The sequence below is a fragment of the Brachybacterium vulturis genome (genome assembly GCF_002407185.1).
Lineage (GTDB): Bacteria > Actinomycetota > Actinomycetes > Actinomycetales > Dermabacteraceae > Brachybacterium > Brachybacterium vulturis.
The window spans coordinates 2,438,730-2,554,072 of the sequence record NZ_CP023563.1 but is presented as its reverse complement, the minus strand read 5'-3'; the positions used below and the strand labels follow the sequence as shown (position 1 = coordinate 2,554,072).

Sequence of the window (115,343 nt, the reverse complement as noted above, 5' to 3'; positions counted from 1 at the left end):
CTACACCGACTTCGACCGTATCCGCCGCCCTCTCGCCGACATGGAGCGGTCGCGCCGGGAAGCCTCGAGGACCGCACTTCCCGGCCTTGTCGCGGAAGCCGCGCGGCAGCTGGGCGTCACGCCTGTGGACGTGACCTCGGGCCTGGTCGGCTTGTTCACCGAACAGCTCGCCATCGTCGAATCCCGCAACTTCGCCGCGACCGCTTGGAGGTTCCCGCGATGACCACGACCACGACCCTCACCGGTGGGCTCCGTTCCGCCCTCACCGCCATCATGGTGCTGCTGCGTATCTACTTGCTGCCGCTGGTGGTCTCCGCGTTGCTGGCCACCGTGTGGCTCGTAGTGATCGCCGCGGCCACGGAGACGACCGGCAGTGCCCTGCTGGTGCTGGTCCTGGCGGCCCTGCCCGGGACCGCACAGATGGTGCTCTCGCGGACCGAGCGGCACCGGTGGTTCGAGCACGCCCTGGTGTGGCTGCTGTACTTCACCGCCCTGCCCGTCTACGGGGCACTGCTGCTGATCGGCGGCTACACCCTCGTCGGGGCCCGCGCCTGGCGCCGCCACCATCCCCACGCGTTGCAGGCCGAAACGGACTGACCGCCATGCGATACGCCGTCCTGACCGGAACCCCGCAGCGGCCCCGCGTGGAACTCCAGGCCGCGCCAGGATCCGATCTCGACGCAGTACTGGAGCGGTTGGACGGGATCGTGACGGTGGGAACCGGTGACACCTGGGTCGCCGACGCTCCGACCCCGGCACTGCTGGCGCAGCTGGACGAGGCCGGGATCGTCCTGGATGCGTTCGACTTCCCCGAGACCCTCGCCTCCCTGCACCGACCCCTCGTCGTCGACGTGGGCAACAGCGAGATCGAGGTGCACCCGCGGCTCGCCGACCTCGCGAGCATCGAGTTCGACCTGGGGGAGGAGGCAGTGTTCGACCCCACCCGCGGCATCTTCGCCGCACCCGCCACCGCAGTCGCCGACTGGCCCGACCACCACTTGCCCGAGACACTGTGCGGACAGGCCACCACCGCACCGACCACCGAGCAGACCGGCCGGCAGGGAACGCTCGACGTGCCCCGGGCCCCCCGAATCCAGAACCCCACCACCCCCGCCGAGGCTGCGCAGAACCTCGCCGAAGCTGCCGACGCCGACGGGTGCGACCGCGAAGTCGACCTGCTCACGGCCCGCTTCGGGGATGTGCCGGAGTGGTTCGGGATGACCCCGTACCCGTACCAGCGCATCGGGGCGCTGTGCGTCGCCGCAGGAGGCCGGCGGCTGCTCGCGGACGTCCCGGGGCTGGGAAAATCCGTTCAGGCGATCCTGGCTGGCACCCTGCTCGGCGCAACACGTTGGATCGTCGCCTGCCCGCCCGTGGTCCAATCCAACTGGGCCCACGAACTCGACCGCTGCCACGTCCCCGAGCACCTGGACGGAACCGTCGCCCTGATCCGGCCCGGACGGAAGGCCCCCGACCTGCCCGAGACAGGGATCGTGATCGTCACCGACTCACTGCTGGCGGCCCCCACCCGCCGCGGCCTGCTGGAGGACCTCAAGGCCTGGAGTGCGGACCTGCTGATCTACGACGAGGGGCACCGCGCCCGCACCTGGGACACCGCCCGATCGACGACCATGCGGGACCTGGCCGGGTCGGCGCGAGAGCGCATCGTGCTCACCGGCACTCCAGTGATGTCCAACCCCTCCGACCTCGCGCCACTGCTGGCCATCACCGGGCAGCTCGAGCCCGTGTTCGGCTCCCGCACCCGATTCATGTCCCGCTACACCCGCAGCTACACGATCAACGTCGGGGCCCGGCAGATCGAGAAGATCGTGCCGAACCGCAAGCACCTGAGCGAGCTCGGCGGACTCCTGTCCGAGCGGGTGTGGGTGCGCCGCGACAAGGACCAGGTGCTGAAGGACCTGCCCGAAAAGGCTCCGCCGCGCACGATGATTGTCGACGTGCCACAGACCGAATACCGCGCCGCCACCCGAGAGGTGGACGAGAAGATCAAGACCTACCTGCGTACGCGCACCCGCGAACTCGGCAAGGCACCGTCCCAGAAGGAGGTGCGCGCCTGGTGCGCCGAGCAGATGGGGTGCGTGTCGCTGCTGCGTCGCGCCGCTGGACTGGCGAAGATCCCGGCGGCGGCCGACTACATCTCCGACTGGATCTCCTCCACCAGCCGGGACATCGACGGGGAGACGGTCTACGACCGGCCGATGATCGCCTGGGGCACCCACCAGGCCGTCATGGAATCCCTCGATAAACACCTGACGGAGCTCGGCGTCCCGCACGCCGTCATCAACGGCGCCACCCCCATGTCTCGCCGTGACCGCATCGTGGCCGAATACCAGGACGGCCAGATCGCGGTGATCCTGGCGAACATCGTCGCCGCCGGCGTCGGCATCACGCTCACACGCGGGTCTGACGCCTTGTTCGTCGAGACCGAATGGCTTCCCGACCTGGTCTCCCAGGCCGTTGACCGGCAGCACCGCATCGGCCAGACCCGTACGGTGCTGGCCACCACCATGGTCGCCCCCGGAACCCTCGACCACACCATTCAGATGGTCCAACGCTCCAACAGCGAAGTCCTCGACGCGATCGTCGGCGGCACCGGGCACCAGGTCTCCGTGCCCGAGGATGAGTTCGACTCCCGCGCCGTCGGCGAGATCATGTGGGAGCTTGCCGAACCGCTGCTGCACCGCTGCGAGAAAGCGGCCGCGAGGATGCTGGCGGACGCGGCCTGAAGGCCGAGGGCGCAGGCGGCGACGGTCTCGTGCGACGGGTCAGTAGTGGTGCCGCGCCTGGAGGACCACCAGGTCCTCACCGCTGACCAGGTAGACGAGCTTGCTGTCCGACCTCGCGGTCGGAATCAGCTATCGCTTTCGTCAGGCCGCCTGCCCGTACGTGCCCCGCCCACTTGCCGACGGTGAGAAGCCAGTCGGCAGCGAGGGAGAGGGCATTATGAGCATCACCAAGAAGGGTGCTGCGATCACGCGGAAGCGCGACACCGGGGAACAGGGCAATCGTGGCGAGTTCGGGTCCACTTCTCGTGGCGAAGCGGACGTCGCCGTGCCGCCGTCTACGGCGAGCGTCGATCCGTCTGTGGGGCTGCGAGCCCAGGGCCCGTCCGGCAGGGCGATCGCCGAGATGTGCTCAGAGATCGACGAGGAACGAGACGGGTACGCGGGGGCACTCAGCGTGGATGCCGAGGACGGGACCCGTGAGTTCTACCTGCGCCCGGACGGGCCGGGCCGCATCCACGCCGAGTACCTGCTCAACCGTGACAGCAACGACGGGACGCTGGACCAGGCCACCTTCGACCTGACCACGGGCAAGGCCACCATGTTCTACGACTTCGAGGACAACTATCCCGGCTGCAGCAACGAGGCCACCGTCGAGGTGACATTCGACGTCGACCGCGCCGCACAGGAGATCCCTGCCGTGATGCGGGACCTGGCCGTGGATGATGGCGCGGCCGAGGACGGGATCAAGGAGTCGTTCGAGGACCCCGACGAGGCAGCCCGCGACGCCTACCTCCGCGGCATCGGGGTGCGCCGTGGTGGCCCCACTTTCCGCCGCCCGCTGGTCTGATCACCAGCACAAACGTCGCCTGATCGCACGATTGCGAGACCCCCGCGCACTGGCGAGGGCATGAGCAGCCCCACGCCCCATCACGTCCGTGTCGGCGACAACCTCGACGTCCTGCCGACCCTGGATGGACCGTTCGACCTGATCTACCTCGACCCGCCGTACAACACCGGCGGCCGGGTGGTGACCGCCTACGACGACGACCGCGACGACTGGACCTCGTTCATGCGCGACCGGCTGGCGCAACTGCCGCGCCTACTGGCCGAAACCGGGATCGTCATCGCCTCGATCGACGACCGCGAGATCCACCACCTGCGCATCCTGCTCGACGAGTGCCTCGGCGCCGACAACTTCGTCGGCACGGTCGTGTGGGACGGGTCGACCATCAACTCCGCGCATCTGCTGTCCGTCTCCCACGACTACCTCGTCATCTACGCTGCAGACCTCGCCGCGCTGCAGGCCTCCGGCACCCGTTGGCGGCAGGAGCGACCCGACGCCGAGATGGTCCTCGAGGCCGCCACCGATGCGTGGCGCACCGCCGCCGGCGACCGGGCCGAGGCGCAGAAGCGGTTCCGGTCTTGGCTGTCCCCGCTCCGGGCCACCTTGCCGAGGGGGCTGACGGAGTACGACCGGATCGACGAGCACGGCAGGCTGTACCGCGTCTCGGACCCTGGCGCACCCTCGGTGCAGAAGGGCCGCTCCTTCCGCCCTCTGACTCACCCGACGACTGGGCAGGCGTGCCCGGTGCCCAAGCGCGGATGGCGCATGTCGGACGCGTCGATGGACCGCATGCTCGCCGCCGGCATGATCGAGTTCGGCCCCGACCACACCACCCAGCCGAAGCTGAAGCGGCTGCTGGCCGACAACTCCACCGCCGTGCCCCGCTCCGTGTTCCGCCAAGAGCGGGAGGGAGCCCGTCACCTGGCAAGCATCCCCGGCACGGGCGAGTTCCCGGTCCCCAAGGACGTCGATGTGCTCGCCCGCTGGTTCTCCACTGTCGCCGGGCCCGACGCGACCATCCTCGACCCCTTCCTCGGCTCCGGCACCACGATCGAGGTGGCGATGCGGTTGAACGGCACCGACGGCGGCATCCGGCACGTCACCGGGATCGCACTGGACGAAGGTGGCATCGTCGAGAACGTGCTGGCCCCGCGGCTGGATCACTGCGAGCAGGTCTACGGCGACGAGGTCGACCTGTCCCGCGAGAGGGCGGTTGCGCCCACTGTGGCGGGATGAATGCATGCGGGGAGAGCCGCGGGCATTGGTCCGGACACCCGGCGAGGAGCGGAGAATCATCGTCGTCTGGGAGTCCGACTGAGGGGGCACCGCTATGACGGCGACTGACCGGACGAACCTGCCGCCGGGGGCAGTCTCCCCGCTCGTTCAGGGCTATCGAACGATGCTCGGCCTCGACGGCACCAGCATCGACGACGCAGTCGAACAGGCATATACCCCCACCGGCCCGTCCCGTGATGTGATCCGCGCGCGGCTCGAGTTCCGCCGCGCCCACCCGGATCGGCTCCACCCGCCGGGCGAGACAGGCGTGGCCGGGCGAGGGGCGCACTGACGATCTTCGGAGCACGCGTGTCCCGGATCCTGGGGAAGGTCGTGAACAGCAGACTGTTGTCACCCCCGGCCGAATCTCCTGATTCTCTCACCGGTGAGAACCTCTAGGCGCTGATTCCTCTCGCGGCCAGCTCCCTTCAGAGCCAGTAGTCTTTGGCCTTTCGCAAGCTCAAGCTCGTCGATAATGTGGTCCATGGCACCGACGAGAAGTGAAGTTTCGTACCCGAGCAGGGCGAGGCCAGAGAGCTTCGCCCGCTTATACCCGACCCAGCCTCGATGTTTCATCGGGTTGGTGAGCGGGGGCGGTCGGCGTCGTTGCCGATGCTCAGCTGCTGATTCTGGCATCTGGGTGTGACAGATTGTCGCAGTGTCCGTTGCGGGCGGTCGGGTTCCACTCCCGAGAAGGTGCTGGGGGCCGTAGGGACAGGTGGAGCCGCCTGGTCAGGTCTGCGCGACGGCGGTGCGGAGCCGGTTGACGCCGGTCAGGACCTTAATGGCTTCGGGAGCGTGCTGGGCGAGGTGGAGGATCTTGCGCCGGGCACGGCGCACGAGGATCGCGGGGACCTCGAACAGCCGCGCGCGAAGTCGTTTGGGCTCCCACTTCCTCGCATCAGTACTGGTCAGCGCGATGGTCTGCATCCAGGCGACCAGCTCGGAGGCGAGCTGGATGATCTGGCACCAGATCTGGTTCTGCGCGAATCCCTGCAGCGGGAACTTCTCAAGGCCCATGTCCTTGGCGTTACGGATCCGATCTTCGCAGCGCGCTCGGCGACGGTGTCTCAGCTCCAGGGTCGGCAGCTGGCCGCGCGGGGTGTTGGTCGCGAACGCGGTGATCCGCATTCCTTCGTGGTCGGTGATCCGCAGCTGCGCTCCGGGGTGGGGGCGCTCCTTCCGCACGATCACCCGCATCCCCGCAGGCCAGCCGGTCAGGTCCAGCAGTCCGGTCAGCTCCGCCACGAATGCCCCATCGCGGACGCCATCGTCGTCACTGTCATAGGCGGGGGTCCACGCCGCGGCCTCGTCGATGCGTTTCAGCAGGTCAGGCGTGTTTGCGGGGAGGGTGAACCCGACGGAGTAAGCCAGCCGCCGTCTGGTCAGCCACTGGAGGAAGTCCTTGGTGCCGCCGGCTCCATCGGTGCGGATCAGGACCTTCTTCGATCCCTGCCCACCCCGGACAAGCGGGCCCGCAGGCAGCTGAGCGAGAGCCTGACGGGTGACGGTGATGTGATCGGCAGCCGTGTTGGACCCGGCGTTGCCGGGACGGAGCTGGATCGCCAACGGCTCCCCGGTCCCGTCGCTGCCGTGGTCCAGGAACGCGCACAGGGGGTGAAAGCCGTAGCCACGTTTGAAGTTGGGTGCGGCCTGCTCCTTCTCGCTGTGGGCGGTGATCAAGGTGGCGTCGAGGTCGATGACCAGCGGCTTCTTTGCGCTGGCCGCCGCAGCCGGGGAATGGTCGCCGGCCAGGACCCATGCCCGCTCTCGCGCAACCCGGCGGGCCTGGGAGATCGCTTCGATCACGGCAGGAGCGTCCTGGGCGAGCGCGGTGAGTATGCGGGAGATCGTCGGAGCCGAGGCGACGTCACCGAACACTCCCGGCTCGCACCGCAGCAGATCGGTATCCGAGGCGACCTCCCCGCCCACCGCGAGAGTCATCGCCAGGTCCAGCAAGACCTTCGCCGCGTGGTGCTCTGCCAGCGGTTTCGTCCACGGATCCAGTGCTTCGCGCAGCGAGCGGGCGAGGCCGGTGGCACCGATCGTGTCGGTCAGTAGCACCGCGCCGGCATGCGACACCGCCGGGACCTCGGCGATGTCCACTCGCGGTCGGGGGTAGAAGAACAAGGTAGGGTGGGACACCTGAAAGGTGCTCCTTCCGCCAGATCGATACGAGCTTCAACACCCCGTATCATTCCAGGTCAGGAGCACCTTTCTCTATGCCGTCCGCCGGTCGGGACCACACCACCATGAAATACCGAGGCTAGTGAAGAGCTTCTGGCGCTGGAGCAGCGTCTTGAGTCCGCGAGAGCAGTAAAGGTCGGGATGGTGCAGGAGCTACTGACGGGCAGCAGCCGCTTGCCGGTAGAGGAGGAAGCATGAGCACGGTTGGTCAGAGAGAGCGAGAAACGCAGCGCCGTGTCGTTGAGCTGTTCCGAGATCAGCTCGGGTACGTCTACGGCGGGAACCTGAAGGATCAGGACAACTGGAACGTCGACGAAACAAGGCTACGATCATCCCTGCTCGGCCGTGGCTACGACGAGGCCCTGGTCTCGCGTGCGGTCCAGCAGCTGCTTACTGCTGCGGCACTCAGCGGTGGCAGTTCGCTCTACGACCAGAACCGCAAGGTCTACGAGCTCCTCCGGTACGGTGCGAAGGTCAAGACCGAAGTCGGGGAGACCACGCAGACCGTCCACTTGATCGACTGGGCGATGCCGGCGGAGAACGAGTTCGTGGTGGCCGAGGAGGTCACGGTCCGCGGCGTTCACACCAAGCGTCCTGATCTCGTGCTCTACGTCAACGGCATCGCGCTAGCGGTCATCGAGCTGAAGCGTTCGACCGTGAGCGCCGCCAGCGGTATCCGGCAGAACATCGGCAATCAGCGGGACGACTTCGTCCGTCCGTTCTTCACCACCGTGCAGTACCTGTTCGCGGGCAACGACGTCGAGGGGCTCCGCTATGGGGTCATCGAGACTCAGGAGAAGTACTGGTTGCGGTGGAAGGAGGACGGCGAGAACGCCGACCTCGACCTGGCGCTTGCTCAGATGTGCTCCAAGGAACGATTCCTCGAGCTCATCCATGACTTCATCGTCTACGACGCAGGGGTGAAGAAGGCCCCGCGCCACAATCAGTACTTCGGGGTCAAAGTTTCCCAGGCGCGGATCGCCAGGCGTGAAGGCGGCATCATCTGGCACACCCAGGGGTCGGGCAAGAGTCTGACGATGGTGTGGCTGGCCAAGTGGATCCTCGAGACCCAGCGCGACGCCCGAGTCCTGATGATCACCGATCGTACCGAACTGGATGATCAGATCGAGGGTGGTTTCATCGGGGTGGGGGAGAAGATCGTCCGCACGCAGTCGGGTGCTGACATGCTTGCGATGCTCAACACCTCCAACCCGCCGCTGATGTGTTCGTTGGTGCACAAGTTCCGAGGTGGCGATGACTCGGCTCGCGGCGAGGCCGCCGAGGACTTCGCGAAGGATCTGAAGACTCGGGTCCCGGACGGGTTCACGGCAAAGGGCAACGTCTTCGTGTTCGTGGATGAAGCTCACCGGACCCAGAGCGGCAAGATGCATCGCATCATGAAGGACCTCCTGCCGGGAGCGTTGTTCATCGGCTTCACCGGCACCCCGCTGCTGAAGGATGACAAGAAGACCAGTATCGAGACCTTCGGGTCGTTCATCCACACCTACAAGTTCGACGAGGGCGTCCGCGACGGTGTCGTACTGGACCTGAAGTACGAAGCACGGAAGGTGGAGCAAGAGCTGCAGGGGTCCGCTGCGGTGGACAAGTGGTTCGAGGCGAAGACTCGTAATCTGACGGATCTGTCGAAGGCTCGGCTGAAGAAGAAGTGGGGCACGATGCAGAAGGTCTTCTCCTCTGCACCGCGCACGGCGCAGATCGTCCAGGACATCCTCATGGACATGGAGACCCAGCCACGACTGGTCAGTGGGCACGGCAATGCCATGCTCGTCAGCGACTCGGTCTATCAGGCATGCACCTTCTACGAGGCGTTCGTGAAGAGCGGCTTCAAGGGCAAGATCGCCATCGTGACCAGCTACAAGCCGAACCCGAGCGCGATCGCCAAGGAGGATGCCGGCGAAGGGGACACCGAGGAGCTGCGCAAGTACGAGATCTACCGGCAGATGCTCGCCGACCACTTCGGCGAGGATTCGGACAAGGCGATCAACCGCGTCGAGGATTTCGAGGCCGACGTCAAGAAGAAGTTCATCCATGAACCCGGTCAGATGCGACTCTTGATCGTCGTCGACAAGCTCTTGACCGGTTTCGATGCTCCGAGCGCGACGTACTTGTACATCGACAAGAATATGCGCGACCACGGCTTGTTCCAGGCGATCTGCCGGGTAAACCGACTCGACGGTGACGACAAGTCCTACGGGTACATCGTCGACTACCGGGATCTCTTCAAGTCTCTCGACAAGACGGTGACCGACTACACGTCCGAGGCCTTCGGGGAGTACGACGATGATGATGTCGATGGCCTGATCAGTGACCGCGATGAGCAGGATCGTGCGGACCTCGATGACGCTCTCGACGCTGTCCGCGCCCTGTGCGAGCCCGTCTTACCGCCGAAGGGCACGCTTGAGTACCAGCGCTATTTCGTCGCGACGACGCCCGGTGATGCGGAGCAGATCAAGGACAACGAGCCCAGGCGTGTCCTCCTCTACAAGTCCGTGGCCAGTCTCGTGCGCGCGTTCGGTGCGGTTGCCAGTGACATGGAGTCCGTCGGGTTCTCGGCCGCGGAGATGGCGTCGATCAAGGACGAGGTCGAGCACTACACGGCAGTCAAGCGCGAGGTCGAAGCCGGCGCGGGCGAGAACATCGACGTGAAGCAGTACGAGGCCGGCATGCGCCAACTTCTCGACACCTACGTCCACGCCAGGCCAGTAGATCAGGTCGCCGATTTGGAGAAGACCCTGGTGCAGCTGATCGTCGAGCGCGGATCGGAAGCCATCGATTCGCTTCCTGCCGGTATCCGGAGCAGCGGTACGGCTACCGCGGAGACGATCATCAACAACGTCCGCAAGACCATTGTTGACGAGCACGCGATGAACCCGCGCTACTACGACCATATGTCTGAACTCCTGGACGCACTCATCGAGAAGCAGCGGGAAGACGCCGAGGACTACGCGACGTATCTTCATGAGCTCATCGAGTTCACGAACAAGGTTGGCTCTCGAGATTCTGCAGATGGCAGCGTCTACCCGGAGTGGGCCAGCACGCCTGCTCGTCGGGCGATCGTCGACTTCCCATGGTCGCCGGAGGACCTAGCCGTCGATCACGCAGCTCTGTATCAGCGGATCCAGTCGAGCAAGGACCACGGCTGGGCTGACGGCGGTGCTGGCGCACGACTCAAAGAACGGGCGCTGGCTCGTGAGCTGCGCAGCGAGCTTCCAGGAGTTGATGACGGGTCCCTCGGGAATTTCATCGAGATGTTGAAGAATCATGAAGAGTATCGCTAGTAGTTCCATCACGGTGTCGGGCTTGGACGTGGATGTCGTTTTCAAGGACATCAAGAACATGCACATTTCGGTTTACCCGCCGATCGGAAGGGTGCGTGTCGCGGCGCCCCACCGAACGACCGAGGACGCGATCCGGCTCGCGGTCGTACAGCGTCTTCCGTGGATCAAGCGCCAGCGGGAGACGCTCCGGAACGCAGACAGGCAGACTGAGCGACAGATGGTCTCGGGGGAGACCCACTACGTGTGGGGCAAGAGGTACCTGCTGGACGTGTCCAGGTCCAGTGGTGCGTACGGAGTCGAGATCACAGGGAACACGCTCTGGGTGATCACTCCGCCTGGCACCGGCGCAGCGGGGAGGTTCGGGGCGCTGGATCGTTGGTACCGCCGTGAAGTGAAGGCACGTGTACCTGCACTGCTCAAGAAGTGGCAGCCGGTGCTCGGAGTCGAAGCTTCCAAATTCGTCGTACGGCGGATGAGGACCAAGTGGGGTACGTGTATCACGAGGTCAGGCACGATTTGGCTCAACCCGGAGCTGGCGAAGAAGGATCCACGCAGTCTCGAGTACATCGTCGTGCACGAGCTGGCGCACCTGCGTGAGCGCGGGCACGGTGACGGGTTCGTGGCTCTGCTCGACTCCATCCTTCCAGACTGGAGGGCACGCCGGGACGAGTTGAACGAAGCCCCGTTGGGGTACGAGCAGTGGGGTGACGACGAGTAGTGGAACTACAGCTTTGCTCGACCGGTTCGACGACGGTGCGCACGGGTGTGCGCGGCATGGACCACAAGTAGGGAGCCTGGTCCAGGGCCGAGGTAGACGTCTCCTGGGGCGCCGCTGAGGGCAACAGCGTAGGCCGGCGGTGGCCGTGGTTTCGGACCATTGACCGAGGACACTTACACGAGCGTGCTGACGAAGAGCCGATGCTACGGCTCAGAAATCGAAATCGTCGCCCGGGTCTGTGGTCTGTGGCGGCGTCTTCCCCGGCTCGCGGTCCGGCTCGTCGGGTTCCTTGGCCTTCGCTTTCTTGCTGCGCTTGGCCGGGTCGGGCTGCTCGTCCTCGTCGTTCTGGTTGTCGCCAGCGTCACCCGGCTCCGGCTCATGTTTGGGGTCGTCGTCCGGTTCCGGGACGTCCTGGTCGAGATCTTCGCCGAGGTCGCGGCGGATCAGCGTGATCACGGCATCGAGCCGCTCCATCTGCTCCTCGATCTCTTGACGCTGGATGACCAAACGCTCGAGCCGCATGCGGGCGGCCTCTTCCTTCCCCTCGACGGCGGTGGTGCCGGCGACGACTTGAGTGGTGCACGGGTAGGAAACGCGGATGCTCTCGACGCTGTAGGACAGGTCCTCCCCGACCCCGGCGGCCTGGTCCAGGGCCTCCAGCCGCAGGCGGGTGCATTCGGAGCAAATGACGTCGACGTCGTAGCCGTTGTCATGGGCGACGACGTGGGGACCGTGCAGCTTGCGGACGGACTCGATCAGGGAAGCCATGAGCTCGTTCTCCTCCAGCAGTTAGGGGTCTCGGCGGGACAGTGGGCGAAGCGGGCCTCCGGCGGGACGGACCGCCGCAGTGGCGCCGGGTCAGGGAAGGATCGTCGTGGTGATCGCCACGACGACGTACAGGGTCAACGCGCCGCACAGGACCCATTCGCGGGTGCTTCCGGCGTTGCCGAGGATCGGCACGGCGATGTCCCCGTCGGCGTGCCACATTGCCGACTCGACGCGCTTGGAGGGCTTCAGCACCAGGGGCCAGGTGGGGAAGGGGATGCCGTCCGCGGTGGCGAGGTCGCCGAACAGGTGCAGCAGCGCCCCCAGTCCGATCGCCACCGGCAGCCAGGCAGAGGTCTCCGGGGCGGCGACAGCGGTCAGCAGTCCGCAGGCGATCCCCACCAGCCAGGGCATCAGGGAGCCGTGGGCGAGCTGCATCGCGCGCACCGCGAAGGCGCACAGCACGGTCACCACGATCACCGCCCCGACCTGGACCTGGCCGAGCACCGGCGCGTGCCAGCTCCAGTCCACACCGGTGACCACCGCACCGAGCAGGGTGAAGGCGACCACGGCCAGCAGAGTGTGGGTGGCGCCGCGATGACCGGTGGCGGAAGTGACCGCGGACGTGGCCAGCTTCGAGACGGCGCCGGCGGAGCGGGAGATGGTCGCGGTCGGATGATCGATGTCCGGCAGCAGCGCCGCGCCAGCCGCGACCACTGTCCCGGCCAGCACCTCCGGTCCGGTCAGGTCCAGCGCCCCGGCCCCCAGGGTCCAATCGCCGATGCTGGCGGACCCGGTCAGAGCCAGCCAGGCCGCCGCCCCACTGATCGCGTGGTGCCCGCCCATCATGATGTTCGTCCTCCAGACGCCCGGGATCTCCGGTCTCGCTGCGGCAAGTGGGCGGGGACCCGCCCTGATGGGACGACTCAGCTGCGGGTGGGACCGGCATGCAGCCTGCCGGAGCGCAGCAGGTCCAGGCGTTTGGTGAGCAGGGCTTCGAGCTCGGCATCGGTGCGGCGTTCGCGCAAGTGGTCCCAGTGGGACTTTCGCGGCGGGACCTTCGAGGCCGCCAGCACCCCGATCAGCTCGGCGGACTCGTCGGGTTCGATGGTGCATTCAGCGCCGGTGCGGCAGCGGCGGCATGGCCACAGCTGCGGGATCGGGGCCTGCGTGTGGAGTCGCGCGGTGGTGATCAGTTCGCACTGGCCGCACAGGTACTCGACCACCCGCGGTGCTAGCGGCACGACCCTTTCGGGGTTCTCGGTGGTCACCGCCCGGTGGGGCATCGTCCCGTTGAGCATCGCGGTCGGCATCAGGCCATCACCAGATCGTCGTGCTCGAGCACTTCGATGATGCCCAGCCCCTGCAGCGAGTCCAGCATGGCGATCTCGTCGATGGGGTCGACCCAGGCGATGTTTCCGATGGGCTGGTCCCGGTCGGTGTACGGGGCGAACAGGCTGGTCACCAGGACCAGCGGCACCTTGTGCTGCCAGCGCACCCCGGGGTGGGCGGTCTCCCGTTCGGCCAGCAGCGTCGTCCAGGTGACCTCGTCGGTGGTCTCGTCGAGATCGCCGGCGTCGACGGCGGCGGCGACGATCGATTCCTGCACGGCAGTGGCGATGATGATCGCCTGTTCCAGCCGCATCAGGAACAGCACCTCGGGGTCCTGCTCGTCGAGGTACTGGGGTCCGATGACGGCGGCCAGCAGCTCATCGTTGCGGTCCGCGGCCACGTCGCGGTCGCCGATGCGGATGGAGAAGGCCCCCTCTCCCGGCTCTGTCTGGTCCGTGTTGGGGATGCTCATGAGTGCTTCCTTGTCGGGTGGGTGGTAGGGCACTGCGACAAGTGGGCGGGGAATCCCGGATCGGACGAGACAGGCGGGGAGCAGTCGCCGAGAACCGCTCCCCGCCTGGCAGGAGTGCCCTACACCCTGCACCCCGTGGAAGTGGGCGGGGTTGCCCGGCAGTGAGGGTCAGGTGGTGTTCTTCGCGGCCCGTGCCGCCGCCGCGGCGCCGCGCAGCTCAGTTCCGTCGTCGGCGTAGACCCGGTCCGAGTCGGCCTTCGGGGCCCGCCGCCCGTTCCAGGGATCGTCGTCGGGGAGCTGACCGGATCCGTGGTCGAGGTCGTCCATGCCGGTGTGCTCGGCGATCTCGGCTCGGGTGGGCTCCGGCCGAGTGGTCCGCCGCAGCCGCGTGGCCTGGCCGAGGTGAGCGGCGAACTCGGCTGGGGTGGCGAAGTAGCCCTTGAACACCTGCGAGGGCTGCCCCTCGGTCTCGGACACGCCGACGCCCTTGGACACTCCCGCGGTGGTGGCGACGTTGTCGGGCACCTCGGCGACCGCATCGGGGGCGGAGAACGCGTTGGACCGCTGGTTGTCGGAGGCGTTCGGGCCCATCAGGAACCGGTTGCCGCAGGCGGCCTTCAGCGCCGTCGACACCCCGGTGCGGGTGTTGCCCAGCTGGGTGGAGACGAACACGTGCACGCCGACGAACCGCATCTCCAGAGCGATCTTCTGGATGAACGTGGCGATCATGTCCTTGTAGCCGTTGGTCTCCTCGGCCTCGACCCGCATCGGGTGGTCCTTCGGCAGCGCCTTGGGGACCCGCTCTTCGGTCATCAGCCCGGTGTACTCGTCGGCGATCAGCACCAGCGGCCGGAACGAGGGATCGTCGGTTAAGTCGAACCAGTTGTTGATCCCGCGCTTCTTCAGCACGGCGGCGCGGCGCTTCCCCTCGGCGTAGACCATCGAGCAGGTGGCGACCATCGCCTGGTAGGACTCGCACCCCCAGCCGCCGTCGCGCAGGTACGGCTTGATCCACTCGAAGTCCACGCCCTTGTCGGGGGTGTCGACGATCGCGAGCTCGGCGCCGGCGTTGATCATCCAGTAGGCGAAGGCGTTGATGTTCACGGACTTGCCGGACATCGGCAGGCCCTGCAGCAGTGTGTGGGAGGCGCTGGCGAGGTCCAGGCAGTACTCGGGACCGCTCTTCTCGCCAGGGCGGCCCAGGGCGCGTCCCAGCGGGATGCGGGTCCAAGCGGTGTCGGCGGGGGACGTGAACTCGGGGATGGACCGGTCGAAGGGGAACGGGATCATCGCGTCGAAAGTGGGCGGCTCGGCGGGGATGATCTGGGCCCGCAGCGACTTGGGGTCGATGTCGACGTACCAGCCGGGGGCGCCGACGACGCTCTCGGCGACCTCGGTGAGCTTCTCGTCGTGCTTGGAGGGCATGTACTTCGACGGCAGGCCGAGCACGAACCCTCCGTCCGGGCGGGCCGCCGCCTGGACGAGCCACGGCTTGACTGACAAGACGTTGGCTACGGCCCCGCGGCAACGGACCACGTCTTCGTCGAGCTGTTCGAGCACGGCATTGTTCAGGTGCGGCTCGAAGCGGGTCATGGTGTACCCGGGGTGCTGGTTCTCCAGCCGGGTGGCCTCCCGGTCTCCGTCGGAGGGCTTCGCGCCGGTGCGCAGGCTGGCGATCAGCCGGGTGGTGCCCTCCTCGGCGGCGACCTCGGTCACGGCCCGGGTGCGCTCGAGGGTGACCAACTCGCTGTCGGGGTCGAACCCGACCACGCGGAACCCGGCCCCGGCGGCTTCGCTGATCTTCGTCTCGACCGCGGTGACGTGGGCGTCGTTGTGCGGGTCGAATCCGGGCACCTTGTGGCGGGTGCGCTGGACATGGGCGGCCGGGCTCATGCGTCATCCTTCGCGACCTCGTCGGGCTCGAAGCTGGCGATTACCTCGGACAGGACCGGCTCGTAGGTCAGCCACAGCCCCTGGGCGATCTCGGAGACCTGCGGGATGATCTCGGTGATCAGGCGCGGCCCGTCGGCGCCGGGACGGTCGGCTCGGCGCTGCAGGTGGGCCAGCAGTGCGGACACCTCGGGCTGGGAGATGAATCGGGTGCGGGCGACGGCCAGCAGGGAGCTGACTGCTCGGGCCGGGTCGGAGGTACCCAGGGCGGCCAGGTCCCCGTCGGCGACCAGTTCGCACAGCGCCACGGTGTCTACCGCGGATAGCGCCATGGACGCCTTGTCGAACGATTCGACCAGGGCCAGGGCTGCGATGGAAGCCCAGTCGGAGTCTTCCGCGGTCTCGGGCACGAATACGCCGGTGAGGTCGATGGCATCGAGGTCGGCGTCGGGGCCGCCGTCCCACCAGGCGCGGATGCGCTGCTGCGTGGCGGGTTCGTCGGCGTCGAGGTCGTACAGCGCCAGCACGTCCAGCCATCCGCCGGTGTCGATGTCGTACAGCCCGGACCCCCACATCTCGAAGGCGACCCGCAGGGCCCAGGCGTCGTCGGACTCGATGGTGGGGGTCTCGTCTCCGGTGTCGACCTCGAGCCGTTCGCGCAGCGGCTCGGGCAGCCACATGAACGGGTATCGCAGTGCGTCCGGGCGCACGTCGGGGGCTCCGCGCAGCGGGGCACCGTCGAGGTAGCGCGGCAGCGGGAAGGAGACCGCGGGGGAGGTGATGATCCGTTCGTCAGCGAGGCCGAGCATGTCGCGGGCCATGCCGATCCGCAGCACCTGCGGCACGGTCCGCTCGGGCAGGGTGGGGCTCTCTCCGGGCTGGAGCAGGTAGCGGGCTCGTCGGGTGTGCATCGGGGTCCTCCAGGCTCGAGTGCTCGTACACCCATCCCATATGCGAAGGAGCCCGGTAGCGCGATCAGGAGCCGCCTGTGAGGCCGGATATCCAACATAGCGAACCCGGTCGTTCGCGCAGGTCAGGCTGGGTTTCTGGGGCTGAGTGACAACAGTGCGCGCCCCTGGCGCACCCCATGAACCCGCAGGTCACTGACCAAAATCCTACATATCCAACATCTATAACTATCTCTCTTATGGAGATTGAGATGTGTGTGTATAGAGGGGATATCTCCGAGATCCCCTACGTGTATCCAATCGCGGGGCGCGATGGGGGATATGTTGGATTTCGTGCTCTGACCTGGACGTTTACCGAACCCTGCGTGTTGGCGCTGCGTTGGATATGTTGGATTTCCTGGTCTGACCTGCGATAACGCGGGCGACGCGGAGGGGTGATGCCAGCTCGAGGCGCCGCAAAAGCTGCGGGACGACGGCCCGGAGCGGCCTGTGTCCCGTGAGGGCGATGCGCCGCCCACTTCCCTCCTGGCACGGGTACGTCTCGCGGAAAGGGGCCTTGGTGAGCAGCGCTGGGTTCGTCCACCTCCACACCCACTCGGAGTACAGCGACTTCGACGGGCTGTCCTCCGTTCAGCGTCTCGTGGCCGCGGCATCCGCGGACGGCCAAGGGGCAGTGGCGATCACCGACCACGGCCGACTCGCCTCCCTCGCCGCCCTGCGGTCCGCCTGCCAGGCCGTCGGGGGAGTCAAGCCGATCCCGGGCATGGAGGCATACATCGTCGTGGCCGGCACCCGCCACGATCCGGGCACCATCGAGGTGGGCGCCGACTCCGACGACCTCGACGCCGACGGGTCCTCGTCGAACGGGACCACGGCTCGGACCAAGACGAAGAAGTACGAGCACCTGACGATCCTCGCGGCCACTGCCACCGGCCTGGACAACCTGATCGAGATGTCCAACGTCTCCCAGGAGACCAAGTCCGGAACCCACCCGCTGATCGACTACGACCTGCTTACCCGCTACGGCGACGGGCTGATCGTGCTGACCGGCTGCGTCGGCGGACCGGTCGCCGGGCCGCTGTCGCGCATCACCGGCGAGAACCCCGGCGTGGATGCGGCTGAGCAGGCCCGCGCCCAGGACAACCTCGATGCCCTGATCGCTGCGGTCGGCCGCGACAACGTGTATGTCGAGCTCGCCGACCACGGCCAGGCCGCCCAGGAGCGGGCACTGGCAGGCCTGTACGACATCGCCCGCGACAACGACCTGCCGGTCGTGGTGGCCAACGATTCCCACTACGTCTCCAGCGACGACCAGGCCGTCCACGAGGCGCACATGGCACTGGGGCAAAAACGCACGGTCTCCAGCGAGAACCGCTACCGGTTCGCCGGGTCAGGGCAGTTTTTCCGCACCGGCGAGCAGATGCGGGCCGTGAGGCCCGAGGACGAGATGTGGCAGCGCGGATGTGACGAGACCGTCCGCATCGCGGAACGGATCGAGACCGATCTGTTCCCCGAGCCGCGCCTGCGGGTGCCGCACTTCCCGATCCCCGCGGAGTTCACCGACCGGCTCGAGGCGGGCACGGTCAAGGCCTACCCGGTGCCGCAGACCGCCGCGCCCGGCACCGATGCGGCCACGTTCTCCTACTTCATGCACCGTGTCCACGAAGGCGCGAAGACCCGGTGGGGTACCGACCTGCCGGTCGAGGTCACCTCGCGGATCAAGTTCGAGCTGTCGATCATTTGCCGCCTGGGCGTGATGGACTACTTCCTGCTGGTCGCCGACCTGATCGAATGGGCCCGCTCCGACTGGACCGCCACCGACTGGGTGGCCCGCCACGACACCGGCGAGATCCCTGACCAGCGGGAGCGCAAGCAGCCGATCAGCGTGGGACCGGGGCGCGGATCCGCCCCCGGCTCGGCGGTCTCCTACGCACTGTCGATCGTCGGCGTCGACCCGCTGGAGAACGGGCTGCTGTTCGAGCGATTCCTGGACCTGGAACGCACCGAGATGCCCGACATCGACGTGGACTTCGAGCGGGAGCGCCGCGACGAGGTGATCGAGTACCTGTCGGTGCGCTACGGCCACGACAACGTGTGCCGCCTGGGCATGCATGGAACCAACCAGACCAAGCGCGCCCTCGACAGCGCCGGACGCTACCTCGAGATCCCCGTGACCGCTGTGGCCGAGGTCAAGAAGACCCTGCCCGCCGACTGCGAGGACCTGGCCCTGCTGCTGGATCCGGACGCCCCCGACACCTCTGCGATGAGCGCGAAGGACGCCGTCGCCGTGAGAGACAGGCACGCCGCGGGCCAAGCGTTGCGCGACCACCTCGACAGTGTCGATGAGCAGGTCCGCACGATGGCGCAGTTCGCTGCGATCCTCGAAGGCGTGGTCGTCAGCCCCGGCAAGCACGCCTGCGGCATCGTCGTCGCCGACGAGAACCTGATGCCGCTGGTGCCGATGCGGCTGGACCACGGCGAGTGGGTCACCGAGTGGGACGGCCCGGCGATCGCTGACTTCGGGCTGCTGAAGATGGACGTGCTCGGTCTGCGCAACCTCGACATCGCCCACGCCGCCCACCGCAACGCCCTCGCCGAGCTGGACGGGGACGAGGGGATCGATTTCGACCTGACCCGGCCCCAGCTGGACGGGCCGCGGGCGGAGGCGACCTGGCAGCTGCTGGCCCGAGGTGATTCGACCGGGATCTTCCAGCTGGAATCCGAGGGCATGCGGGAGCTGCTGACCACCGCGAATCCGCAGTCGCTGGATGACCTCTCCGCGCTGATCGCCGCCTACCGTCCCGGCCCCATGAGCGCCGGGATGCACACCGAATGGGCCCAGCGCGCCGGCGGCCACCAGGGCGTCGCGTACGACTCGTTGACCCGTGACCCGGCCGAGCAGGAGGTCATCGCCTCGGTGCTGGACCAGTCCCAGGGCGTGATCCTGTTCCAGGAGCAGATGATGCGCCTGGGCAAGATTGTCGGGAAGTTCGACGCCGCCCAAGCCAACAACCTCCGCCGTGCGATCTCCAAGAAGAAGCAGGACCTGATCGACTCGCTGAAGGCCGATTTCGTCGCCGGGGCACAGACCGAGGGCGTCGGCGAGGACGGTGCCACTGTGGTTCCTGCCTTCTCGGAGATCACCGCTGAGCGGCTGTGGACCGCTTTCGAGGGCTCGGGCCGCTACTCGTTCAATAAATCGCACACCGCGGCGTACGGGGTGATCGCCTACCAGACGGCCTACCTCAAGGCGAACTGGCCGGCCGAGTTCGGTGCCGCCGTGCTGCGGTTCACCGGCTCCGGCACGGACAAGGCCCACCTGCGGGTGGCGACCATTCGCTCTCTGCGCGCCGAAGGCATCGAGGTGATGGCCCCGGACATCAACGCCTCCGATGAGCACACCGTCGCACGCGACGGGAAGGTGTGGATCGGGCTCGGGGAGATCAAGGGCGTCGGCTCGATCGCCTCCGAGATCGTCGCCGAGCGCGCCCAAGGTGGTTCGTTCGCCTCGATGGCAGATGTCGCCACCCGAGTGGTCGTGCCCGCCACCACTGCAGGCGGCAAGCGCAAGTCCGTCACCAGCGCCCAGCTGGCCGCGCTGGCACAGGCCGGAGCATTCGACTCCTTCGGCGGATACCGCCTCGGGCACGTGATCGCCTCCCGCGCCGTATCGAAAGACCCCGAGGTGCGGATCCCGGCCATGGAGTACTCGGTGCTGGAGAAGGCAGCGCGGCAGCGCGGGGTGATCCTCGCAGTGACCGGAACCCACCCCACCAAGACCCTCTCGCCCCAGATCGCCGCCCTGTACCGGCCGGGCCCGGACGATGACGCGGCCGCGAAACCTCCGCGGGGCCTGCACCGCCTGCCTGAGCAGGACGGGGCCCGGGTCCACACCGGCGGGGTGGTCTCGGCGTTCAGCGAGCGGCTGACCCGCAAGGGCTCCTGGATGGTCACGCTGGAGCTGGAGAACGCCCACACCTCGATCGGGTGCGTGGGCTTCGCCGGGGTCCACGCAGACCTCAAGGAGATCGGGATGCCGGAGGTCGGCGATCTCGTCGAGATCCGTGGCCGGGCGCGGCTGCGCGAGGTGGAGCGCGACGTCATCGATGAGGCCACCGGGGAGTCGAGCATCCAGACCAGCATCGAGCAATCGATCTTCTTGTCCGGCCTGGAGTACATGGAGGTCGACGACCCCGACCGTGACGCGGAAGGGGATCCGGAGCTGGCGGTGGGCCGGATGCTCTCCGACGGCATCGCCGACCCCGGGCCCGCACACGGGTACCGTCCGCCGGCGACCGACCCCGACAGCGGGGGCGACCTGGGTGAAGACGAAGAGGACTTCGAGCCGATCACAGTCCCGGCCAGCACTGGCGGCGCAGAGGCTCCGGGTGACGGGCCCGCGCCCACAGCTCCGGAGCGCCCGGCGGCCCCGGCAGCTGCGCCCCCCGCATCGTCCGCCCCGGTACGCGAGACAGGAGAGGACGTCGACCCGTCCGAGATCGTCGCCAGCTCGCCGTGGACGCGGCTCCGAGACGCGCTGTCGCAGGCGATGGGGGAGGAGTTCGCCCTCGGGTGGCCGCGCCAAGACGCACCCCGAGACGGGACGGGCGGGGGATCGTTCTTGCGAGTCGAGACCGAGCGCGGCAGCGCGATGGTGCCCGCGTCCGTCCAACGTCGTCTGGCGGGCCTCGCCGCGGCCGGGCGGCTGCCGGTGCTCGTGGCCACCGCTCGGCTGCGATGCGTGGTGATCGACCCCCGCGACTGGCACCGCCAGCTGCAGGCGATGGCCGATGCGATCCATTCCGGCGCCATCGACCCGGCCACCACCTCGATCGATGCCCCAGCGGCGACGACCGCCCGCGCGAGGTGAACGGCGGTGTCCCACGAGGCACAGGCCCCGCCCACTTCCCAGGTACGCGGGAGATTCCCGCCGCGGCCCCCGGGGTCGCAGCCATGTGGCAGAGCACTAGCGATGTCACGGATACCAAAGAGGAGAGTTCACATGGCTCTGGACAACGTCACCACGGTCGTCGGACAGCTCACGGCCGACCCCGAGCTGCGGCACACCAAGAAGAACGGCATCCCCGTCGCCTCGTTCACCATCGCTCACAACGATCGGGTCTTCGATCGTGACAGTGAGGAGTGGGTCGACGGCGATCCGACGTTCGTGCGCTGTTCCTACTGGCGCGAGCCCGGCGAGAACTTCGCCGAGTCGCACGAGAAGGGCGACCGCGTGATCCTCATCGGGAAGTTCAAGCAGAACGACTTCACCGACAAGGACGGCAACGAGCGCTCGACCCTCGAGCTGAGCGTGGAGGAGGCCGGTCCCTCCAACAAGTTCGCCACCACGACCGCGACGCGTCGCAAGGGCAACGGCAACAAGTCCAAGGGCAAGGCGAAGGCCAGTGCCTCCGCGAAGGCGGACTCCGGCGACGACAGCTCGGACGACGACTTCGAATTCTGACCCGAGCCCGGGTATCACCCTGGCCGCCGGTGCGTCCCTCGCGGTGCATCGGCGGCCTACCCGATTTTCCACCCGCTGACAGGAGGCAGATTCGTGACAGGTCGCAGGCGCGGCATCCGACTGCACCGCACCCCATGGGGACTGCCATGTGGTTCCTGACCTCACGGCTGGCCATCACCCTGGCCGTCGCGGTCGCCCTGATGGTCCTCGTGGCAGTGCTGGCGCTGACCCGGCCCTGGCAGGCGCTGACCGAGGAGCGGATCGTGTACGTCCCGGTGCCCGTCGTGATCACCGACAGCCCCGGCAGCGATAGTCCCGCTCCCAGCGACGACGACGGGGTAGGGGAGCGTTGGCCCACCCCGGCACCTGACCGGGTCCAGGAGCGACGATGAACATCGAACACACCCTGTCGCTGCTGGCGGACATGATCAGCCTGATCCTTGACCATCCCTGGATCCTGCTGCCGGTCGTCGTCGTTGTCCTGGTGTGCAGCGTGTTAGCCTCTCCTGCTGGCGGCGCGAGCTCCTTCCGCGACCCGCGGCGTACCTTCACCGGCGCCGAGCGGCGCGAAGCATTCGACCGCGCTGGCCTGCAGTGCGAGCACAAGTCGATCCTGTGGCGCCGCTGCGCCAACACCCCCACCCAAGGCGACCACATCTACCCCTGGTCGAAGGGCGGCCGCACCGCCATGAGCAACCAGCAGGCCCTGTGCCCATTCCACAACTCCCGCAAGTCCGGATCGGTGCCGACCCGCATGTACATCCTCCGCCTGCAGCAGCGTCGCCGCCGCTACTTCCCCGACGGCACTTCACCGCTGGTCGAATGGCGCTCCGGAGCGGCGCAGTGAGACACGGACCGGCGCGGACGAGCAGGAACGCACGAACGGAGCGATGGATGAGCACGTACCTCACCGGCGGACCCGACAAGACGAGACCGCCATCCTCTCGGCAATCTCCACCCGGCGCGACGCCCTGCAGCGGCTGACTCCACCGGATGCCATGTGGATCTGGCGCGAGCTCTCGACCGTCTGGCGAACGACGATCGTCGCCAGAAAACCATCTAAGGAGCTGTGCCGTCGCCAGTCAGTGCCGTGGCCTTCGGAGCAGAGCTCATCGGCGTCGACGCCCCCAGTCTGAGATTGGCGCAGTTGGCCCACCCCGCTCTGCCGTACCGCGCGATCACCGGAGGAAATCTCTGAGACGCGCTCTCGGCGCACTTGAATGCTGGTACTTTCAGATGCGTGTCAGCACAGAATATGCCGTGGCGAGAGGCTATCCACCGTGTCCTCGACGAGGATGGCGAGCCGATGCACTACTCCGCGATCTCGCAGGCGATCATCGACCGCGAGTACCGCACCGACGTGGGCGCAACACCTTCCGCAACCGTCGCAGCCAATCTTTCGGAGTCCCTGCGGGGCGATGGCCCCAGCCCATTCGTCCGGGTCGAGCGCGGGATCTACGCTCTCTCCCAACAGCCAGTAACCGCGCCAGCCCCAGTGGAGCAGCCCGCCGACGAGGCGGTTGACGATGCGGAGGATATGGGCCTGATCAACGCATTCGGTATGTTCTGGAGCCGCGATCGCGTGCTCTGGAAGACGACCATGCCGCACCTCCTCGGCGTCCAGCAGTCGGGGAGCGAGCCCGTCAACTTTACGGCCCAGGCCGGGGTCTACGTGCTCTACGATGCCAATCGTGCGGTGTATGTCGGACGCACGACTGAGCCGAGGCTCGGCCTCCGCCTTTTCGAGCACACCCGAGATCGACTCACGGGGCGGTGGGACCGGTTCTCTTGGTTCGGGGTGCGCGCCGTCCAGCCGGACGGTTGCCTGAGCCCAATGCCGACGCCCACCATCGCGATTGACAGACTCATCGCCACCATGGAGGCGCTGCTCATCGAAGGACTGGAGCCGCCGCAGAATCGCCGGCAGGGCGATGGCTTCAACGCTGTCGAGTTTCTTCAGCAGACTGATCCTGCCGTTGCGCAGCAAAGAGATCGTCGCCTGTTGGACCGGCTAGCGCAGAGCGCAGGCCTATAGCCAGTGTGCGAGGCTGGCGGATCTGATTTTACGAAACGTCATCCGATGTCTCGAGTGGGCCGATTCGGTTCTGAGATAGGTTACCTCGACAATCTCATCGAGCTCAGTAACTGGCAAACATCGGCAAAGTAATCTCGAGTTGTGCGCTCACGTGGCCTACTGCTCGGCTCCATCACTCTCGTCCAGGTTGGACTCTTCGACGGACTGGACGACGAGCCGGTCGTCTTCGCCTCGGACGATCGTGGCCGTCAGGGACCATGGCCCGTGGCGGGAGTTGTTGTACGGGTCGACCCAGGTGCCATCGTAGCCAATCGTGATCGGCCCGCCCCGCTCGGTGCTGTAGTACTGCGAGGTGATCTCGACCTTCATCGCGTAACGGCCGCTGCGTGAAGACGGGGGCTGCACGTCGGTGGGTTCGAGCATGAGCTCGTCGAGGCGGGCCTGACGCTCCTTCTCGCTCTCGTCGGGGTTGTAGGTCAGCACCTGGGCGATCACGCCCGTGCGGGTGGCAGCGATCAGGTCGCCGCGCTGCTGCGCGGTCAGCGGCGAGACGAGACCGGCCGCCGGGCCCGGGGAGTCTTCGTCGCCGAGCAGGAACGGGGACCAGTCGAAGGAATCGACCTGATAGGGCAGGCCGTTGTCGTCCGCTGATTCGCCCTCGATCGGTTCGCTGGGGCGAGAGACGACGATGGTGTACGCCTGAATGTCCTGACCCTGGTAGGTGCCGTGGATCGTGTAGGCGTGCTGCTCCGTCATGTCGTCGGTGGCCTGATCGACGTGCTCGAGGCGCATATTGCTGATCTGGTTGAGCAGGCCCACCTCCACACCGTCGAGCGAGGCCAGGAACGTCGGATCGGCCAGGTCTGCCACGTCGCCAGGGTAGGACTGCATAAATGCCCTGGCGACCTGCTCGGGGTCGGTCATGTCCGAGACCGGTGCGGCCTGCTGCTCGTCCTCCTCCTCGGGCGCGGCAACTGGGGGAGAGGTCTGCTCGGGGGAGCCCGACCCGCCGTCGGAGGGCATCACCGCGCTCTCCGTGCTCTCGTCCTGTGGCCGATCTTCGGTCCCCAGGGGGTTTTCGGGGATCAGCCACACCAATCCGGCGAGGATGAGTAGGGCGATCGTCCCGATCACGACTGCCCGGATACGTTTCGAACCCATGCTGCTCACCCTTCGTAGACGTCGATGTTGCGGCCGCGACTCAGGCCGGAGGGGATGAACTCGATGTGCCAGAACTCCTCGTCGTGGATGTACATGCCGTGCTTGAGCCCCAGCTTGCGGATCTGCTTCCACCGCTCCATCGCGTCGCCGGAGCCGGGGTAGGCGCAGGCTGCTTCGGGAGTGTGAAAGGACCCGCAGTTGTGCCGGGAGTAGGAGGCAGGGAATCCGGCGATGTCGAACGCCATCCCGAACTCGTGGTTGGACCATCCGGGGCGGGCTGCGCCGCCGGGGGATTCGCTGTACAGCTGCTGCTGCTTGGCGTGCGACCGGTAGGTGGAGGTGAAGGACAGGTCGATGCCCTGCTTCTTGGCGTCGTTCCAGAACGCAATGAACGCCGGAGCGATCATCGCGTTCATGGTGATCGGGCGGCCATTGGTATCGGTGACACCATCCAGGGTGCACAGGCGCACCTCGACGCCCTTGCCCTGTTGATAGGCGATGGTGGTGCCGTGGTCGCTGGTGCCGCCGGGGCAGGACATCGAGGCGGACGGCTTCGTCAGCGCGGCGATGTTCACGCAGGAGTCGCTGGCACCGGGGGCAGCGGGATCGTCGGAGGGATCGGGGCATTCGGCGACCTGCCCGACCTGCCCGCCGGGCGCGATAGAGGAACCTCCGCAGCTGGCGGTGCCTGTCGCTCCGGTGGCCGAGGCGACGTCGCTCGGGGTCATCGTCGCCGAAGGACTCTCCGTAGCGGTCTCGGTGTCGGATGGGGGCGCGGTGCCGCCGGCCTCGGGCACGGGCGACCCGGAGTACTGCTCGTAGAACGCTTCGGCATTGGCGATACGTTCCTGGAGCGCGACCACGCCGGCCCGCTCGTACTTGGACTCGAACGACCGGGTGGCCTCGGCGACCGTGCTGGTGGCGGCGAGGTGGTCCCCAGCGGCCTTCTCGGTCCCTTCGAGCTCGTCGATGATGTAGCGCAGCTGGAACAGCACCATGGTGTCGACGTCCTCGCTGGTCATCGACTCGGGCAGCTGATCCATGGTGGGGGCGGCGATGTAGAACTCCTCGCCGAGCTCGGCGATGACGGCGTCGCGGACGTCGGCGTGCCGGTCAGCGGTCCACTGCACCAGACCCCATCCGGAACTGGTGGAGGGGGTGGAGGCACTGCCCTGGGCGATGAAGGGATTGAAGCCGCTCTCGCGCTCGATGTTGCCCATCACCCCGGCGGTCTGCTGCTCGCTGTACCCGGCGCCGCGCAGGTAGTTCCACACCTTCTCCTCGATGTCACCGCCGACGACGCTGCTGGGTCCGCCGGTCGCGCCTGCGTCGGTGCATGTGTTCCCGCCGTCGAAGGCGGAGCTCTGACTGATCGAGGACGTGAGGACACCGAAGCTGGCGGCGGCGATGGACGAGATGACCACGGCCTGCAGAACCAGGGCCGTCACTGTCACGGCGACGATGGCGCCGATCACGATGCGGAACGCCTTGGTCTGGAAGAGGGACGTGACGGCGGACCCGGCGGCCCCGGCGACCGGGGCACCGACGCCCGACGCGGTCAGGGCTCCCGAGGTCAAGGCTCCGGCGCCGGAGGCGGTCATGTCTTGGGCGCCGCCGACGATGTCTCCCTTGCGGGCCTTCTGTGCGCCTCGCAGCGCGCTGACGGCAACGTCGGATCCGGTGGCCTTCTTGACCCCGGACTCGGCACCCTTCTGGGCGATCTTCTTGCCGACGCCAGAACCGTGCGAGGTGGGAGCCTCGTGACTGTCGGATCCGAGATCTCCGGAGCCCGGGCCGTCCAGCGCTTCGTCCCCTGGCGTGCTCGAAGCCCCGGTGTCGTCACCGGGGTGCTGCTGCTCATCGGCCATGGGCAACCTCCTCGCCGCCTCCTAGTGGGCGGGACCCTGGCGACTCGTCGGTCAGAGCCCGCCGCGGACCATCGGCGGCGCCGGGAAGGAGAAGTCGAACCCGTCCTCGAGGTCCTGGCCCGGGTCCCGTTCGGATTCCGTGACAGCCGGCTCTTCGGCGTCGTCCTGCCCGCCCGCCATATTCGGGTCGGCGCTCTCGCCATCGGCCCCGTCCTCATCCCGCTCGGGAAGTGAGTCCTCCGGCTCCGCAGCGGCATCCGATTCTTCGAGCTGACCTCCGGTCGGGGTGGCCTCGCGCAGCTGGGCCCCGGCTTCGCTGGCCACCTCGGCGATCAGCTCGCGGTAGCTGACGCCGACCTCGGAGTCCTCATCCAGCCCATCGACATCGGCGATCACCTCGTCCACGTCAGCCGTCGCCAGTGCCGCCTGCAGCGATTGGACGAGCTGCCACGATCCGCCACCCACGTCCAGACCGGACAGTGACAAGCAGCCGCCCAGGGCCGCATCCGCCGGCTCGCCCGGATCTGCTGCCTCCTCGGACTCGGAAACGTCCGTGCCCGGCAGATCGATCTGATCCGCCGGGTCGACACGATCGCTCTCGGCGAGCAGAGCCCCCAGGTCGAACTCGCCCAGATTCAGATCGATGTCCTCGACCACGGGAGCCTGCTCGACGGTCTCCTCGACGACGTCGACGAAGTCCTTCAGCGGGGCGACCGCGTAGCGCGGATCGGTGGGGTCGAGCATCCGCTCGTCCGGCACCGGCTCGACACCGGCCGCCGTGAGGTTCTCGCGAAGCGTGTGGTTCTCCTCGTACCAGGCCTGCATCAGCACCGGGTGGGCAGCATTCAGCGGCTCGAACAGCCCCCGGCCGATCTTCGGCTCGGCGATCGAATCGGCCTCCAACGGGTTACGGAACGCGCTCATCCTGTCGCCCTGCGTCATGTTCCCCTGCCCCATCCGAGCCAGGTTCGTCTTCAAGTCCGAGGACCCGGGCACCGAATCCAGACTCTTGGAGGTCAGTTTCTGGGTGCCCAGGATCAGGTGAATGCCGACGAACCGTGCCTCCCGAGCGAACTTGCCGACCATGCTGCCGACGATCGCGCGAGCGTTGTTCTCCGCCTCGACCTCCAACCGGGCATGGTCAGCGGCCGGGTCCTCCGACTTCGGCGGCACCTGCGACTTGCCGATCAGCGACGTGAACTCGTCGATCACCACCACGATGCGCGGCGGCCGCATCCGCTCGGGCAGCTTGCCGATCTTGACCTGACCATGCTCGCCCAGCAGAGCCTTGCGCCGCTCCAACTCCGCGTACAGGGCCTTCAGCGTCGAGGCAGCCTGATACACGTCGCCAGCAAACGGCGCGATCGCCCAGTCCTTGGCGAACGCGAAGTCATGACCACCCTTGGTGGGGTCGATGATGACCACGTCGCACCCGGTCCGGATCAGCCCGTGCAGCTGAGTGGAGATGGTCGCCGACTTGCCCGATCCCGTTGCGCCCAGGATCAGCAAGTGTGGGTTCTCCTCGAGGTCGAACACCATCTGCTCGCCGAGAGCGTTGACACCGAACGGGACAGTGCCGGCGGCGATGTCATCGAACGGGATGCCGACGCGCTCGGGCAGCGGGTCCTGCTCGGAAGTGAACAGCCGCACCGAGGACGCACCGCGCTTGCGCACGTCCAGGAACTCCACACCGAGGTTCGAGCGCAGCTTCTCGCGGTTGCCGCGCACCTTTGCCGCGTCGATCCCGGCAGGCAGATCGAAATCGAGCACCTCCACCTGATCGTTGGTCTCCAGGCGCTCCAGCGCCGTCAAGGCCGGCACCGCACCGGAGGTGTTGGCGATGGTCGAATCGACGAACGCCTGGTCGAAGTCGACACGACGGATCTGCACGTCGGCGCCGCGGCGCAGCTTCGCCCCGCCACCCGGGTCACCGATGAACAGCGTCACCTGCCCGTCGGACGCGGACTGGATCCGCATCCACGGGCACGCCAGCTGCGACCGGATCGCGTCGGCCTTCTTGCGCACATCGACCAGGGTGGTGCCGCCATGCAGACGGATGGTCACCTTCCAGGCGTGCTTGGAACTGGCCGACACGGTCAGCGGTTCGGCCTCGACGATCTCCGGCTTCGGCAGCTTCACAGCGGGCGCCCGGAACGCGGTGTTGACCTGGTGGGCCAACACCCACGCCGGGCCGCTGGTGGCCACCGGGCCCGGGGAATCGTCGGGGGTAACGTCCTGCGGAGTGGTCGGGACGGGCTGGGTGGACCAGCGCACCAGGAACAGGTGCGGGTGCCGTGAACCCTGGCCTTCCTTCTCGGCGGGCCAGCCGACCAGAGACACCATCTGCGCTGCCGTGATCGAGGTGCGCATGCCCTTCTCGAAGTCCTTGCCGCGAGGGTCGATATACGTCTCACCGGCATCGAGTCCGGTCTTGGTGGCGAACAGCTGCTCATGCAGTACCAGCGGCTCGCGAGCGAACCGCTGCGACAGCTCGGCGGTGCGGGTGATCTCGAACCGCGTCGTCGGTCCCTCAGCCCCCTGGGGGAGGGCCTGTTCCCACCGCTGCTCCCACTCGATCTCGGCCTGCACGTTGCGGACCTGGGCCAGCTCGAGCCCTGACTCCTCGCTGTAGCGGGAATCGTCCGAGACCGGGTCACCAACGAGGATGAACCCCTGGCGTCGCTCGACGACGGCATCGACCTCGACCTTCTCCTGGCCGACCATGATGGAGGCCTCGGAGCCGATCCCGGCGTGCTCCGCCTGGATCGAGGCCCACGGTGGGGTGGGGATCCCGGGCATCGCCCAGGTCGTCTTCCAGATCGCCAGCGGCGAGTCATCCGGAGTGACCAGCGGCGGTGCCGGGACGCCGCGCAGCCACCGCCAGGCCACCATCAGCGGTGAGGTCCGCGGTGCCTCCACCGGCTCCTCAAGCGTGGCCTCCAGACGGGCGATCTCCTCCCCGTCGTCGTCGGAGAGCTTCGCGATCTGGGCGCGGACGTGCTGCTCGCGCTTGGCGGCCAGGCCGCTCAGTCGCGGGTCGACCCTGGCGGGCATGTCCGCCACCTGCTTCGCCTCGACCAGAACCATTCGATTGACGCCGATGGCATCCAGTGCGCGGGCCAGGGCCGCCTCCAGCGCCAGGTCACGAGAGAGCGTATCGAGGTCAGGATCCAGCAGGTTCGGAAACGATCCCTCGGGCCACTGCACGATCCGAACTCGCAGCTGGTGCGCGGTACCCGCCACAGGCTTGCCGGCGGCATCGAGGTTCGGGCTGGCCAACACGTCGATCCGGGTCGACGGGTCCCCGTAGGCCGCCTGGATCACCTCGGCCCGACCTTGCAGGCCAGAGGCCATCAGCTTCGGCGGTGCATCGACGACATCGACGATCGCCCCACAGGGCGCGATGGTCCGCTCCACGATCCGCGGGGTGCCCTCCTTGGCGGTGAACACCTCGGCGAAGCGCGGCTCCCACGCAGCTTCGGCCTCCTTCACGCTGCGCCAGCGACGCAGCCGGATCCGCGACACGTACGGGCCGACGACGATATTGAGGGTCAGCACGAACCCTGCTGCCATGCCGACCCGACGCCACGTGCCCTCCTGGCCCAACTGCTCCAGTCCCCAGCCGGTAGCCCACGCTCCGGCGATGGCCAGCGGCAGCGCGATGAGCAGGACCGGTCGTGCCGTCGAGGACCACATCTGCCGAAGCGGGCCGACGCCGATCGTGACGTCCGGTCGAGACGCGAACCGCTGCAGCAGGGTGGACTGAGCCGTCAGCACGTGGTGGGTCAGCAGCCCGGAGCTGAAAGCGACCTGCCAGGGCATCTCGACCACCGGCGCGTCCCAGCCCACCAGGGTTCCGATGGCGCCGAGCACCATGGTGGGCACCTGCCCGGACAGGGGCAGTGCCGCGACCAGCGCACCCGTCGCGGCCGAGACGAAGAACGCCGTGCGCGGCGGGTAGCCCGGCCACACCCACCGCCACCCCCACCGGTTGCCCAGCAGCAGACTGTTGCGGATGTCCAGCCAGATCCGGTGCTGGAACACCAGCAGCTCTTCGCGGGAGTTGTCCGGAGTGCCCTTCGGTCCGGTCAGCACCGGAGCCGGGTGGGCGCAGGCGGTCACGAGCAGGCCAGCGAAGGCCACCCACCCCGCGGGCAGCCCGAACACCAACGCGGCAGCGGTGGCCACCAAGGTCAGTGCCAGCAGGGGGCCGGTGTAGTTCCAGGCGGGCTTGTCGTACTTCTGAGCCATCCTTGGTTCCTTCTCAGTGTGAACGCAACAGCGGGAACAGGGCCGCCACGAGATCGGGATCGGTGGGCTCATCCGGGACGCGGGACCGCACCCGGCGGAGCAGGGCCCCGGCGTGGATCGCGTCAGCCCCGGGGATGTGCAGGAAGGTCGTGCTCAGCCATCCGTCACGGGAGGTCTCGATCGACACCACGGGCCGCCGGACCAGGGCCCGGGGGATGCGGGCGGCGATGCGCTGCTGAATCATCGTCATCGTGAACCGGTCGGCGTGCTCAACCTTCGACAGCCACCGGAACGAGGTCCCGTCCAGCGTCCAGTACAGGCCTGGCTTCCACCGTTTCGCGTCGATGATCAGCGCGACGGTGCCGCCGGTGACGATGTGGTCGATGTTCGCCACGATTCCGCGGGCGGGGACGTCCAGGTCGTGCCACACATCCCGCTGCGACTCGACCGTGATCCGGTCCAGCACCAGACCGGTCGACTCCTCGCCCGCACGTCCTGTCCGGGCGGCGTCGGTGCCGAGTTCCTCGACCGACCCGCCGGCGGTCCCGTACACGGTGCCGCTCACCAGAGGATCCCGACCAGGATCGAGCCGCCGACCAGCAGCACCAGCACGAACAGCCCGACCCTCACCCCGGTGCTGCTGAGCGCCTCGATCAGGTCCTCAGAATCCTTCTCGAACCGTGGCCCACGCCCCAGTCCCATCGTCTCCACCTCTCCTCGGATACACCGTCGACCAGGCAAGTGGGCGGGAGAGCACTGTCGTGGGACTCAGTCGTCGAAAACCTCTGGCGGCCGTCTGGCCGTGGCGCAGGGATGGTCGATCGTCACGTGCTCACCGGACTCGATCTGGGAATCGGGGCGGACCTCGAGGTCAGGATCGATCCGCACGCCGTCACCAATCGCGGACCTCTCACCGATCACCGATCCGCTACCGACGGTCACGTCGTTACCAACCCGAGCCCGGTCCCCGACCACGGCACCGTCACCGAGGGTCACGTCATTCCCGAGTCGGGCCCGGTCTCGGACCCATGCCCCTTCGCCAAGGCGTACGCGGTTCCCGCTCTTGGTGAGAGAGGCCAGGGTAGACGCCGGAGCCATCAAGAGCTCGGCACCGCAGTTGCTGCGGGCGCCGAGCACGGCCCCTTCCCCGATACGTGAACCTGGCCCGGCGGTGGCCGCCGGGAATACTCGAGCGTGCTTGTCGACCACGACGGACTCGTCGAGGAAGTTGGACTCGACCGTCGCGCCGGGATGGATGCGCTGGCCCTGAGTACTCGGCTCGAAGGTCTCAGCGGTCGCAGCTCCGGGAACGTCCACGTCAGCCTCGCCCCGGGGCGTGGACCCGAACTGTCCCTGGTTGCCGGCCTCCCCGGTATCTCTCTTCCGCGTGATGCTCATGGCGGTTGCCCCACTCCTCTCGCTGACGGTCCCACCGTGGGAAGTGGGCGGCGAACGGACCAGGGTCCGGCGTGAGCGTCCGTGCGGTCTCGGCCATCAGCGAGGCGGTGAACTCTCCTGCCTTCGGTACTGTGCCTGTGCGTAGTGCTCCGCGAATCTGCCCGCGGTCGCGGGAGTGTGGGCATCGCAGCGCTGGCCTGCGATGTCCTTCGCATGCACGGAGGCGTCCAGGGACCCGGAACCGGTGAAGTCCCGTACGGTACCGGTGGTGTCGACGGCGATGTAGCCGTGCTCGAACAGGGCGTCGCAGCCGAGGGCGCAGGCAAGCATCGCGATGCGCGACAGTTCCCGGCGCTCGTCGTCGGTCAGCCGGTGGCGGGGGACGATGTGTGCGGCCACGAGCAACTCCGAGGGCAGGTCTCGCCCGCACAGGTTGCAGGTCCCGTGTGTTGCTCCGGCGAGCAGGTGCCCGCGAAGCGCTGCTTGCTCACTGCGTGCCAGCTTCTCGCGCAGTGCCGAGGTGGTTCCTCCTGACCAGACTCGGTCTTGGTCCGGCTCGGCCTGCGTCTCGGAACGGTCAGCCTCGGCACCGATCAGCGAGAGCAGCAAGGCTGCATCGCCAGGATTCAGCTCGGACAGGAACTTGCGCACCGGCATCCCGTTCTTATTGAGCGGGCTGGGCGAACCGTGTTCGAGGACCTCCTGGAGTACCCCGAGTGGGATTTCGAGGTTCATGTACCACGGATCGGTCGTCACCAGCCAGCCGTCGTCGTGCTCACCGGGTTTCGGGGGGTGGTTTTCTGGTCGCTGCCACGGGACCCAGGACGCCGTGACCTCGCTGAGGACGCGGAGCTCCTTATTGGCGTAGTGGAACACCAGGTCGCCCGGGGTGAGCTCCTTGATCAGTTCACGGCTACGAAGTGAGCCTCCATTCGCGGGTGGACACGTCCACAATCTCCTCTGCGAAGCGGCGTGCTGATAGTTCCTCCCTTGGCTTGCCCACCAGTAGCGCATGCTCCCAGTGTGCAGGCTCGACCGGAAGCGGAGTCGACATCGGGGCAACCGAGGCCCGAGCCGGAGCGTCCGGAGTTTCCTCACGACGCGACGTGGTCCGCCGCGATATCACCCAGGTCGACAAGGTGCCGCCATTTGCGACCGGCGACGGACTGGGTGAACCCGGGGCCGGTCATCCGGTCTGGTACGGACGGATCCACCAGCGCGTCGACGCCGCTGGTGTCGACCTGGTCGACCAGGTACTGGTCGGTGCGGGGGACAGTGCCGGACCGGAGCCAGTGCGGGGTGCCGGCCAGCAGCCGCGCGTTCGTCGCGATCACCTCGCCGGCGTCCGCACTGCCTTCGCGGTAGGGGACCTCGTCGGGATCGAGCAGCCGCACCATCAGCCAGCCATCCGCGTCACGGTCCTGTCCACGGGCGAGGAACGACGCGGTCAGGTCGAGGAAGTCCGTGGTGGCTTCGTGGGGTGCCGGGAACCAGTCGGACCAGGAGACCATGCCGAGGCGGTCGGCAGTGCGGTTCAGCGCCGTGCCGGGGAAGTCGCGGACGGCTTCGCGGATCGCCGCCTGGATCTCGGCGTCGGTGGAGTTCTTCGCGGACGCACTGGTGGCCTGCGACGGGGTGGACGCGTCCACGACGAGCACGACCATGGGCAGCTCGTAGGTGGGGTGGCGCTGCAGGATCTGGGCCCACTTGGCGATCTTGCCGCGGAAGCCCTTGCCGACCGAGGCGGTGGTCTCGACCGCGATCACCAACCCGTCGCGGCGCACGATCCCAGCGTCCGGCTTGCGGCCCAGATCCGACTGCGCGGTGCTCAGCCCGGCAGCGGCCAGCATCGCAGTCAGGCCCATCTGCTTCTCCCCGAGCACCGTCGCCACGTCGCAGTACTCCGCGGCCCGCAAGGCGAGCTCGGTGGTGAGCACGTTGTGGCGGTCGAAGCGGTGCTCGCTGTCCCAGCCCTGCCCGCCGGTGACCGCGACATGTTCGGCGAACGTGAGTGCTCTGCGGTGCCGGGTGTAGGTGGCGATCTGGTCGCCGACGGCCCACATGCTCATCCGCTCCCTAGCCGGGGCCAGACGATTGAACCCGGCGGAGACGTAACCGTGGGCCAGCAGACCGGCGGAGAACGGTGCCGACAGTGACTTCGGGTAGGTGCCCGCCATGACAGCCGATCCGGTGATGGCGGCGAGCTGCTCGCGGGTGACGGTCCGCCACGTGGAAGCGGCGCCGAGGGCGCCGAGGATGGAGGCGCGGTGACGGTTGGTGCGCATCTGCGCCCGCGCCTCGGACTGGTCCATCACGAAGCTGGCCGGGACGCCGGACCATCGCTTCTGGTCCGGTGACGCGGACCGGTACTGGGATGCGTTGACCCACCCGTCGGAGATGCCGGTGGGTAACATGCCTGCCCAGTACGGGTCCGCGCGGTCGGCGCCGCGGTACGCGCCGGTCTCGTTGCGCGAGGGAAGATCGGCCAGAGCATGGATTGTGGACACGGTGATCACTGCTCCGTCTCGGGCGGGTAGACGGTGTCGCGGAACGCGTCGCGGTCGTCCTCGAACGGGTGGATCTTGGCGGTGAACACGTTCAGCCGTTGCTGGTCGACGACGGTGCGCACCAGCGTCATGTAGCGCGCCAGGTCCATCACCTCCTTGGGGTGGACCACCTCGAACCCTTCGGTCGCCCCGCCGGTGAAATCTTTCGCGATCTGGGAGGCGACGTCCGAGTTCTCCTGCGCGTAGGAAATCACCGTCGACAGCGAGAACATCGTGCGGCGGACGTCCTCGGAAAGCTGCTCCGGCTCCTGCGTGGCGAAGATCGGGATGACGCCGAAGGAACGGCCCTGCATGCGAGTCCACTCGATCACGTCAGGGGAGTTCTTGGCGACGCGAGAGAGCTCGTCGGAGATGATCGCGACGTAGCGTCCCTGGTCCTCCCATCCGGCGCAGACGTCCTGGGTCGCCTCGCGTAGCGAGTACAACAGCATGCCGCTGAGTGCGTCACCGACTGCCGCGGGCAGGCGCAGGTTGTCATCGCTGGCACCGCTGGCAGTGGATGTGGCGCCGGAGTTGATCACGATGCGCAGATGGCGTCGCAGGATCTCGGCGAAGGAAGCGACGCGGCCGTCGGTGCGCCACCAGTGCGGGGCGAGCATCAACACCTCCACCTTCGACGAAGGTGCCTTCTGCAGACCGATCCGGGCAGCCGGCTTCACGGTGGGACCGTACAACTCCGACAGCCCGCCGACGGCGATCTCGATCGTCTCCCGGTCGCCGCCGGTCCGTCCGGCCTTCACGTCTGACAGGTGGCGGCGGATGGTCTCGGCCAGGTGCACGCCGAACTCGTCACCGTAGCCGCCCAGCAGCGCGTGCGCGATCGACATGGGTGTCGCCACCGGGGCCGGCATCGGCGCGTCCGGGTGCGTGGCGATCGCGTCCTCCAGCACGGCGGTGGGGATGCCGAGTGCGGTGGTGAACACGCCCCGCAGCGTCTTAGCCGAGGCGGCGCCGATGGACTCCGGCCCCCAGTGGTAGATCATCGTGTCGACGAACTTCGCGGCCCTATCGGTCGGGGCGGCGCCGGTGGAGAACATGTCGATGCGTGCCCCATCGGGGTCAGCGAGGTCGAACACGTGGACCTTCTTCTTCCCCAGCGTCTTCGCCCATGCCTGATACTCGGCGGCGTCCTGACCCGACTTCGACTCGAATGCGATGATGGCACCCTGCTCGCCGAGCATCGACTCGGACTGCTCGACAGACTCCGACTCGCCGCGGGGCAGTGGCTGCTGGTCCATCATGAGGAACGCGAACAGCGACCGCAGCAGGTAGGACTTGCCCGAGCGGGGCTTGCCGAACACGGCGATCCCGGCCCACAGGTCCCTCGCCGACAGCCGCACCATCTGACCGAGCGCATCCAGTCCGATCACCGGCCCGATCCGACGCAGCAACGGGGCGGGGGCGTGCCGGTCGCCGGTCTCCGAGGTGCCCGATGCCGACCCCGATGCGGGGGCGAGAGCACCGACCGGCAGGAGTGCACCGAGCTTGAACGAGCCGCGATCCAGCGGGTAGTCACCTGGGCCGGCGTTTCGCTTCTTCGCCCCGGGCGTGGAGAAGTCGTCGGCCGACTCCGCCCGGCCGACGTCGTTGCCCTGAGTGGGTGGTTTCGTGCGCAGCGCCCAGCGGCGGCGGGGGAGCGGGAACCTGCCCTCACGGAAGCGCGCCTGGTATCGCCGGCCCCACACGATGTAGGCGAGCATCGCAAGCACCGGGGCGACGGCGAGGATCATCACGGCGGTGCCGACCTGGGTGGTGACGTCCGGCGGGATGGCGGTGCTGATCGCGGGTGCGGCGATGCGCGTGCTGATGCCCGCCACGAGCAGCGCCACGGCCGCGGCGAGGAGCTGGGCGATCACCCAGCGTCGGGGGAAGGACACGTTGCGAGTCTCGAGGTCGAAACCGTGCATATCCCCGGCCACCTGTCGCAGCAGAGAATCGACGCTGGTGCGTGAGGTGGATGCGGCGGCGACGTGCGCGATGACGCCGTTGGGTTCCAGCGAGTGGTGGGTGCCGCCGACGATCCTGCCCTTGATCCATCGGTCCCAGGCGCGGTCCTCGTGGCGAACCAGACCCCGGTGCGGGGCGCGCATCGTGATCGCCACCCAGGAGCCGGTCGGCATGTCCGCCAGCGAGGCCGCCATCGAGAACGGATCCTTGCCGGTCTGCGTCGTCGAGGCGCGCGTACCGCCGGGCCGGAAGAACAGGTGCCCCATCGCCGACGCGTCGTGCAGGTCGGGCAGTTCCTCGGCGTAGGCCAGCTTCCCGGTGACGGCGTGCGCTGCCGACAGCGCGGCCTTGTTCATGCTGTCGGTGTCGGGCGTGACGAGGTAGTTCTCCAGTCCTTCGGTGGTCATCACGGCCAGGAAGGTGGCGGCGGTGCGGGGGCTGAGCGAGGACGCGAAGGAGCGCATACGGGTCGCGACCAGTTCGGGACTGTTCTGGCCTCCGGATGCTCGCGTCACCCGGCGGATCACGGTGTGTCTGCTCATGCCCTCACATATGCGAAGGAGCGCGTCGAGAACCCTGTGGAGACCGGGTCTCACAGGACGACCTGCACGTCTCGCATTCTGGACCACGGCTGACCTCGGCGTCCGCCGCTCGATCCAGACCCGGTGTCCCCGCCCTGTACGCGCTGTGTCCACGATGCGGCTTCGCCGCGGGAATCGTGGTGCGTCCAGTCGTATGACCTCGTCTTCGTATCGACCCCTGTGTTCCTTCGGCTTCGCCTTTCGGGGTGGTCGATTCAGCGTTCCTTGTGAGGTCATCCGATCCGGCGGGGACTGCTTGCGCTTCGCGCTGCGCAACGCTTCGCGTCGACTCTTGCTTCGTACTTCGCATCGGGCTGCGCCCGAGAGCCGCTTCGTGTCCATTCACGCTCCGCACTCATCACGGGCTGCTCCCGGCAAATGCTCCGCGAGCGGAGCGTGTGCGTACCGCGCAACGATCGCAGCGTTACGCGCAACGAGTCGAGCCGCGAGGAGCCCGTCCACGCCGTCCACACCGAACTCCGCCACACATCGCGTCTCGCGCAACGCAACGAGCGCGTAGCGCACGCACCGCGCAGCGGGAAGCCGATCACGCTGCAGGTGCATCCGAAGATCCCGGACGCCTCTCGACGAGGCCGACGGGATCGACACTCCGCGAAGTGGGCGGGGAGGCACCGCCGCCGCGACGACCACGACACGCGAAGCGTTGCAAAGTATGAAGTGCGAGTAGTCGCGAAGCGTTGCGGGGTACGAAGTGCGAGTAGTCGGACGCAGCCAGTTGCGAAGTACGAAGTACGAGCAGACGCACCGCCCCGGCCAGCATCGACGAACACAGTGCGGGACGCATGGAACAGAGGATCCACCGAGCACGAGGAGACCACGGGGCAGAGCGTGCATGATCAGCGCTGCGCGCAGCAGACAGCTGACGCGACGGGAGCGTAGCGAGAGCCGCATCCTGTTTACGCACCGCAGACTCCGACCAGACGGCGCACAGGTTGCGTACCGAGGTGCAGCGGCCAGTCGGCGCGACGGGTGCGTCACGCGCGCGCAGCGCACCGACACCGCAACGACAACCACGACGGACACCACCGAGGGGCGAAGCCCCGACAGGGAGCGAACCGACCGGACCGGACAGCGAGCACCAAGGACGGACGAGCACCAGCGAGGACGGACGACGGGGCGAGTCGGACGGGGAGGGAAGGCTGAGCGACCCCTTCCTATGGCGCCGGCTCCGTTCGGGTCTTCGGCTCGTTCGATCAGAAGCGTCTACCGGTCCACCGCTCGGGCTGTCGCCCAGGCCCAACATCAACACCGCCGTCAGACATGCCGCGCGCACCAATCTGAGATGGGGCGGCTACCCCGAACTACGAGCCTCACCCATTGGGGACTAGAGCACAGGCGAACGGTGCCGCCCGATACCCGGGGCACTCTGATACGACGTTTCTCCGAGGGTCGGTCAGTGGGCTGCACAACGTGCAGGGCCGTGATCGCGAACGCCGGCAAGCGCGTCATGATGATGGGTGCCGGCCATTCGGCCGGGAACACCCTGCTGGACCTCGCAGAGCTGGACGCTGCCACCACGATCATCTGGGCCGTCCGCACCGCAGACCTCACTCGCGTCTACGGCGGCGGAGAGCAGGACGAGCTCGCAGCACGCGGGGCACTCGGCACCCGACTGCGCGCGTCGGTCGACTCCGGACGCATCGAAGTCCTCACCTCGTTCACCACTACCCGCTTCAGCGTCGACGACGCGTTGACCGTTCACGCTGTGACCCCGGAGGGGGAGCGAGAGGTGAGCGTCGATGTGCTGGTGCCGGCCACCGGGTTCCACCCCGATCTCGGCATGCTCGCTGAGCTCCGCCTGACCTTGGACCCGGCGGTCGAGGCACCCGCACAGCTTGGCCCGCTCATCGACCCCGAGTTCCACTCCTGTGGATCCGTCGAGCCCCACGGGGAGCGCGTCCTGGACCACCCGGAGGAACACTTCTACATCGTCGGGACGAAGAGCTACAGGCGCGCCCCTACCTTCCTCATGGCCACCGGCTACGAACAGGTCCGCTCCATCGCGGCAGCCCTGGACGGAGACCGCGAAGCAGCAGGCGCGGTCCACCTCGAACTGCCCGAGACCGGCGTGTGCACCACCGACCTCGGCGGCAGCTGCGACGCCCCCCGCGCCGACCAGTGACTCCTGCTGCACCCCTGCCCCCGCCAACGCCTGCTGTTCCACGCCGCAGCCGCTCACCCTCGGATCGTAGAGCTGCTAGGGGAACTCGAACGGTCAGGCTTCCTTGGTGCTCGAGGTGAGCACCACGGACGCGGTGTCGCCGAGTGTCGGGGGTACTTCGAAGGGGTTCCTTCCTGGATCAACCGATCAAGCTTGGTGACCACGAAGTCGTCGCCAGGACAGGACACGGCCGAATGCTCGCCGGCGCCCATGACGGTCAGCGCTGCGGAACGAGGCCTCGAATGTCGGGGGAGAGAGTTCGGGATCATCTGGTCGCTGTCGACACACTGTTCAGTGCTCGGTATATAGTTCAGTCCATGCTGACTATTGCTTCACGTCTCGACGTGATGAACCGCCTGGGTCGCGCACTGGCCGACCCCACTCGATCCCGGATCATCCTGACTCTGCTCGACCATCCCGCTTACCCGGCGGAACTGGCCCGAGATCTGGATCTGACGCGCCCCAACGTGTCCAATCACCTTGCGTGCCTTCGGGACTGCGGGATCGTGGTCGCCGAGCTCGAGGGTCGTCGGACACGGTATGAGATTGCCGATTCCCATCTGGCGCAGGCTCTGACAGCACTGGTCGATGCCACCCTCGCGGTGGACGAGCACGCTCCGTGCGTCGATTCCGCCTGCTCTGTTCCCGGATGCGATGCAGCAGGTGAGGGCGCATGATCCTCGCCTCCGTCCTGCAGGCGATCGGCCTGTTCATAGCGACCAACATCGACGACATCATCGTGCTCTCCCTCTTTTTCGCCCGAGGTGCGGGCCAGCGCGGCACCACCGCCCGCATTCTGGCCGGGCAGTACCTCGGGTTCGCCGGCATCCTCGGTGCCGCGGTCCTGGTGACCATCGGCGCCGGAGCGTTCCTCCCATCGGCAGCCATCCCGTACTTCGGCCTCATCCCTCTGGGCCTCGGCCTCTGGGCCGCGTGGCAGGCATGGCGCGGAGACGATGACGACGATGATGACGACGCCAAGGTTGCCGGCAAGAAGGTCGGCGTGTGGACCGTCGCAGGCGTCACCCTTGCCAACGGCGGTGACAACATCGGTGTCTACACCCCGGTCTTCCTGAGCGTGGAGCCTCTCGCAGTGGTCGCTTACTGCATCGTCTTTCTCGCGCTCGTCGCGGTCCTGGTGGTGCTGGCCAAGTTCGTCGCCACCCGCCCACCGATCGCCGAAGTCCTCGAACGTTGGGAGCACATCCTCTTCCCCATCGTTCTCATCGGCCTCGGCATCGTCATCCTCGTCAGCGGCGGAGCCTTCGGCCTTTGACCCAGCCGAAGCGAACACAGGTCCCGGGCTCGACAGATCAGTCTCGGATCCTGGGCTCGCGACACTTCGTCACGTCGGCATCGTCTGAGCGTGGACCGGATCTGAGCCCCGACGAGTTTCCGCCGTTCAACGGGGAGGGCTTGCTCATGATCAGCGCGTCTGAGTTCAAGGGCGCACCGGTCGCTGGCTAGTCTGACCGGGGCTAGTGGACCAACTGGCGCAACGGTGAACGGGAGACTGGACAGCATGTTGATGATCGGTGCGCACCGGGGGGCTTCCCGTGCGGCGAACGGAATGGCAGACAACGGCGCCGAGACGGTCATCTCGCCGGTCCGCGCAGCGGTCGCCGCGATTCGCTGCGGGGCGACCTGGTGACCTCGACGCGCACCAGGATTCTCGTCGTGGGTGCTGCGGCGCCGTGGGCTCTGCTGTGGACGGTGATCGCGGCCGCCATGGCGGGAGCTCCGGTCTCGATGGAGCTGATCGATGCCGGCCCGGTGGTGCGGTGGGGATTGCCGATCGTCGATGCCCTCGGTGATCTGGTCGGTGCCGCCACCGTGGCGTGCCTCGTGCTGGCGCTCGTCGTGCTGCCCCGCCGTACGGGGCCATCCGCTTCGGAGGCTGATCAGGATCGCGCTACCGTGTCTCGGTTTCATCCGGCGTACGAGCGAGCGCTCGACATCGGCATGGGTCTGGCAATGGTGTGGTCGATGCTGCTGGTCGTCCGGATGGTCCTTGGCTACGCCCTGGCGGCGGGCCAGGCGCCCTTCTCTCCGCGCTTTGGCTCCGATCTCCTGATGTACATCACCCGGCTCGAGCTCGGTCAGTACCAGCTCGCCGGCGCGGTGTTCGTCGCTGCTGCCTCGACGATGCTGATCGTCGTGAGGTCCCGCACGGGACTCCTGATCGCGCTGAGCCTGGTGTTCGCGACGTTGGTGACGAAGTCGATGACGGGGCATGCCGCGGGGCAGACCTCTCACGAAGCGGCCACGAGCGCGATGATCGTGCACCTCGTGGCTGCCGGAGTGTGGCTCGGCGGCCTGGCGCTGCTCTTGCTGCTCGTGGGGCGGCTCGGAGCACGACTCACGGATGCCGCCGAACGGTTCAGTGTCCTGGCGCTTGCCTGTTACGGAGCGTTGGCCGCCAGCGGGATCGCCTCTGCCCTGGTCCGCCTCTCCGCGCCTCTGGATCTCGTGACCACGGCGTACGGCTGGATCCTCGTGCTGAAGACGGTGCTGCTGGTGCTGCTGGGTGGCGCGGGCTGGTGGCAGCGCCGACGGGTGCTGGTCCGGTTGCGCGCCTCGGATCGCCGGAGAGATTTCCTGTGGCTCGCCGCGGGGGAAGTCTTCCTGATCGCCGCGGCGACCGGACTCGGTGCCGCGCTGTCGAACACGGCGCCTCCGGTGCCGGACGAGCCCGAACCGGTCGCCTCGACGGCTGAGGCGCTGACCGACTACCCCCTGCCCGCTCCGCCTGAGCTGACGACGCTGCTGACGACCTGGCGTGTGGACGTCGCCGGAATGGCACTGGCCCTCGGTCTCGCTGTCATCTACCTCTGGGTGAGGATGCGCCGCCCTGTGACGGGCACGGGCGCGCGTCCCTGGCCCGTGGGCAGGACGCTGGCGTGGGTCGCAGGGTGTGCGGTCATCGTCTGGGTGACGAGTGGGGCACCGGGCGTGTATGCGCCGGTGCAGTTCTCCGTGCACCTGGGCCAGCACGCTCTGCTTGCTCTGGTGGCAGTGCCTCTGCTGGTCGCCGGTCGTTTCGGTGACCTCGTGCGGGAACGGATCTCTCCTCGGTCGGATGGTTCTGCGGGTCTGCGCGAGATCGTCGACTGGAGGCCCGGCTCTCGCGTGGGTCAGTGGCTTGCGCATCCGGCGGTGTTGGCGCTGCTCGGCTCGGCAGGATTCGCGGCGATCTACCTGACACCGGCTCTCGGTGCGGGATTGCATACTGCGCCGGGCCGACTGGTCATCCTCACAGCTGTCCTGGTGGCCGGTGCTGCCGTGGCGCTGCCGTTCCAGGGCAGGGCGCTGGGCGGTGGCACGGTCGCTGGAGTGGAGCGCTGGATGGCACTTGCCGTCGGGGCCGGCATTCTTGCCGCGTTGGCGCTTCTGCTGGTGCTGGCGCTCCCCGTCGTGGAGCTCGACTGGTTCGCGGTCATGGGGCGGACCTGGGGTGCCGATGCGCTCGGGGATCAACGGCTGGGTGGCTGGATGCTGCTGGCGATGGTGCTGGTGCTGGCGGTCCTGCACGGCGCACTGATCGCGCGTTCACACCGATGCAGCGAAGGTCTCTCGGCCGGTCGTGACGCTGAGGCGCGGCAGCGAGCTCGCTCAGCCCCTTGACCCGACCCTTCATGACGACTTCTCCCTCAGCGGGTTGCTGGTGGTCAGGTCGTGAGGCGGGTCAGTCGGTGCCGTGACCGGGGCTGCGGCGCAGGCGGACGATGATCGCGCCGATGACGGCGAGCACCAGGAGCAGGGCGAGGCCGCCGACGATCAGGCCGAGGGGCAGGCCGCCCTCACTCTGCGGAGCCTCTGCCTGCTCGACAGCGGTGGCTTCCGTGCTCGGTTCGTCCGTCCCGGCGGTCGGCTCCTCGCTCTCCGTCGGCTCCACCGCTCCAGAATCTGCTGCGGCCGTGGTCTCGGCACCGACCGTGACGGTGAAGTCGACCGTGCCCTCGATCGGATGACCGTCCGAGGAGACGACACGCCACAAGACCTGGTAGTCATCGGCGGGCAGCGGCGGCAGGTTGATCGTGGCCTTGCTGCCGGACACGGTGGGCGTCTCGGTGAAGATCTCCTCGCCGGCGGAGGTGGTCAGTCGCACGACCGGAGAGAGGTTGAGAACCTCATCGCTGTAGGTGAGCTCGAGCGCCTCGGGAGCCTGCTCAAGGCTTTCGCCCGTTGCCGGGCTCGAGGAGATCAAGGTGTCGTGCGCCGATGCTGCGGGCAACAGGGTGGGCACCGCCATCGGCATCAGCACGGCGGCGAGCAGCCCGACCAGGCTTGCCAGCATGATCCGCACCGCCGCCCCGGTGGTTCTGCGAGCAGCAGTCGTGTCCGCCGTCATGAATTTCTCCTCCTCGGGTGACCCCTCGCGCGGGCCGTTTTGTCCCCGTGACCGGGGCACATCGAGTGTAGCGACGTGCCACGAGCGACCCCTTCGCTCATCTCCCAGGATCGACTCGTCCAGCCCATCCCTTTACAGAACCCCAAACGGCGATATCATCGCCATATGACGATCAATACGATCCCGGCCGAGCCTCAGTTCGAGGTGGCAGACAGTCATGCCGCGCTCTTCCACGCTCTCGCCGAACCCACACGCTTGGCTCTCCTCCAGCACCTCTCGACCGGTGAGCACCGAGTCCGCGACCTTGTCGAACACATGCACCTTGCCCAGTCGACCGTCAGCAAGCATCTCTCGTGCCTGCGCGACTGCGGCCTGGTCACCGCACGCACCGAAGGCCGCGCATCCTGGTTCGCCCTCGCCGATCTGTCCCGACTGAAGGACCTGCTCGAGGTGGCGGACGATCTGCTCGACACCTCCGGGACGACACTGTCCCTGAAGAACCACCGCAACCACGAGAACCTCGAGGACGGGGACCTCTGATGAGCTCAGGACACGACCACTCGCACGGCGGCAACGGGTCGAGCACCGCCCGAACGCGACTCGCCATCGCCTTCGCGATCACCTCCGTCATCGTGCTCGCACAAGCAGTCGGGAGCGTCGTCACCGGCAGTCTTGCCCTGCTCACGGACACGGCGCACGCCCTCGTCGACGCCTCCGGTCTGCTGGTCGCGCTGATCGCGGCGACGATGATGCTGCGCCCGGCCAGCAGCGGCCGAACCTGGGGGTTCGCTCGCATCGAGGTGCTGGCAGCCTTGGCTCAGGCCACGCTCTTGATTGTGGTCGGCACCTACACCGCCGTCGAGGGCATCTCGCGACTGACGGACCCCCCAGAGATCGCTTCGGGTGAGCTGCTCATCTTCGGCGTGATCGGGCTGGTCGCGAACATCGCCGCGATCCTCATCCTGGCCGGAGGCAAGGATTCGAGCCTGAACATGCGTGCCGCGTTCCTCGAGGTGCTCAATGACGCTCTCGGTTCGCTCGGCGTGATCACGGCCGCGATCGTGATCCAGGTGACCGGGTTCCAGCAGGCCGATGCACTGGCCGGTTTGTTCATCGCCGCGCTGATCGTGCCCCGCGCGTTCCGCATCATGGCCGAGACGCTGCGGATTCTCATGGAGTACACCCCGAAGGGTGTGGACCTCGATCAGGTGCGAGAGCACATCCTCGCGCTCGACCACGTCCAGGACGTCCACGACCTGCACGCCTCGGCGATCGGGAGCAATCTGCCGATCATCTCGGCGCACGTCGTCGTCGGGGAGGAGTGCTTCGAATCAGCCCACGCACTGCGGATCCTCGAAGAGGTCCATGTCTGCGTCAGGACGCACTTCCCGATAGCGTTCGAGCACGCCACGATCCAACTGGAGAGCCCGTCCGTGCATCGAGGTGAATCCGAACGTCCCTTGCACACCTAGCGCCCACGGATCCGATCGCCTCCTGACCTCAGGCGAGAGCGACAAGACGGCGCGCACCCCACTCGATGGTGGGGTGCGCGCCGCGGTAGTCGCTGGGCTCAGCGGAAGGAGACGAAGGTGGGGTTGCCCCAGATGGTGCGCTCGGTGACGGCGCCGGGGGAGCGGCCTGCATCGACGACCTTGTCGCCGCCGGCGTAGATGCCCATGTGGCCGGGCCACACGACGAGGTCGCCGGGCTGGGCCTCGGACTTGGAGATCTGGGTGCCGGCGTCGACCTGCTGGCCCGAGGTGCGCGGAAGATCAATGCCGACCTGCTTGTAGGCGTACTGGGTCAGGCCGGAGCAGTCGAAGCTCACGCCCGGGTTGCTCGAGCCCCAGGAGTAGGCGGCACCCATCTGGGTCCGTGCGGCGTCGACGATCGCCTGCCCGGTGCTGCTGGAGGAGGATGCGGGCGCAGGAACCGACGCACCACCACCGCCGACACCGGGGGCCGAACCGTTCAGGGAGCCGCGCGTCTCGGGGCCCACCACGCCATCGACCTGCAGGCCGTTGGTCTGCTGGTAATCCTTCACCGCGCCATGGGTGCGCGGGCCGAACTTTCCGTCGACGGCAAGAGAGGATCCCTCATCGTTCAGCGCGGACTGGAGCTGCTCGACCGAGGCCCCCTGGGATCCCCAGCGGAGCTTCTCGGAGGACGACAGAGCCTGCACCGAAGCCGGAGCAACGGGTGCGGCGGCCTGCGTGACCGCGGACGGCACGGTCGCGGGAGCTGCGGGTGCTGCCTGGGCCGCACCACCGGCGAAGGCGGAGCCGAGGAGCACGGTGCCGAGGACGGCGGCGCCGCCGGTGCCGCGCAGGGCACGTCCGCTGTGGCGAAGGGGGGTGACTGCGCGGCCGGCCGCGCGATGGGAATTGCTCGTGGCCATGAATGTTCTCCGTGAATATCCCCGCGTGTATGCACGGGGTCGTCTGGCATTTGGTCGTGGCAACGTCGACAGCAGGGCAAGCATCGCGAAGAAACTCTCATACCTCGTCACCGGTGGAACCAACGTACCGACCGCGACGGCCTCTGAATACCGTCATCAGCGAGTACGGCCGATGACTTCACCTTCTCTTGAAGCCCGTCGCGGCATAGGCCTCAGGGACATACCTTTCCTTTACCAAGCCCCGATGCCGCAATGGGTCCGACGTCACGAATCCGGGTGGAGGCGGTGGTGCCTCGTCGGTCGCATGGGAGCGCGTCGACAGGGGAGGGGTTTTGCGTGAGGCTCACACGATGGGCTGGAAGGTGGCGATGGAGCCTTGGAGCTGATCCATCCAGGAGGCCCACGTTCCCGTGAGTAGCAGTAGGCCGATCGCGATGAGCAGCGCTCCGGATAGGACACCGATGAGTCGGCGATGGCGGGCAAGTGCCCTGCTCACACCCATCGCTCTGTCGAGCAGCAGGGCGCTGAGCACGAAGGGGATGCCGAGTCCGAGCGAGTACGCGAGGGCCAGTGTCGCGCCTCGAGCTGCTGACCCTCCGTCGGCGCCGGCATCGAGGGAGAGCGCGATGATCGCGGCGTAGGTCGGGCCGATGCAGGGTGTCCAGCTCAGTCCGAAGACGAAGCCCATCAGCGGCGCTCCAAGAAGGCCCGCATCAGGGCGTCTCCTGGACACCTGGAAATTTCCTGTCAATCGAGGGAATACCCCCATGAAAATGAGTCCCATCACGATGACGATCACGCCGGCCACTCGGTTGATCCAGACTGCGTGCGCCTGAAGGAGGTATCCCACCGCGCCAGCGAATCCGCCCAGCGCCATGAATACCACCGCGAAGCCCGCGACGAACAGCACGCTGCCACCCAGCATTCTCCCAGTTCCCTCACGGAAGAGGGTTCTCGGTCGTCGCGCCTTCCCGGTATTCTCAGGCGATTTCCGGGGTAGCTTGCTGGGGTTCAGTCCTTGCCCGGCAAGCCCGGAGACGTAACCGAGGTAGCCCGGCACGATGGGCAGCACGCACGGTGAGAGGAACGCGATCAGGCCAGCGATCGCGGCGACGGTGATGGCCAGGAGCAGAGACCCGGACAGGGCGATCGATTGGAAGGTCTCCGCGAGTCCATTGACGCTCACGCGGCTCCCTCGGCGAGAACGGCGTCGAGCATCGATCTCAGGATGGAGGGGTCGATCGCTCCGGAGATTCGGCCTGCGGCGCGGCCATCGTGGTCGAGGACGAGAGTGGTGGGTACCGCGTTGGGCGCGACTTGGCCCCGCAGCTGGTACATGATCTCTGCGTCAGAGTCCGGCAGCGAGGGGTAGGTGATGCCGTAGGTCTCCTCGAAGGCCCCGGCGGGCCCTGCCGAATCACGGACGTTGATCCCGATGAACGAGACGCCCTGGTCGGCGTACTCCTCGTGGATGGCCTGCAGGTCCGGTGCCTCCACCCGGCATGGCGGGCAGGAGGCGTACCAGACGTTGACCACCAGCACCGATCCCCAGTGGTCCGTGGAGTCGAATCGTTCGCCGTCGTAGCTGGTCCCGGTGAACTCGACGGGTTCTGAGCGATCGGCGGGAGCGATCTCGGTGGTCACACCGTTGCCGGAGACGTATCCGGCCTCCTCGGAGCGATAGCGATCGCCGGTGTCAGTGCTGCCGCAGGCAGTGACCAAGCCGGTGGTGGCGAAGAGGCCGGTGGCGTACAGAATCCGTCGCCGGGAGTGGGCGCGCATGTGCTCGCTCCTTCAAGGTGATTGCGAGGGTCAGGTGGAGGGGCAGGACGTGAGCTCGTCCGGGCCTAGAACAGCGTGGACCAGTAGTCCCAGAACCTCACGGCGATGAGTGCCAGGATCACCAGGTACCAGGCCACGAGCACCGGGACGCGGAACTCGATCACGAGACCGAGCGCCCGCCGACCGGTCGAGGTAGAGCTGTCTGCCAGCGCGCGGAGATGGTGGATCGTGGTGAACCAGAACAACGGGATCGTCACTGCCCACACGACCATGCAGTAGGGGCACAGTGCCCCGATCTCGTACAGGCTCTGCCCGATCAGCCACTGCACGAAGAGCACCGCGAAGGTCACACCCGCCTGGATGAGCACACTCATCCAGCGCGCCACGCGCGCACCGGCGAGGAACGCGAATCCGAGGGCGAGAACGGCCGCGAAGCCGGCGATGCCGACGATCGGATTCGGGATGCCGAAAGCCGAGGCCTGCGGGGTGTCCATCACGGAGCCGCAGGAGAGCACCGGATTGAGACTGCACGAGGGGACGTAACTGGGGTCCTCGATCAGAGCGATCTTCTCGACCAGCAGCACGACGGCCATGACCAGGCCGATAGCCCCGGTGACGGTGAAGAGCACCCCTAGGCCGCGTGGCGCCCTCGACTCCCGAGGCGGCCCGGCGGCTGGGCCGTCAGCCTTCGAGTGCGGCATCGAGAGGATCCGTGAGGTCCTCGACGCGGGTGGGCTCCAGCCGCTCCCCGTCGACGAAGAAGGTGGGAGTGCTGGTGACTCCGAGCGCCTCGGCGTCGGCAGCACTCTGCTCGATGCGCGCGAGGGTGGCCGGATCGTCGTAGACCTGTTCGAAGCGCTCCATATCGAGGCCGAGCTCCTCGGCATACCCGAAGAACGCCTCCCGCTGGGACGTCTCCTGATGACTCCACTCCTCCGCGTTCTCGAACAGCGCCTTGTACATGGCCTCGAACTCGCCCTGCGCACCTGCGGCCTCGGCCGCCTTGGCGGCTTCGACAGAATTTCCGTGCAGCGGCAGGTACCGCACCACGAAGGTCACGCGGTCGCCGTACTCGGCGCGGATCTCCTCGACCGCGGGATACAGGGATAGACAGGCTTCACATTCGAAGTCGAGGTACTCCACGAAGACGACGTCGCTGCTGCCCTCGGACAGCGTGGGACTGTCTTCGCGCACGAGCTGGGCTGACGCGGAACCCGTGCCCTCGGCCGGCGCCGATTCCTGCTCGTCGGGGTTGAGGAAGATGATGAACCCGGCGAGGACCAGCGCAGCTGCTGCGATCAGTGCCAGGGTGAATTTTGTGCTCCTGCTCATGCGGCGGGTCCTCCCACAGTCGACGTCTCGCGCAGATCCTGCCGGATCGGCCTGGACGGCTCCTGCGCGCCCACCCCTTGTGTGCGTGCGGCCCGCATGCCGTTGGCGATCACCACGACTTCGGCGACCTCGTGCACGAGCACCACCGCGGCCAGACCCAGCACCCCGAACAATGCCAGCGGGAACAGCACCACGATGATCGCCAGCGCGAGGGCGATGTTCCCGGTCATGATGCGGCGGCCCCGGCGAGCATGTGCCAGAGCGGCGGGGATCTGTTGCAGGTCCGTGCCGGTGAAGGCGACGTCGGCCGACTCGACCGCTGCTGCCGTGCCGGTCGCTCCCATCGCGATGCCCACGGTCGCTGACGCGAGGGCGGGCGCATCGTTGATGCCGTCTCCGATCATCGCGGTCGGGGCCTGCTCCGAGAGGCGACGGACGTGGGCGGCCTTGTCGGCGGGCAGCTGCTCGGCATGAACTTCCTCGATACCGGCCTGCGCCGCGATCGCGCGAGCGGTCAGGGTGTTGTCTCCGGTGAGCATGACCGTGCGAATGCCCTGGGCGTGCAGCGCAGCAACCGTCGCGGCAGCTTCCGGGCGCAGCTCGTCGCGGATGCCGACAGCGCCGATCACCTGGCCGTCCTCCTCGACCATGACGATGCTCATTCCACCTGCCGCCATCTCGTGGGTACGGTTCTCGAGCTGGCCAGGGGAGATCCAGCGGGGACTTCCTACGCGCATCAACCGGCCACCGATGTTGCCGGTGATGCCGTGTCCGGGAGTTTCCTGGACATCGTCGGCGTCGACCGTGGTATTTGTTGCGGCGAGGATGGCGGTGGCGAGGGGGTGAGCGCTGGCGGATTCGAGAGCAGCGGCCGCTGCGAGGACCTCCTCACGGCTGCGGCCCTCGCTTGTGGCGACATCCACGACCCTGGGTTCGTTGCGGGTGAGCGTCCCGGTCTTGTCCAGTGCAACAGTGCGGATCGTCCCCAGCTGCTCGAAGGCGGCGCCGGACTTGATGACCACACCGAGCTTGCTCGCGGAGCCGATCGAGGAGATCACCGTCACCGGCACAGCGATCGCCAACGCGCAGGGCGACGCGGCGACGAGCACCACCAGGGCACGCTCGATCCAGATCGCCGGTTCTCCGGTGAGGACGCCGAACAGTGCGACCAGTGCGGCGACAATCAGCACCACGGGGACGAGGGGACGGGCGATGCGATCAGCGAGGCGCGCACGTTCACCCTTGGCGGCGTGGGCCTGCTCGACCAGGCGCACGATCTGGGTCAGCGAGTTGTCTCGACCGTCAGCCGTAGCACGCAGCGATAGCGAGCCCGAGCCGTTGACGGAACCTGCATGCACCTCATCCCCAGGGCCGACCTCGACCGGTATGGACTCGCCCGTGATCGTGGAGGTATCCATCCAGGAGCGCCCGGAGACGATGACCCCGTCCGTGGCCACCTTGTCGCCCGCGCCGAGCAGGAGCACGTCGTCGGTGCGGACCTCCGCAGCCGCGATGGTCTGAGACCCTCCTGGGCGTGAGACGCGAGCAGTCTCGGGGATGAGCGCGAGCAGTGCCCGCAGGCCCTGCTTCGCACGATCCATCGACCGGTCCTCGAGCGCCTCTGCGAGGGAGAACAGGAACGCCAATGCGGCGGCTTCGCCGATGTGCCCCAACAGCACCGCACCGAGCGCGGCAATGGTCATCAACAGGCCCACACCGAGCCGACCGCGTCCACGGCCCTGCACAAGGCGACGCAAAGTGCTGGGGACGAAGGTCCAGGCCCCGGCCAGCAGGGCGAGAACGTGGGCCGCGAGACCGACGGTGCTGAGCCCTGCCCAACCGATCAAGAGCCCCACTACCCACAAGACACCGGACGCGACCGGCAGCATCAGCGCACGATCGCGCCACCACGGTGTGGGCTCTTCGAGCTCGAGCGCCTCCGGCGGACCACTGCTTCCGCAGCATGCATCTTCCACCACTGGGGCCACGGGGGGTGCGGGCTTCTCGGGGCCGCAGCAGTCGTCGCTCATCGCGCACCCGCCTCGGAGCGCACCTCAACGGAGGCGTCGCAGCACAGCGGGACGTCACAGTCCTCGTCAGTGCACGGAAGGCCGTCGTCAACCGCGAGCACGGTATCGACAAGGACCGAGAGTGCCTTGGTCAGGTGCGCGTCGGCGATCTCGTAGCGCGTGCGTCGCCCCTCGGGGGATGCGACCACGATGCCGCAGCCGCGCAGGCAGGAGAGGTGATTGGATACGTTCGTACGGGTCAGCGACAGCTCCTCGGCTAGTACCGCGGGATAGCCGGGATGGTCGAGGAGGGACAGCAGGATGCGGGAGCGAGTGGGGTCGGCCATGGCCCGGCCGAGCCGATTCATGACCTCAAGACGCGAAGCTTTAGTCAGCATGCACTGACCATACAGTATGCGGTGACCAATTCGGGAGCCGGCAACTGCTCGACGAGCGAAATTTCGTGCCGCTCGAGAATAGTGAGCATCACCCCTCCGAGTCGAGCCATCGAGCGAACCCCGAGTGTTGTGCCGGGGGTCGAGGTCGCGCGAGTGACCGAGAGAGGGAGTGCGCAGCGCGCGAGCGGCTACTCGAGCGCCTAGTTTCTGGTGCGCCGGGAGGTCGTCCGCGCCTTCCGCAGCTCGGGTCGAAGATCGTGGCACCCGAGGAGCCAGTGGAGCCACGTCGCGCCGCGGCCGAGCGCGACCGAGAGTCTCTGCATGGGGACGCCGTCGTCGACGACGGATCGGCATGCCTCGGCCAGTACCCTGCCCTCTTCTCCGCGGACTGCTCGGGCACCTTCGCGGGCGCGTGGCGCCTGCGGGCACGCCTCGTACAGTCCGAGTAGTTCGGCGATCTCGTCCGCGGTGGGTGTTCGACTCTCCGCAAGCCGCGGATAGCGGGTCGGCGGTGTGCGCCCGGCCGTCTCGAGGGCGGTGCGGATCGCCTGACGGGAGCAGCCGAGGTCTTCCGCGATCTGGTCGAGGGTTTGCCCGTCCTCCCTGCGTAGGCGAACCTCGTCGACGTCGGCGACCGGCTGTTGGCCCCAGCGTCGGAAGGTGATGTCGTGGCGTGCCGTGGCCAAACGGTAGGTGTACGCCCCGGTGATCCCGTAGTCGGCACCGATTTGGGTCCATGACTCACCGGCCCGGTAGCGGGCAGCGGCGTCGGCGGCGACCTGTTCTCGCTGCGCCGGAGTCAGCTTCACGGGACGACTCCAATGCTCGAGGTCGGGCCGTTACAGGTACGGGCCAGAGGCGCGACCGGTCGGGGGTTCACTCGATACTTTCGCCCAGAACGTCGTCGATGTCGATCCAGCGACGAGAATGCGTGACTGCCGTAGCGAGCGTTCGCTTCGCCGTGACTGGCCCATGAGTGATGTCCCCTCTCACCCCCTCCCAGCGCAGGAACGACAGTGTGCTTCCGTCACTCGCAGTCACATCGGGCAGACCCCGGGCAGTCAGGTATCAGCGGCGCCCACGGCGTCAGCCTCTCCGTGACGGCCCCACAGGCGGAGTGCAGCGATGAAGTCCGCCATCCCGGCGTCCAGCGCGGCGATCACCGGTGAATCCGGCGCGTACCTCTCCCGGATGTCGACGATGCGATCCACCGGCGCGATAGGCCGACCTGTCGGAGACGTTGAGAAATCCGCGATCCACAGCGCCGCCCGCATCCTCGGGTCTTCCGGCTGCGGGACCTCGATCGGTATGCCGCGTGTTGCCGATTCCTGCGCCGCGGTCGAATGCCACGCCACCAGCGGGGCCAGGAACTGCAGCGGCGTGCCTTCCAATGCTGTGGCGCCGTCCAGACTGTGGAGCCCGGTGCGGACCGTGCCGTATCCGATGTCGTGGACGAGGCCCGCTGCTATGGCTACGACGCGGACGGTCGGGTGGGCCGAGGCGTAAAGGTCATTCATCGCGCGGGCGACGCCTTCGCTGTGGGCGCGGCGCCGTGGCAGATCACGCAGATGGGAGTGCATCAGTGCGCGGGCCGCATCGGAGGCGCCCCGGCCGACGCTGCCGGGCCTGTCGCCGTGGCGAATGGGACATTCCTGGCCGGTTTGGCGTCCTGGGACGTCCATCATCAGCCTCCTCGTGCTCATCGTGATTGAGCCCCCGTGGCAGGGGGTGTGGGGGGCCAGTGGGCGCGCTGGCCGCCACGCGGGACACGGAGCCGGCGCCGGCGCGCTGGGAGCTCGAGGGCGTGTCCCGTCGACGGTGCGCCCCGCCCACTGACCCGGTGGGAGGCGTCGAGCATCAGGAGGCACGTGATGAGCAGCATTGTCCGCAAGCGGGAGACCGGTGAGAAGGGAAATCGGGGCGAGTTCGGAAAGATCCCTCGCGGAGAAGCGGACCTGCACGTCGACTCCGGGGAGGCTGAAGCGACCGGGGCAGCGCTGGTCGAGAAGTTCGGGTTCGATGTGCGGACCGCGGATCCTGTCACCTTCGATGAGCACGCACGGGAGGCGTCGGCGCAGCTGTCGTCTGCCCTGTCCCGGCAGCGGAGTCGCCTCGCCGGGCTGCACCGGGCGGTCGGCGACCGCAGGCAGACCGGCGGCGCCTGGGGTAAGAGCGACGAGGAAGCCCTGGCCGCAGCCCGCGAATGGGTGACCCTTGCCGATGCCGGGGCGGCATCCGAGGCGATGGGTGGGCGGATCCGGGGGCCGCTGCGCGAGGCCGAAGCCTCCCAGGAGGAGACCGAACGTGCGTGGGCGAAGGTCGACGGGCTCGAGGAGGCGTTCCGTCTCCGTGGCGGGTGGAACCGGGCCTTCCTCGTCGCAGGCGCGAACGGTCACGTGCATTCGTCCACCGGATGCTCCACCTGCCGGGACTCGACGCAGTACGCGTGGATGACTGACTACTCCGGGGCGGACGAAGAGACGATCGTCGCTGATGCCGGCTACCGGGCCTGCACGGTCTGCTACCCCTCGGCGCCGGTGGGGGATGAGCGGTCCCTGCCGACGAAGATGCTCAGCGGCGAGGAGAAGCAGGACGCTGCCCGGCGCGAGAAGGAACGCGCTGCGCGGGAGGTGAAGAAGGCGAAGGCTGCGGCAAACGCGCCAACCTCGAGTGGGGAGGCGCTGACCGTGGATGACGGCATGAGTCAGTACCCGGAGACGTTGAAGACGGAGCGCAGAGCCCGCAGGTGGGCGGTCGACACGGTGCTGGACGAGGCGTCGTTCGTCGCCTACCGCGAGCAGTTCGACGACGCCGACACGAACTATCGCGGCTCCGTGGTGAACCGTGCCAGCCGCGAGGTCATCGTGCAGTCCCTGGCGGAAAAGCACGGCACCGACACCGACGCGGTGCGCGATGAGCTGCGGAAGAAGGCACGCGCGAAGGCGAAGCGGGAGTACTCCTCGGACACGGCTGTGCGCGATCGGATCACGGGCCAGATCGACGACCTGTTCCGCCCGAGCACCTGACCGGGACGCATCCGACTGGACGCCCCATCACAGTCGGGGCAAGGCCGGAGCGCGCCCAAGTGTCTCCTCGTCCTGCGAAGATGCGTCCTCGCCCACTGGAGAGATCATGAGCTCGAGAACCAAGCCTTCCCGTTTTGGCCGCCTGCGCGGGATCCTCGCCGTCGTGGTGGTCATCGTGTTGATGGGGTGGTTCGCCACCGAGAACCGCGAGGCGTTGACGAAGGTCTACTCCACGATCACCGAGGCCCTGCCGACCTCATCGCAGGCACAGCCCGTCCCGGACGGCGCGTGGCTGGAATCGGGGCCGACGAGCATCGACCCGCAGCAGCTGGCGAGCCTGGACGTGGCCGAGCAGGACCGCTCCGAGGACGACTACGAGCGGGACGAGTTCGGTGACGGCTGGGCGTCCGTCGGGGACGGCTGCGACACCCGCGACCAGATCCTGAACCGTGACCTGGTCGAGATCACCTACGAGGACGGGTCCGACTGCGAGGCCACGGATGGGACCCTGCACGACCCGTACACGGGGATCACAATCGACGGAAACCTGAGCGAGGACGTGCAGATCGACCACATCGTCTCCCTCAGCGACGCCTGGTATTCCGGCGCCGAGGACTGGAGCAGCGAGAAGCGGGAGGCCTTCGCGAACGACTCGGCAAACCTCGTCGCCGTCGACGCCTCAGCGAACATGTCGAAGAGCGACGACTCCATCGCCGAGTGGTATCCCGGTTGGGACGCGCCCAGCGATGTCGCCGAGTGCCGGTACGCCGCGCAGTATGTGGACGTGCTTGCCATCTACGATCTGTCGGTAACCAGCGATGACTACAAGATGTTGAAGAAGCTCGAGACCGACTGCGAAGAACTCGCCTGAGCGCCCCGCCCACTTCCGCGGGGGCCGCGTCGAGTATCAGGAGGCACGTGATGAGCAGCATCGTTCGCAAGCGCGAGACGGGCGAGAAGGGTAACCGTGGCGAGTTCGGGTCCGTCACCCGCGGGGAGGCGACCGTCGCTGTCGGGACGGCCGCCGACGGGGTTACCCCGCCTCCCGGACCTGACTTCGAGCAGCGGTACGCGGCGAAGAGACAGGAGGCGATCCGGGCGTTCCAGCGTTACGAGATGCTCAGCGTCGAGGTCAACGAGATGGCCATCGACTCGATGAGCCGGACAGCTGCCGACCAGGCACCAGCTGATGCGGTCGCCATCGGGATCGCTGCCGAGTACGACGAGCTCGAACGCCCCGAAGACACCTTGCGCGGCATCCGCTGGGTCCGCAGCGACGGCAGTATCGACGAGCTCGACGACGCGACCGAGACACTTCTGGGCGATGCGTGGTCCGACGTGGATCGCAGCGTGATTCCGTGGCACCAGCATGCGGGCCTGATCGAGCGCGGAGACAGTGGACTGCCCGTAGAGGAGCTGGCCAGGGAGGACGTCGAGTTCGTGATCCCGATCCGCTGCCGCGATCACGGCATGACCGAGCCGAGCTCCTGGCAGTGACCGCTTCGTCCTGTGGCAGGGCGAGCTCGCCCACTGCGAGAACGTGAGCACCATGCGACAGGAAGGCTGACCCGTGAATCTCGAGCGCATCAAGCGGTTCGTCCACCCGGAGGGATACGGGTTCTGGCTGGATCCGGACGGGCTCTTCACGCTTCTCGGCGCGATCATCGCGACCGTTGCTCTCTCCGTGGCCATCGACATCCCCGACGCGATCAGACGGATCGGCGACCCGGTTGTGGGAAGGCCAGTAGTGGCCACCGTGCTCAGTGCCGCCGTGTACCTCGCGATGGCCCGTACGTTCGCATCGCTCGTCCATGCCTGGACCCCGGCGACTTCGAGGCACCGGGCCGGTTCCACGCCTGGGTCGCTGCATTCGGCATCATCCTGGCCCTCGGCAGCGTGGTCCTGGTGAGCTGGCCGCTCCCGGGCTACGTCGGCCAAGGGTCCGCGGGTATCGCGGTGCGCATCGTCGCCATCGTCGGCTACGTCCTCGCTGGTGGCGTGGTGTTTCGGCGAGTCATGGAGTCACGAATCGTCTGGTTACGGGACAGGGTCGCAGGAGTCCGGCGAGGAAAGGGCTGATGGTCCTCCGGAATCGCGAGTCTGACCCCGCCCACTTCCACCCGGTGAGACCACGACGAGGAAGGGAGTCGGTCATGGCGACGACGAAGGTACGAGCAGGTACTGCTGCGAAGGTGCGCAAGCGCGACACGGGGGAGATCGGCAACAGGGGCGAGTTCGGCTCCGTCCCCCGGGGCGAGGCCGACGTAGCGGTCGCGGAGCCGGGGGCTGGTCCGCAGCTCGGTGAGGACGTCGAGATCGACCTCAGCGCTCGGATCGACGAGAGCGTCGCCATCGGTGACGATGCCGTCATCGGTGCGGACGTGACCATCGGGCCGGACGCCACGATCGGCGAGGGCGTCGTGGTCGGTGACGGGTCCACGATCGGCGCCGGCACGAACATCGCGGACGGGGCGAGGCTGGTCGAAGCCGTCACCGTGGGAGGGGGCGTCACGGTCGGGGAGGACTCGACCATTCAGGCACGCGCCACGCTCGGAGACGGCTCGGTGCTCGGTGAAGAGGGCACCGTCGGTACCGAGTCCCGCCTCGGCCGCGACGTGCAGGTCGAGGCGGACACCCAGCATCGGTGCTCAGGTGACGATCGACGAGGGCGCCACCGTCGGAGAGGGCAGCGAGATCGAGGACCGTGCAAAGGTCCGCCACTTAGTGCGTATTGGCGAGCAGGCCACCATCGGGAAGTCCGCAGAGCTGCAGGCGGGTACGGTCATCGGCGATGGATCCAGCATCGGGTCCCGCAGCCGACTGGAGGGCACCTTCGGGGACGAGCTGAAGGTCGGAACTCGCAGCCGGTTGCTCGGCGGAGCCACCTGGGGCCACAGCGCCGAGATCGGCGAAGGGGTGAGGGTCCAGGTTGATCAGCGGTCCCGCTTCGCGGACGGCACCGACCTGGCGGACAAGGCCTCGATCAGCGACTCCTACGTGCGTGGGGAGCTGTCGATGGGCGACGGTGCGACGGTCGCGGGCGGGAAGGAGAGCCTCAGCATGTTGGGCGACGGAGTCGCTATCGGAGCCGGTGCCAGCCTGAACGGTGCGATCCGAGTCCGCGACGGCGTGGAGGTCGGTGAGTCCGCGCAGCTCGAAGGCCCCGCCCGTCGCAACCCGGAGAGTCTCCCCACCGAGCTCGATGCCGACTGTGAGGTGCTGGACCGTGCGCGGATCCAGCCGGGCGCGCGGCTGGGAGAGCGCACGCTTGTCGGCTCCTCAACCGAGGTCGGCACGCAGGTGGTCACCGGGGCGGGCACCGAGATCGGAAGCCGGGCCGCCGTCGGGGACTTCTCCCGCCTCAACGGGTCAGTGATCGGCGACGGCGCCCTTATCGGCCACGGGGTCGACACCGGGCACGCCGCGCACGTGGGAGAGGGGGTCGTGGTCGAGGACAACGCGGTGATCGAGCCCTACGCCCGAGTTGAGGATGAGGGCTACGTTCCCCGGGGCTCTGTGATCTGTGAGAGCGAGGCGTGAGCGTCCCGCCGGATTGACCGTGCGCCCACTGGCTGGGCATGAGCACCACAACGTTTTCCCGTATTCCTGCTGCGACGCCATTGTCGGTGCCGCCCCGGCGTGCCGACACGCTGTTCGGCTCGTCCCCGACCGTTGCCTCCGAGCGGCAGTCCTGCGACCGGTGCCCGTCAGCGTCAGCGAAGGTCAGGGTCGATTACGGCACGGGGCCGGTGTACCTGTGCGGTCACCACGCCCGGAAGGGCTGGGTCGTGCTCGAACGCACCGCGCTGCGGATCCGCGCTGATGTGCCCACCGGCTCGTTCTACCTGCCGATGCCGCCCCGCAAGTCCGAGAAGTAGACCTGTCCCGCCAACCCAGCGCCGCGCCCACTGCCCAGGCGCTGGGAGACCGACCAGGAGGAGAAATCATCATGTTCACGGCGTCCCTGAGCCCCTGCGAGCAGCTACATGAGGACATCGACTTGCTCGACGCCGCCGGCTGGCCGCGCGAACGAGTCGCCTACGAGCTATCGGATGGACAGATCGAAGAGATGATCGACGTCTACCTGTCCCGAGGCGACGATGCCGTCGCTGGGGCACTGGGCGGAGTGCTCTGCGAAGTGGACAACGGTTGAGAGAGGCCCACCAAACGGTGCGCTGGATAGTCCGGCGTCGTGACCGGATTCAGCGAGGGCCTACGGGTCCCATTTCACATGTCCGCCGTGGCCTCCAGCTTCCGGTGGCGTCGGTACGTCGTCGCGAGGGCGTTGATGAGCCGGAGGTCTTCTGCCCGGGTCGTACGATCCGGTAACGCCTGAGACACCGTCGGCACCGAAGGATCATCCGTCACACTTCCTTGCTCGAGCGCTGCCACGACTGAGTCGACGCTGGGGCGCCCTTCGATCCGAAGACGGATAGTGCACAGAGCGTCGGAGATCTCGACGTATGCCCGCTGCAAGCGTGCTGGTGTTGAGAGGTGTCTGACTGAGAGGTGGAGCTCGTGCTCGGACAGATCGATCGCGCGTTGCCATAAAGGCGCCACACGCAGGAGCTCGACTCGCGCGGTGATCTCGTCGTACATGCGTTCCCCAACCGCCAACAGCGCTGCTCCCACGCCACAGATGAACAGCGGGGCGGGGGACAAGTCGATGACGGTCTGTTTCAACTCACCGCGTCCAACGTTGAGGAAGACGGAGACGATCGCATTGATGATGATGAACCCGGCGATCCCGATGGTCACGAGAAGAAGGGCAATGGTGTTGATCGGGCGGCGACCGAGGTCTCTGCGTATACGCGGGATGTTCCCGAACACGGGCTGTGAGAGTCCCCAGATCACGTACGCCGGGAAGACCACGAGGTAGACGATCGTCGTCGCGTCATGGTCGGAAACGTGCTCGATCCCCTGGGAAGGGATGTTCCGTCGCAGAGCATCAGCCTGTGTAGCCAGGAGGAGCGCAGCGACAGCCGCGGATTGGATGACGATCCGCGCAATAGTCCTCCGTTGGACATGCTGGATCCTCAGCGATAGGAACGTCAGCTCGAGGGCTCCGATGAGAACGCACACCATGAGATGCCACAGCGCCTGCGTGAACGGGTAGAGCGCTGAACCGGCAATGACGAATGAGTATGCGGGTCCGGCCAAGCCCACGGAGAACAGCACGGCGTTGATCGAACTCTTCGTGACCGTTGCCGGCTGTTGGCGCAGCCTCCAGACGCGTTCGGCACCGAGTGCGAGGAACAGCAAGCCCAGTCCGAAGAGGATCCAGCGCATCGGGTCTTGTCACCTCCAGCGTTCGTCGAAGAAGGTGTTCCCGCCCCGCATGACTCGGCGTCGCAGCTCGATAGAGACGTAGGTCGCGACCGTCTCCGCATCCGCTTCGTCGGTGTGGGCGTAGGCCTGACGAGTGGTGACCACGGAGCCAGCGAGACGGGAGTCGATCCCGCGAAGTAGGCCGCTGTCGACGAGCTCCTGCCCCACTGGCTTCGAGTGGTCGTGGCCGAGCAAAGTGTGGGCTACCTCGTGACACACGATGGCGACGAGACGTTCTGGCGAGGCCCGTTCGGAGGCTGCGATGTAGTCCGCGCGGTCAGTGGAGATGAGGAGTCCAGAGATCTTCGACTCGAGTGGTGCGGTAAGAACGCGGAGTGGTCGTCCGCGCGATTCAGAGAGGTTGTCCAGGAGGTCCTCAAGGTCACCACTGGAGGGCAGGATCTCCTCGGCCGCCCGTAGCGCTCTTGTGACCTCTGGCGATTTCCGTCCGTAGCCGATCATCGCGAGTCCCGGTGGGCCGTGACGAGATCCCTCACCGCCTCTGCGATCTCTCGTCTCGCCGATTTCGCCTCGGGGGTCGGGAGGAGCGGGTAGACATGGAGTTGGCCGGCTGCTTCGTGATAGGCGACATCGCTGCCGGCCTGCTTGGCGTGCTGGACGAAGAGTCGGGTGTCGGGGTTCAGGATGTCGCGGGTGCCGCTGAAGATGAGGAGTCTCCCGATTCCATCCGGGTCGGCGAGGATGGGGTTGATGACGGGGTCGTCGAACTGCTCCTCGGTCCACATTTCGCTCAGGAGGAGCTGGCCCTGCTTCACGAGCCACGGGTCTGAGGGTTGTACGGCGTCGATCTCCGGGTTCTCCATCCGCAGGTCTAGAGCGGGTGAGACGAGAACAGTGAGATCGGCTGGGGAACCTTCGTTTCTGAGCATCAGGTTGGTGGAGATCGCGATTGTTCCGCCGGCGGAATCGCCCATGAGGATCAGCGGTCCTTCGACGCTGCGGGCGAGTTCTGCGATCCGCGGCAGGACCGTTCTGGCGGTTCCTCCGGCTTGCACGAGTGGGTAGACCGGGACCACGACGTTCACTGAAGCCTCGACGGCGAGCTCCTGGATCAGCCACCAGTGCTGTATGACCGCTTCGTTCATCCATGCTCCGCCGTGAAGGTAGAGGACTGTTCCCTTGGCGGTGGACTGCGTGGGGGAGACCGTGTGGATCATCCAGCCCCGGTCCTGGCGCGAGGCGATGTGGACTCCGGTTCGTCTCAGACGTGGGGGATCAGTCCGAGCGGGGTGCAGGGTGAGGTCCTGGAGGCGGCGGCGGACGCGCTCTCGAGTGCGGTGGTGCTTGTTGGAGCGGCGCAGGCGCATGATCGTGGGCATCAACCGGCCCATCAGGCTCACCGTCTGGCGTCCCTCAGCTTCCTTGGCTGTTCTGCGCGTCTGGATCGTCGAGTCCTTCGATACGGCGGATCTGGTCGAGCAGCGCAAGCACGGAGTCGAGACTCTCGCTGGAGACCCCATGCGCGCGCAGCATGATCTGTTGCACGCCGGTGTCGCGGATGACGGCAAGTGCTTCGAGGGAGTCGTGGAGCTCGCCTGCGACGGTGTCGTTGACGAAGTAGTCCAGCGGTACACGGAAGATGTCGGCAAGCCCTGCGAGGAGGCGAAAGGAGGGGTTGTTTCGTCTGCCTGTTCTCAACGCGCGGATGTGGTTCGGGGTGACCGATATGCCCTGCTCGGCGAGGGCCTCGACAACGCTGGTCGATGTGTGGAGCTTGGCGCTGTCTGGGGTGAGAGGCACCGTGCGGAAGAGCAGGTCGAGTCGCTCTGCGAGGTGCGGAACGTCTTCGGTGGGTGAGTCCTCCGGCTTCGGGGTGTCCGGCATCGTGACCTCCACTTCGAGTGGCGATGGGCACTGAGGGTTGTCGTCGCCTACCGCCTGGGCGTGATCGACGGTACTCCCGGATGCGACAGCTGGCAATCTGTAGATGCGCAACACATCGGGCCCGCGTCTACAGGTTGTGTTCTCTGGATGCGTGTGTGATGCTCGCCGCATCTACAGATACGCGTTGGCTTCAGTGAGTCGCGAACGAGGACGGCGGCAGCGCCCCTCTCGCCGAGCGGCTTCCTGGATATCGAGGCGTGTGAGGAGACGCGATGACGACCACGAAGACTCGCGCCAGCTCAACGAGTGAGCGCCAGTCCGGACGATCACCACTGTCGCAATGCGTGGGCCTGAACCGCAGCCGCAACCGGTGGACAACCCCAACGCCGTCATGGGGCGCCGATCGATGAGTGACTCGCCCTGGGCAGGTCGGGGTCGCCAGCACAGTGCATGCTGCACCTGCGATCCAGACACTCTGGAGACTCCATGGAAGTCGGAGCTCTGCGCCATCCTGCATGCCCGAGATCCGGCGCAAGCCAGCGGTCTGTTGGACCAATTCGTACAACAGGAGGAGGCCTCCATACGCCGTGTTCTCGCCCGGGTTCGGCGTGTGGCCAGGCTCAGCTCCGACGACGGCGGCGTCGCACTGTCGTACCTCGGGCAGGCGCTGATGAAGATGGTCCACCAACGGTGGCGCGCAAAGGACGGGCCCGGCACCAGCGCGGTATTCGACGACTCTCGCAACCTGCCCGCCATCCTCGAAGCGGAGACCCGGAACTGCCTCCGCGACGACCGCCGCAACGGCCTGATCGACGGCACAGGGGACACTCCGGGCAGCAGTGCGCACGACCGTCGCAAGGCCCTGGTCAGAAGATCCGAGTGGCTGTTCGAGCTCGAGTTCCAGGTCAGACCCGACGACGAAGAGCTTGTGAAGTTCCACAACGAGCGGATGCGCGCGACCCGCAGAGATCCCGGTCGACAATCAGTGCTGATCACCAAGTCGGATCTTCGCCCTGTTCAGTCGGTGCCCCTTGACGCGCCCGGGCTCAGCACCGATACGCGGCTGTCCACGATCGATGAACCTGACGCCGGGGCCGGAGAGCGCTCCGCACGGATCGCCGGCGTGATCGCGCGGTGCGAGCAGCTCGATGCCGCCCGGGAACGCGAGCGGTACCGGAGACTACGGAGGGAGCCCGTGTTGCTCGCCGAAGTAGCGCGCGCGTACTTCGCCCGGCACCTCGCCGGGGACCTCCCGACGCGTCGGGAGCTCATCGGCCAGCTGGGGATCACGGAGCCCGCGGCGCGACGCGAGCTCACGGCACGGCTCGAGACGATACTTGACCTGGCTCGCGAAGCCTTCGATGAATACCTCCACGACCGGTGACGTCCCGTCACGATCCCGATTCGCCCACTGCGCAGGTGAACGAGCTCAGCCGAGGAGAAGATGCCGGGATGGCCGCCACACACTTCACGTCAGATACCCACTTTTGCCATCGGCTGATGGCGCGTGAGCGCGGCTACGCCCTCGGATCCGACTCAATCGACGACGTCACCGAGGAGCCAATCGCCGCGCATGACGAGGCGATCGTCGCTGCCTGGAACCGCCATGTGCGGCCGGAGGACACGGTGTGGCATCTCGGGGACCTGTCCCTGGTTGCTCCGCGCCGGCTGGCCGGGATCGTGCCGCGTCTGAACGGTCGCATCCGCCTGGTGCTGGGTAATCACGATCGGGCGCACCCGCTGTTTGGCGAGAAGTCGATCGCTGCGCTCCGCGTGACATTGGGCCTGGGCATCGAATGGGCCGGCACCGCCGCGGTCGTGAAGATCCCTCCGACGAAGCAGCTCGCGCGCCGCAACGGCTCGACCCCGCACCGCGTGATGCTCTCGCACTTCCCGTACGCGGCCGACCACACCGACGATCCGCGCGCGGGCCAGTGGCGGCTGCGAGACGAGGGCAACGTGCTTTTGCATGGCGATCTACACGTCGATTCGGCCACCGACCCTTCCCGGCCCCGACAGGTCCACGTCGGCTGGGACACCTGGCACCGTCCCGTGACCACCGGCGAGATCGCCCAGATCATCGAGCACGACCTGGTCGTGAGCTGACGAGTCGGGTGGAGACGCTCATACCAGCAGCGACATTGACTCCAGTGCGCGGTGACGGTACAGGGCGTCCTCTTTGTCGAGGTCTGCGCCAGCGGCGGAACCGATGGCGTCGATGACCTGGCCGAGTGACCCGAACACCACTCCGTGAGCCTGGGTATCTGCCGGTGGCTCGGTGGTGAGACGCGTGGGCACGACGTAGCCGCGGGCCTGGCCACCGCGGCCAAAGCGTTCCGCGAGAGCGGCGACCTCGTCGCGCACGACGTTGCGGTGGACCTGGCCGTCGCTGATGACGTCCGAGCCGGAGATCTCCAGCCCGTCCCGACCCAACGGCGGGATCGCGATCAGGTGGAGGGTCTTCCCGACCACCACCGCGACCTGAGCACGGACCGGAGAGCTACCCGGGCGTGGGGTGACGCGGTCCGGCAGTAGGATCACCCGCGCTCCCGTCCGGTGGCCGAACGCGAGCTTCAACGCCCCGAGCAGTCGATCGATGTCGGCGTGGCGATCACCGAGGGTCGTCGCGCCGACCTGAGTGATGAACGAGGAATCGATCACCCCGTTGCCCTCACGGGACCCGGCTCGGGTCAACGCCACGCCGAAGGACGCGTAGGTCGTGGCCATGGAGGCGAGGTAGCACAGCCCGGCCCCGATCATCGGCAGGGGAGTGCCGGCATCGAGGTAGATGACCACGGCCGCGGCGAGGGCCAGAATCAGCGAGAATGCCAGTCCCCACCGGTGCAGGACGGCCAGCGTGACCATGAGTGCCGACCACACCAGATGAATGATGAAGCCGCTCAGCAGCGCCAGTGGGACGGACAGGGCACCGATACGCGCCAGCGGCAGCCCCAGCGTCGACGCGGCCGCGGCGCCCGCGGCGGCCCAGGCGAGGAAGGACAGCACCGTCAGCACTGTCCGCAGGACGGAGCGGGGACCCGTGCCAGCGGTCTCCGCGGGGTCGTCCTCGCTCCTGGCGGCGACATGCCACGCCCATGTGGAAGGGTCCACGCTCAGCATCGAGAACGATGCACCGCGGCCGCCATCTTCCGGGGTGAAAACCCGGTTCCGTTCCGTGCGTGCAGCCTGCCGGGACTCGCCGTCCGGCGTAGCGTGCCCGGGGGCGGGGCTCGAGGCCCGGCGCTGGCCGAGTGTTCGGTCGTAAGCAGCGCGCTTGGTCGCGTTGGACAGCACGTTGTAGGCGGAGCTGACGTTCTTGGCGAGCTCGTCGTCCCCACCGACATCGGCGTGCAGTGCCCGCATCTGGGCGCGGAAGGCAGCGGTGATCTCCGCGCGCGTGGCGTTCTGGTCCACCCCCAAGACCTCGTAGTGGGTGATCGCCATGCCTGCCCTCCTGCTCGGTTGAGTCCATTCTCCCCACCAGTGGGCGCACCGATCCTGTCAGGGGTCGGTCAGGCCTCCTCCAGCAGTGCCAGCGTGTCGACGAGCATGCACCTTGCGATGCTGTCAGCTTCCTCGCCCTTCGGGACGGTCGCGACCAGCACCGCCTGCCACATCAGACACACCATCGTGCAGCCGGACCGCAGGCCCGGGGATGCGTCGCGCACCAGGTACTCCTCCACTTCCTCGACCAGTCGATCGCGGAGCGACAGCAGATCACCGGCAGTGACGGATTCGGCGACAGCAGGCATTGTGGGCCTTTCCACGGCAGAACGCTTCACCAATGGAGTGGGCGACAAACGATCTCCGCAGGACATTTTTTCACTCACGCGACCAGCACCGGTCATCTACTCGGAGTGGAATCGGATAGAATTATCGCGTCGTTGGCGGATGGGGCCAAAGACAGGGTGTGCGCAAGGCCCCGGGAAGTAGATTCTTTCCGGGGCCTTGCCGTACTTCCGCTTGACAGGAACTTCCGTTCACGCCGGAAGTGTCAGCGCTCCCGGACGCCGATATGAGAGTCGTCTGGTTCGTCGCAGAGGACCACATCCTCGTGATCGGGGTCGAATCGTTCGAAGATCGCGTCGATGGCCCTGGCTCCCGAGTCGTCGCCCGCGTCCCACCGCGCCAGGGCGTCCCGGTCGTCGCCGGTGAGGTCGGCGTCCGCGAGGGTGAAGGTGTGGCGGACCTCGGCCGCTTGGATTCGGTTGTAGGTGCGGGTCGTCGTGAAGCTCTCCCTTCCGTGCTCAGGTCGCGGCGTGGACGATGTCGCCCAGCCGTGCGCCCACTGTCTCCGCGACTGCCGCAGGCGCGGACGGGTGCTCGGCGAGGTACCGCAACGTCGTCTCGTCAGCGCACGGGGCGGAGGAGGCGTGGTAGATCGCGTTGCGGTCCGTCAGTCGCCGCGCGATGCGCTCGATGAACTCCGCCGACAGATCCATGCGCCGAGTCACGGGGTAGGTCATCCACCGCTCGTCGCGCTCAACCAGGTACTCCAGCGTGCGCTCGGCGGTGGCGGGATTGTGGGCGATCTTGCGCAGCACCTCGGAGTTCACGCCGGAGTGGGCCAGGCCGTCGAGCACCTCCGCGTCGTCGCTGAACTCGGCGGCCCGCAGGACCAGCGGGACTGTGGTCGGGTCCTCCAGGAACCGGGGGTCTGCATACTCGGCGAAGTCGGTCATGGCGGTTCCCTCCGTGGGTCTCCAGCGGTCGCGGACACCGGGGAAGTGGGCGCAGGGGTCTTTTCGTAGGACCCCGAAACGTTGGGGGTCTGCGGATCTCACCGGATGAGCGGGAGGACAGACCCACCCGTGCCGACTCGAGCTCGGCGGCCGAGCCAGCGGGAATCGCCGCCGGCCCGGGCAGGCCGCGCGGTGAGATCGTTCAGACGTTCCGCGATGCTGAAGAAGACGGGCCGAGCGGTGATCTCACGACCCCGCCGGTCGGTGCGCAGAACGACTGGGTCGCCCATCGAGTCGATCTGCCCTGTGGCGATCACGAATCCCCGGACGCTCAGCAGCACTGCACGGTCGCGGTAGCTCGCCGGGATCCGGTGCGGTCCTTCGACAGACTGGGAGAGCTGCTCATCGCTCATCTCGACGATACGTTGCTCGGAGGGGTCCAGATCCAAGCGGGCCACGAGATAGCCGGGGTCATCCGAGCTCCTGGCTGCCACTTCGCCGCTCGTGGACAGGGAACGTACGGCGTCGAGGCCGAGGCTCGGGACGAGCCCGTGGTCGATGAGGTGGGCCAGGGACGAGCGGTCGACGCCGACGATACGTGCGGCGAGAGCGACCGGGACCCACTCGTCCAGGGCGGGCTTCGTACTGCGGACGATCGGCATAATTCGATGATGCCAGGGGTTCACCAATCTACGTGCACCACGCAGTTTCGGTCGAAGACACCGGTGACGCGTGGAGCACACCATGCGTCCAGGACGCCGTCCACAGCATGCACCGGTTATCGAGCAATGCTCTCAGCGAGCTGGCTCGCGCCGTCCAATGTCTGATAATCGCCATTATCGGACGTTGAGTTCACGTGTCATACGAAATTCATCAACAGAGGGCCGGACACCTCTTCAGCAATCAGCTGGTGGAGCCTGACGCATAGAACTTGAGCACTCCGCAGATGGTGCCCGCACGGCCAAATATGCGTTTCGGTGCAGCGGGATGGCTTCCCACCGCGACCTGGGTCCAGCTCGCCCTGGCGGGTAGCCGCGGTGCAGGGGCACTTCGAGGCGTACGTGGGAGGTGACCCAGTGGATTAACCGTGAGGGCGCAACGCTATCGATGCCCCGGCAGCCGAGAGTGGCCGCGCCGACACTGCCGTAGTTCTTCCCCACGTGGGAGCTCCGACGGGAAGGGCAGCCTTGCGACGGGCGAGACAGCTTGCCTGGTCTTGAGTCGCGGCGAAGAGAGAACATGGGGGAGACTCTGGCCCTGGCCACCAGTCGGCCCCGTTCTGTGCTCGCCCCGCGTGCTCCTGGTCCGGGTGCGGCACTCGAAGGTCGATCGCCGTCGTGATGGTGACCCCGAGGCTCGTGCGGTCTCCAGCCGGCGCGACTCTAGCGGTCACTCTAGCGGTCACATCGCCGCCAAAAAAGACAACGCCCTGGCGAGAAACTTGTTCTCACCAGGGCATTTGTCGGGCTGACAGGATTTGAACCTGCGACCCCCTGACCCCCAGTCAGGTGCGCTACCAAGCTGCGCCACAGCCCGCAATACTGCGGAGCCCTCCGTGACCGGAGGACCGAGGAATACAGTACCCCGACTACGTCCCGCAGGGCGAATCCGAGCGTGCGTGACCTGCGGCACCCCTGGCGCGGACGCCCGCCGCTCGAGTACCCGGCAGGTGTGCGGAATCGGCGCACAGGGCTCGGCCCCGCGGGTCTGACGGATCCGTGCAGGCCTCGCTCCTACACTGCAGGCATGCGTGACCCCGAGCACGAGACTCCTCACGGCGAGACCCCGTACTCGCCGACCTCGCTGCTGCGCGCCCTGACCGCGAACCCGTACAGCGTGGCCCCGCTGCGTCCGCAGGAGCATCCGGCCGCCGAGGCCGCTCCGCCGGACAACCGGTACACCCGCACCATCACCCTGCTGCTGGCCCTGGTGCTCGGCTTCGCGGTCGCCGTCTCCGTGCTGGATCTGCGCCACGAGGCCGCCGCGGAGGACAGCCCGCGCGCCCTGCTCGAGGCGGAGGTGCGCCAGACCCGCACCGAGGCAGAGGTGCTCGAGGACCGCCGCGCGGAGCTCGAGGAAGAGATCGCGGGCGCCCAGGCGGCAGTGCTGGAAGTGGGCGATACGGGGGCGGCGGAACGGCTGGGGGCCTTCGAGGCGGCCGGCACCGGAGTGTCCCTGGCCGGGCCCGGCATCGTGCTCGAGATCGACGATTCCGCCCCGCTGCCCGCGAGCCCGGGCGTCAGCACCGGCACGGTCAACCGGGTCACCGATGGGGACCTGCAGCTCTCTGTCAACGGGCTGTGGGCCGCCGGCGCCGAGGCGATCGCCGTGAACGGGCAGCGGATCGGCCCCACCACGGCGATCCGCACCGCCGGCTCCGCGGTGCTGGTCGACTTCCATCCCCTGTCCCCGCCCTACCGGATCACCGCGCTCGGTGACCCCCAGCAGCTGCGCACGGGGTTCGAGGACTCGGCGGCGGGGGAGCACCTGAAGGAGATCTCCTCCCGCTACGGCATCCGCAGGTCCTGGGAGGAGGCGGAGGATCTCGCCGTCCCGGCCCGGTCCATCGGCACCCTGCGGGAGGCCGCGGTCATCGACGAGGGCGGGGAGGCCGCCTCCGAGACCGTGCCGACCGCGCCGCAGCCCGCGCCATCGACCGCCGCCACGCGCGGCAGCGAGGAGGATTCCCCGTGATCGCCATCATCGGACTGGTGCTGGGCATCGTGCTGGGCGTGGTCGTCCAGCCGGATGTGCCCGTCCTGCTCCAGCCCTACCTGCCCATCGCCGTGGTCGCAGCGCTGGACACCCTCGCCGGCGGTCTGCGGGCCAGCCTCGACGGCGCGTTCGACTCCCATGTCTTCATCACCTCGTTCCTGTTCAACGTGCTGATCGCGGCTTTCCTCGTCTTCCTCGGCGATCAGCTCGGGGTGGGCTCGCAGCTCTCCACCGCGGTCATCGTGGTGCTCGGGATCCGCATCTTCTCCAACGCCGCCGCGATCCGGCGCCTCCTGTTCCGGTCATGAGCGACGGCACCCGCACGGCCTCGTCCACGCGCCAGCAGAGGCTGGTCTGGCAGCGCCTGGGCGACACCCTGCGCCCGCAGGCCTCCCTCGCCCAGGCGATCGTGGGGCTGCTGTGCCTGCTGCTGGGCCTGTCGATCGCCGCTCAGGTGCGCGAGAGCGAAGACTCCCTCGAGGGCGCCAGTCAGCAGGAGCTGGTGCGGCTGCTGGACGAGTCCGGTCGGCACACCTCCGATCTCGAGGTCGAGAACGCTGAGCTGGAGCGCACGCTGGAGACGCTGCGCTCCGGCCAGGAGGACGATGTCGCCGCCCAGAACGCCGCCGAGGATCGTCTGGCGGACCTCGAGATCCTCGCCGGGACCGTGCCGGCCCATGGCCGCGGGATCGTCCTGTCGATCGCCGACCCGGAGCAGGGCGTACGCGCCTCGACCCTGCTGGGCGTGGTCCAGGAGCTGCGCAATGCCGGGGCGGAGGTCATCCAGATCGGCGACGTGCGGGTGGTCGCCTCGACCGCCATCACCACCGGCGCCGACGGGCGACTGCGAGTGGACGGGACCGTGATCGACGCCCCCTATGTGGTGCGGGCGATCGGCGACCCCTCGGTGATGGAGCCCGCGCTGCAGATCCCCGGAGGTGCCGCGGACTCGGTCGCCGGGGACGGCGGGAGCCTCGCCGCGAACGCGGACGACGACGTGCGGATCGAGGCCACGGTGGAGCTCAGCGCGCCGGAGCATTCACGAGTGGTCAAATGATCGTCAATTCTTGTCCCCACGTGGCCCGGAAGTTCCCGCCGGGCGGCCCCGGCATGCGAAGATGAGGGTGCCGAATCCTCTGCGCTCATCGCACAGGATCCGCAGCAGGCCAGGAAGGGGTGCGCGGTGTCAGGGAACACCGAGTGGAACGACGAGAATCTCGACCACACGTCGAAGTTGAGCGCGATCTCGCCCAACGACCCCGTGGACGATGCCGAGCCCGGTCTCTCGTCCCAGGATCGACGGGCGATCGACAACCTGCCTCCGCGCAGTGCGCTGCTCATCGTGCGGAAGGGCCCGAATCTCGGTGCCCGGTTCCTGCTGGACTCCGAGACCACCGTCGCGGGGCGTCACCCCAAGAGCGAGATCTTCCTCGACGACGTGACGGTCTCGCGCAAGCACGCCGCCTTCATGCGTGACGGGGACGGCTTCCTGGTGCGGGACCTGGGATCGCTCAACGGCACCTATGTCGGCAAGGACCGGGTGGACGAGGCCCGGCTGCAGTCCGGGCAGGATGTGCAGATCGGGAAGTACCGGTTGACCTACTACGGCTTCGACGGGACGGACTGACCCGATGCCGGCCTCTGCCTCGCGCAGGCCGAGCTCGTCCGCGGCCTCCCGGCTCAGCATCGGTCAGGTGCTCGAGATCCTGCGCGACGAGTTCCCGGAGCTCGCGCACTCCAAGCTGCACTACCTCGAGTCCGAGGGGCTCATCACGCCCGAGCGCACTCCGGCCGGCTATCGCAAGTACTGCCGGGAGGACGTGGATCGGCTCCGGTTCGTGCTCCGCGCCCAGCGTGACCGCTTCTGGCCGCTGAAGGTGATCAAGGAGCATCTGCTCGAGCACGGCGTCGACTCCGAGGTCACCTCGATCGCCTCCCGCCCCGGCCCCACCTCGACCCTGCAGGCGGTCCGTCTGGACCGGCGCGGCCTGGCCCGCGAGGCCGGTGTCGAGGAGGAGTTCCTCGTCGAGCTGGAGCAGTTCGGGATGCTGGCCGAGGGGCCGCTCTTCTACGGCGCCACCGAGCTGGAGATCGTCACCTCCGCACGGGATCTCGCCGACGAAGGGCTGCACCCCCGGCACCTGGTGATGCTCCGCACCGCTGCCGAGCGGGAAGCGCACATGATCCGTTCCGTGGCGCGCCCGCGCTCGCGCTCGGGCGATTCCGCGGCGCGCGGTGAGGCCGAGGATTTCGCCCGTGACCTGGGCGAATCGATGATCACCCTGCACGGTGCAGTGCTGAGGACCAAGCTCCGGGAGGGCTGAGGCCCACCGGGCCGTCACCCGTCCGTGACCTTCGGGCGGCGCGTTGCTGTCGGCCGACGGCGTCTTCGCGCTACCCTGGGCAGGTGCTCTCATCCTTCCCCCTCGGAGAGCCGGAACCCGGAGGTAGCCGTGAACGCCACGCCAGGCGATGATCGCACTGAACAGACCACTGTCCCCGCCGAGCCCGCCCAGGGCGTGCTCTTCGACGACGTGGTGGACACCCCCGGGGAGCTCGGCTACCGAGGACCGGCCGCCTGCAAGGCCGCCGGGATCACCTACCGCCAGCTGGACTACTGGGCCCGCACCGGCCTGGTCGAGCCCGGGGTCCGGGCCGCCCACGGCTCCGGCAGCCAGCGCCTCTACGGCTTCCGCGACATCCTGGTGCTGAAGGTCGTCAAGCGCCTGCTCGACACCGGGGTCTCCCTCCAGCAGATCCGTGTGGCCGTCAGCGCCCTGCGCGAGCGCGGCATCGACGACCTCGCCGGCATCACCCTGATGAGCGACGGCGCCTCGGTGTACGAGTGCACCTCCGCCGAGGACGTCTTCGACCTGGTCCAGGGGGGCCAGGGCGTGTTCGGCATCGCTGTGGGACGGGTCTGGCGCGAGGTCGAGAACGACCTGCTGAGCCTGCCGGGCGTCAATCCGGCCGATGACGCCGCCCTCGCCCTGCAGGACGAGCTGGCGGCCCGCCGTCGCTCCCGCCAGGCGGGCTGAGCGCCGCCCACCACCGCACGACAGAACGGCGAGCCCCGGGAAGGGGCTCGCCGTTCTGTCATGCGGGGCCGGCTCAGGAGTTCTGGCGGGAGTCCATGACGGTGCGCAGCAGGGCATCGAAGTCCTCGGTGAGCCGCTTGCCGGAGGCTCCCTCGTACTTGTGCAGCGGCACGGCGCCGCCCTGCGCCTGCTGCAGTCCCACCCGCTCCTCGATGATGGGCTCGAGCACCGCGTCACCGAACAGCTCTCGCAGCTCCGCCAGGCGGTACTGGTGCTCGACCGATCGCGGTCGGTAGCGGTTCACCGCCAGGCCCAGGGGCTGCAGGCGCGGTGCGATGCCGTCCTCATGCATCTCGGCGGCGAGCTTCAGCGCACGATCCGCCGCTGTGACGGCGAAGAATCCCGGCTCGGCGACGACCAGTGCACGGTCCGAGGCGGCGAGTGCCATCTGGGTGAGGCCGTTGAGCGAGGGCGGGCAGTCGATGAGCACCAGGTCGTACTGGTGGGTGCGCTTCTCCAGCGACTGGTGGAGGCGCCGCACATCCTTCGGACTCTGGGTGGGGGAGTCCATGATCGCGGAGCGGCTCGATCCCGGGATGATGTCCAGGTGCGAGGCGGCATCGGCGGCCCACGGGGTCGGGATGATGGCCCGGTCGATCGTCTCGGTGCGGGGGGAGCTGATCACCTCCGCGATGTCCAGGCTGCTGGCCGGTTCGCCGAGCAGTCCGAGGGTGGAGTCGCCCTGGGGATCGAAATCGATCACGAGCGTGTTCACCCCCTGGTGGAGGGCCGCGGACGCCAGGCCGAGGGTCACGGACGTCTTGCCGACGCCGCCCTTGAGGGAACACACACTCACGATGAACACGTCCGCCAGTCTACCGACTCGAGACTGCACACCGGCACTGCGACGGGCGGTAGCCTGCGTGAATCGTCCGGAATCAGGCTGACAGGGGAGAGCGGATGTCGCAGATCACGCACGATCTGGTGCTCGAGGTGCTCGACGGCTGCGGGGCGAGCGCGCTGCAGGAGGCGCGGGAGCTCGGTGCGGTCCGTCAGATCGGGCCCACTGAGCTGGCCCTGCGCACCGAGGACCTCGACGCGGTGCGCTCGCTGCGCCGCGTGGTCGCGGCCTCGACGAGCCTCACCGTTCGTGCCCGGCGGCCCCGGGAGCTGCTCGAGACCTCTGTCCAGCAGCGCCTCGCGGAGCTGCTCGAGGAGATCCGTCGCCAGCGTCCCCGCCAGACGTTCCATGCTCTGCGGCTCGAGGCCGCCGGCGCCGGCACCCCGGACATGCGCCGGCTCGCGAGCTCGCTGGCCGAGCTGGCGGAGCTGCCGGTGGACGGGGAGGGTGACCTGGTGGTGCGGGTGCGCAAGGGGGCGACCCCCGTGACCTGGCAGGTGCTGCTGCGCACCACTCCGCGGCCGCTGGCGACCCGCGCCTGGCGCACCGTGAACTACCCCGGAGCGGTCAACGCGACCATCGCCGCCACCGTGCTGGATCTCCTGGACGTGGGTGCGGAGGATTCGCTGCTGGACATGACCTGCGGCTCCGGCACCTTCCTGGTGGAGCAGCTGCACGTCGCGGCCCCGGCCCGTGCGGTGGGGGTGGACCTGGACCCGGCCGCGATCGACGCCGCCCGGGCCCATCAGCGGGCGGCACGTCGCAAGGGTCGTATCGACTGGATCCAGGGGGACGTGCGCACGGCGGTGCTCGAGCCCGGCTTCAGCCGGTTGGTGACGAATCCGCCCTGGGGCACCCTGCACGGCGAGCACGAGACCAACGAGGAGCTGCTGGCCGAGCTGCTCGCCCGGGCCACCGAGCTGGCCGCACCGGTGGCTCGACTCGGCGTGCTCACCCACGAGATCACCCGCATGCAGCGGGTCCTGGAGACCGCTCCGGCCGGTTGGCGACCGGTCCGCGAGCACCGCTTCTTCCAGAAGGGGCATCATCCGCGGCTGTTCCTGCTCGAGCGCGGCTGAGCGTCACCGATCGCCGGGCCGGCCCTGCCGCGTCACAGTCCTCGTCGGCCCTCCTGCAGCGCCTGCAGCGCGGCCTGGTCACCGTGGATCCTGACCCCGGCGACCTCATCGCGGCCGCTCACCCACAGCAGCAGCTCGAGCGGGTCCCCGTGGACGCGCAGGCTCCCCACCGCACGGCGGGAGCGCAGCCGCCGGCCGCCCAGCGGCGAGACCAGTGTGACCTCTGCGCGGACCGACATCGCCAGCGGCGCCATCAGGCCGACGGCCCGCCAGGCATCCGCCGCCGTCTCGGCGGGGAGCCGGCGCGGCGTCCAGCCGGGCTGCGCACGGCGGAGGTCCTCGTGATGGATCAGCAGCTCGCCCTGGCCGCTCAGCGCGTCGATCCGGCCGACGGGGGAGAGGCGTCCCGGACCGTCGCGGAAGGCTCCCACCCGGCGTTCCCAGGGCTGCTGCCGCTCGGCGGCGCGGGCGGCCGCGGCGCGCCGTCCGAGCGGGCCGGGCAGTCTCGCCCCGACCACCAGGTGCGGGGCGCGTTCACGCCCCAGCAGATGCTCGAGCAGCTCCGCCGCGTCCCAGCCCGGCAGGATGGTCGGCGCCGCGGGGCCGAGGATGAGGAACGTCCGGGCGAAGGCCTCGCGCTCGTCATGCTGGAGGGCATCGGTGTGCATCGACTTCTCAGTTCTGGTTGCTGACGGCGGTGACGTCGGGCGGGCCGTCCGGTCGTCGGTGACGTCTGGGTCATCACCCTATGTCCGCCCTCACCTCGCGGCAATCTCTCCGTCACCCGGCGGCGGTGGGGTTGATGCGGGACACTGGAGGGGTGGAACGACATGCGCACGCGTGGATGAGGGCCGAAGTGGCCGCCGGGACCGACGTCGCCCTGCTGGTGGCGGCCTCCTCGGCACCGCTGATCGAGGAATCGTTGTCAGTGAGGGCGGACGGGGTCGAGCATCCGGTCTCGGAGGCCCGGGACCGCTTCGGCAGTCGTCTGCACCTGGTGCAGGGCCTGCCCGAGGGGACCGTCGAGATCACCTACGAGGCCCGCGGCGCGGGCCCCGCGGCGGTGCCCACGGTCCAGGAGGCGGATGGGGTGCTGCATCTGCGCCCCTCGCGCTACTGCGAGGTCGACGAGTTCGAGAAGATCGCCGCCGAGGTGATCTCCGGGCGCGAGGGGACCGACGCGCTCGATGCCGTGGTCGACTGGGTGCACGATCATCTGGACTACGTGCCGGGATCGAGCTCGATCACCGATTCCGCGCGGTCCACCTATGTCTCGCGCCAGGGGGTGTGCCGGGACTACGCCCATCTCACCGCGACGCTCCTGCGCGCCGGGGGATTCCCGGCGCGCTGCTCCTCGGTGTACGCCCCGGGCCTGAGCCCGATGGACTTCCACCTGGTGGTCGAGGCGCTGATCGAGGGGGAGTGGCTGGCGGTCGATGCGACCCATCTGGCGCCGCGCGCCTCGATGATGCGGATCGCGACCGGTCAGGACGCGGCCGACACCGCCTTCATGACCACCCTTGCCGGCAACGTCACCCTCACCGGCATCCAGGTCACCGCCGTGGTGGATCCGGCTCTGCCGCCCGAGGTGCACCGCGAGCGGATCGCACTGCGCTGAGGACGTGCCCCGGATGTCAGTCGCTGGTCGGGGCGCGACCGTCGGGGCCCGGACCGTCGTCGCAGTCGCCGTCCGGAGCGCCGGGCTCAGGAGGCTCGGCGTCCGGGCCGCCGGTGCCCTTGTCCCGGTCCTCCTGCTCGAAGCTCGCGAGGTACTGCTCGACCTCGGCCCCGATCGCCTCGGCGGTGGGGACCTCCGCGCCCGCGCCCGAGGTGATCATCCGGTCGAAGCGGGCCTCGAGGCCGCTGACCATCTCCTGCAGCGCCGGCTGCGCATCGATCTGGGCGGCGACCGCCTCGCGCACCGGTCCGGCCTGGGACTCCAGCGACTCGATCGGCAGCTGCGGTCCATGCTCCTCGGTGATCGCGCCGAGCAGCGCGAGCGCGGCGTCGGGATAGGTCATCTCGTGCAGGTACTGGGGGACGTGCACCGTCAGCCCCACCACCTCGTGACCCCTCTCGGCCAGCCGCATCGTCAGCAGCGCGGTGAACGGGGCGCGCAGCCGGAACGAGCCCGGCATCGTGCGGCGCACGCTGATCGAGTCGGGATCCCCGGCGAACCGCGTCACCGGCAGCTCGCGCGTGTGGGGGACCGGTGCCGGGAATCCCTGCAGCAGCAGGGTCCGCTCGATGCCGAGCTGTTCGACCACGATCTGCAGAGCGCTGGCCACCCGCTCCCACTGGAACGACGGCTCCGGCCCGGTGAGCAGGAAGAACGTCTCACCGTCGGCCGCGGAGACCTCGTGCAGCAGGATCTCCGGCTTCTCATAGTCGGCGAAATGGTCCAGCTGGAGGGTCACCTCCGGGCGACGCCCGGCGTAGTCGTAGACCTGGTCCATGTCCAGACGGCCGATGACACGGCTGGACAGCGAGTTCAGCAGCTGGTCGTCGATCAGCTGCTGGGCATCGCCCGCGTCGCTGTACGCGCCGAGGGTGACGAGCAGGGTCCGCCCGTGCAGGGAGCGCGAGTCGACGTGGCGCTCGTAGCTGAACAGGGTCGTCGGATCCATCATGACCTCCAGGGCGACGGGCCGCAGTGCGCGGCGAACGGTGACTCCCAGTGCAACGAGGCCGCAGGGAGCCCTATTCCCGTCCTGGCGCCGTATCAGGTGAGCAGCGTCACCGTGTCGATCGTCAGGCGCAGCGCGAGCACCCCGGTCACCACCAGGAACACCCCGCGGACGAATCCCGAGCCGAGTCTCAGTGCGAGGCGCGCCCCCAGATAGCCGCCGAGCACGTTCGCGAGGGCCATCACCGCTCCCAGGATCCACCACACCTCGCCCTGCGTCCCGAAGACCAGCAGCGCACCGACGTTGGTGGTGAGGTTCGCGAGCTTCGCATGCACGCTCGCCTCGAGGAAGCCGTACCCCAGCAGGGCGACCATCGCGATGATGAAGAAGCTGCCGGTGCCGGGGCCGAGGATGCCGTCGTACACGCCGATGACGCCGCCGATCCCGCCGGAGCGCAGCAGATGCGCACGGCCGCTGTGGCGGGGCGCGTGCTCCAGTCCCATCGAGGGGCGCAGCAGCGTGTACGCGCCGACGGCCAGCAGGGCGAGCAGCACGATGGGGGAGAGCCACGGCTTGGGGATGAAGCCCGCCAGTCCCGCCCCGACCGCGCTGCCGAGCAGCGCGCAGACCAACAGCGGCACCACCGTGGCGGCGACCGGCACGATCCGGCGGACGTACGTCCAGGAGGACACCGCTGTCCCCGCGGCGGCGGCGAGCTTGTTCGTGCCCAGCACCGCACCGGTGGAGGCATCCTCCGGCAGGGCGGTCAGCAGGGCTGGCAGCTGGATCAGGCCCCCGCCGCCCACCACCGCATCCACCCAGCCGGCGAGGAAGGCGGCCCCGATCAGGAGCAGGATGGTCAGCACGGAGAGCTCCAGGAGCTGATCGATCGGGGGCACGGGCCCAGTCAACACCGGCCTCGACAGCTGTGACCAATCCACGACCCAGCTGTCAGAATGGCGGGCATGCAGGCACTGATCTGGGACCTCGGCGGCACCTTGGCGGACACCTATCCGGATGTGGACCGGGCCCTGGCCTCCGCCATCGACCCCCGTCCCGGCAGCGAGCTGCTGGGCGAGGTGGCGCGGCTGACCCGCGTCTCCAGCTCCCACGCGATCAGCACGCTGGCCGGGCGGCACCACGTCTCCGAGCACCGCCTGCGCACCGCCTACGAGGCCACGAAGCAGCACTGGCAGGAGCATCCACCGCCGGTGACGGAGGGTGCCCGCGCACTGCTGGCCGCGGTGCGGGAGCGCGGCGGGATGAACCTGGTGTCCACCCACCGTGACCGCGAGAGCGCCCAGGCGCTGATCGCGGCGCTGGACCTCCCGATCGATGACCTGGTCTGCGCGCCCGACGGGTACCCCCGCAAGCCGGACCCGGCCATGGTGCTCGCCCTGTTGGAGCGCCACGAGCTGCCACCCGAGGGCTGTCTCGCCGTCGGCGACCGCCCCGCTGACGTCGCTGCCGCTGCGGCGGCCGACGTGCGCGGCGTGCTGCTGGAGACGCCGGGGGTCCCGCTCGAGGCCGGCGGGGCCGCCCGGGTCGGTGCGCTCCGTGAGGTTCTCGACCTGCTGGACGGCTGAGGCCCGGAGCCGGGAGCCGGGAGCCGGGGACTACCGTGGGGGCATGGCGATCATCTACCAGGCCGAGCTCCGGCCGTCCAAGCCCGAGATCCTGCGCGACTTCCTGTCCGGCCGCTCCTGGGGCGAGAGCGGCGAGATCGAGCTGCTCGGCGCGTACCGCTTCGACGATCCCGACGGCGAGGTCGGGGTGGAGTGCCACCTGGTGCGGGTGGGGGAGACCACCTACCACCTGCCGCTCGCCTACCGCCCCGCACCGGTCGCGGGCGCCGAGGAGCACCTGCTGACCACGATGCAGCACTCGGTGCTGGGGGAGCGCTACGTCTACGACGGTCTCGGCGACGAGCTGGTGCTGGACTGCTTCCGCCGGGCGATCTGCGGAGAGCAGGATCAAGCCGAGCTGCGGATCGTCACCGATGAGGGCGAACCGATCGAGACCCGGGACCAGACGGTCACCCTGAGCCTCGAGGTCGACGAGGGCGAGACGCTGCCCACCGGGGACGAGCTGCTGGACGGCGCGCCGTTCACCATCGCGCGCACCCTCGGCGATCTCGACGGCACCGTCCGGCTGCGGGCCACCTGGTCCGACGGCGAGGGCGTCGTCGCCGCATTCTGAGCTCCGCCGGCGTGAGGCGGAGCGGCGACGTCACGCGGAGAAGCCCGCGGCAGGGGAGGATCCCACGGGTCCGGAGATCTGGTGCCGCCGTCTCCTCACCCCTAGGGTCGAGGTCATGGAGATGCTCGGAGGAACTCAGATCGCCGCAGCCCGGCTGACGCAATGGTGCCAGCTCGCCCAGGGCCTGCACGCCCGCTACCAGATCGATGACTTCGCCGCAGGTGGGCGCTTCCTCGTCGACATCGGCGAGGCGGGAGCCGAACTCGGTCACCAGCCGATCGTGTCGATGGATGCGCGGCACGTGGACCTGAAACTGGTCAGCGACGACGCGATCTTTCGGGACGGGGAGACCGAACACGTCGCCCAGTGGGTCACGCAGAAGGATCTGGACCTGGCGGCCAGGATCACCGAGATCGCCGCCCGTCACGAACTGTCTGCCGACGTCGCCGCGGTCAGCCACGTCGAGCTGGGCCTGGACAACTCGCAGTCCGCGACCATCGCACCGGTGTGGGCGGCGCTGCTGACGGGGGATCCTGACGCCCAGGGACGTGGCACGCCGAGCGACGAGGTGCGGGACGCGACGGGACGGGTCCCGAATCTCTGGTTCGGCGACGTCCCGCAGGCCGACGGCCAGCGGTTCCATCTCGAGGTGTACGTGACCCCGGAGGTGGCGACCGAGCGGATCGCCGCCGCGGTGGCCGCCGGCGGGACCGTCGTCGATGACAGCCAGGCACCGTCGCTCGTGGTGCTCGCCGACCAGGATGGCAACAGGGGAGTCGTCTGCGCCCCGGCACCGATGGCGAGCACCGATGACTGACACGCCCGCGCCGCCGTCATTTCGCATCGAGGCGCTCGATAGCGACACCTGGCCCGCCTTCGAGGCCCTGGTGCAGCGGCACAACGGCATCTTCGGCGGCTGCTGGTGCCTGTACTTCCATCCCGACTGCGAAGAGCAGGGCCAGAGCTTCGAGGGCAACCGCCTCCTGAAGAAGGCCCACGTCGAGCAGGGCACGGCGCACGCGGCGCTGGTCATGGACGGCGAGGAGGCCATCGCCTGGGCCGAGTACGGCACCCCGGAGGAGCTGCCGACCATCCATCACCGCAAGCAGTACGACGCCACCAGCACGACGGCGCCGGACTATCGGATCACCTGTGTCTTCGTCGACAAGCGCCACCGGCGCCAGGGAGTCACCGAGCTGGCGATCACCGGCGCGCTGGAGCACATCGCGGCAGCCGGCGGCGGGACGGTCGAGAGCTATCCGCACGACCTGACGCATCAGACGAAGAAGATGTCCTCGTCCTTCCTCTACAACGGCACCCGCCGGTTGTACGAGCGGCTCGGCTTCACCTACGACCGCCCCAAGGGTCTGAAGAACTGCGTCATGATCACGACGGTGGAGTCCGTGTGAGGTGGATCGGGCAGGGGCAGTGCCCGCACGAGGGGAGCCCATTCCAGGCGCCCCCTCACCTTGACTTTACATAACGTACATTATCGGCGGTCTATCGAGAGGGTCGGGCGGGCGGCATTCCGCGCTCAAGCCCTCCCGTGTCCACCTCCGCATCGACACCGACTCCATGTCAGCACTGCTGGACGACATTGCCGGTAGGCCCTGCATGTGGCGCCGAGCCCCGCACCGAGAGCCGCTCATGCGCTCTGGCGGCACCCAGCGGCCAATCTCGGCATCGATCTCGACACTGCGTCGTGTCGCTAATATTTCCATGACGGTGAAAAAGCATTGTATGAACCGCGACCCAGCACCCCGTAGGCCGACTCCCTCGCCACACCTCTCCACTGCAGGCCGTTGACCTGCACATTCACTGCATCACTGCAGGTCAAAGCGCTGTGTCTGCTGCTCGTCGAGCACCAGCGCCACGCCGAGCGGGACCTCGCAGTGCTCGCCGGGGACGAGGGCTGAAGCGGCCCCGACGATCACCACGTCACAGCGAGAACACGTTCCAGCAGATCGTGTCGCGACTGACCTGGTCCTCGAGCACCAGGTCACGGATCTGCTCCGGCAGCTGCCCGCGCTGCCACTCCCGCTCCGTCCTCAGCGCGGGATCACCGTGAGCACTGCGCACGGCCTTCAGCGCGTACGCGGCCGCCCCCAGATCGTGTTCGGCGACATGGCCCACGCAGGCCGCCTGGCCCGCCGAACAGGCGGCGAACCGGGCCGCCCCGCGCAGAGGCCGGGCGGCACCCATCGCGTGCCCTCCGAGCGCCCGGGCCCGCATCATCGGCATCTCGCCGGCGGCCCAGGCACGCGCCGCGGAGATCGCCTGCTGCGGCCGTGCATCGTCGCACCGCTCGGTCTCGAACAGCTCCAGCACGTGCTCGGCGCAGTCGGCCGCCCAGAGTGCCAGCAGCTGATGATGCTCGTCGCGCAGGCTCCCGCCGCGGCGGATCGTCACCATCCGCGGATCGCGCACCTCGGGCAGGATCATGCTGCTCCGGCATGCGGGTTCGCGGTGCTGCTCCCCCGGCCGGCCAGCACGAAGAAGGTCGCCGAGATCAGGCAGCCCACGACCATCGCGATCGCCATCGGCAGCGAGGAGTGGGTGCCAGCGATGCCCACCAGCGGCGCGGCGAGCGAGGCCGAGAACGAGAAGCCCAGCCCCAGCATCGCTGAGCCGGTGCCCGCGAACTCCCTCGCCTGGCTCGAGGCGAGCGCCCCGCCGTTGCCGAAGATCATGCCCTGGGGTGCGACGGTGAAGAAGAACGCCGGCAGCACGATCCACGCCGGGGTGTCCAGGAACAGGCTCCCGATCAGCAGCGCGAAGCTCGCCAGCGACACCACGATCAGCCCCACCCGGATGAGCTTGCGCGGATGGATGGTGCGGGTCAGCCGCGCCGAGAGCAGCGACATCGTCATCATCCCCAGCGAGTTGATCGCGAAGCTCACCGAATACTCCGTCGAGGTGAAGCCGAGCATCTCCTGGACCACGAAGGAGGAGGCCGAGACGTACGCCATCAGCGCGAACGCCGAGAAGGCATTGACCAGCATGTACGCGACGAAGATGCGTCGGCGCAGCAGCGAGCGCACGTTCCGCAGGAAGGTGCGGAAGCCGCCGGAGTGCCGACGGGAGACCGGCAGCGACTCCGGGATCAGCAGGAGCACCCCGAGCAGCGAGATCAGCGACATCGCGGCGATCACCAGGAAGATCTCGCGCCACTGGCCGAACACCAGGATGATGCCGCCCAGCAGCGGGGCGACGATCGGGGCGACGCCGCCCACGCCCTGCATGATGTTCATGATCCGGAACAGCTCCGGGCCGTCGGTCATGTCGATCAGCACCGCTCGGCCCAGCACCATCCCGAAGCCGCCGCCGATCCCCTGCAGCACGCGCAGCACCAGCAGGATCTCCACGCTCGGCGCGAGGGCGCAGCCGATCGAGGCCAGCAGGCACAGGACGATACCGATCAGCAGCGGTGCGCGGCGCCCCATCCGGTCCGAGAGCGGGCCGGCGACCACCTGACCGCTCGCGGTGCCGAGGAAGAACGCGGTGATGGTCAGCTGCATCCGCGAGGCGCTGGTCGACAGCTCGCCCGCGACCTCGGGGAAGGCCGGGATGTACATGTCGGTGGCCAGCGGGCCGATCGCGCTGAGGGTGGTGAGCACGAGGATCACCATCGCGGTCACCTTGCCGCGGGTGCGGCTGAGCTCCTGCTCCTCGGGCAGGTGGGCGAACTCGTGATCCGCCGGGTCCTCGAGCACGGGGATCGCGCCGGTGATGGTGGGGATCGCGCCGGTGATGGTGGGGAGGGAGCCGGTGGAGGCGGTCGGCTCCTGGCGAGAGTCCTCGCGCGGGGTGTCGTCGGCGGCGGAGGCCACGGGGGTCCTTTCGAGGCGGGCAGACGTCGAGCCGGGGGATCACAGGGATCCCGCCCGGCTCGATCGGCACATCCTATGCAGGCGTCGGAGGCGGGTGCACGCCGGGTCAGGCGGCGGACTGCCGGGCTGCCGCGAGCCGCTCCTGGTAGGTGGGGTCGGTGCGCTTCAGCCAGCGGATCACGGCGGAGGTCACCGGGATCATCGCGTACTGGACGATCACCTTGTAGACGAAGCCGAGGATCGTGTATTCGGCCCACTGCTCGAGGGTGGTGATGCCGATCGCGACCGAGGCGATCGAGCAGAAGATGATGGTGTCCACCAGCTCGCCGAGTCCGGAGGAGGTGAACAGCCGCGCGATCAGGCCCCGCTCCCCCATCCGGCGCTTCATGCGGGTCACCACGAAGGAGTTCAGGCTCTGGCCGGCCAGGAAGCCCGCGAGTCCGGCGAGGACGATGATCCAGACCGGCCCCAGCGCGAGCTCGAGGGCCTCCTGCTTGGCCTGGCCGTACTCGCCCGGGAACGGGGGCAGGGCGATGATCACCTGGTAGCTGACCGAGGCCAGGATGCTCACGGCGAAGGAGGTGAGGATCGCGCGGCGGGCGCTGCGAGCCCCGTAGAGCTCGGTGATGATGTCGCCCAGCACGTACGCGAGGGGGAAGAGGAAGAAGCCGCCGTCGGTGAGGATGTCGAAGCCGGTGCCCGGGATGGTCCCGAAGCTGACGCCCTTGGCGGCGCCGATCCCCGAGAGCACGACCACGGTGACCATGGCGGCGAGGAGGATGTCGAAGTGAGAGCTGCCCCGGTCGGCGTAGACGGCGCCGGCCGGGCGTCCAGAGTGCTGGCGGGCGGGTGGAGTGTTCTGTTCTGTGATCACCGGGGAAGGGTACACAGCACGGCGGGCCGCGACCATGGGGTCACGGCCCGCTCGCGTGCACGACACGCTGCGAGAGCTCAGATTCCTGCGGCGCCGTAGTCGTATTCGCCGACGAAGCGCGCGAACTGCTCCTCGCCGCCGAACCAGAGGTTGGAGTCGCCGGCGAACGGGCCGGAGGTCGAGTACTGCCACATCTCCCAGCCCCACCAGCGCCCCGGCAGGGTCGTGGGGCGGTCCTCACGGTAGGCGGCGAGGAACAGCGGGGAGTTCACCGGGGTCCAGTCCCCCACCACATCGTTCCACCAGTGCAGGTTCGTGTAGAGGGCGGGTCGGCGCCCGGTCTGCTCGCGGTAGCGATCGGAGAAGCCCATGATCCACTCGCGCATCTCCTGGCGGGAGAGCCCGTAGTCGCGCGGGAGCCCGGAGTAGCCCTCGAGGTCGAGCATGCCCGGCAGCGTGACGCCGTCCTCGGACCAGCCGCCGCCGTTGTTGAGGAAGAAGTCCACCTGCTCCTCGGGTCCACCGGAGTCGGGGCGGGCGAAGTGGTAGCCGCCGCGCACGAGCCCCGCGTTCCCGGCCCCGAGGTACTGATGGTCGAAGGCAGGACTGCGGTACGAACGGCCCTCGGTGGCCTTGACGTAGGCGAAGCGGGAGCCGAGGGCGGCCTGAGCGGCCCAGTCGACCTCCCCCTGCCAGCCGGAGACGTCCTGCCCAAAGATGCCGGCGGCCTGAGCGGCCGGGGCGACGAGGGTCGCGGTGCCCGTGCCGAGAGCGGCCGCGCCGAGCGCGCCGCCTCGCAGCAGGGAACGACGGGAGGGGCCGACCAGCTCGGGTGCGGCAGGAGGAGGGGTGAGATGGCGGGGTCGGTATGACGACATGGCGTCTCCTGGGGGAAGCAGGGAAGCAGGAACGGATCGTGCGACGGTCGTCACACCGTGCAGACGCTACGTGCTCCCCTCCCCGAGGAGGCTGCGATCCACCCGATCCCGGCGTGTCGCGGCGAAACGGACGGATCGGGAGGTGAGTGGCGCGATCAGCGCGGGCGCGGCGCGATGAAGGCGTGCAGAGTGCCCAGGATCGTGGTCGCGGCGAGCTCCGTGACGTCGCGGTCCTCCATCTGCTCACGCAGCATCAGGTCGATGAAGATGCCCATCAGCAGCTGCGCCAGATCCTCCGGTGCCAGCAGGGCCCGCGCACCGGAGGCCTCGAGCCGACTCGAGAGCAGCGCGCCGATCTGATCCCGGAGCCGCTCCCGCTGCACCGCGAGCGCGGCGCGCATCTGCTCGTCGCGCAGGGAGCGCGCGATTGCATCCGAGTACAGCAGGTACCACTGGCGGCCGAAGGGGCGGATCCCCTCGAACACCGCGAGCATGACGCCCGCGTCATCGAGGTCCGTGACCCGGGTGCTGCCGCGCTCCTCGGCCTCGGTCACCGCGGAGACGACCGAGCTGTTCGCGATCGCGATGAGCTCGGCGGTGACCTCGTCGAACAGGGCGGTGAAGACCTCCTCCTTGGTGGAGAAGTTCGAATAGAAGGCACCGCGGGTGAAGCCGGCGGCGGTGACCAGGTCATCCACCGTCGCGCCGTCGATCCCCTTCTCGACGAAGACCTCGAGCGAGGCTCGGACGAGCTTGGTGCGGGTGTTCTCCCGGCGCCGGGTGCCCGCGGACTCCGGCAGCGGCTCGAACAGTTCGCTCATGGCTCCTCGTGGATGTGTCGACGCTCACTCCCCCGCCATCCGTTCGTGCCGGGGTGTTGTTCCGACAGTATCGCACCGATACAGTTCTGTATCGAATGCGTGGGCGTCTCGAACAGGCGGTCGACGTCTCCCCTGCTCGTCTGCGACCTGGAGGTCCCGTGTCCTCGTCCCTGTACCGCCTCGGTCTGCTGATGGCCTCCCTGCGCTGGAAGATCGTCGGCGGCTGGGTCCTGCTGCTGGTGATCGTCGGCGGTCTCGCCGCGGGTCTCGGCGGCACCTTCACCTCCGACATCGAGATTCCCGGCACCGAGGGGCAGCGCGGCATCGACGCCCTGGCCAACCGCTTCCCGGAGATGGGCGGCACCGCCGGGCAGGTGGTGTTCGTCACCGAGGACGGCTCCCCGGTGGACGAGCACCAGGACCAGATCGATGCGCTGATGAGCGACATCGGAGAGGTCGAGCACGTCTCGGTCGCCCCCTCCCCCTTCGACGACCTCTCCCCCGGCACCCTCAGCGAGGACGGCACCGCGCTGATCGCCCAGTTCCAGATGGACTTCCCGACCGGGGTGTATCCCGAAGCATCTGTCGAGGAGATCAGCCGGCTGGTCGAGGAGGCCGACACCGCGGCGCTGGACGCGAACCTCGGCGGTCAGGTGCTGCACAGCTCGGAGATCCCGTTCGGCATCGGCGAGATCGCGGGCGTGATCGTGGCCCTGCTCATCCTCGCGATCGTGTTCCGCTCCCTGGTCCCCGCGGTGATCCCGATCATCACCGCGATCGTCGGCGTCGGCGTCTCGATGCTCGCCCTGGTCGCCCTCTCCGCAGGGGTCGACATCCCCTCGGTGACCACCGCGCTCGGCGCGATGCTCGGCCTCGCCGTCGGCATCGACTACGCCCTGTTCATCCTCTCCCGCCACCGCGACCAGCTCAGCCAGGGCGATGACGTCCGCGACTCGATCGGCAAGGCCCTGGCCACCTCCGGCAGCGCCGTGATCTTCGCCGGCATGACCGTGATCGTCGCCCTGGTGGGCCTGTTCATCACCGGTATCCCCTTCCTCACCGTGATGGGTGTGGCCGCGGCCGCGACCGTCGCGCTGTCCGTGGTGGTCGCGCTGACCATGCTCCCGGCGCTGCTGGGGATCTTCGGGGAGCGGCTGCGCCCGCGCCGCATCCGCCGCCGGATGCAGGAGAACGGCGGCGCCCTGCCCGCGCCCGACCCGCAGGCGGCGCCCCGCCGCAGCCTCCGCCGCAGCTGGGTGCGCCTGGTGACGAAGGTGCCCGCACTGACGATCCTGGTGGTGATCGTCGGCGTCGGCGCTCTCGCCCTGCCGATCAAGGACCTCGAGCTCGCCCTGCCGGATCTGGGCACCGAACCGCGCGGCACCGCCGCCCGCGACACCTACGATCTGGTCGCCGAGGAGTTCGGTCCCGGCTACAACGGTCCGCTGCTGGTGACGGCCGACATCATCAACACCACCGATCCGCTCGGCGTGGTCGACGAGCTCGAGAGCGACGTCGCCGCCCTCGAGAACGTCAAGGAGATCCAGCTGGCGACCCCGAACCAGGGGGCGGACATGGCCGTGGTGGTGGTGATCCCCGAGGGCGGCCCCACCGACCAGTCCACCAAGGATCTGGTCGCCGAGCTGCGGGACCGCGCCGACGGCTGGGAGCAGGAGCTGTCGATCTCCGATGTCACCGTCACCGGTGCCACCGCCGTCGGCATCGACGTCACCGACAAGCTCTCCTCCGCGCTGCTGCCCTTCGCACTGTTCGTCGTCGGTCTCTCCCTGATCCTGCTCGCCCTGGTGTTCCGCTCGATCTGGGTGCCGCTCAAGGCCTCCGTCGGCTACCTGTTCTCGGTCGCGGCGGCCTTCGGGGTGACCGCGATGGTGTTCGAGTACGGCTGGTTCAACGGCCCGCTGTTCGTCCACGTCAACGGCCCGGTCGTCTCCTTCATGCCGATCATGGTGATGGGGGTGCTGTTCGGCCTGGCGATGGACTACGAGGTGTTCCTGGTCTCGAGGATGCGCGAGGAGTTCGTGCACACCGGCGATGCCCGCGGCGCGATCGAGCGGGGCTTCACCGCGAACGCCCCGGTGGTCACCGCCGCCGCCCTGATCATGGTCTCGGTCTTCGCCGGCTTCGTCACCTCCGGCTGGTTCATGCTGCAGCCGATCGCCGTCGCCCTCGCCGTGGGCGTGCTGGTCGATGCCTTCGTGGTGCGGATGACCTTCGTGCCCGCCGTGCTCGCGCTGCTGGACCGGCACGCCTGGTGGCTGCCGGGATGGCTGTCCCGCGCGCTGCCCACGGTCGACGTCGAGGGCGAGGGCCTGGCCGCGGTGCTCGAGCACCGCCGCTGGACCCAGGAGCACGGACAGCATGCGCTGCGCCTCGAGGACACCGTCGCCCCGCTGCTGGGCGCGCCCGGCACCCTGGGTCCGCTGACCGGTGCCATCGCCCCCGGCACCCTGCTGGTGGTGCGCGCACCGGACGACGCCGCGCGCGGGACCTTCCTCGCGCTCGCCGCGGGACGTCACCGCCCCCGCTCCGGGATCCTCGCCGTCCACGACCGCCTCGCCCCCGACGACGTCGCCGCGATCCAGGGCCGCACCCACTGGATCGGTGCCGGCGAGCAGGTCTCCGAGCGCCTGGCCGGGCTCAGCGAGCACGGCCTGGACCGCACCGTCGTCGTCATCGAGCAGATCGGCGACCTCGCGCATGCCGCCGCCAGCGACGACATGCTCATCGCGCGCCTCGATGCGCTGCTGGAGGCCGGGGCCACGGTGATCGTCGGCTCCCGCAAGGACCATCCCATCGACGCCGAGCGCCGCCTGCACGGCGCGCTGCGCGCTCCCGACCGTCTGCTCGCCCTGTCCGTCCAGCGCTCCACCGCCTCGACCCTCGAAGGAGCCCACGCATGAACCGCCTGTCGCATCCCCGCACCCTCCTCGTCGTCCTGGTGCTGCCGCTGCTGGTGGTCGGGCTCGGCATGTGGGCCCTCAGCGGCCGGGTGGACCGCCTGGACACCGTGCCCGCAGCCGTGGTGAACCTGGATACGGGTGCCGAGATCGAGAACGCCGACGGCGAGGTCCAGTCCGTGCCCTTCGGCCGGCTGCTGGCCGGCGCGCTCACCCAGCCCGGCACCGTCGAGGGGCAGGAGATCCCGGAGACCACCGGCTTCGACTGGCAGCTGACCAACCTGGAGGACGCCGAGCAGGGCCTGGCGGACGGCGACTACTCCGCCCTCGTGGTGATCCCGGAGGACTTCTCGAAGCACCTGGCCACCATTGGCACCCCGGAGGCATCCCAGGCGATCCTCGAGGTCACCACCAACGACGCCAGCGGCCAGATCAACACCCTGGTGGGCACCGCGGTCGCCGAGGCCTCCGCCTCCACCATGGGCGGGCAGATGGCCGAGCAGTACCTCAACGGCCTCTACCTCGGCTTCAACGACATCCAGGAGGGTCTCTCCGACTCCGCGGACGGCGCCCGGGAGCTCGCCGACGGCAGCTCGGAGCTCGACGACGGCGCCCAGGAGCTGGCCGACGGCACCCGCACCCTCGCCGAGGGCACCGACGACGCGGCCGACGGAGCGCGGACGTTCTCCGACGGGGTGTGGACCTTCGCCGACGGCAGCTGGCAGCTGGCCGACGGATCCCGCACGCTCGCCGACGGCCTCGACGACCTGGCCACCGGCGCGGAGGACCTCGCGCGCGGCGCCCACGGTCTCCAGGACGGCATGCACGGCACCGACGGGCAGCCGGGTCTGCTCGACGGCGCCCGGCAGCTGGCCGCGGGTGTCGAGGGTGACGGCACCGCCCAGAATCCGGGCCTGGTCGCCGGCGCTGATCAGCTCGCCACCGGCCTCGAGCAGTTCGCGGGCGGGATCGCCCGGACCGACGCCGCCGTCTCCGGTGACGGCACCGCCGAGAACCCCGGCCTGGTCCCCACCGCACAGCGGGTCGCAGGCGGCGCCGCCGAGCTCGGCCAGGGCGCGCAGCAGGCCGCCGACGGACTGGCCGGCACCCCCGACCAGCCCGGCCTCGCCCAGGCCGCCGAGGGCGTGGTCGCCTACAGCACGTCCGCCGGGGACATCGCCACCGGGATGGACGAGCTCGTCGACGGTGCAGGCACCGCGGAGGAGCCCGGCATGACCGCGCTGTCCGGGAGCATGGAGCAGTCCGCCTGCGCGCTCGCCGAGCGATACCCCGAGGACGACCAGGCACAGCTGCTGTGCGGCCAGGCCGGCGGGATGGTCCAGTACGTCGCCGGTGTGGACGAGGCCGCCTCCGGCCTGGACACGGTCGTCAGCGGCGACGGCACCGCCCAGAACCCCGGGCTGACCGCCACCGCGCAGGGCGTGGGACAGGGCGCGACCGATGCCGCGGCCGGCGTCCAGCAGCTCGCCGACGGGCTCAACGGCACCGACCAGCAGCCCGGCCTGGTCCAGGGCACCCAGGGTCTGGTCACCTACGCCGAAGGCATCGAGACCGCCTTCACCGGAGACGGCACCGGCGAGAATCCCGGCCTCACCGCCTCCGCCCAGCAGCTCGCCACCGGTGCCCGCAGCAGCGCTGACGGTGCCGGGCAGCTGGTGAACGGGGTGACAGGTCTGCAGGAGGGCCTGGTGCAGTACGCCGAGGGCGTGGATCAGCTCGCCGTGGGCGCCGACCAGCTGGCTGAGGGAGCCCGCGCCAGTGCCGACGGGGCAGGAGGCCTCGCCGAGGGCACCGGTGAGCTGGCCGAGGGGGCGGACGCTCTCGGCACCGGCGCGGATCAGCTGGCCGACGGGACCGAGGAGCTGGCCGAGGGCACCGGAGACCTGGCCGACGGCACCGATGACCTCGCCGAGGGCACCGACCAGCTCGCCGAGGGCAGCGATGACCTGGCCGAGGGGCTGCGCGAGGGTGCGGACTCCGTGCCGACCTACTCCGAGACGGAGCGCGCCCGGATGGGCGAGATGGCCGCCGCGCCCGTCGGCACCGAGGCGGAACAGTGGAACGAGGCCGAGGGTGCGGACACCGCCACCTTCCCCTTCGTCACCGGGCTCGCGCTGTGGCTGGGCGCCTTCGGCACCTTCCTGCTGCTGCCGGCCCTGCGCCGCCGGCTGCTGGACCGGGCGCTGCCGATGTGGCAGGTGGTGCTGCGCTCGCTGGCCCCCGCGCTGGTGATCGCCGTGGTGCAGTCCGTCGCGGTGCTGGCGGTGCTGACCGCCATCGGCATCGCGCCGGTCTCCCCGCTCACCGTGGGCGTGGTGACCCTGGCCGGTGCGGTGATGTTCGCGGCCCTGCACCAGGGCCTGCTGACGGTGCTCGGCGCACGCATCGGCCGGATCTCCTCGATCGTGCTGATGGTGCTGCAGGTGGTGACGCTGGTGGGGATCCTGCCGGTGGAGACCGCGCCGGAGCTGCTGCAGTCGCTCAGCTCCCTGATGCCGCTGTCGATCGTGACCCAGGGCCTGGTGCATGCCGCGCTCGGCGGGACGCTGGTGAGCACCACCAGCACCCTGCTGGCGATCCTCGCCTGGACAGCGGTCTCGCTGGCGGCGACGCTGGTGGCCTCGCGCCGGGCGCGGCTGGCCGATCGCTCCGCGCACGTGGGCGCCCGGCCGGTGCCGGCGCTGGCCTGAACCGCCTGTTCACTGGAAGTCCCTGGACCGGCCCGCCGCGGCCAGGTCCAGGGGCGCCACCTCGTCGGCGACCAGGTTCACCGCTCCGCTGCGGTTCTCCACGATGCCGCGCAGCACGATCGCCCGGGCGGTGCGCAGCAGGGCCCGGTGCCGCACCCAGAAACCCTGGGAGCAGACGACGTTGAGGATCCCGGTCTCGTCCTCGAGGCTGAGGAAGGTGACGTTCCCGGCGGTGGCCGGGCGCTGGCGGTGGGTGATCACCCCGGCCACCCGGATCCGGGTGGAGTCCTCCACCTCCCGGGTGCCGGCGATCGAGAGCACCCCGTCGGCCGCCAGCTGCGCCCGCACCAGCGCCATCGGGTGCTCGTCCAGGGTGATGCCGGTGGCCCAGGCGTCGGCGGTGGCGAGCTCCGCCTCGCTCATCCCCGGCAGCATCGGCGCCTGCGCGCCGACCGCGAGGTGCGCCAGGGTGCCCGGGGACTCCTGGGCGGCGGCGCCCGCGGCCCACAGCGCCTGCCGGCGCGTGCTCGCCAGCGCGTCCAGCGCCCCGGCGGTGGCCAGCGCCTCGAGCTGGCGCGCGGTCAGCCGCACCCGGCGGGCGAGGTCCGGGACGGAGGCGAACGCCCCGCCGCGCTGCCGCTCCTCCACGATCTCCTCGGCGGTCTTGGTGCTGATCCCCCGCACCTGGTCCAGGCCCAGCCGGATCGCCGGGCCGCGCGCCGCAGCCTCTCCCTGGACCTGCTCCCGCGGCGGATCCACCTGGTATCCGTGATGGTCCTCGTCGGTCTCCAGGTCCGTGCGGGCCCGGCTCCTGAGCACGTCCGGGCCGCGGGTGAGCACGCCATGACGGCGGGCATCGGAGACCAGCGACTGCGGGGAGTAGAAGCCCATCGGCTGGGAGCGCAGCAGCGCCGCGGTGAACGCGGCCGGGTAGTGGCACTTCAGGTACGAGCTCGCGTAGACCAGGTACGCGAAGGAGTAGGCGTGGGACTCGGGGAAGCCGTAGTTGGCGAAGGCGAGCAGCTTGCGGTGGACCGCCTCGGCGTCCTCCCCCACGATGCCGTGCCTGGCCATCCCCGCGAACAGGGCGTCGGAGAGCTCGAGCATCTTCTGGGTGGAGCGCTTGGAGCCCATCGCCCGCCGCAGCTGATCGGCCTGGGCGGGGGTGAAATCGGCGACGTCGACCACCATCTGCATCAGCTGCTCCTGGAACAGCGGGATCCCGAGCGTGCGGCCCAGCGACTTCTCCAGCCGCGGGTGGAGGAAGGTGACCGCCTCCTCCTTGTTCCGGCGCCGGATGTAGGGGTGCACGGAGCCGCCCTGGATGGGGCCGGGACGGATCAGCGCCACCTCCACCACCAGGTCGTAGAACACCCGCGGCCGCAGCCGGGGCAGGGTGGAGATCTGCGCGCGGGACTCCACCTGGAACACCCCCACGCTGTCCCCCGCGCACAGCATGTCGTAGACCGCGGGGTCCTCCTGGGGCAGGGTGCGCAGCTCGAAGTGCTGTCCGTGATGCTCGGCGATGATCGTCAGTGCATGGTCCAGCGCCGTGAGCATCCCCAGCCCCAGCAGATCGAACTTCACCAGGCCCGCATCGGCGCAGTCGTCCTTGTCCCACTGCAGCACGGAGCGGTTCTCCATCGCGGCCCACTGCACCGGGCACACCTCGATCACCGGGCGGTCCGCGAGCACCATCCCGCCGGAGTGGATGCCGAGGTGGCGCGGTGCATCCCGCAGCTGATGGGCGAGGGCCACGACGTCGCCCGGCACGTCGGCGTCGGCGAGCGAGGAGAAGGAGCGCTCGATCCGCTTGGCGAAGGCGTCCTGCGCGCCGGGGTCGTAGCCCAGCGCCCGCGCCGCGTCGCGCACCGCGAGCTTCGCCCGGTAGGTGATGACGTTGGCGACCTGGGCGGCGTTCTCCCGGCCGTAGCGGTCGTAGACGTGCTGGATCACCTCCTCGCGGCGGTCGGAGGCGATGTCGATGTCGATGTCCGGCGGTCCGTCCCGCTCCGGGGCCAGGAAGCGTTCGAACAGCAGGTGGTGGCCGACGGGTTCGACCGCGGTGATCCCCAGTGCGTAGCAGACGGCGCTGTTCGCGGCCGAGCCGCGCCCCTGGGCGAGGATCCCCTCCCCGGCGCAGAAGTCGACGATCTCGTGGACGATGAGGAAGTAGCCGGGGAAGTGCAGATCGATGATGACCTGCAGCTCGTGGTCGATCTGCGCCCAGGCGCCGGGGATCTGCTCGGGACGCTCCGCCGTCGGCCGGGGGCCGTAGCGCTCGCGGCCCTCGATCTCCACCAGCTCCACCAGCCAGCCGGCCTCGTCGTGCCCGGAGGGCACCGGGAAGGGCGGCAGGTCCGGGGCCAGCAGCCGCAGGTCCAGCGCGCAGTCCCGGCCCAGCCGCGCCGCCTGCGCGATGGCGCCCGGGTAGCGGGGCAGCAGCTGGGCCATCTCCTCGCCGCTGCGCAGGTGGGCGGGGCGGGAGGAGAGGTGGGGGTCGGCCCGGGCCAGCGGCACCCCGGCCCGCAGGGCGGCGTGGGTGTCCGCCAGGCGCTTGTCGGAGGGGTGGGCGTAGTGGGCGTTGGTGGTGGCCACCAGCGGCAGCGAGATCGTATCGAGGCCGTGGTCCTCCCGCACCAGGCGCGCACCCTGGGCGAGGGCGTCGTGCAGCTCGTCCGCCTCTCCCCCGCCGCCGGCGACCAGCTCCACGGCGACGTTCCCGGTGCCGAACAGCTCCACCAGGCGGGTGATGGCGCCTGCCGCCGCGCGGGCCGCCGCCTCCAGGTCCCCGCTCTCCAGGTGCCCGGCCGCGGCCCGGGTCACCGCTCCCTTCCGGCAGCCGGTGAGGATCAGCCAATGCCCCTCCCGGGCCAGGCGCGACAGCTCCGCCAGCCGGTAGCGCGGGGCGGCCTTCTGCCCGCTGTCGAGGTGGGCACGGGCGATCGCGGCCGAGAGCTGCCGGTAGCCGGCCGTGTCCCGCACCAGCACCAGCAGGTGCTCCCCCGCCGGGTCCGGGATGCCGGTACGGGGCGCGGAGACGATCGGGGTGGCGCTCGCGGCCTCCGCCCCGGGCTCGAGGCCCAGGGTGAGCTCCGCCCCGAACACGGTGGCGATCCCCGCCTCCCCGGCGGCCTTGGCGAAGCGCACCGCCCCGGGCAGTCCGTCGTGGTCGACCAGGGTGATCGCCCCCAGCCCCAGCCGGGCGGCCTGGGTGACCATGTCCTCGGGGCTCGAGGCGCCGTCGAGGAAGCTGAAATGGGAGTGGGCGTGCAGCTCCGCATAGTCGATGGTGCGGGCGGGCCGGTAGGTGTCATCGGTGGCCTGACCGGTGTGCTCGACGATGACCGGCGGGGAGACCACCTCGGCGGGACGGTCCGAGAGGATCGCCTCGAGGTCCTTCCAGGCGGGTGGGCCCAGGAACCAGCGGGCCATCAGTCCCCCTCCTTCGATCGACCCTCAGTCATAGAGCCCCTCCACCATCCACTCCCCCGTCCGCGACAGCGCCAGCACCGCGGTCTCCTCGGCGTCCGCGCCGCGCACCACCAGCTGCAGGCGGGCGGCGCGGTGGCCGCCTGGCGCCCACCAGCGCTCGTCGATCACGACGGGGGCACCGTGGCCGAGCACCGGGCAGCCGGAGCCGGCGCGCAGCCCCGCTCGCTGCAGGGCGGGCAGGCCCGGTGCGGCGATGAGCAGCCGGGCCGGTGGAGCGCTCAGCAGCCCGCGGGCGGTGACCACGACGGGCCGGCCCGCGGCGTCCTCGAGCCGCACCGGCGGTGGCTGCCGGAACACGGTGGCGGGCACCGGACGCGGCAGGGAGCCCGGCCAGGGGCCCTCGCGCCGGGCGGGCTTCTCGCTGCGCCAGGGCACGAGCGTCACCTCCTCGGCGAGCAGCCGGCCGCCGGTCAGGGCGGGGACCTGCACCGCGTCCTCCCCCGCCAGCCCCTGGGCCCGGGCCAGGGCACGGGAGGCGCGCTGGGCCGCCTCCCCGGCGCTGCCCCACAGGGCGGGGGCGTTCTCCCCCGCCGGGGCCAGCTGCAGCGGGTGCAGGCCGATCCGGGTGATCGCGCCGGTCGCGGGACCGCCCAGGCGGGCGCGGGTGATCCAGCCGTCGCACTGCCAGCGGAGGCGGTCCACGATGTCGGCGACGGTGAGCGCCCCGTCATGCCGCCAGGTGCGCTCCATCTCCTCGCCGCCCTCGGTGCGGGCCACGATCCGCAGCCGGGTGCACACCAGCCCCCGCTCCACCAGCATGGTGTGCAGCTGCTCGGCGAGCGGGCGGGCGATGAAGGCCGCCTGGTCGGTGCGCACCAGCGGGGTCTCCAGTGTGGTCTCGGCGAGGAGCGGCTGGGTGGGATGGTGCGCGGCGGGCGGAGCGGGTTCCTGGCCGCGGGCCAGCAGGTGCAGGGTCGCGACGTCGGGCCCGAAGCGGTCGGCGACCGCGGCCGAGGGGAGCGCAGCGAGGTCGCCGAGCGTGGTGATGCCGAGCCGCTGCAGCAGGTCGACGGTCTCGGCGAGGTCCAGCCGTCGTTCCGGGCGGGTGGCCGAGGGCTGGCCGCGATGACCCCAGCCCGGACCGACGGGAGCGCTGCGCAGGGTGATGATCGGGTGCGGGGCGAGGTACTCGGCGCTGCGCCCCTCGCGCACGATCCGACCCGGCGGGGAGGCCAGCAGCGCGGCGAAGGGGCCGTCGGCGATCCCGACGGCGCAGTCCCAGCCGGTGAGCTCGGCGACCGCGTCGAGGATCCGCTCGGCCAGGGCCCCCTCGCCGCCCTGATGGCGCGCGGGGCCGCGGGCCGACATCAGCAGCACCCCGGGGCGCAGCACGTCCACCCCGGCGGCGATCGTGTCCACCGCGGCGGCGACCAGTTCGAACAGGGAGGATTCGTGTTCCCGGTCCGCCTCCAGCACCAGCGCCTCGGGGCAGGCCGCCCGGGCGGCGCGGCGCTTCATCCCCGGTGCCACCCCGGCCTCCCGGGCCGCGGCCCCGGCATGGGTGACGCGGTGCTGGTCGAGCAGGACCACGGGCTCCACGGCGAGGTCGAGGGCGGGGGCGTCCTCCTCGCGGCGCTGGTGGCGGTCCAGCGCCGCGAGCAGCGGCCAGTCCGGGACGGTCACGGCGACGGTGCGGGTCGCGGCAGCGGTCGCAGCGGGGGTCGCGGTGGGTGCGACGGTCGTGCTCATCAGCCCGCCCTCCGCACCGGCGGCAGCAGCCGCATCGGGGTCGCAGCGGCGCGATCCTCCGCAGCGCTCTGGGGCGCCTCCGCGATCATGCCGTCCACCTGCGGCAGCAGCACCCGGGCCGTGCGGTGCCCGGCGATCCCCCGCCCCTCGGCGGTGATCTCGAGGCGGCGCCGGCGCAGCCGTCCCGAGCCCTGCCCGAGACCGGTCCACCCCGAGGTGGTGGCCCGCAGCGTGAGATCGGCACGGCCGGGCGGGACGGCGGCGAGGACGAGGGTGTCGGCGGTGCGGGCCCGACCCAGCAGGCTGCGCCAGAGCGCGGGGGCGAGGTCCAGCTCGGGGCCGAGCACGAGCACTCCCACCCCGTCGGCCAGGGCGGAGAGCACCTGCGGGCGCTGGTCCCCGCCGGCCGGGGCGAGGGCGAGCCGGCAGGGGTCCAACCCGGCGTCCAGGGCGGCGCGCAGCCCCAGATCGGGCATCCCGGCGATCGCGCACCAGGAGTCCTCCCCCGCCGCGGCGACCGCGAGGGAGAGCAGCAGGGAGGTGCTCGCCGCACCCTCGAGCGCCACCGAGCTGCCGGCCCGCAGGCTGCCGCGCGGGAACAGCGTCGCCAGCGGTCCCGGCACCGGCAGGCGGGCGCCGAGCCCGTCGTCGGCGGCATCGTCGGCGGATTGCGGCGACGACCGCAGGGCGGTGCGGTCGATCCGGCCGCCCCAGCGTGCGGCGGAGCGCTCGGCCGCGCCCAGGGCGGCCCGGGCCCGGGACAGGCGCTGCTCGCGCTCCTCCGTCGCCTGCACGGCTGTGCTCATCACGCGTCCTCCTCCCGCTCCTCGCCGTTCCTCTTCGCACAGATGTTCGAACAGGGGTTCGAACTGTACGCCTCTGCGGCGCACCCCTCAAGGAGTCCGGGTCATGACTTCGAACATGCATACGAAGCCTGCGGGAGGGGTGTGACAGGCGACGGTCACGAGGGAGGGGGCAGGAGCGGGGCAGCGCTGACCGGTCAGCCGTCGGTCATCGGCGGGCCCTCCGGGGCCCTTCCCGCCAGCCGGTCCACCTTGTGCGATCGGGCCAGCCAGAGCTCTCGGATGATCCGGATGCTGGGCTTCGCGGCGAAGAAGAGCGACCCGACCAGGAAGCAGACCGTTCCTGCGAACTGCGTCTGCTCGAAGAAGAACAGGATGCTCCCGACGACGAACAGGAGCGCGGCGAGGACGTCGGCGATCGTGTGCAGGATCTCGAACATCGCGTAGCGACGAGCCTGCTGCGCGGTGACCTGACGGGCTCTGGGATCGAAGAGTCGCACTGTGCCTCCTGGCGGGTCGGGCGTGCCAGGTTACGCCGCGTCCCCTCGCGGCCTCAGTACGGCGGTGGCGGCGGGTTCTTCCGCCGCTCGAGGGCCCGCCGTCGTGACTCGCGCCGTGCCTGGTAGCGGGCCCAGGAGTCCATGAGCGCCTCGGTCATGTGCGGGGTGGCGAGGTCCTCGTTGTCGCGGACGATCACGGTCACCCGATCCTGGATCGACCAGGCGGTCCGTCCCGGAAGGCCGGGAGTGCTCGGCAGGCGGGTCGGGTCGAGCAGGCCGGCGGTCTTCGCCCGGTGGTGCTGCCAGCACAGCAGGTGCAGGTTCTCGATCTCGGTGAGACCTCCGTGCTCCGGATCCCCGTGGTCGTACTCCTCGATGTGGTCCGCCTCGGAGGCCCAGGAGGTGGGGCGGGTGCATCCGGGGACCGCGCAGGTGGTGTTGCGCAGGCGCAGGTGCTCGAGCATGGCGCGGGTCGGGGTGTAGCGCGTCGCGGGCAGCGGCAGGAAGGTGCCGCTGCACGGATCGGTGAGCACGCGGTGCCAGGTCTCGCTCTGCCCGGCCAGCTCGCGTGCCATCGCGGCGGGGATCGGGGTCGTGCCCTCCAGCAGGCCGGGCTCCTGGGAGCCGCCGAGCAGCGTCAGGACGGGCACGGTGACGTTGAGGCGGAAGCGAGGCTGTGGCACCTGGACCCCGTCGGTGTCGAAGGCCGCACCGCCCAGCAGGTCGTACTGGAGGAGGGCGAGGGAGGCGGGGGTCGCCGTCTCGGCGACGGTGCCCCGCGGATCCAGCGGGGGCGCCTCCCCTGCCTCGAAGGCGCGGCGCTGGGCGGCCTGGATCGCGCGGGCGGCGGAGTCCAGCCGCTGGGCGAGGGCGAGGATCTCCGGGGCCGGGCCGACCACCCGCAGGCAGCCGATCCCGTCATCCCGGGTGGGCAGCAGCTCCACCCGGCGCCGGCCCTCAGGAGTGAGGTGGGCGGGGGTCTCCTGCTGGGACTCCACGCGACCGAGCAGGCGCGAGAGCCGGTGGTGGAACTGCTCCGTGGTCACCGTGGCGGGCCACAGCGAGACGGCGGCGTCCACGACAGTCATCTGGTGCGGGGTGAGATGCCGGGTGCGGCGCAGGATCCGGTCGAACCAGGCGGCGGGGAACTCCCCGCACTCCAGCCGGGGCAGGGTGAGGGGCAGCTGGGTGACCGCGATGTGGGCGTCGCGGAGGATGCGGTCCGCGACGGTGCGGGTGCAGCGCAGGGCGAGTGCCGCCGAGAGGAGCTCCGCCTCGGCGGCGTCCGCGTCGCATTCCTCGCTCTCCGGGTCATGGAACGACGGGGCGAGCGCGGTGAAGCGCGCGGCGAGGTGCCGGCTCTCCTGGATCGAGGCGGCATGGATGGATCGCAGATGCGGCGGGAGGACAGGTGCGGCGGGAGTGGGTTCTGAGAATGAGCCGACCGAGAGTTCCGACCCGGAGGAGACCTCACCGGCCGCGTCCTCATCGAACGGCACGTTCGTGCCAGCGCGAAGATCACCCATTGTGCACACCTCCTCCCGGACATGGTCGACGAATTCTCGCGAAAACAATGTGCAGATCTGCGAGAGCTGAAAGAATTGCCTTCCCGCAACTCTACCGAGGCGTCGCGCCGGCGCAAGACCCCGCGGAGAAACTGTGGACAATGTGGATAAGCAGGTGGTGTGGAGGAACGGCGCGCCGCAGAATTGTGCATAAGTGGTCTCGGTGGAGGAACGGTCGGCCTGCTCACGGTGGACGGGCGCCCACTGTGGAGGAGCGGTCGGCCCCGGGTGCCGCGGATAGCTGGGCTCTGCAGGCGGGCCAGGAGTGATTCCGACGGCTGCAGAGAAACCCATCCCTGAGGACCGTGCGAGGGAAAGAGAACAATGCCTAACACGCCTTTTCGGTCGCCCGGGACGCACGGACGATAACACAGCTCAAGGCCGCCCACTGAACAATGCTGGAAATGGGATCACCGCACACAGAGCGCTATTGTCGAACCATGCCGAAGAATGCACGCACCCGCCGCCGCTCCACGCTCGGGGAGTTGTTCGCCGCTCCCTACGTCACCGCCGCGGCGACGCTGTCCGCAACCCCCGCGATGCGCCTGCTCGCGCTGCTCACCACCGTCAACGCGCTCGGCAACGGGCTCTTCGCCACGATCAGCGTGCTGTTCTTCACCCAGCACCTCGGATTCTCCGTCGGCTTCGTCTCCGCGGTGCTCGTCGTCGCCACCGTGCTCGCGATCGGCGGCGATCTGCTCAGCGGCAGGTTCTCCGATGCCTCGAGCCCGAAGCCCGTGCTCCTGGCCGGGCTCATCCTCTCCGCCGTCGCCACCGCCCTGCTGCTGGCGGTCCGGGAGCAGGTGGGATTCGTCCTCGTGCTGTGTCTGATCAGCCTCGGGCAGGGGCTGTGCATGTCCTCGAACACCACCCTGATCCGGCGCGTGGCGCGAGAGGATCCGGCACTCGCCCGCGCCTCGCTGAGGTCCCTGCTCACCCTCGGCATCTCCGCCGGTGCGCTGCTGGCCGGGCTGGTGCTGGGCAGCGGCAGCGCGACGGCGTTCCGGATCGCGATCCTCGGCGATGCGGTCACCTTCGTGATCGCTGCCGGGCTGCTGCTGCGCATCACGGTGCCGGCGGCGCCGGAGGGCGGTGCCGGGCGTCCGCGCCCGGTGCTCCCCGATCCGCGGTTCGCCGTGTTCTCGCTCGCCAACGGCGCGATCGGCATCCACCTGCACGTGCTGTCCTTCGCGCTCCCCCTGTGGACGGTGCTCCATCATCCGGAGCTGACCTGGGTCGTCGGCCTCCTGGTCGCGCTCAACGCCCTGTTCGCCGCCACCTTCCAGGTGCTGGCCAGTGCCGGGATCACCAGCATCCGCGCCGCGGGTCGGCGCCTGGTGATCGGCGCCGTCTGCCTCGCGGTCTCCTATCTCTTCTTCCTCTCCGGCTGGTCGGCCTCGCCGGTGGTCCTGGTGCTCGCGCTGGGCGGCTTCCTGCTCGCCCACACCGCCGGGGAGGTGCTGTACAGCGCCGGGACGATGGAGCTGCTGTTCCGTCTGGCGCCGGCGCGGCAGCAGGGCCAGTACGGGGCGTTCTACGGGATCAGCAACGGGCTGATGTCCTCTGCCGCGCCGGCCGTCCTCGGTGCGGCGATCGCGCTCGGCGGCGGGTGGGGATGGTGGGGGCTGGCGGCGGCGACGGTGCTGCTGGCGCTGCTGATCCGCGCAGTGAGCGGTGGAGCGCGGACCGTCCGGTGAACCGGCCCGGACCACCGCTGGGCGGTATGGCAGAGTGCATTGCAGGGCCTTGGACGGCCTGTCACGGCCGAGCGGAGGAGTCCTGCATGCGCGCGCTGATGCTGCACGAGAAGAACCGGATGTCGATCGAGGAGGTCGAGCCCGCCGGCGCTCCCGGCCCCGGTGAGGTGCGGATCGCGATGCACACCGTCGGCATCTGCGCCTCGGACGTGCACTACTGGACAGATGGCAGGATCGGCCCGTTCGTGGTGAGAGCGCCGATGATCCTCGGGCACGAGGGTGCCGGCACCGTCGCAGAGGTCGGTGAGGGCGTGAGTCACCTGGCCGTCGGCGATCGTGTCGCGATGGAGCCCGGTGTCCCCGATCCCCGCTCCCGTGCGGTGCGCGAGGGCAACTACAACGTGGATCCCGGCGTGCGGTTCTGGGCCACCCCGCCGGTGCACGGCTGCCTCGTCGACGAGGTCATCCATCCCGCCGCCTTCACGTATCTGCTCCCCGACAGCCTCAGCTTCGCCGAGGGGGCGCTGATCGAGCCGTTCTCCGTCGGCATGTTCGCGGCGACGAAGGCCGGGATCACGCCCGGCGATGTCGTGGCCGTCGTCGGGGCCGGCACGATCGGGATCATGACCGCGCTCGCCGCGCGTGCGGGCGGCGCCAGCACCGTCTTCATCTCCGACGTGCTGCCGCAGAAGCTGGCCCTGCTCGACGGGCTCGAGGGCATCGTCACCGTGGACGCCACCCAGGAGGACCTGGGCGAGCGGGTGCGCGCGGAGACCGGCGGCTGGGGACCGCAGGTGGTGTTCGAGGCCACCGGCGCCGTCGCCGCCTACGCGAAGCTGTGGGAGCTGCCCGCCCCGGGTGGCCGCATCGTGCTGGTGGGCATGCCGGTGGATCCGGTGCCCTTCGACATCGCCACCGCCCAGAGCCGCGGCATCTCGCTGGAGACGGTGTTCCGGTACGCGAACGTGTACCAGAAGGCGATCGACCTCGCCGCGAGCGACGCCGTGGACCTCTCCCGCTTCGTCTCGGAGACCTTCTCCTTCGACGACTCCGTCGGCGCCTTCGAGCGCTTCCTCGAGGGCCGCCCCACCGATGTGAAGATCCAGATCACGCTGTAGGCGTCGTCTGCTCCTGCTTCCTGCAGTGCAGGAGCTCCTCAGACCGTCGCGACAGAGCCCCCATCCACGCGGTAGTTCGAGCCGGTGATGAAGGAGGCGCGGTCGGAGCACAGGAAGGCGATGACCGCAGCCACCTCCTCGGGCTCGCCCCGACGCTTGAGGGCCAGGTGGGGACGTTCTTCATCGAGGAAGGAGCGTATGGCCTGCTCCCTGTCGACCCCGAGCTGAGCTGAGCGCTTGTCCATCATCGCGTCGGTCATCGGCGTGTGGATGAATGCCGGAGAGACCGCATTGACCAGGAGCCCTTCACGGGCGTACGTGCGCGAGAGCCCCTTGGCCAGTGCGAGCACCCCGGCCTTCGAGGCGCAGTAGGGCAGCTCGTCGTCATAGGGCTGCACCGCGTCCTCCGAGGCCAGGAAGATCAGCCGACCCCACTGCCCTCGTCGCAATGCCGGAAGGAACTCCCGCGTGATCCGTACGGCGCCGAGCAGGTCCGTGCTGAGCGTGTCGACCCATCCTTCATCATCGATCTCGTGGAAGAGCCCCTGGGCCCCGGTGATCCCCGCGGCATGGATGAGGATGTCGATGTCGCCGATCTCCTCCTGCACCGCCTCGCCGAGCTCGGTGATCTCCTCACGGCGGGTGATGTCCGCGGCATGGTGGAACAGCTGGCCCTCCGGAGCCTCGAGCGCTGCCGCGGATCGGGCGAGCGACGATGCCTCGCGATCGGTCACGAAGACCGTGACCCCTTCGTGCAGGAGCTCCTGTGCACTGTGCCATCCGATGCCGGAGTCGGCTCCGGTGATCAGTGCCTTCTTCCCTCTGATTCTCAGATCCATGGTCAGCCTATGCTCCCTCGAAGAAGTTCCCGGTCGGTGATCGCCTCGGCGATCACCGTTCGAGCGGCGTCCCGTGCACCCTCGATCTGCCACAGCAGCACACCGACCGGCCGCCCCTGGTCGTCGAGGTAGTAGACGACGCTGCGCTCGGTGTCGAGAGGGACCTCGAGCGTCTCCAGGGTCGGGTCGAGGGTACCCACTGCTTCCCAGCGCACCCCGTAGACCATGGAGTAGAAGTAGGGCGTGTGGTCGTAGGGGGCCTCGGCCCCGGCCATCGACCGTCCGGCGGCCGCTCCGGATTCCCGTGCATGGTCGACGTGCTCGATGCGAGTACGGCCGAGGACGACGTCCGGGTACTCGATGATGTCGCCGGCCGCCCAGATCGAGGGATCGGACGTCCTCAGGGTCTCGTCGACCACGACGCCGTCGGCGACGTCCAGGCCCGCGTCGCGGGCCAGCTGGAGACGGGGGTCGGCACCGAGGCCGACCACGACGATGTCCCCGCCGAGAGCGGTCCCGTCATCGAGGGTGACACCGACATCCGCATCGTCGAGGATCGTGAGGCGCTCGGCCCGTCGCCCGGGGCGCAGCTCGACCCCGTGATCGGTGAAGAGCTTCTGGTGGCGTTCTGCGATGCTGGGCGGGAACCGCGAGGCACCGAGCACGTCCTCGGGGAACACCAGCGTGACATGGGCGCCGTTGACCGAGAGGGCCGCGGCGATCTCCGCACCGATGTACCCCCCGCCGACGACGACGGCACGGGCGCCCTCGGTCATCAGATGGCGCAGCGTGCGGTAGTCGGCGAAGCTGCGGAAGTGGATGATGCGCTCGTCCTCCGGCCCCTCCAGCCGGCGGGGCTCGGAGCCCGTGGCCAGCAGCAGCCGCCCGTAGCCGAGACGCTCCCCGCTCTCCAGCTCGACCTCCTTGGCCTCCCGGTCGATCGCGGTGACGCGGGTGCGCACCCGCAGTTCGGCACCGGTCTGCGCGGCGGTGCCCAGCGGGACGGAGTCCTCGCTGAAATCGGGATCGGTCCACAGCTTCTTGGACAGCGCGGGACGGGTGTAGGGCGCGTCCTCATCGGTGCTCACGATGCCGATGGTGCCGTTCGCATCGTGCTCACGAAGAGCACGAGCCGCGTCGTCGGCGACCTGGCCGCCACCGACGATCAGGTAGTCGTACGAGGTCATCACGGGGATCTCCTTCGTCGAGTCGTCGTCCGTCTCCGAGTAGACACGCTCGCGCCCGGAACGTCGAGCTCCGGGCGGGATGTCGACCGTTCGGTCTCGCCCTCGACGCGCGCACACCCGGTCATCCGGCCCGCTATGCACCGTCGGCCGAACCGGCCGGATCCTCGCTCACCTGACGGTGCCTGCGATGCAGCTGCTGCGCAGGACGCGCGCCCTGGAACCGGTGGGCGTCCGCCTCGTCCCAGTCCCGGGCCCAGTCGGGGTGGTCGGTCCCGGTGAGGAGCTCGCCCTCGTCCAACCAGGTGTACAGGTCCTCGTAAGTCATGACCCGAGCCGGATCGATCCGTCGCAGCACGTGCCGCGGGCCCAGGTCGTCGAACGAGTGCAGCCCCATCGAGGCGAGCAGCTCCATGGCTGAGCGGACCGTCGCCTGCTGATAGCGCATCACCCGCGGCCCCTTGTCCGCGACGACCACCGCTCGACCACGCCTAGGATCCTGCGTGGCCACCCCGCTGGGGCAGGTGTTGGTGTGGCATCGCTGGGCCTGGATGCACCCGGTCGCCATCATCATCGGCCGGGCGGCGTTGCAGAAGTCCGCGCCGAGAGCGATCTTGCGGATGATGTCGTTGCCGCCCGCGATCTTCCCGGAGCATCCGATGGCGACCTTCTCGCGAAGTCCCGTGCCCACCAGCGCGTTGTGGACGATCACCAGGCCATCGGACAGCGGCGTCCCGACATGGTCCTCGAACTCCAGGGGCGCCGCCCCCGTCCCGCCCTCGGCGCCGTCGACGGAGAGCCAGTCCGGGGAGATGCCGGTCTCCAGCATCCCCTTGCACATGGCGAGGACCTCCGAACGGCCCCCGACGCAGAGCTTGACGCCGATCGGCTTGCCCCCGGAGAGGTCCCGCAGCCGGGCCACGAAATGCATCATCTCCACGGGCGTGGCGAAGGCGGGGTGGGCCGCTGGGCTCACGCAGTCCTGGCCCTGCGGCACATCCCGCGCCTCCGCGATCTCCGGGGTGATCTTCTCCGCCGGGAGCACTCCCCCGACCCCGGGCTTGGCGCCCTGGCTGAGCTTGATCAGGATCCCCTTCACCTCGGGCCGGGTCGCCTTCTCGGAGAACTCCTGCGCATCGAACTCGCCGTCACGGGTCCGGCAGCCGAAGTATCCGGAACCGATCTCCCAGATGATGTCGGCCCCGTATTCCAGGTGGTACTTGGAGAGGCCGCCCTCCCCCGTCTCCTGGGCGAACCCTCCATGCTTCGCGCCGTAGTTCATGGCCCGCACGGCGTTCGCCGAGAGGGATCCGAAGCTCATCGAGGAGATGTTCAGCATCGCGGTGTCGTACGGCTGGGTGCAGTCGGGGCCGCCCAGACGCACCCGAGGGGGCGTGGCCATCGGCTCGAGAGGGCTCGCGGCGTGGAGGATGTGATCGTAGCCGGCGCTCGTGATGTCGTTCTCGGTGCCATAGGCATCCGCGTCACCGAGGCCCTTCGCCCGCTGATAGATCATCGTGCGGGTGTCCCGGTCGAACGGCCGGCCGTCGTTGTCCCGCTCGATGAAGTACTGCTGGATCTCGGGACGGATCGACTCGAACAGCCAGCGGGTGCGACCGACGACCGGATAGATCCGCAGGATCGAATGCTTGCGCTGGAAGAGGTCCCGGACACCGAGACCCGCGACAGCGGCCGCTCCCAGAGCAGCTCCCGTCAGTGCGGTGGCGGAACGGAGGGTGCGGGGGGACATCAGTGCTCCTGGTCTTCTTCGAGATCGCGCTCGTGATCGATGTGCATCGTCTTCCTGGCGCGCTCGACGCCCTCCGCCAGCAGCGCCTTGGCGGAGTCCCGGACGACCTCCGATCGCGCCGGGTCCTCCTGGAGCAGCGCGATGCCGGTGTTCTTCGCGAACTCGCGGGAGATCCGCGGGGGCAGGGGCGGAACACTCCTGCTGGTGCGGGCGTCGATCAGGGTGACGCCGCGGTGGGCGAAGGCAGTCTCCATCGCTTCCTCGACCTCGCTGTCCTCGGTGACGCGGAGGCCGGTGAACCCCAGCAGCTCCGCCCATCCGGCGTAGTCCACGGACTCGACGTCCTGCGCCGTGGGCCACAGCGGATCGGCATCCTGGGTCCGCATCTCCCACGACACCTGGGTGAGGTCGTCGTTGTGCAGGACGACGACGATGAACTGGGGGTTCTCGACCCAGCTCTCGAGGTGCCTCTTGACCGTGATGAGCTCGTTCATCCCCAGCATCTGGAAGGCGCCGTCCCCGATCGTGCACACCACCGTGCGCTCGGGGAAGGCGAACTTGGCGGCCGTCGCGTACGGCATGGCGCCGAGCATCGTGGCCAGGCGGCCGGAGAGGTCGCCGGTCATGCCCTCGCGCAGTCGGATGTGATGCCCGTACCAGTCCGCCGTGGTCCCGGCGTCGGCGGTCACGATCGCTCGAGGGGGCAGGCGCTTGTTCAGCTCGTGGAACACCCGCCGCGGATTCACCCCGTCCTCGACGGTGAGCATGGCCTGGGCCTCCATCTCCTGCTCCCACGACTCCATGCTCTCCGCGACCTGCTTCTGCCACGACAGGTCCTCGGTCCTGGTCAGGTGGGGTATGAGCGCTGCCAGCGTCGCTCTGACGTCGCCCCAGAGATTCAGCTCCGTCGGATAGCGCAGGCCCATGTGCTCCGGCTTGAGATCGATCTGCAGCGCTCTGGCCTGGCCGCTGGGAGGCAGGAACTCGCTGTAGGGGTAGTTGGTCCCGAGCATCACGAGGGTGTCGCAGTCGCTCATCTGCTCCGTGCTCGGCAGGCTGCCGAGCAGCCCGAGCTGCTGGGTGTGGTGGGGCACCTCCGAGGGGATGACGTGCTTGCCGCGCAGCGCCGTGACGATGCCGGCGCCGCAGAGGGAGGCCGCCTCGAGGATCTCGTCGGTCGCTCCGCCGGCCCCGTGGCCGACCAGGAAGGAGACCCTGCTGCCGGAGTTGATGATCTCGGCGGCCCGGGCGATGTCCGCGGCGGGGGGCGTGATCGACGTCGATGCGGCGACGGCGCTGGACCGCGCGATGGAGGCGGAGGGGACCTGCATCTCGGGCATGTCCATGGCCTGGACGTCGTGGGGGAGGATCACCACGGCGGGGCCCAGGCGGAGCCGGGCGGTCCGGAACGCGGTGTCGAGGACCGCCTGCGCCTGGGCGGGCGTGACGACGGTCTGCACATAGACCGCGACATCGGCGAAGGTCCGTTCGAGATTGCTCTCCTGCTGCACGAAGGTGCCGAGGGACGTCGTCGGCTGCTGCCCGACGATCGCGACCACCGGCTGATTGTCCATCTTCGCGTCGTAGAGCCCGTTGAGCATGTGGAACCCGCCGGGGCTCGAGGTGGCGATGCACACCCCGACCTCGCCGGTGAACTTGGCGTGCGCCGTGGCCATGAGGGAGCACGCCTCCTCATGGGTCGGCCGCACGTACTGCAGGCCCCGGTCCGCGCGTTCCGCCGCACCGAGTGCGCCGTCGAAGGCACCGATCCCGTCACCCGGGTACCCGAACACACGACGGATCCCCCACTCCCGGAGTCGCTCGATCACGAAGTCACTGACGGATGCGGTCACGATGGAGTTCTCCCTCTCGTCGGTGGGGCGGCGGGACGGCTCGATTCCCGGTCCGTCTGCTCTGCGAGGTCCGGGGGCCGCGCAGGCTCAGCGTAGCCACCCCTCGGCGGATCCGGGGTGCAGCGGCCGTCCGAGCGGTCCGTGCGTTGCCTCCGGCACCTGCGCGGCCTACCGTCTGGACGACGAGGGCCGCGCCTGCTCCGATCGCATCGCGAGCCCGGCGGGGTGAGCCGCCGGGTCCGCGCGCGTCGGCGAGGGACGAGCCCGATCACGACAGCTGGGAGGCCACGGTGCGCACGGTCCCGTTCGACAGCACGCTCGCGTTCCTTCGCGAGGGGTATCCGTTCATCGCGTCGCGGTGCGATGCCGCCGGCACGGATCTGCTGACCACCCGGCTGCTGCTGCGACCGGTCACGCTCCTGCGCGGTGCCGAGGCGGCGCAGATGTTCTACGACGGCACGCACCTCACCCGCCGGGGAGCGATGCCGACCATGGTCCAGCACCTGCTGCAGGACGAGGGCTCCGTCCAGAGCCTCGATGGCGCGGCGCATCACCGCCGCAAGCGGCTCTTCCTGTCCCTGATGGGCGCCGAGGCGATGGATCGTCTGAGCGCGCTGTACGAGCTCGAGTGGGACCGAGCGCTGACCAGGCTGCACGGCACCGGCCGGGTGCGGCTCGATCACCTCAGCCGGGTCGTCCTCACCCGGGCGGCGCTGCGCTGGTGCGGCATCGCGCTGGACTCCCTGGACGTCCCCCGCCTGACGACCGAGCTGAGCCTGATGGTCGACCAGGTGGCCCGGCCCGGGCCGGCGAACTGGTATGCGCGATGGCGACGTCGTGGCACCGAGACCTGGGCCGCCGGGCTCGTCGAGCAGGTGCGTGCGGGGGACCTGGCCCCACCGCCGCATACGGCGCTGGCCGTCCTGGCGACCCACGCCGAGGACGGGGCCCTGCTCCCTCCGCGCATCGCGGCGGTGGAGCTCCTGAACCTCCTGCGGCCGCTGCTGGCCGTCTCCCGCTTCATCGAGTTCGCCGCTGTCGCGCTGGTGAGGCATCCGCAGTGGCGGGACGCCTTCGCCGCCGGAGAGGAGAGCGATCTCGAGCCGTTCGTCCAGGAGGTGCGACGCTTCTTCCCGTTCTTCCCCGTGGTGCCGGGACGGGTGCGTGCCCCGTTCCGGTTCCAGGGCCATGAGCTCGGCGTCGGCGACTGGGTGGTCCTGGATCTGTACGGCACCTGTCACGACCCCCGATCGTTCCCGGACCCCGACAGCTTCCGGCCCGAGCGCTTCCGGGGCTGGTCGTGGCAGGAGGATCCCTTCACGCATATCGCTCAGGGCGCCGGACGCCATGAGGACGATCACCGGTGCCCCGGCGAGTGGAGCACGGTCGCCCTGCTGAAGCAGGCCGTGCGGCTGCTGTGCCGCGACGAGCTCGAGATCCCCCCGCAGGACCTCTCCATCCCCCTGGATCGCTTCCCGGCCGCCCCTCGCAGCGGCGTCGTGCTCGCCGGGCTGTGACGGCGACGTCCGCCCCGCGGGACCGGCCCCCGGGACCGGCCCCGATGGCTCAGGCTGCGCTGAGCGCCGCCCGTCGCTGCCAGAACACCACGGCGCTCGCCGCGGCGACGTTCAGGGAGTCCACTCCCCCGGCCATCGGGATCACCACGTGCTGGTCGACCGCGCCGAGGGTGGCGGGCTTCAACCCGTGACCTTCGGCGCCGAGCACGAAGGCGACCTTCCTCTCGGGGCGGAGATCGAGTGCGTCCAGTGCGACCGCACCCTCGCTCAGCGCCATGGCGAGCACATCGAAACCGGCCTCGTGCAGCAGGTCCACGCCGGCCGACGGCCAGGCCTCCAGCCGCGTCCACGGCACCTGGAACACCGTGCCCATGGAGACCCGGATGGAGCGCCGGTACAGCGGGTCCGCGCACTGCGGGGTCACCAGCACCGCGTCGACACCGAGGGCCGCGGCCGAGCGGAACATGGCGCCGACGTTGGTGTGGTCCACGATGTCCTCGATCACCGCGACGGTGCGGGCCCCGCGCAGCACCTCGGGCACCGAGGGGAGCTGCGGCCGCTGCATCGCCGCGAGCGCGCCGCGATGCAGGTGGAAGCCGGTGAGCTGCTCGAGCAGCGGCTCCGCGCCGACGAACACCGGCACCTCGGGGAACTGCTCGTACAGCGGCGCGAACTTCGCCAGCCACTTCTCGCTCATGAGGAAGGACCGCGGCGCCATGCCGGCGTCCATCGCGCGGGAGATCACCTCGAAGCTCTCGGCCATGAACAGCCCGCGCTCCACCTCCACACGGGAGCGCAGCCGCACATCGGTCATGCGCAGGTAGTCGTCAAGCGCCGGGTCCGAGAGGTCGGTGACCTCGGTGATCTGCCGCAGCTGCGGGCTGTCCACCAGAGCGTCAGTTCAGCGAGAGCGAGCGGGCGGTGAAGCGCTCCCCGCGCTGCTCGACCACCAGCGGCAGTCCGAAGGTGCGGGTGAGGTTCTGGGAGGTGAGGGTCTCGCCGATCGGGCCGGCGGCGACCACGGCGCCCTCGCGCAGCAGCGCGACATGGGTGTAGCCGGGCGGGATCTCCTCGACGTGGTGGGTCACCAGCACGGTGACCGGGGTCGCGGGGTCCTTCGCGAGCCGGCCCAGGGTGCGCACCAGCGACTCGCGGCCGCCCAGGTCCAGGCCGGCGGCGGGCTCGTCCAGCAGCAGCAGCTCGGGATCGGTCATCAGGGCGCGGGCGGCGAGCACGCGCTTGCGCTCGCCGGTGGACAGGGTGCCGAACATGCGGTCTGCGAGATCACCGACCCCGAAGGCGGCCAGCAGGGTGCGGGCACGGTCCAGGTCCAGCTGGTCGTACTCCTCGCGCCAGCGCCCGATGACGCCGTACCCGGCGGTGACCACGACGTTCTCCGCGGTCTCCTGGGCCGGGACGGTATCGGCGAGCTCCTGGCTGGCCAGGCCGATCAGCGGGCGCAGCTCGAAGATGTCGACCTTGCCGAGCTGCTCGCCGAGGATGTGCACCGTGCCGCTGGTGGGGTGCATGCGGGCGGAGAGCAGGCGCACCAGGGTGGACTTCCCGGCACCGTTGGGGCCGAGGACCGCCCAGCGCTCCCCCTCTCCCACCTCGAGGGACACCGCGTCGAGGATCGCGGCTCCGCTGCGGCGGACGGTGACATCGTTCAGGGCTGCTGCTGCGACGGACATGGCTGTGAGCCTATCGGTTCCCCGGCCGCGATCCGGCCCACTTCAGCATGGCGCCACCCATAGACTGACCGGGCCCGAAGCACCGCGCTCAGGAGGTTCCCGTGCTGCGTCGTCCCGTCTCCCTGCACGCGCCACGAGGCTCGGTCGCCGCCGACGAGCTCCGCGCCGGCATCGACGCCCTGCTCGAGGATCATGACGGAGGCGCGCCGCTTCAGTTCCCGCCGGAGGTGCTCGCCGCCGCGGAGAGCGCGGCCGCCCGTGCGACGTCCGTCCAGGACCGCACCGACCGCACCGAGGTCCCCTTCGTGACCCTGGATCCGGAGACCTCCACGGACCTCGACCAGGCGATGCACCTCGAGCGCACCGACGGCGGGTACCGGGTGCTGTACGCGATCGCGGACGTGCCGTGGTTCGTCGACCTCGACGGACCGATCGACCAGGAGGCGCGCCGTCGCGGCGAGACGCTCTACCTGCCGGACCGCCGTATCCCGCTGCATCCCGAGGTGCTCTCCGAAGGGGTCGCCTCGCTGCTGCCGGACCAGCCCACCCCTGCCTTCGTGTGGGTGCTCGACCTCGACGCAGCCGGTGACGTGGTCGGCATCGACCTGGAGCGGGCCCAGGTGCGCTCGGTCGAGAAGCTCGCCTACGACCGGGTGCAGGCGGAGCTCGACCGGGGCGAGGGCCATCCGATGATGCTCCTGCTGCAGGAGATCGGGGCGCTGCGCACCGCGCTCGAGGCACGGCGCGGCGGGGCGAGCCTGAACGTGCCCGAGCAGGAGGTGGTCGCCGACAACGGGCAGGTGCACCTGCAGTGGCGTCGGCCCAACCCGATCGAGGACGCCAACGCCCAGATCTCCCTGATGACCGGGATGGCCGCGGCGCAGCTGATGCTCGAGCACGGCGCCGGGATCCTGCGCACCATGCCTCCCGCGGAGCAGACGGCGGTGGACCGCTTCCGCCGTCAGGCCGCGGCGCTCGGCAATCCCTGGCCCCTCGAGCAGACCTACGGCGCCTTCCTGCGCTCGCTGGACTGGCGCGACCCGGTGCACCTGGCCCTGCTGAACCAGGCCACCTCGCTGTTCCGAGGTGCCTCGTACGCCGCGTTCACCACAGCGGACGAGGTGCCCGAGGATCCGGAGCAGTCCGCGATCGCCGCACCCTACGCCCACACCACCGCGCCGCTGCGTCGCCTGGTGGACCGCTTCGTGCTGCTCATCTGTCACGCGCACGTCAGCGGGGTCGGGCCCGCCCCGGAGCTGCTGGCCTCCCTCGCGGCGATCCCGGAGGCGATGCAGGCCACCGGTGCGCGGGCCGGGAACCTCGAGCGTGCGGCGCTCGAACTGGTCGAGTCCATGGCGCTCGGGACCTGGGAGGGCGAGATCTTCGAGGCCTCGGTCATCGAGCGGCGCGAGGCGACCGGTTCCGGGAACGGGGACGGCGCCCCCACCCGCGTCGAGGTGCAGCTGAGCGATCCGCCGGTCACCGCGTGGGTGCCGATGGATGCGGTGGTCGGCGAGGTGGTCAGGGTGCGGCTGGAGTCCGTGGACCGGGCGGCCCGGCGGGCGGAGTTCGTCGCGGCCGACGGGGAGGCGCCGGTGAACGGGGGCGCGGCGTGAGCGAGGCGGCTGCCGGCCGCGACCTCGTCGCGCTCCCCCGCGCGGCGGTGCTGATGCTGTGGAGCGCCGCCTACCTGCGCGGCGACCTCGGCCCCGATGACGCCGCCCAGATGAGCTACGGGGTGGGACGCTCCGGCCCCAGCGGGCAGGGCGAGGACCTGTTCGAGTGGATGACCTCGCTGCGACAGCTGCCGCTCGCGCAGCTGCGCCTGGTGCTGCCCGTCCCCGGGCGGCTGGCCGGGCTGGTGGGCCCGCCCGCGGCGATCGGTCCTGCGCTGGAGGCGGAGCAGGCGATCGTGGTGACCGCCGCCGGGATCGCCGACCACACCCTGATCCCCGTGATCACCCCGGTCCCGCACGAGGAGCGGCCGCTCAGCGCCATCACCTGGCGGAAGGTTCCCGCGCCGGTCGGGGCGCAGGTGCCGCCGACGGCGAGCTCCGGCAGCGCCCGGGAGGAGCTGCTGCACGCGCTGCGACGCACCGCCGGAGGGAGCGTGGATCTCGATCTGGTGCCCGAGGAGCCCGTCGAGCCGGCGCGCATCCCGGCCACCTGGATCTCGACCGCGCTCCCGCGACACCTCGAGCCGTCCGCCTCGCACCTGCTGGTGCTCGCCTCACGGACCCTGCTGCTCACCCGGGCGGAGATCGAGGAGGGCCACGGCCACACCGCAGCTCTGGCCGAGGCTCTCACGCGTCGCGGACTGCTGGACGAGCTGCACGAGGCGGCCCGCAGCGCCCTCGTCGAGACGGTCGAGCGGATCGTCGCGGCGGAGACCGGCTGAGGACGGACGTACTCCGCCGCTCCCGCAGGGCTCAGGACTGCTGGGCCATCACCGTGCGGTAGACCTCCAGGGTGCGCTCGGCGATCGAGGTCCAGGAGAAGTGCTCGGCCGCGCGGCGACGGGACGCCTCGCCCATCTGCTGCGCCCGTGCCGGGTCGGAGACCATCTTCACCAGCGCATCCCGGGTGTCCGCGATGAACTTCTCGGGGTCCACCGGGGTGCCGGTGCCGTCGGTGAGCTGCTCGAGCGGGACCAGGTAGCCGGTCTCCCCGTCGGCGACGACCTCGGGGATGCCGCCGGTGGCGGAGGCGACCACGGGGGTGCCGCAGGCCATGGCCTCGAGGTTCACGATCCCCAGCGGCTCGTAGATGCTCGGGCACGCGAAGGCGGTGGCCTGGGTGAGGATCTGGGTGAGCTCGTGCCGGGGCAGCATCTCGGTGATCAGGTGCACATTCCCGCGGGTCGTCGACAGCTCCTCGACCAGCGTGTTCACCTCCTGCGCGATCTCCGGGGTGTCCGGAGCCCCGGCGCACAGCACCACCTGGTACTCCTCAGGCAGCTCGCGCACCGCTCGCAGGAAGTACGGCAGCCCCTTCTGGCGGGTGATGCGGCCGACGAACACGATCGTGGGCGCCTCGGGGTCGATGCCCCGGGAGGTCAGCGCCGAGGTCTCCGGGTTCGGGGACCACTGCTCGATGTCGATGCCGTTGTGGACCACGTGGACCTTGTCCGGATTCACAGCGGGGTAGGCCCGCAGGATGTCCTCGCGCATCCCGGCGGAGACCGCGATGACACCCGCGGCGCCTTCGTACGCGGTGCGCTCGGCGAAGGAGCTCACCGCGTAGCCGCCGCCGAGCTGCTCGGCCTTCCACGGTCGCAGCGGCTCGAGGGAATGGGCGGACAGGACGTGCGGGATGCCGTGCAGCAGGGACCCCAGGTGGCCGGCGAAGTTCGCGTACCAGGTGTGGGAGTGGAGCAGGTCGGCGCCGGCGCAGTCCGCGGCGATCAGCAGATCTGTGCCGAGGGTGGACAGCGCCGCGTTGGAGCCCTCGAGCTCGGCGGGCGTGGAGTACGAGAAGGTGCCCTCCTCCTCGCGGTCGGCGCCGAAGGCGCGCACCCGCACGTCGATGTGCCCGCGCAGCACCTTCGTCAGCTCGGCGACATGGACTCCGGCGCCGCCGTAGACCTCGGGCGGATACTCCTTGGTGAGCAGATCGACACGCATATCCGGCTCCTCCTCCTTCTGCGGCAGCTGTTCCAGCGGCGTCTCGGATCCTTCTGCCGTCCGAATGGGCGAACGGCGCGTGACGAGTGCCACGTCTGGACTATCCTCGCACCATGTGGTCCAAAAAGGTTCTCGCCATCGTCCTCGCCGGCGGTGAGGGGAAGCGTCTGATTCCGCTGACCCTCGATCGGGCCAAGCCCGCAGTGCCGTTCGGCGGCATCTACCGCCTCATCGACTTCGCCCTGTCGAATCTCGCCAACTCCGGCTATCTCCGAATCGTCGTCCTCACCCAGTACAAGTCGCACTCGCTGGACAAGCACATCGCCCAGACCTGGCGCATGAGCTCGCTGCTGGGCAACTACGTCGCGCCCGTCCCGGCGCAGCAG

The 115,343-nt window shown here is 69.1% G+C and carries 103 protein-coding genes, 1 tRNA gene and 1 pseudogene (2 of these 105 cut by a window edge); 49 read left to right on the top strand and 56 right to left on the bottom strand.

The window, feature by feature from the left end:
• From CFK38_RS11525 to CFK38_RS11500, 6 genes are all read left to right on the top strand, one after another.
• Positions 1–223, top strand: partial view of a hypothetical protein gene (locus CFK38_RS11525; RefSeq protein WP_096803198.1) — the end only. Its footprint begins 926 nt before the window's first position; 223 of the gene's 1,149 nt are visible here — the last part of the coding sequence; its start codon lies off the left edge, out of view; the stop codon is at positions 221–223.
• Positions 220–597 (top strand): hypothetical protein, encoded by a 378-nt coding sequence (locus CFK38_RS11520; RefSeq protein WP_096803197.1) that lies wholly within the window; start codon positions 220–222, stop codon positions 595–597. Before CFK38_RS11525 ends, CFK38_RS11520 begins: the two co-directional genes overlap by 4 nt.
• A gap of 5 nt (positions 598–602) precedes the next feature.
• Entirely contained in the window at positions 603–2,747 is a 2,145-nt protein-coding gene (locus CFK38_RS11515) for a DEAD/DEAH box helicase (protein WP_096803196.1), read from the top strand.
• A gap of 217 nt (positions 2,748–2,964) precedes the next feature.
• Positions 2,965–3,594, top strand: coding sequence for a hypothetical protein (locus tag CFK38_RS11510; protein ID WP_096803195.1), 630 nt, complete (start codon positions 2,965–2,967; stop codon positions 3,592–3,594).
• A gap of 60 nt (positions 3,595–3,654) precedes the next feature.
• The gene (locus CFK38_RS11505; RefSeq protein WP_096803194.1) at positions 3,655–4,827 is read left to right on the top strand and encodes a site-specific DNA-methyltransferase; all 1,173 of its coding nucleotides are present in this window, start codon (positions 3,655–3,657) and stop codon (positions 4,825–4,827) included.
• A gap of 94 nt (positions 4,828–4,921) precedes the next feature.
• The gene (locus CFK38_RS11500; protein ID WP_096803193.1) at positions 4,922–5,158 is read left to right on the top strand and encodes a hypothetical protein; all 237 of its coding nucleotides are present in this window, start codon (positions 4,922–4,924) and stop codon (positions 5,156–5,158) included.
• Between the two features lie 440 nt (positions 5,159–5,598).
• On the opposite strand, the gene CFK38_RS11495 is transcribed toward CFK38_RS11500, so the two are convergent.
• Complete coding sequence (locus CFK38_RS11495; RefSeq protein ID WP_096801454.1) at positions 5,599–7,011, bottom strand: IS1380 family transposase; 1,413 nt, start codon at positions 7,009–7,011, stop codon at positions 5,599–5,601.
• A 236-nt stretch (positions 7,012–7,247) separates the two neighbouring features.
• Here CFK38_RS11495 and CFK38_RS11490 point away from each other — a divergent pair, with 236 nt between their 5' ends.
• Positions 7,248–10,352, top strand: a complete 3,105-nt coding sequence (locus CFK38_RS11490) for a type I restriction endonuclease subunit R (protein ID WP_096803192.1) — start codon at positions 7,248–7,250, stop codon at positions 10,350–10,352.
• A 28-nt stretch (positions 10,353–10,380) separates the two neighbouring features.
• Positions 10,381–11,070 (top strand): M48 family metallopeptidase, encoded by a 690-nt coding sequence (locus CFK38_RS11485; protein WP_245851299.1) that lies wholly within the window; start codon positions 10,381–10,383, stop codon positions 11,068–11,070.
• 210 nt (positions 11,071–11,280) lie between these two features.
• Here CFK38_RS11485 and CFK38_RS11480 read toward each other — a convergent pair whose 3' ends face one another.
• From CFK38_RS11480 to CFK38_RS11455, 6 genes are all read right to left on the bottom strand, one after another.
• Positions 11,281–11,838, bottom strand: a complete 558-nt coding sequence (locus tag CFK38_RS11480; RefSeq protein ID WP_096803190.1) for a hypothetical protein — start codon at positions 11,836–11,838, stop codon at positions 11,281–11,283.
• Between the two features lie 90 nt (positions 11,839–11,928).
• Complete coding sequence (locus CFK38_RS11475) at positions 11,929–12,684, bottom strand: metal-dependent hydrolase (protein WP_096803189.1); 756 nt, start codon at positions 12,682–12,684, stop codon at positions 11,929–11,931.
• Positions 12,685–12,761: 77 nt separating this feature from the next.
• Positions 12,762–13,148 (bottom strand): RNA polymerase-binding protein RbpA, encoded by a 387-nt coding sequence (locus CFK38_RS11470; RefSeq protein ID WP_157773474.1) that lies wholly within the window; start codon positions 13,146–13,148, stop codon positions 12,762–12,764.
• The gene (locus CFK38_RS11465; RefSeq protein ID WP_096803188.1) at positions 13,148–13,639 is read right to left on the bottom strand and encodes a hypothetical protein; all 492 of its coding nucleotides are present in this window, start codon (positions 13,637–13,639) and stop codon (positions 13,148–13,150) included. Before CFK38_RS11465 ends, CFK38_RS11470 begins: the two co-directional genes overlap by 1 nt.
• A gap of 168 nt (positions 13,640–13,807) precedes the next feature.
• Positions 13,808–15,532, bottom strand: coding sequence for a hypothetical protein (locus CFK38_RS11460; protein ID WP_096803187.1), 1,725 nt, complete (start codon positions 15,530–15,532; stop codon positions 13,808–13,810).
• Positions 15,529–16,440, bottom strand: coding sequence for a hypothetical protein (locus CFK38_RS11455; RefSeq protein ID WP_096803186.1), 912 nt, complete (start codon positions 16,438–16,440; stop codon positions 15,529–15,531). The genes CFK38_RS11460 and CFK38_RS11455 overlap by 4 nt, the downstream gene beginning before the upstream one ends.
• Positions 16,441–16,996: 556 nt before the next feature.
• Here CFK38_RS11455 and dnaE point away from each other — a divergent pair.
• The 5 genes from dnaE (at position 16,997) to CFK38_RS11430 (ending at position 23,936) form a co-directional block, all read left to right on the top strand.
• Complete coding sequence (gene dnaE, locus CFK38_RS11450; protein ID WP_172895790.1) at positions 16,997–21,307, top strand: DNA polymerase III subunit alpha; 4,311 nt, start codon at positions 16,997–16,999, stop codon at positions 21,305–21,307.
• Between the two features lie 132 nt (positions 21,308–21,439).
• Positions 21,440–21,901, top strand: a complete 462-nt coding sequence (ssb, locus tag CFK38_RS11445) for a single-stranded DNA-binding protein (RefSeq protein WP_157773473.1) — start codon at positions 21,440–21,442, stop codon at positions 21,899–21,901.
• 146 nt (positions 21,902–22,047) lie between these two features.
• Positions 22,048–22,293: a hypothetical protein gene (locus CFK38_RS11440; RefSeq protein WP_096803183.1), complete on the top strand. Its 246-nt coding sequence runs from the start codon at positions 22,048–22,050 to the stop codon at positions 22,291–22,293.
• The gene (locus tag CFK38_RS11435; protein ID WP_096803182.1) at positions 22,290–22,748 is read left to right on the top strand and encodes an HNH endonuclease; all 459 of its coding nucleotides are present in this window, start codon (positions 22,290–22,292) and stop codon (positions 22,746–22,748) included. The genes CFK38_RS11440 and CFK38_RS11435 overlap by 4 nt, the downstream gene beginning before the upstream one ends.
• A 393-nt stretch (positions 22,749–23,141) precedes the next feature.
• Positions 23,142–23,936 (top strand): HTH domain-containing protein, encoded by a 795-nt coding sequence (locus CFK38_RS11430; protein WP_218192310.1) that lies wholly within the window; start codon positions 23,142–23,144, stop codon positions 23,934–23,936.
• A 156-nt stretch (positions 23,937–24,092) separates the two neighbouring features.
• Here CFK38_RS11430 and CFK38_RS11425 read toward each other — a convergent pair whose 3' ends face one another.
• From CFK38_RS11425 to CFK38_RS11385, 9 genes are all read right to left on the bottom strand, one after another.
• Positions 24,093–25,097 (bottom strand): hypothetical protein, encoded by a 1,005-nt coding sequence (locus CFK38_RS11425; protein WP_157773472.1) that lies wholly within the window; start codon positions 25,095–25,097, stop codon positions 24,093–24,095.
• Between the two features lie 5 nt (positions 25,098–25,102).
• Complete coding sequence (locus CFK38_RS11420) at positions 25,103–26,965, bottom strand: phage tail tip lysozyme (protein ID WP_096803179.1); 1,863 nt, start codon at positions 26,963–26,965, stop codon at positions 25,103–25,105.
• Positions 26,966–27,016: 51 nt separating this feature from the next.
• A complete protein-coding gene (locus tag CFK38_RS11415) occupies positions 27,017–31,216 on the bottom strand; it encodes an FtsK/SpoIIIE domain-containing protein (RefSeq protein ID WP_157773471.1) in 4,200 nt (1,399 codons plus the stop codon).
• Positions 31,217–31,229: 13 nt separating this feature from the next.
• A complete protein-coding gene (locus CFK38_RS11410; RefSeq protein WP_157773470.1) occupies positions 31,230–31,781 on the bottom strand; it encodes a nuclease-related domain-containing protein in 552 nt (183 codons plus the stop codon).
• Complete coding sequence (locus tag CFK38_RS17195; protein ID WP_157773469.1) at positions 31,778–31,918, bottom strand: hypothetical protein; 141 nt, start codon at positions 31,916–31,918, stop codon at positions 31,778–31,780. The genes CFK38_RS11410 and CFK38_RS17195 overlap by 4 nt, the downstream gene beginning before the upstream one ends.
• A 66-nt stretch (positions 31,919–31,984) precedes the next feature.
• Positions 31,985–32,614, bottom strand: coding sequence for a hypothetical protein (locus CFK38_RS11405; protein ID WP_096803176.1), 630 nt, complete (start codon positions 32,612–32,614; stop codon positions 31,985–31,987).
• Positions 32,615–32,710: 96 nt separating this feature from the next.
• Entirely contained in the window at positions 32,711–33,628 is a 918-nt protein-coding gene (locus tag CFK38_RS17190) for an HNH endonuclease signature motif containing protein (protein ID WP_157773468.1), read from the bottom strand.
• 80 nt (positions 33,629–33,708) lie between these two features.
• Entirely contained in the window at positions 33,709–35,121 is a 1,413-nt protein-coding gene (locus tag CFK38_RS11390; protein WP_157773467.1) for a hypothetical protein, read from the bottom strand.
• Between the two features lie 5 nt (positions 35,122–35,126).
• Positions 35,127–37,724: a type IV secretory system conjugative DNA transfer family protein gene (locus CFK38_RS11385; protein ID WP_157773466.1), complete on the bottom strand. Its 2,598-nt coding sequence runs from the start codon at positions 37,722–37,724 to the stop codon at positions 35,127–35,129.
• 1,426 nt (positions 37,725–39,150) lie between these two features.
• On the opposite strand from CFK38_RS11385, the gene CFK38_RS11380 reads away from it, so the two are divergent.
• The 4 genes from CFK38_RS11380 (at position 39,151) to CFK38_RS11365 (ending at position 43,515) form a co-directional block, all read left to right on the top strand.
• Positions 39,151–39,852, top strand: a complete 702-nt coding sequence (locus CFK38_RS11380) for an NAD(P)/FAD-dependent oxidoreductase (RefSeq protein ID WP_245851019.1) — start codon at positions 39,151–39,153, stop codon at positions 39,850–39,852.
• A 356-nt stretch (positions 39,853–40,208) separates the two neighbouring features.
• Positions 40,209–40,568 (top strand): Cd(II)/Pb(II)-sensing metalloregulatory transcriptional regulator CmtR, encoded by a 360-nt coding sequence (cmtR, locus tag CFK38_RS11375; RefSeq protein WP_096804331.1) that lies wholly within the window; start codon positions 40,209–40,211, stop codon positions 40,566–40,568.
• On the top strand, positions 40,565–41,167 hold the full coding sequence (locus tag CFK38_RS11370; protein WP_096803171.1) for a cadmium resistance transporter: 603 nt from the start codon (positions 40,565–40,567) through the stop codon (positions 41,165–41,167). Before cmtR (CFK38_RS11375) ends, CFK38_RS11370 begins: the two co-directional genes overlap by 4 nt.
• A gap of 371 nt (positions 41,168–41,538) precedes the next feature.
• Entirely contained in the window at positions 41,539–43,515 is a 1,977-nt protein-coding gene (locus tag CFK38_RS11365; protein WP_157773465.1) for a cytochrome c oxidase assembly protein, read from the top strand.
• Between the two features lie 61 nt (positions 43,516–43,576).
• Here the strand turns inward: CFK38_RS11365 and CFK38_RS11360 are convergent, their stop codons facing one another.
• Positions 43,577–44,242 carry a copper resistance CopC family protein gene (locus CFK38_RS11360; protein WP_096803169.1) on the bottom strand — a complete coding sequence of 222 codons (666 nt, stop codon included), beginning with the start codon at positions 44,240–44,242 and terminating at the stop codon, positions 43,577–43,579.
• A gap of 165 nt (positions 44,243–44,407) precedes the next feature.
• Between CFK38_RS11360 and CFK38_RS11355 the strand changes: the two genes are divergently transcribed.
• Both CFK38_RS11355 and CFK38_RS11350 read left to right on the top strand, forming a co-directional pair.
• Positions 44,408–44,782 (top strand): ArsR/SmtB family transcription factor, encoded by a 375-nt coding sequence (locus CFK38_RS11355; RefSeq protein ID WP_096803168.1) that lies wholly within the window; start codon positions 44,408–44,410, stop codon positions 44,780–44,782.
• Positions 44,782–45,714, top strand: a complete 933-nt coding sequence (locus CFK38_RS11350; protein ID WP_096803167.1) for a cation diffusion facilitator family transporter — start codon at positions 44,782–44,784, stop codon at positions 45,712–45,714. The genes CFK38_RS11355 and CFK38_RS11350 overlap by 1 nt, the downstream gene beginning before the upstream one ends.
• 98 nt (positions 45,715–45,812) lie before the next feature.
• Here CFK38_RS11350 and CFK38_RS11345 read toward each other — a convergent pair whose 3' ends face one another.
• The 9 genes from CFK38_RS11345 to CFK38_RS11305 all read right to left on the bottom strand — a co-directional run bounded on the left by CFK38_RS11345 (position 45,813) and on the right by CFK38_RS11305 (position 53,846).
• Positions 45,813–46,640 (bottom strand): C40 family peptidase, encoded by an 828-nt coding sequence (locus CFK38_RS11345; protein WP_096803166.1) that lies wholly within the window; start codon positions 46,638–46,640, stop codon positions 45,813–45,815.
• A 343-nt stretch (positions 46,641–46,983) separates the two neighbouring features.
• Positions 46,984–47,826: a cytochrome c biogenesis CcdA family protein gene (locus CFK38_RS11340; protein WP_096803165.1), complete on the bottom strand. Its 843-nt coding sequence runs from the start codon at positions 47,824–47,826 to the stop codon at positions 46,984–46,986.
• Positions 47,823–48,422 carry a TlpA family protein disulfide reductase gene (locus tag CFK38_RS11335; protein WP_096803164.1) on the bottom strand — a complete coding sequence of 200 codons (600 nt, stop codon included), beginning with the start codon at positions 48,420–48,422 and terminating at the stop codon, positions 47,823–47,825. Before CFK38_RS11335 ends, CFK38_RS11340 begins: the two co-directional genes overlap by 4 nt.
• Before the next feature lie 65 nt (positions 48,423–48,487).
• Positions 48,488–49,051 carry a vitamin K epoxide reductase family protein gene (locus CFK38_RS11330; protein WP_096803163.1) on the bottom strand — a complete coding sequence of 188 codons (564 nt, stop codon included), beginning with the start codon at positions 49,049–49,051 and terminating at the stop codon, positions 48,488–48,490.
• Between the two features lie 52 nt (positions 49,052–49,103).
• Positions 49,104–49,754, bottom strand: coding sequence for a DsbA family protein (locus CFK38_RS11325; RefSeq protein ID WP_096803162.1), 651 nt, complete (start codon positions 49,752–49,754; stop codon positions 49,104–49,106).
• Positions 49,751–51,784 (bottom strand): heavy metal translocating P-type ATPase, encoded by a 2,034-nt coding sequence (locus CFK38_RS11320; RefSeq protein WP_096803161.1) that lies wholly within the window; start codon positions 51,782–51,784, stop codon positions 49,751–49,753. Before CFK38_RS11320 ends, CFK38_RS11325 begins: the two co-directional genes overlap by 4 nt.
• On the bottom strand, positions 51,781–52,161 hold the full coding sequence (gene cmtR / locus CFK38_RS11315; RefSeq protein WP_096803160.1) for a Cd(II)/Pb(II)-sensing metalloregulatory transcriptional regulator CmtR: 381 nt from the start codon (positions 52,159–52,161) through the stop codon (positions 51,781–51,783). Before cmtR (CFK38_RS11315) ends, CFK38_RS11320 begins: the two co-directional genes overlap by 4 nt.
• A gap of 200 nt (positions 52,162–52,361) precedes the next feature.
• Positions 52,362–52,970, bottom strand: a complete 609-nt coding sequence (locus CFK38_RS17185) for a hypothetical protein (RefSeq protein WP_157773464.1) — start codon at positions 52,968–52,970, stop codon at positions 52,362–52,364.
• 252 nt (positions 52,971–53,222) lie between these two features.
• Positions 53,223–53,846 carry an HD domain-containing protein gene (locus tag CFK38_RS11305; RefSeq protein WP_096803159.1) on the bottom strand — a complete coding sequence of 208 codons (624 nt, stop codon included), beginning with the start codon at positions 53,844–53,846 and terminating at the stop codon, positions 53,223–53,225.
• Between the two features lie 186 nt (positions 53,847–54,032).
• On the opposite strand from CFK38_RS11305, the gene CFK38_RS11300 reads away from it, so the two are divergent.
• The 8 genes and pseudogenes from CFK38_RS11300 (at position 54,033) to CFK38_RS11270 (ending at position 59,340) form a co-directional block, all read left to right on the top strand.
• Positions 54,033–55,187 carry a hypothetical protein gene (locus CFK38_RS11300; RefSeq protein ID WP_096803158.1) on the top strand — a complete coding sequence of 385 codons (1,155 nt, stop codon included), beginning with the start codon at positions 54,033–54,035 and terminating at the stop codon, positions 55,185–55,187.
• Positions 55,188–55,293: 106 nt separating this feature from the next.
• Entirely contained in the window at positions 55,294–56,058 is a 765-nt protein-coding gene (locus tag CFK38_RS11295; protein ID WP_157773463.1) for an HNH endonuclease family protein, read from the top strand.
• 47 nt (positions 56,059–56,105) lie between these two features.
• Entirely contained in the window at positions 56,106–56,684 is a 579-nt protein-coding gene (locus CFK38_RS11290) for a hypothetical protein (protein WP_157773462.1), read from the top strand.
• A 73-nt stretch (positions 56,685–56,757) separates the two neighbouring features.
• On the top strand, positions 56,758–57,096 hold the full coding sequence (locus CFK38_RS11285) for a hypothetical protein (RefSeq protein ID WP_096803155.1): 339 nt from the start codon (positions 56,758–56,760) through the stop codon (positions 57,094–57,096).
• A pseudogene (locus tag CFK38_RS17900) lies at positions 56,999–57,775 on the top strand (hypothetical protein); the annotation flags it as partial. The gene CFK38_RS11285 and the pseudogene CFK38_RS17900, both read left to right, overlap by 98 nt.
• A gap of 64 nt (positions 57,776–57,839) precedes the next feature.
• A complete protein-coding gene (locus CFK38_RS11275; protein WP_245851016.1) occupies positions 57,840–58,727 on the top strand; it encodes a hypothetical protein in 888 nt (295 codons plus the stop codon).
• A 38-nt stretch (positions 58,728–58,765) separates the two neighbouring features.
• Complete coding sequence (locus CFK38_RS17300; protein ID WP_172895786.1) at positions 58,766–59,065, top strand: DUF7455 domain-containing protein; 300 nt, start codon at positions 58,766–58,768, stop codon at positions 59,063–59,065.
• 71 nt (positions 59,066–59,136) lie between these two features.
• The gene (locus CFK38_RS11270; RefSeq protein WP_096803153.1) at positions 59,137–59,340 is read left to right on the top strand and encodes a hypothetical protein; all 204 of its coding nucleotides are present in this window, start codon (positions 59,137–59,139) and stop codon (positions 59,338–59,340) included.
• Positions 59,341–59,414: 74 nt separating this feature from the next.
• On the opposite strand, the gene CFK38_RS11265 is transcribed toward CFK38_RS11270, so the two are convergent.
• The 4 genes from CFK38_RS11265 to CFK38_RS17180 all read right to left on the bottom strand — a co-directional run bounded on the left by CFK38_RS11265 (position 59,415) and on the right by CFK38_RS17180 (position 62,360).
• The gene (locus CFK38_RS11265) at positions 59,415–60,476 is read right to left on the bottom strand and encodes a hypothetical protein (RefSeq protein ID WP_096803152.1); all 1,062 of its coding nucleotides are present in this window, start codon (positions 60,474–60,476) and stop codon (positions 59,415–59,417) included.
• 9 nt (positions 60,477–60,485) lie between these two features.
• On the bottom strand, positions 60,486–60,977 hold the full coding sequence (locus CFK38_RS11260) for a hypothetical protein (RefSeq protein ID WP_096803151.1): 492 nt from the start codon (positions 60,975–60,977) through the stop codon (positions 60,486–60,488).
• Positions 60,974–61,693: an alpha/beta hydrolase fold domain-containing protein gene (locus CFK38_RS11255; protein ID WP_157773461.1), complete on the bottom strand. Its 720-nt coding sequence runs from the start codon at positions 61,691–61,693 to the stop codon at positions 60,974–60,976. Before CFK38_RS11255 ends, CFK38_RS11260 begins: the two co-directional genes overlap by 4 nt.
• Positions 61,694–61,889: 196 nt before the next feature.
• A complete protein-coding gene (locus CFK38_RS17180) occupies positions 61,890–62,360 on the bottom strand; it encodes a helix-turn-helix domain-containing protein (protein ID WP_157773460.1) in 471 nt (156 codons plus the stop codon).
• Between the two features lie 547 nt (positions 62,361–62,907).
• Here CFK38_RS17180 and CFK38_RS11245 point away from each other — a divergent pair.
• Together CFK38_RS11245 and CFK38_RS11240 are read left to right on the top strand one after the other, a co-directional pair.
• Positions 62,908–63,744, top strand: a complete 837-nt coding sequence (locus CFK38_RS11245; protein ID WP_157773459.1) for a hypothetical protein — start codon at positions 62,908–62,910, stop codon at positions 63,742–63,744.
• Between the two features lie 35 nt (positions 63,745–63,779).
• Positions 63,780–64,466 carry a hypothetical protein gene (locus CFK38_RS11240; protein WP_218192309.1) on the top strand — a complete coding sequence of 229 codons (687 nt, stop codon included), beginning with the start codon at positions 63,780–63,782 and terminating at the stop codon, positions 64,464–64,466.
• 18 nt (positions 64,467–64,484) lie between these two features.
• Here the strand turns inward: CFK38_RS11240 and CFK38_RS11235 are convergent, their stop codons facing one another.
• From CFK38_RS11235 to CFK38_RS11215, 5 genes are all read right to left on the bottom strand, one after another.
• A complete protein-coding gene (locus CFK38_RS11235; RefSeq protein ID WP_096803146.1) occupies positions 64,485–65,804 on the bottom strand; it encodes a J domain-containing protein in 1,320 nt (439 codons plus the stop codon).
• 68 nt (positions 65,805–65,872) lie between these two features.
• Positions 65,873–66,112 (bottom strand): hypothetical protein, encoded by a 240-nt coding sequence (locus CFK38_RS11230; RefSeq protein ID WP_096803145.1) that lies wholly within the window; start codon positions 66,110–66,112, stop codon positions 65,873–65,875.
• 495 nt (positions 66,113–66,607) lie between these two features.
• Positions 66,608–67,042: a hypothetical protein gene (locus CFK38_RS11225; protein ID WP_096803144.1), complete on the bottom strand. Its 435-nt coding sequence runs from the start codon at positions 67,040–67,042 to the stop codon at positions 66,608–66,610.
• A 98-nt stretch (positions 67,043–67,140) separates the two neighbouring features.
• Entirely contained in the window at positions 67,141–67,704 is a 564-nt protein-coding gene (locus CFK38_RS11220; protein ID WP_096803143.1) for a hypothetical protein, read from the bottom strand.
• 800 nt (positions 67,705–68,504) lie between these two features.
• Positions 68,505–68,578 (bottom strand) — tRNA-Pro (locus CFK38_RS11215).
• A gap of 210 nt (positions 68,579–68,788) precedes the next feature.
• On the opposite strand from CFK38_RS11215, the gene CFK38_RS11210 reads away from it, so the two are divergent.
• The 6 genes from CFK38_RS11210 to CFK38_RS11185 all read left to right on the top strand — a co-directional run bounded on the left by CFK38_RS11210 (position 68,789) and on the right by CFK38_RS11185 (position 72,795).
• The gene (locus CFK38_RS11210) at positions 68,789–69,736 is read left to right on the top strand and encodes a DUF881 domain-containing protein (RefSeq protein WP_096803142.1); all 948 of its coding nucleotides are present in this window, start codon (positions 68,789–68,791) and stop codon (positions 69,734–69,736) included.
• Positions 69,733–70,065: a small basic family protein gene (locus tag CFK38_RS11205; RefSeq protein WP_096803141.1), complete on the top strand. Its 333-nt coding sequence runs from the start codon at positions 69,733–69,735 to the stop codon at positions 70,063–70,065. Before CFK38_RS11210 ends, CFK38_RS11205 begins: the two co-directional genes overlap by 4 nt.
• A complete protein-coding gene (locus CFK38_RS11200) occupies positions 70,062–70,814 on the top strand; it encodes a DUF881 domain-containing protein (protein ID WP_096803140.1) in 753 nt (250 codons plus the stop codon). Before CFK38_RS11205 ends, CFK38_RS11200 begins: the two co-directional genes overlap by 4 nt.
• Positions 70,815–70,940: 126 nt before the next feature.
• A complete protein-coding gene (locus tag CFK38_RS11195) occupies positions 70,941–71,384 on the top strand; it encodes an FHA domain-containing protein (RefSeq protein WP_096803139.1) in 444 nt (147 codons plus the stop codon).
• A 4-nt stretch (positions 71,385–71,388) separates the two neighbouring features.
• The gene (gene ftsR / locus CFK38_RS11190) at positions 71,389–72,081 is read left to right on the top strand and encodes a transcriptional regulator FtsR (protein WP_096803138.1); all 693 of its coding nucleotides are present in this window, start codon (positions 71,389–71,391) and stop codon (positions 72,079–72,081) included.
• 129 nt (positions 72,082–72,210) lie between these two features.
• Entirely contained in the window at positions 72,211–72,795 is a 585-nt protein-coding gene (locus tag CFK38_RS11185) for a MerR family transcriptional regulator (RefSeq protein ID WP_096803137.1), read from the top strand.
• Positions 72,796–72,868: 73 nt separating this feature from the next.
• Here the strand turns inward: CFK38_RS11185 and CFK38_RS11180 are convergent, their stop codons facing one another.
• Positions 72,869–73,660: a ParA family protein gene (locus CFK38_RS11180; RefSeq protein WP_096803136.1), complete on the bottom strand. Its 792-nt coding sequence runs from the start codon at positions 73,658–73,660 to the stop codon at positions 72,869–72,871.
• Positions 73,661–73,755: 95 nt separating this feature from the next.
• Between CFK38_RS11180 and CFK38_RS11175 the strand changes: the two genes are divergently transcribed.
• Positions 73,756–74,775 (top strand): methyltransferase, encoded by a 1,020-nt coding sequence (locus tag CFK38_RS11175; protein WP_096803135.1) that lies wholly within the window; start codon positions 73,756–73,758, stop codon positions 74,773–74,775.
• 32 nt (positions 74,776–74,807) lie between these two features.
• Here the strand turns inward: CFK38_RS11175 and CFK38_RS11170 are convergent, their stop codons facing one another.
• The gene (locus CFK38_RS11170) at positions 74,808–75,443 is read right to left on the bottom strand and encodes a TIGR03085 family metal-binding protein (RefSeq protein WP_096803134.1); all 636 of its coding nucleotides are present in this window, start codon (positions 75,441–75,443) and stop codon (positions 74,808–74,810) included.
• A 152-nt stretch (positions 75,444–75,595) separates the two neighbouring features.
• On the opposite strand from CFK38_RS11170, the gene CFK38_RS11165 reads away from it, so the two are divergent.
• Complete coding sequence (locus CFK38_RS11165; protein ID WP_245851013.1) at positions 75,596–76,393, top strand: transglutaminase-like domain-containing protein; 798 nt, start codon at positions 75,596–75,598, stop codon at positions 76,391–76,393.
• Positions 76,394–76,409: 16 nt separating this feature from the next.
• Here the strand turns inward: CFK38_RS11165 and CFK38_RS11160 are convergent, their stop codons facing one another.
• Together CFK38_RS11160 and CFK38_RS11155 are read right to left on the bottom strand one after the other, a co-directional pair.
• Complete coding sequence (locus CFK38_RS11160) at positions 76,410–77,405, bottom strand: PAC2 family protein (protein ID WP_245851011.1); 996 nt, start codon at positions 77,403–77,405, stop codon at positions 76,410–76,412.
• A 92-nt stretch (positions 77,406–77,497) separates the two neighbouring features.
• Positions 77,498–78,301 (bottom strand): TSUP family transporter, encoded by an 804-nt coding sequence (locus CFK38_RS11155; protein WP_096803132.1) that lies wholly within the window; start codon positions 78,299–78,301, stop codon positions 77,498–77,500.
• A gap of 66 nt (positions 78,302–78,367) precedes the next feature.
• On the opposite strand from CFK38_RS11155, the gene CFK38_RS11150 reads away from it, so the two are divergent.
• From CFK38_RS11150 to CFK38_RS11135, 4 genes are all read left to right on the top strand, one after another.
• Positions 78,368–78,988, top strand: coding sequence for an HAD-IA family hydrolase (locus tag CFK38_RS11150; protein WP_096804328.1), 621 nt, complete (start codon positions 78,368–78,370; stop codon positions 78,986–78,988).
• Positions 78,989–79,031: 43 nt separating this feature from the next.
• Positions 79,032–79,601: a maltokinase N-terminal cap-like domain-containing protein gene (locus tag CFK38_RS11145; protein WP_096803131.1), complete on the top strand. Its 570-nt coding sequence runs from the start codon at positions 79,032–79,034 to the stop codon at positions 79,599–79,601.
• Between the two features lie 115 nt (positions 79,602–79,716).
• The gene (locus tag CFK38_RS11140; RefSeq protein ID WP_096803130.1) at positions 79,717–80,418 is read left to right on the top strand and encodes a 4a-hydroxytetrahydrobiopterin dehydratase; all 702 of its coding nucleotides are present in this window, start codon (positions 79,717–79,719) and stop codon (positions 80,416–80,418) included.
• Positions 80,411–81,010: a GNAT family N-acetyltransferase gene (locus CFK38_RS11135; protein ID WP_096803129.1), complete on the top strand. Its 600-nt coding sequence runs from the start codon at positions 80,411–80,413 to the stop codon at positions 81,008–81,010. Before CFK38_RS11140 ends, CFK38_RS11135 begins: the two co-directional genes overlap by 8 nt.
• Positions 81,011–81,539: 529 nt before the next feature.
• Here CFK38_RS11135 and CFK38_RS11130 read toward each other — a convergent pair.
• From CFK38_RS11130 to CFK38_RS11110, 5 genes are all read right to left on the bottom strand, one after another.
• Positions 81,540–82,043: a putative immunity protein gene (locus CFK38_RS11130; protein WP_096803128.1), complete on the bottom strand. Its 504-nt coding sequence runs from the start codon at positions 82,041–82,043 to the stop codon at positions 81,540–81,542.
• Positions 82,040–83,431: a multidrug effflux MFS transporter gene (locus CFK38_RS11125; protein WP_157773457.1), complete on the bottom strand. Its 1,392-nt coding sequence runs from the start codon at positions 83,429–83,431 to the stop codon at positions 82,040–82,042. The genes CFK38_RS11130 and CFK38_RS11125 overlap by 4 nt, the downstream gene beginning before the upstream one ends.
• A gap of 106 nt (positions 83,432–83,537) precedes the next feature.
• Positions 83,538–84,305 (bottom strand): queuosine precursor transporter, encoded by a 768-nt coding sequence (locus CFK38_RS11120; protein WP_096804326.1) that lies wholly within the window; start codon positions 84,303–84,305, stop codon positions 83,538–83,540.
• 77 nt (positions 84,306–84,382) lie between these two features.
• Entirely contained in the window at positions 84,383–85,183 is an 801-nt protein-coding gene (locus CFK38_RS11115) for a GH25 family lysozyme (RefSeq protein WP_096803127.1), read from the bottom strand.
• 155 nt (positions 85,184–85,338) lie between these two features.
• On the bottom strand, positions 85,339–86,004 hold the full coding sequence (locus CFK38_RS11110; protein WP_096803126.1) for a TetR/AcrR family transcriptional regulator: 666 nt from the start codon (positions 86,002–86,004) through the stop codon (positions 85,339–85,341).
• Positions 86,005–86,162: 158 nt separating this feature from the next.
• Here CFK38_RS11110 and CFK38_RS11105 point away from each other — a divergent pair, with 158 nt between their 5' ends.
• Together CFK38_RS11105 and CFK38_RS11100 are read left to right on the top strand one after the other, a co-directional pair.
• The gene (locus CFK38_RS11105) at positions 86,163–88,925 is read left to right on the top strand and encodes an MMPL family transporter (RefSeq protein WP_096803125.1); all 2,763 of its coding nucleotides are present in this window, start codon (positions 86,163–86,165) and stop codon (positions 88,923–88,925) included.
• Positions 88,922–91,633 (top strand): YhgE/Pip domain-containing protein, encoded by a 2,712-nt coding sequence (locus CFK38_RS11100; RefSeq protein WP_096803124.1) that lies wholly within the window; start codon positions 88,922–88,924, stop codon positions 91,631–91,633. Before CFK38_RS11105 ends, CFK38_RS11100 begins: the two co-directional genes overlap by 4 nt.
• 9 nt (positions 91,634–91,642) lie before the next feature.
• Here the strand turns inward: CFK38_RS11100 and CFK38_RS11095 are convergent, their stop codons facing one another.
• From CFK38_RS11095 to CFK38_RS17175, 5 genes are all read right to left on the bottom strand, one after another.
• Positions 91,643–95,068, bottom strand: coding sequence for an error-prone DNA polymerase (locus tag CFK38_RS11095; RefSeq protein ID WP_096803123.1), 3,426 nt, complete (start codon positions 95,066–95,068; stop codon positions 91,643–91,645).
• Between the two features lie 24 nt (positions 95,069–95,092).
• Complete coding sequence (locus tag CFK38_RS11090; RefSeq protein WP_096803122.1) at positions 95,093–96,817, bottom strand: DNA polymerase Y family protein; 1,725 nt, start codon at positions 96,815–96,817, stop codon at positions 95,093–95,095.
• Positions 96,817–97,623, bottom strand: a complete 807-nt coding sequence (locus tag CFK38_RS11085) for a hypothetical protein (protein WP_245851009.1) — start codon at positions 97,621–97,623, stop codon at positions 96,817–96,819. Before CFK38_RS11085 ends, CFK38_RS11090 begins: the two co-directional genes overlap by 1 nt.
• A 194-nt stretch (positions 97,624–97,817) precedes the next feature.
• A complete protein-coding gene (locus CFK38_RS11080) occupies positions 97,818–98,120 on the bottom strand; it encodes a YrhK family protein (RefSeq protein ID WP_096803121.1) in 303 nt (100 codons plus the stop codon).
• A gap of 53 nt (positions 98,121–98,173) precedes the next feature.
• Positions 98,174–99,646, bottom strand: coding sequence for an HNH endonuclease signature motif containing protein (locus CFK38_RS17175; RefSeq protein ID WP_157773456.1), 1,473 nt, complete (start codon positions 99,644–99,646; stop codon positions 98,174–98,176).
• 479 nt (positions 99,647–100,125) lie between these two features.
• Here CFK38_RS17175 and CFK38_RS11070 point away from each other — a divergent pair, with 479 nt between their 5' ends.
• Together CFK38_RS11070 and CFK38_RS11065 are read left to right on the top strand one after the other, a co-directional pair.
• Positions 100,126–101,382 (top strand): MFS transporter, encoded by a 1,257-nt coding sequence (locus CFK38_RS11070; RefSeq protein WP_096803120.1) that lies wholly within the window; start codon positions 100,126–100,128, stop codon positions 101,380–101,382.
• Positions 101,383–101,468: 86 nt separating this feature from the next.
• The gene (locus CFK38_RS11065) at positions 101,469–102,500 is read left to right on the top strand and encodes an NAD(P)-dependent alcohol dehydrogenase (RefSeq protein WP_096803119.1); all 1,032 of its coding nucleotides are present in this window, start codon (positions 101,469–101,471) and stop codon (positions 102,498–102,500) included.
• A 38-nt stretch (positions 102,501–102,538) separates the two neighbouring features.
• On the opposite strand, the gene CFK38_RS11060 is transcribed toward CFK38_RS11065, so the two are convergent.
• The 4 genes from CFK38_RS11060 to CFK38_RS11045 all read right to left on the bottom strand — a co-directional run bounded on the left by CFK38_RS11060 (position 102,539) and on the right by CFK38_RS11045 (position 108,126).
• Positions 102,539–103,339, bottom strand: coding sequence for an SDR family NAD(P)-dependent oxidoreductase (locus tag CFK38_RS11060; protein WP_096803118.1), 801 nt, complete (start codon positions 103,337–103,339; stop codon positions 102,539–102,541).
• 2 nt (positions 103,340–103,341) lie between these two features.
• On the bottom strand, positions 103,342–104,526 hold the full coding sequence (locus tag CFK38_RS11055; RefSeq protein WP_096803117.1) for an NAD(P)/FAD-dependent oxidoreductase: 1,185 nt from the start codon (positions 104,524–104,526) through the stop codon (positions 103,342–103,344).
• 133 nt (positions 104,527–104,659) lie between these two features.
• A complete protein-coding gene (locus CFK38_RS11050) occupies positions 104,660–106,273 on the bottom strand; it encodes an FMN-binding glutamate synthase family protein (RefSeq protein WP_096803116.1) in 1,614 nt (537 codons plus the stop codon).
• Entirely contained in the window at positions 106,273–108,126 is a 1,854-nt protein-coding gene (locus CFK38_RS11045; RefSeq protein WP_096803115.1) for a thiamine pyrophosphate-requiring protein, read from the bottom strand. The genes CFK38_RS11050 and CFK38_RS11045 overlap by 1 nt, the downstream gene beginning before the upstream one ends.
• Positions 108,127–108,416: 290 nt before the next feature.
• Between CFK38_RS11045 and CFK38_RS11040 the strand changes: the two genes are divergently transcribed.
• Complete coding sequence (locus tag CFK38_RS11040) at positions 108,417–109,643, top strand: cytochrome P450 (RefSeq protein WP_096803114.1); 1,227 nt, start codon at positions 108,417–108,419, stop codon at positions 109,641–109,643.
• Positions 109,644–109,692: 49 nt separating this feature from the next.
• On the opposite strand, the gene CFK38_RS11035 is transcribed toward CFK38_RS11040, so the two are convergent.
• A complete protein-coding gene (locus CFK38_RS11035) occupies positions 109,693–110,532 on the bottom strand; it encodes a TrmH family RNA methyltransferase (RefSeq protein WP_096803113.1) in 840 nt (279 codons plus the stop codon).
• 7 nt (positions 110,533–110,539) lie between these two features.
• The gene (locus CFK38_RS11030) at positions 110,540–111,334 is read right to left on the bottom strand and encodes an ABC transporter ATP-binding protein (RefSeq protein ID WP_096803112.1); all 795 of its coding nucleotides are present in this window, start codon (positions 111,332–111,334) and stop codon (positions 110,540–110,542) included.
• A gap of 101 nt (positions 111,335–111,435) precedes the next feature.
• Between CFK38_RS11030 and CFK38_RS11025 the strand changes: the two genes are divergently transcribed.
• Both CFK38_RS11025 and CFK38_RS11020 read left to right on the top strand, forming a co-directional pair.
• Positions 111,436–112,950, top strand: a complete 1,515-nt coding sequence (locus CFK38_RS11025; protein ID WP_096803111.1) for an RNB domain-containing ribonuclease — start codon at positions 111,436–111,438, stop codon at positions 112,948–112,950.
• A complete protein-coding gene (locus tag CFK38_RS11020) occupies positions 112,947–113,732 on the top strand; it encodes a hypothetical protein (RefSeq protein ID WP_096803110.1) in 786 nt (261 codons plus the stop codon). The genes CFK38_RS11025 and CFK38_RS11020 overlap by 4 nt, the downstream gene beginning before the upstream one ends.
• A 31-nt stretch (positions 113,733–113,763) precedes the next feature.
• Here the strand turns inward: CFK38_RS11020 and glgA are convergent, their stop codons facing one another.
• Positions 113,764–114,957, bottom strand: coding sequence for a glycogen synthase (gene glgA, locus CFK38_RS11015; RefSeq protein WP_096803109.1), 1,194 nt, complete (start codon positions 114,955–114,957; stop codon positions 113,764–113,766).
• A 113-nt stretch (positions 114,958–115,070) separates the two neighbouring features.
• Between glgA and glgC the strand changes: the two genes are divergently transcribed.
• A protein-coding gene (gene glgC / locus CFK38_RS11010) for a glucose-1-phosphate adenylyltransferase (protein WP_096803108.1) crosses the window boundary here: on the top strand, positions 115,071–115,343 show its beginning. Its footprint extends 969 nt past the window's final position; only the first 273 of its 1,242 coding nucleotides appear in the window; the start codon lies at positions 115,071–115,073; the stop codon falls past the right edge of the window.

Coding starts and splice junctions, on each gene's coding strand:
- CFK38_RS11360 (WP_096803169.1), bottom strand. CDS start 44,242: ATGACGGCGGACACGACTGCTGCTCGCAGAACCACCGGGGCGGCGGTG.
- CFK38_RS11490 (WP_096803192.1), top strand. CDS start 7,248: ATGAGCACGGTTGGTCAGAGAGAGCGAGAAACGCAGCGCCGTGTCGTT.
- CFK38_RS11115 (WP_096803127.1), bottom strand. CDS start 85,183: ATGTCGTCATACCGACCCCGCCATCTCACCCCTCCTCCTGCCGCACCC.
- CFK38_RS11095 (WP_096803123.1), bottom strand. CDS start 95,068: ATGGCCCGCTGGTTCCTGGGCCCACCCGCCTGGAAGGACCTCGAGGCG.
- CFK38_RS11255 (WP_157773461.1), bottom strand. CDS start 61,693: ATGATCCACACGGTCTCCCCCACGCAGTCCACCGCCAAGGGAACAGTC.
- CFK38_RS11455 (WP_096803186.1), bottom strand. CDS start 16,440: ATGCACACCCGACGAGCCCGCTACCTGCTCCAGCCCGGAGAGAGCCCC.
- CFK38_RS11150 (WP_096804328.1), top strand. CDS start 78,368: ATGCAGGCACTGATCTGGGACCTCGGCGGCACCTTGGCGGACACCTAT.
- CFK38_RS11295 (WP_157773463.1), top strand. CDS start 55,294: ATGAGCTCGAGAACCAAGCCTTCCCGTTTTGGCCGCCTGCGCGGGATC.
- CFK38_RS11100 (WP_096803124.1), top strand. CDS start 88,922: ATGAACCGCCTGTCGCATCCCCGCACCCTCCTCGTCGTCCTGGTGCTG.
- CFK38_RS17195 (WP_157773469.1), bottom strand. CDS start 31,918: ATGGGACTGGGGCGTGGGCCACGGTTCGAGAAGGATTCTGAGGACCTG.
- CFK38_RS11320 (WP_096803161.1), bottom strand. CDS start 51,784: ATGAGCGACGACTGCTGCGGCCCCGAGAAGCCCGCACCCCCCGTGGCC.
- CFK38_RS11130 (WP_096803128.1), bottom strand. CDS start 82,043: ATGATCCTGCCCGAGGTGCGCGATCCGCGGATGGTGACGATCCGCCGC.
- CFK38_RS11065 (WP_096803119.1), top strand. CDS start 101,469: ATGCGCGCGCTGATGCTGCACGAGAAGAACCGGATGTCGATCGAGGAG.
- CFK38_RS11055 (WP_096803117.1), bottom strand. CDS start 104,526: ATGACCTCGTACGACTACCTGATCGTCGGTGGCGGCCAGGTCGCCGAC.
- CFK38_RS11110 (WP_096803126.1), bottom strand. CDS start 86,004: ATGAGCGAACTGTTCGAGCCGCTGCCGGAGTCCGCGGGCACCCGGCGC.
- CFK38_RS11515 (WP_096803196.1), top strand. CDS start 603: ATGCGATACGCCGTCCTGACCGGAACCCCGCAGCGGCCCCGCGTGGAA.
- CFK38_RS11060 (WP_096803118.1), bottom strand. CDS start 103,339: ATGGATCTGAGAATCAGAGGGAAGAAGGCACTGATCACCGGAGCCGAC.
- CFK38_RS11345 (WP_096803166.1), bottom strand. CDS start 46,640: ATGGCCACGAGCAATTCCCATCGCGCGGCCGGCCGCGCAGTCACCCCC.
- CFK38_RS11370 (WP_096803171.1), top strand. CDS start 40,565: ATGATCCTCGCCTCCGTCCTGCAGGCGATCGGCCTGTTCATAGCGACC.
- CFK38_RS11505 (WP_096803194.1), top strand. CDS start 3,655: ATGAGCAGCCCCACGCCCCATCACGTCCGTGTCGGCGACAACCTCGAC.
- CFK38_RS11070 (WP_096803120.1), top strand. CDS start 100,126: ATGCCGAAGAATGCACGCACCCGCCGCCGCTCCACGCTCGGGGAGTTG.
- CFK38_RS17175 (WP_157773456.1), bottom strand. CDS start 99,646: ATGGGTGATCTTCGCGCTGGCACGAACGTGCCGTTCGATGAGGACGCG.
- CFK38_RS11405 (WP_096803176.1), bottom strand. CDS start 32,614: ATGAGCATCACGCGGAAGAGAGATACCGGGGAGGCCGGCAACCAGGGA.
- CFK38_RS11145 (WP_096803131.1), top strand. CDS start 79,032: ATGGCGATCATCTACCAGGCCGAGCTCCGGCCGTCCAAGCCCGAGATC.
- CFK38_RS17300 (WP_172895786.1), top strand. CDS start 58,766: ATGAGCACCACAACGTTTTCCCGTATTCCTGCTGCGACGCCATTGTCG.
- CFK38_RS11160 (WP_245851011.1), bottom strand. CDS start 77,405: ATGATGGATCCGACGACCCTGTTCAGCTACGAGCGCCACGTCGACTCG.
- CFK38_RS11030 (WP_096803112.1), bottom strand. CDS start 111,334: ATGTCCGTCGCAGCAGCAGCCCTGAACGATGTCACCGTCCGCCGCAGC.
- cmtR (WP_096804331.1), top strand. CDS start 40,209: ATGCTGACTATTGCTTCACGTCTCGACGTGATGAACCGCCTGGGTCGC.
- CFK38_RS11510 (WP_096803195.1), top strand. CDS start 2,965: ATGAGCATCACCAAGAAGGGTGCTGCGATCACGCGGAAGCGCGACACC.
- CFK38_RS11325 (WP_096803162.1), bottom strand. CDS start 49,754: ATGAGCAGGAGCACAAAATTCACCCTGGCACTGATCGCAGCAGCTGCG.
- ftsR (WP_096803138.1), top strand. CDS start 71,389: ATGCCGGCCTCTGCCTCGCGCAGGCCGAGCTCGTCCGCGGCCTCCCGG.
- CFK38_RS11420 (WP_096803179.1), bottom strand. CDS start 26,965: ATGGCCGATGAGCAGCAGCACCCCGGTGACGACACCGGGGCTTCGAGC.
- CFK38_RS11300 (WP_096803158.1), top strand. CDS start 54,033: ATGAGCAGCATTGTCCGCAAGCGGGAGACCGGTGAGAAGGGAAATCGG.
- CFK38_RS11225 (WP_096803144.1), bottom strand. CDS start 67,042: ATGACCGACTTCGCCGAGTATGCAGACCCCCGGTTCCTGGAGGACCCG.
- CFK38_RS11270 (WP_096803153.1), top strand. CDS start 59,137: ATGTTCACGGCGTCCCTGAGCCCCTGCGAGCAGCTACATGAGGACATC.
- CFK38_RS11170 (WP_096803134.1), bottom strand. CDS start 75,443: ATGCACACCGATGCCCTCCAGCATGACGAGCGCGAGGCCTTCGCCCGG.
- CFK38_RS11175 (WP_096803135.1), top strand. CDS start 73,756: ATGTCGCAGATCACGCACGATCTGGTGCTCGAGGTGCTCGACGGCTGC.
- CFK38_RS11220 (WP_096803143.1), bottom strand. CDS start 67,704: ATGCCGATCGTCCGCAGTACGAAGCCCGCCCTGGACGAGTGGGTCCCG.
- CFK38_RS11520 (WP_096803197.1), top strand. CDS start 220: ATGACCACGACCACGACCCTCACCGGTGGGCTCCGTTCCGCCCTCACC.
- CFK38_RS17180 (WP_157773460.1), bottom strand. CDS start 62,360: ATGCCGGACACCCCGAAGCCGGAGGACTCACCCACCGAAGACGTTCCG.
- CFK38_RS11085 (WP_245851009.1), bottom strand. CDS start 97,623: ATGAGCACAGCCGTGCAGGCGACGGAGGAGCGCGAGCAGCGCCTGTCC.
- CFK38_RS11335 (WP_096803164.1), bottom strand. CDS start 48,422: ATGCGCGCCCACTCCCGGCGACGGATTCTGTACGCCACCGGCCTCTTC.
- CFK38_RS11135 (WP_096803129.1), top strand. CDS start 80,411: ATGACTGACACGCCCGCGCCGCCGTCATTTCGCATCGAGGCGCTCGAT.
- CFK38_RS11230 (WP_096803145.1), bottom strand. CDS start 66,112: ATGCCTGCTGTCGCCGAATCCGTCACTGCCGGTGATCTGCTGTCGCTC.
- CFK38_RS17190 (WP_157773468.1), bottom strand. CDS start 33,628: ATGCGCTACTGGTGGGCAAGCCAAGGGAGGAACTATCAGCACGCCGCT.
- CFK38_RS11425 (WP_157773472.1), bottom strand. CDS start 25,097: ATGGGTTCGAAACGTATCCGGGCAGTCGTGATCGGGACGATCGCCCTA.
- ssb (WP_157773473.1), top strand. CDS start 21,440: ATGGCTCTGGACAACGTCACCACGGTCGTCGGACAGCTCACGGCCGAC.
- CFK38_RS11470 (WP_157773474.1), bottom strand. CDS start 13,148: ATGCCGACCGCGATGCTCAACGGGACGATGCCCCACCGGGCGGTGACC.
- cmtR (WP_096803160.1), bottom strand. CDS start 52,161: ATGCTGACTAAAGCTTCGCGTCTTGAGGTCATGAATCGGCTCGGCCGG.
- CFK38_RS11090 (WP_096803122.1), bottom strand. CDS start 96,817: ATGAGCACGACCGTCGCACCCACCGCGACCCCCGCTGCGACCGCTGCC.
- CFK38_RS11435 (WP_096803182.1), top strand. CDS start 22,290: ATGAACATCGAACACACCCTGTCGCTGCTGGCGGACATGATCAGCCTG.
- CFK38_RS11235 (WP_096803146.1), bottom strand. CDS start 65,804: ATGGCGATCACCCACTACGAGGTCTTGGGGGTGGACCAGAACGCCACG.
- CFK38_RS11305 (WP_096803159.1), bottom strand. CDS start 53,846: ATGATGGACGTCCCAGGACGCCAAACCGGCCAGGAATGTCCCATTCGC.
- CFK38_RS11140 (WP_096803130.1), top strand. CDS start 79,717: ATGGAGATGCTCGGAGGAACTCAGATCGCCGCAGCCCGGCTGACGCAA.
- CFK38_RS11350 (WP_096803167.1), top strand. CDS start 44,782: ATGAGCTCAGGACACGACCACTCGCACGGCGGCAACGGGTCGAGCACC.
- CFK38_RS11260 (WP_096803151.1), bottom strand. CDS start 60,977: ATGATCGGCTACGGACGGAAATCGCCAGAGGTCACAAGAGCGCTACGG.
- CFK38_RS11460 (WP_096803187.1), bottom strand. CDS start 15,532: ATGAGCCCGGCCGCCCATGTCCAGCGCACCCGCCACAAGGTGCCCGGA.
- CFK38_RS11475 (WP_096803189.1), bottom strand. CDS start 12,684: ATGATGGGCGGGCACCACGCGATCAGTGGGGCGGCGGCCTGGCTGGCT.
- CFK38_RS11200 (WP_096803140.1), top strand. CDS start 70,062: ATGAGCGACGGCACCCGCACGGCCTCGTCCACGCGCCAGCAGAGGCTG.
- CFK38_RS11210 (WP_096803142.1), top strand. CDS start 68,789: ATGCGTGACCCCGAGCACGAGACTCCTCACGGCGAGACCCCGTACTCG.
- CFK38_RS11050 (WP_096803116.1), bottom strand. CDS start 106,273: ATGTCCCCCCGCACCCTCCGTTCCGCCACCGCACTGACGGGAGCTGCT.
- glgA (WP_096803109.1), bottom strand. CDS start 114,957: ATGCGTGTCGATCTGCTCACCAAGGAGTATCCGCCCGAGGTCTACGGC.
- CFK38_RS11265 (WP_096803152.1), bottom strand. CDS start 60,476: ATGCGCTGGATCCTCTTCGGACTGGGCTTGCTGTTCCTCGCACTCGGT.
- CFK38_RS11355 (WP_096803168.1), top strand. CDS start 44,408: ATGACGATCAATACGATCCCGGCCGAGCCTCAGTTCGAGGTGGCAGAC.
- CFK38_RS11500 (WP_096803193.1), top strand. CDS start 4,922: ATGACGGCGACTGACCGGACGAACCTGCCGCCGGGGGCAGTCTCCCCG.
- CFK38_RS11415 (WP_157773471.1), bottom strand. CDS start 31,216: ATGGCTCAGAAGTACGACAAGCCCGCCTGGAACTACACCGGCCCCCTG.
- CFK38_RS11465 (WP_096803188.1), bottom strand. CDS start 13,639: ATGAGCATCCCCAACACGGACCAGACAGAGCCGGGAGAGGGGGCCTTC.
- CFK38_RS11480 (WP_096803190.1), bottom strand. CDS start 11,838: ATGGCTTCCCTGATCGAGTCCGTCCGCAAGCTGCACGGTCCCCACGTC.
- CFK38_RS11440 (WP_096803183.1), top strand. CDS start 22,048: ATGTGGTTCCTGACCTCACGGCTGGCCATCACCCTGGCCGTCGCGGTC.